The sequence below is a fragment of the Curtobacterium sp. 458 genome, from assembly GCF_030406605.1.
Lineage (GTDB): Bacteria > Actinomycetota > Actinomycetes > Actinomycetales > Microbacteriaceae > Curtobacterium.
This window is the reverse complement of record NZ_CP129104.1, coordinates 3,338,484-3,450,765: the sequence shown is the minus strand read 5'-3', so window position 1 is coordinate 3,450,765 and position 112,282 is coordinate 3,338,484. Positions and strand designations below refer to the sequence as shown.

Genomic DNA, 112,282 nt, shown 5'->3' with positions numbered 1-112,282 from the left:
CGGTCCCCGAACCCGTCGTCATCCCCGACGGCGCCACCCACCCGGAGATGCGGGAGAGCCCGCTCGTGACCGGCCCCCTCGGCATCCGGTTCTTCGTGAGCGTCCCCCTCGTGAAGCACGACGGCACGACGATCGGCACGCTCGCGGTGCTCGACGCGAAACCCCGCGAGGCCACCGAGGGTGACCTTGCGAACCTGCGCGACCTCGCGGCGCTCGCCGTGGCGCAGCTCGAGCTCCGCCAGGAGTCCCTGCGGACGACGAGCGACGCCCTGCCCCTCGACCGCCCCCGCTGATCGAGCTCAGTCGGTGAGGGCCGCCGCGTACGCCCGAACGGACCGGTGGTAGCGGGGGAGCGTCGGCTCGACGGCCTCGATCGCCACGCGCAGCGCCTCGTCCATCAGTCCGGCGCTGTGCAGCGCGAGCGCGAGGAAGACCCGCGGCGCGGCACCGGTCGCCGGGTGCTCGGGTGCGTCCCGGAGCATCGTGATCGCCTCGTCGACCCGGCCGAGGTTCCGGAGGGTCGAGGCGTGCTGCACCACCATCCGTGCCGCGCGGTCGGGGTCGACCTCGGCGAGGCCGGACGCCGTCGCCGCGGCGTACTGCTCGTCGGCCTCGGCTTCGCGCCCGGTGGAGTCGTACGCGCCGCCGAGTTCGAAGGCGGCGAGTGCCGGGTGCGGCGCCACTGCTGCGAGCGACGTCATCCGCGACACCAGCTGTTCGTCGTCGAGGTCCGCCGCCCAGGTCTCGGCGACGTCGTGTTCCCATGCAGCATCGGTCATCCCCCGACCGTAGCGTGACCGGCCCTCAGCGACCGTCGCGCACCGACGCCCGGAACGACCGCACGAGCGGCACGTCCGGCCGCACGGTCACGGGGGAGCGCCACGCGAGCGCCGACCCGACGGCGGGGTACTCCTCGACACGGACGAACCACGGGTCGTGGTGGTCGAGCGCCGTGACCCGGACCGTCGCCGGCCCACCGTCGAAGTCCGCCGTCCACTCGACCCACGGTGTGACGGACCCGTGCACGGCCGCTTCACCGGCGGCGTCGGCGGTCCGGACGGACACCGGGCCGCACGGGGGAAACCGCCAGAAGAGGCCGCCGTACCCGGCACCGACGCGCCCGTTCGACCCGGGGCCGCCGAGCCGGACGGGGGCGGAGCCCGGCGCACGGAACGACGACGACCAGTCGAGCGCCCAGCCGTCCTCCTGCCCGGCCCAGGTCAGCACCCGGTCCTCGTGCAGGACGACCCCGCCGTCGGGACCGCGCCAGACGAGCTCCTGCCCCGACCAGCCGGGCCGCTGTTCGGCGTGCACGACGTCGACGCGGCCGTGGTCGTCCCGCCACACGTACCCGTCGCCGTGCACGTAGGTGCGGCCACCCCAGCAGTTCACGCCGTCGAGGTCGGGGATCGCGAACCCGACGCCGCAGTGCCAGTCGTGGTCGCCGGGGTGGTGCGCCGACACCGTCACGCCGCCGCGGGTCCGGACGGGGTGCAGGTAGGGCCGCGGCGACGACGTCGGGATGGTCCCCGAGCCGTCGAGGACGGTGGCGACCGGGGCACCGTCGACCCGGAGCGTCGCGAGTACCTCGTCGTGCGCCGTGTGCGCCCACGGTGCTCCGACCTCGGAGAACAGCGCGAGCCGATCGGCCGCCCGGTCGACGATCGCCTCGACGTCGGCGACGAGCGGTCGGCGCGTCGGACCCTCGCCCTCCCACGTGACCCAGGGGTGGTCGATCTGCACGGGCTCGGCGGCGCGGACGGCCTCGAGCACCTCGACGAACGCCCCCGTGGAGTCGAGCGGCACGAGGAGCGGCGTTCCGCTCGCCCGGTGGTCGAGCAGGTTCTCCAGGAGCTCGGTCCGCTCGTACGTCGTGGTCGCGCCGTCCACGGTGACCTCGTCGGTCGTGTAGCCGAGGACGGCCCGTCCCGCCGCACCCGTCACCCGGACGGTCGGGAGCACCTCGGTCGGCGCGCAGAGCGTGAGGGCCGCCGTGGCCTCCCGGCCAGCGGTCGTCGTGACCCGGACCGCCGAGGTGTCGTCGCCCTCGATGGCGTTCGCGCGGTACAGCTCGACCTCGACGCGGGCGACCTCCGTGGCGCGACGGCAGCCGACGAGCGCGAGTGCGGTGGCGACGGCGTGCGCGAGCGGGTTCGTCACGACGCCGTCGAGGACGTCGACGCCGGCCACGCGCCGACGGCCGGCCCAGCCCGAGCGGGACCAGTAGGCCTGGTCGCGCGTCCACGTCCCCACTGCGGCAGCCGACCGCACCGGGCCCACGACCGACCCGTCGCGGAGGGCCGGGAGCGCGGCCGAGCCGAGGCTCTGGAACCCGACCTGCACGACCCGGCCGGTGCGGCGCTCGGCGTCGAGCAGCTCGGCGAGTGCGGCCCGGGTGGTCACGGGCGGCTTCTCGAGCAGGACGTCGGCGCCCGCCTCGAGCGCGGCGAGCGCGAGCGGGAGGTGCGCGCCGATCGGCGCGGCGACCACGACGACGTCGACGGCGCCGTGCTCGCGAGCGGCCGTGACGTCCGCGACGACGGGCACGCCGCCGTCGGTGTCCACGCCGAGCGTCGGGTCCACGACCGCGGTCAGCACGCACCGGCCGGCGGCGGTCATCCGGTCGATGGTCGCGCGGTGGTGCAGTCCGTACCCGCGGGCGCCGACCAGGACGATGCCGGGAGGCCCGCCTCCGGTCCGCCCCGCCGGTCGCGTTCCGTCGTCGGGCGCGGTCACCCGATCACCGCCGTCGCGGCACCGGTGGTCACGTCCTCGGCGTCGGTCGTGCGCGGGGTGCCGAGCACGAGGCGCGTGCGGCCCGGCGCCCGTCCGGTGACGTGCACGTGCCGGCCCTCGGGTCGGTCGGTGCCGCCGAGGAACGCGTAGTCCTGGCCGGGGGCGTAGAACGCCGGTTGCCCGTACCCGGTGCCGCCGCCCGGTCCGAAGGTGATCGTCGATCCACCGGCGCGGTGGGTGCCGGAGCCCGCGACGAGGACGGTCTCCCCGGTCGCGGCGTCGGTGCTCACACCGGTCACCGTACCCCCGTCGCGGAAGGTCAGCTGGAGCGACCACGGCACGTCGGCGCCGTCGGTCTCGAGGTCGAGGACCACCCGCTCGGGCTCGACGGCGAGCGTGACGACCGTGCGGAGCGACACCTCGTCGACCGCGCGGGACCCGAACGCCATGGAGCCGGAGAACCGGCCCTCGTCGCCGAGGGCGTAGTCGCCGTCGGCCCGTCGGTCGGCGGGGACGAGCGGCTGGTGGTAGCCGGCGGAGACGGTCTCGCTGAGTCGCCACCGTCCGTCCCCGAGATCATCGAGCGAGGTCGGCCGGAAGGGGCCGAGGCCGAAGAACTCCCGCGAGAGCCGGACGTCGGAGAGCACGGCGTCGCCGGACAGCACGCGGAGGAACGTGGGGCTGTTCGCGAGCCCGGAGCGCACGTGGCCCTGCGCCGGCACGTCCGACCCGGCGAAGACGACGACGTCCCGGTGCGCCTCGCGGACGTGGACGAGCCGGGCGCCGTCGAACACGGTGGTGCCGAGGGGGAGTGGCTCCGGGGCGGGTAGCGGTTCGGCGAGGAGCGGGTCGGTCATCGCGCGGGCCGCGGTCACGGCGGGCTGCCACATCGGGGCGACGGCCGCGCGGGCCGCCACGGCGGCGAGGTCCCCGCGCTGGTCGAGCACCGCGACGTGCCAGAGCAGCGGCGCGAAGGGCCCGATCCCGAACGGCTCCGACTGGTCCTGTCGCCGGGACTGCACGGTCTCGACGGTGTCGTCGCGGAGGAGCAGCGCGAGGGTGGCGTCGAGCGAGCGCCGGACCGGGTCGACGAGCGCCGGTCGGTCGAGCACGTCGGCGAGCACGAGGAACGACGGGCAGGACACCGCGGCGGCGTAGTTCGGGCTCCGTTCGGACCACAGCCCGTCGGCGTCGATGTCCGGCCCCTCGGCGAGCCACTCGTGGATGCGCTCGACGAGGGCGTCCGACGGGTGCAGGCGGTGGATCCGGGCGAGGGCCGCGCTGATCTCCCACCGGTGGTTCGGCGTGTGCACGCCGCCGGTCAGGAGCGCCGGGGTCGCCCGCTCGACGATCCGGTCGAGGTCGGCGGCGAGTGCCTCGGCGGCCGGGTCCCGGTCGCGCAGCGGCTCGAGCAGCTCGAGGGCGTCGCACACGTCGTTCACCGTGAACGCAGAGTCGGGCGGCGAGAGCACGTTGTCCCCACCGACGAAGGTGCCTCCGGCCGACTGCCGGGTAGTGAGGTGCCGGACGTACCCGTGCGCGGTGGCGAGGTCGTCGTCGGGGAGGCGATCCGGGCCTCCCGGCCGCTCGTGCCGGACCCGGGCACCCACGAAGGCGAGGGCACGTGCCATCAGCTCGCGGTGCGACAGCGCCGCCGGGTCGCCCGGCGCCGTCCGCCACGCGGCGAGCTCGGCTTCGGCGGCGGGGCCGACCGCGTCGAGGAACCCCATCAGTCCTTGAGCCCCGCGTTGAGGTCCGCGCCGTTCACGTACTTCTGGAACACCAGGTAGATGAGCAGCAGCGGCAGGATCGAGATCACCGAGGCACCGAGCAGCACGGTCCAGTTGACGTTCTCGGCCCCGACGATGCTCTGCAGGGCGATCTGGATCGTGAACTGGTGCGGGTCGTTGAGGACCAGCAGCGGCCAGATGTAGTCGTTCCACCGCCACTGGAACGAGAAGATCGCGAGCGTCAGCATGATCGGCCGGGAGATCGGCAGCATGATCCGCCAGAAGATCCCGAACTCGCTCGCGCCGTCGATCCGTGCGGCCTCGACGAGGTCGTCCGGGACGGTGAGGAAGAACTGCCGGAACATGAAGATGCCGGTCGCGGTGATGATCGACGGCACGATGATGCCCGCGAGCGAGTCGTACATGCCGAGGTCACGGATCACGATGAACGTCGGCGCGAGGATGACCTCGGTCGGGAGCATGGTCGTGGCGAGGATGCACACGAAGAACACCTTGAGCCACCGGTTGTCGTACTTCGCCAGGGCGTACCCGGTGGCGGCACTCGCGAGGACCGTCAGCACGGTGGTCACGAGGGCGACGACGATCGTGTTGCCGAAGTAGCGGGCGAAGTCGAAGCTCTGCCAGGCCTCGACGAAGCCGGACACCGACCACTGCTCCGGGAACAGCGTCAGTGGGTAGGAGAACAGTTCGCCGCCGGGCTTGAACGCGCTGAGGACGAACCACAGCACCGGGAACCCGAAGCCGATGATGAAGACCCAGAGGAGCGCGCTGACCGCGATCGCCTTGGGCTTCGGCACGCGGTCGAGGCCGCCGCGGGTGGCGGCCCGTTTCGCCGCACGCTTCGCGGCGCGTCGGCCGGCGGTGGTCACGGATCGGGTCAGGTCCCCGTCGCCCGCGTCGGGGCGGGTGGCGTCCGGGTTCGCGGCGCCGGGTGCGCCGGCACCGGGCAGGGTCGTGGTCATCGGCGCTTCTCCGTCCGACGGTTCACGGCCAGCTGGATCAGGGCGATGGCCATGAGGATGAGCATGAGGACCATCGACGCCGCCGAGGCGTAGCCGATGTGGGCGTTCTGGAACCCGTTCGTGTAGATGTACTGCACGAGCAGGTTGTTGTCGGTGCCGGGGCCGCCGCCGTTGAGGGCCTGGATCGTCGCGAACTCCTTGAACGCGCCGAGGGACGACAGCAGCACGACGATGAACGACGTCGGCGCGATGCTCGGCAGCGTGATGTACCGGAACTGGTGCCAGGCGCCGGCGCCGTCGAGCGCGGCGGCCTCGTAGTAGGAGCGGGGCACGTTCCGGATCGCGGCGACGAAGAGCAGCATGTTGAACGCCGACCCCGCCCACGCGCTCGCGAACACGACGACGAGCAGCGAGAGGTCCGCGTTCGACTGCCACGGGACGGCCTTGCCGCCGAGGGACTCGACGACGAAGTTCGCGAGGCCGAAGTTCTCGCCGAACATCCACCGCCAGATGACGCCGGTGACGATCGGGGAGATCAGCCACGGGACGAAGAACACGATGCGGGCGACGCTCCGCCCCTTGGCGGCGGGACTCGTGAGCATGAGCGCCATCGACAGCGAGAGCACGAACCCGAGGGGGACCGCGACCACAGCGTAGAGCAGGGTGCGGACGAGTGCGGCGTAGAAGGTGTCGTCCTGGAACAGTTCGACGTAGTTCTGCAGCCCGATGAAGTTCGGGGAGACGACGCCGTTGTAGTCGGTGAACGAGTAGCCGAGGCCGATGACGGCCGGCCAGACGAAGAACACCGCGAACAGGACGACGTTGACGCTGACGAAGGCGATCGGTGCCAGCAGGGGCTTCCGGACGCCGGAGCGTCGGCGGCGGGTGCCGCGGCCGGGGGGTCGGACGGTGTCGCTGGACGGCACCGCGCGGGGGACGGCGGTCTGGGTGCTCACGATGGTCCTCTTCGTTCGTCGCGGTCGTCGTGTTCGTCGGGGTCGTCGGGGGGAAGGCGGACGGGCCGGGCGCTCGCGCGCCCGGCCCGCTCCGTCAGCCGACGTGGTCCTCGTAGTACTTCGTGATCGTCTCGAGCGTCTGCTTCGCCGACTGCTGGCCGTTGATGAGCTTCCCCACCTCGGCCGTCGTCGGGTCGGTGCCGAGTTCCTTGCCCTCGACACCCCAGCGGGCGCTCTCCTTCGCGTAGGAGCTCGAGATCGGTGCCGCTGCCTCGATCTCCTTCTGGTACAGCGCGAACGAGTCCTTCGCAGCCTGCGACTCGAACGGGTACGTGATGTCGAGGCCGGACTCGACGGGCAGGAACCCGTTCGTGGTCACGAGCTTCGCGTAGTTCGTCGGGTCGTACATGTAGGCGATGAACTTCTTCGCCGCGGCGCCACGGGTGTCGGAGTTCTCGAACCCGACGATGTTGCCGCCGTAGTTGATCTCCGTCGCGTGGGTCGGATCGGCCGGGGTCGCGGCGCTCGCCCAGTCGAAGTCGGTGATGTTCGACGCGAAGTCGGACGACTGCCAGACGCCGGAGAAGTACGCGACGACCTGACCGCTCTTGAACAGCGCGTTCGGGTCCTGCCCGCTGGTCCACACCGACTTCGGCATCGTCTTGTCGTCGTTCATGTCGGCGAAGTCCTGCAGCGCCTTCACGGTCTTCGAGTCGGTGGGGAAGGACCCGTCCTCCTCCTGCTGCATGAAGTCCGTGCCCTTGGTGAACATGTACGCCCGGAGTCGCGAGGGCGAGGAGTCGAACACGAGGTCGTACTTCGCGCCGGTCTTCTCCTTGACCTGGTCGGCCTTCTGCAGGAACTCGTCCCAGGTCCAGGCCTTCGACGGGTCGGTCGGGTAGGACACCCCGGCTTTGTCGAACAGCGACTTGTTGACGAACAGCCCTGCCGCGGTGACGTCGGACGGGATCGAGGTGATCTTGCCGTCCTTGTCCTTCGCGATGATGTCCTGGTCGATCTTGTTCGCGTCGTCGTCGACGATGGACGCGAGGTCGACGGTCTTGCCGGTCCAGATCGGGTCGATGCCCGCGGCACGGACGACGTCGGGGAGCGAGTTCGCCTGGGCGGACTCACGGAGCTTCGTCTGGAGACCGTCGTAGGGGAGGTTCACGATCTTGACCGAGACCCCGCTCTCCTTCTCGTAGGAGTCGGCGAGGTTCTGGTACCCCTTCTCCTGCGCGGTGGAGGTGGACAGCCAGAAGGTGAGCTGGTCGACCTTCCCGCCGTTCGAGCCGGAGCCGCCGGACGCGCAGCCGCTCAGGAGGGCGAGCGCGGCGATGCCGCCGGCGAGGGCGAGCATTCTCTTCGAGGACTTCATCGTCACTGCTTTCGTTCGGGACCACGGCGTGCGCCGCGGGTGAGCGTTCAGGGGGTCTCGGCCGAGTGCCACAGGTCTACACGAGCGAACGCTGGTTGGCAAGCGCTTTCGAAAATCATGTGATGACAACGCGACCTGCGCCGCCGAACGGCGCGGTCGGCGGCGGAAATCGCTATCCTCGCGCTCAGACCGCGGTCGCGGTCCGGACTGGAGGCACGACATGCCGGAGCGGGGCACGGTCACCCTGGCGGACGTGGCCGAGCGTGCAGGCGTGTCGCTCGCGACCGCCTCGCGGGCGCTCAACGGCAGCGCGCGGAAGGTCCGGCAGGAGTCACTCGACCGGGTGCACGCCGCCGCGCGGGAGCTCCGGTACACCGCCAACGTGCAGGCCCAGGCGGTCGCCCGCGGGACCACCACGACCCTCGCCCTCGTCGTGGGTGACATCGCCGACCCGTACTTCGCCGCGATCGCCGCCGGGGCGATCCGCGCCGCCGACGAAGCCGGACTCGTCGTCACCATCACCTCCACGGGCGGGGACGCCTCGCGCGAGCAGGAGGTGCTCGCCGTGGTCGCCGGCCTCCGCCCTCGCGCCGTGGTGCTCGCCGTCAGCCGCAGGCTCGGTGCCGCGTCCGACACCGGAGCCGCGGTGCAGGCACTCGTCGCCGGCGGTGCCGGGGTCGCCGCGCTCGTCTCCGACCTCGACGGCGGATCGGTGCCGGGCGTCGAGGGGCTCGTCATCCGGAACCTCAGTGGAGCCGCAGCGCTGGCCGGAGCCCTCGTCGAGCAGGGGCACGACTCGTTCGCGGTCCTCGCGGGCGACCCGACCCTCGCCACCGCCCACGCCCGCTACGAGGGGTTCGTCGCCGGGCTCGCCGCACACGGACTGGCGGTGCCGGACCCCTGGGTGGTGCCGTCGGCCTTCACGCGCGACGGCGGTCACCGCGCGATGGAGACCCTCCTCGACGCCGCCGCCGGGGGAGCGGCACCGCTGCCACGCTGCGTGTTCGCGGTCACGGACCTCATGGCGGTCGGGGCGCTCGCCGCGATCCGGGAGCGTGGTCTCGTGCCCGGCGTCGACGTCGGCGTCGCGGGGTTCGACGACGTCCGGATGCTCGCCGACGTCGTCCCGGCGCTCAGCACCGTCCGCCTGCCGCTCGAGGAGATCGGGGCGCGGGCCGTTCGGCGTGCGCTCGGCACCGACGCGGGCGGCGCGGTCGACGGCGAGGTCGTGCTGCGCGCGAGCACGGCCCGGTAATCCGCGGCGCGCCGTCCGCCCTGCCGCGACTCGCCCGCGCTCGACCGTCGGGCGGTCGCGAATCGTCGTCCGGCGGTCGGGAGAACGACCGTTCGTGACCGATCGATCGGCACAGGCGGGGAGTCGCGACCGCCGTGGAGGCTGCGGAGTCCGGCACGCTGCCCTCCGCCCCGAGCATGTGCGATTCGTGTTCGAGGGGCTGCGGAGCGCTCGAGCCGTGGTGTACGGTGCCTGGCAAGCGCTTTCCGTAACGGTGGAGGCGGCCACGGCGAGCAAGGGAGCACGCGATGACCACACGCACGATCGGCATCATCATGCACGGCGTCACGGGACGCATGGGGTACCGCCAGCACCTCGTCCGCTCGGTGCTCGCCATCCGCGAGGAGGGCGGCGTGCTCCTGCCCGACGGCACCCGCGTGCAGCTCGAACCGATCCTCGTCGGGCGCAACGCCGCCAAGCTCGAGGAGATCGCCACGCGCCACGGCCTCGAGCACTGGACGACCGACCTCGACGCCGCGCTCGCCGACCCCCGCTGGCACGTGTTCGCCGACTTCGCCGTGACGAGCGCCCGTGCCGGAGCCCTCCGCAAGGCCATCGCCGCCGGGAAGGCCGTCTACACTGAGAAGCCGACCGCCGAGACCTCCGCCGAGGCCCTCGAACTCGCCCAGGCCGCCGCCGACGCCGGGGTCGCGAACGGCGTCGTGCACGACAAGCTGTACCTGCCGGGCCTCCGGAAGCTCCGCCGGCTGATCGACTCCGGGTTCTTCGGCCGCGTCCTCAGCGTCCGGGGCGAGTTCGGCTACTGGGTGTTCGAGGGGGACTGGCAGGCCGCGCAGCGCCCGAGCTGGAACTACCGCAAGGAGGACGGCGGCGGCATCGTCGTCGACATGTTCCCGCACTGGAACTACGTCCTCGAGCAGCTCTTCGGTCGCGTCGAGTCCGTCTACGCCCGGGCGGTGACCCACGTCGAGCAGCGCTCCGACGAGCAGGGTCGTCCCTACGCCGCCACCGCCGACGACGCCGCGTACGGGGTGTTCGACCTCGCCGGGGGCGTCATCGCGCAGATCAACTCGAGCTGGGCCGTGCGCGTCGACCGTGACGAACTCGTCGAGTTCCAGGTCGACGGCACCCTCGGCAGCGCGGTCGTCGGGCTGTTCGGCTGCCGGATCCAGCCGCGCACCGCCACCCCGAAGCCGGTCTGGAACCCGGACCTCCGCGACGAGCGCGACTACCGCGGGCAGTGGCTCGAGGTCCCCGACGAGGAGTACGGCAACGGCTTCCGTGCCCAGTGGGAGGACTTCGTCCGCGACCTCGTCGCCGGACGGCCGCACCGGTACGACCTGCTCTCCGGCGCCCGCGGGGTGGCGCTCGCCGAGGCCGGTCTGCGGTCCAGCGCCGAGGGTCGACGCATCGACCTGCCGGAGCTGGACCTGCGCACCCCGGCCGAGTCGTGCCTCCAGGCCGACGCCGAGACGGACACGGCGCAGCCCGCCGCGGCACAGACCGCCGACGTCGAGGCCGTCAGCGCATGACCGCCCGCCCCGACCAGCTGACGCTCCTCGCCGCCGACGGCTCCGTCACCACGGAGCCGCTGCGCGAGCCGCTCGCGGCCGTGCAGCCGGCCGCGAAGCCGACGGCGCCGCTGACCGAACGCGTCGTGTACGCCGCCGCGCACGTGGTCCCGCGCGCCGCCGCGGACAACACCCCCGGAGCCCCGGCCGACCTCGACTGGGACGCCACCCTCGCCTTCCGGCACCACCTCTGGTCGTGGGGGCTCGGCGTGGCCGACGCCATGGACACGGCGCAGCGGAACATGGGCCTCGATCCTGCGGCGACCCGCGAGCTGGTCACCCGCAGTGCCCGCGAGGCGCAGTCCGTCGACGGCCGGCTCGTCGTCGGGGTGAACACCGACGACCTCCCCGACGCGCCGGCCACCGAGCAGCAGGTCGTCGACGCCTACGTCGGACAGCTCCACCACGCCGAGGACGCCGGCGCGGGGGTCGTCCTCATGGCCAGCCGACACCTCGCACGCCTCGCACGCAGCGACTCCGACCCCGCCGCGACCTACCGGCGCGTGTACGCGGCGGTCCTCTCGCGGGCGTCCGCCCCGGTCGTGCTGCACTGGCTCGGCGAGGCGTTCGACCCGGCGCTCGCGGGCTACTTCGGCGCGACCGCCGGCCGGGCCGACGGCGGCGCGACCGGCGCGGACACCGTCCTCGCCGTCATGGGCGAGGCCGGCGACCGCGTCAGCGGCATCAAGATGAGCCTCCTCGACGCCCGCGCGGAGACGGACCTCCGTGCGCGCCTCCCCGAGGGCGTCCGGATGTTCACCGGCGACGACCACCACTACGTCGACCTCATCGCCGGTGACGGCACGCACCACTCCGACGCCCTGCTCGGCGCCTTCGCGGCGCTCGGTCCCGTCGCCTCGGCCGCCGTGCAGGCCCTGCCCGACGAGACGGCGTTCCGCGCCCTGCTCGGCCCGACCGAGGCGCTCTCGCGCCACGTCTTCAGCGCACCCGTGTGGCACTACAAGACCGGCATCGCCTTCCTCGCCTGGCTGAACGGCCACCAGCCCGCCTTCACGATGGTCGGCGGGCTGCACGCGGGCCGCTCGCTGCCGCACCTGTCCGAGACGGTCCGGCTCGCGAACGCGGGCGGCGCCCTCGAGGACCCCGCCCTCGCAGCCCAGCGCTGGCACGACCTGCTCGCGCTGGCAGGGGTCGCGGCGCCGTCGACGTCGTCGTCGGTCTCGTCGGCGTCGTCGTCGGCCGCGTCGGCCGGGAGGCACGGCTCGGCTCCCGACGCAGCACACCTCGCCGGGGTGGTCGCGTGACAGCCGGGGGCCGGCTCGCCACGCCCGCCGACACCGTGGACGCGCCGACGACCGCCGCGCCGCACCCGCGGCTCTCGATCAACCAGGCGACCGTCAAGTACGCGACCCTCCCCGAGGCGCTCGACGTCGTGTCGGCCGCCGGTGTCGGGGCGATCGGCACCTGGCGAGAGCCGGTCGCCGCCGTCGGGCTCGCCGAGGCCGTCCGCATCGTGGCCGACTCCGGACTCCGGGTGTCGTCGCACTGCCGCGGCGGGTTCTTCACGATCCCGGACGGCGCCGGACGCACCGCAGCGCTCGACGACACCCGCCGGGCGATCGACGAGACCGCCGCGCTCGCCGCTGCCGGGGCACCCGGGTCCGCGCCCGTCCTCGTGCTCGTCGCCGGCGGCCTGCCGGACGGCTCGAAGGACCTCGTCGGCGCCCGGTCCCGCGTGTCCGACGCGCTCGCGGCCCTCGTGCCGCACGCGCTCGACGCCGGGGTCCGGCTCGCCGTCGAACCGCTGCACCCGATGTACTGCGCCGACCGTGCCGTGGTGTCGACGCTCGCGCAGGCGCTCGACCTCGCCGCGCCGTTCCCGGCCGCCGCGGTCGGGGTCGTCGTCGACACGTTCCACGTGTGGTGGGACCCGGCGCTCGAGACGTCGGTCGCACGCGCGGGGGCCGCCGGCCGCATCGCGTCGTTCCAGGTGTGCGACTGGACGACCCCGATCGCCGCCGACCCGCTGCTCTCCCGCGGGGTGATGGGTGAGGGGCACGTCGACTTCGGGCCGGTGACCGCTGCCGTGACGGCGGCCGGGTGGACCGGGGACGTGGAGGTCGAGATCTTCAACCAGGCCGTGTGGGACGCGCCGGCGCCGGAGGTCGTGGACCGGGTCGTCCGGGCCTTCGCCGCCGAGGTGCCGCTGCCGCGGCCGCTGCCGCGCTGACGCGACCCGCGCTCAACGTCGCCGGACGAGCACGACGCCGTCGACGGTGTGGTGCTCGTGGCCGTCCGGGGTCGTCGCGGTCCGCGGGCGTCCGGCGGCCTCGAGGACCTCCCACCGGTCGTCGAGCCCGAGCGCCGCGAGGTCGTCCGACGGCGACGGGAACCGGTACCCGCGGAGCTCCTCGGGCAGGTCGCCGTGCGGGGGAGCGGCGTGCGCGGTGACGAGCAGGTACCCGCCCGGTGCGACGAACCCGGCCGCCCGACGGAGGATCGCCACGCGCGGGATCTCGACCGGCCACGACTGCAGGAACGACGCCGTCACGAGGTCGAACCGTCCGTCGGTCTCCCACGACGCGAGGTCCGCCGCGACGAACGCCGTCCGTTCCTCGACCCCGGCCGCGACGGCCGCCGCCGAGGCCCGGGTCAGCGCGGTCACGGACAGGTCGACCCCGACCACCGACCACCCGCGCTCGGCGAGCCAGACGACGTCGCCGCCCTCACCGCAGCCGAGGTCGAGCGCCCGACCGACCGGGAGTCCCGCCGCCACCGAGGCGAGCACGGCGTTGACCCGGCCCGACCAGATGCCGTCGCGCTCGGCGTACCGGGCCTCCCACCAGGAGCGGGCGTCGGTGTCGGACGTGGGGTCGTCGTGGAGGTGCACGGGGGTACTCCAGCCGACCGACGCCGTCGACCGCAAGCGGTGTTGCCGGGACGGCAACGCCTCCGCCGCCGCTCCGCTCCGGATCAGCTGGCGTCGGCCTCCGCCGGGACGGGCTCGGCGTTCTCGATGCGGGCGCTCGCCGTGGCCATGTGCTCGTCCATCGCCCGCTGCGTCGCCGCGACGTCCCCGGCGCGCAGGGCAGCGAGGATCGCCCGGTGCTCGTCGTACGCGGCCTCGGTCGCCTGCCGCGTGCGCACCCGTCGACCGACCCAGACGCTCAGCATCGACCGGAGGCTCTGCAGCAGGTCCGCGAGCACGTCGTTCCCCGCGGCCCGGGCCATGAGGACGTGGAACCGGACGTCGGCATCGATGAACGCGTCCGGGTCGTCGAGTGACTCCTGCTGGCGGTCGAGGTAGGTCTGCAGCTCGTCGAGCTGCTCCGGGGTGGCCCGCTGCGCCGCGAGGATCGCCGCCGTCCGCTCGAGCGAGGACCGCACCTCGAGCAGTTCCCGTGTCCGGTTCGAGGCGAGCATGAGCCCCCACGAGAGCGTCGTGGGCAGCAGGTCCGAGGTGCCGCCACGCAGGTAGGTGCCCGATCCCGGTCGGATCTGCACGATGCCGAGGATCTCCAGCGCCGCGAGGGCTTCCCGCACGGCGGACCGGCCGACACCGAGGCGCTCGGAGAGCACCCGCTCGGACGGCAGCCGGGAGCCGGGCGCCAGGTCACCCGCGGTCAGCAGGGACACGAGCTGCCGCGCGACCTCGGAGGCGGGGGACCCGGCCGGCACCGACTCGAGTTCGAGGCGGATGTTGAGCGGGTCGTTCTCACTGAACGCGGGCATGGGGCGAGCGTACCGGTCGGTCAACCGGTTCCCGCTCGCCCGCGCCGGGCCGGGGGTCGCGGTGGCTGTCCGCGTGCTCTGTCGACCCTCCGACCGCGTAGCATGGTCAACCGGTTGACAAGTTGCGGGTGAGCGCCCACACTGGACCCCGGCGCACAGCGGCGCCCGCAGGACCCGGCGCGCAGGAGCGTCCGAACCATCCCCCCAGAGCAGGAGTCACCGTGGACATCCCCGCGACCCGAGGCATCCCGACCTCGGCGGTCGAACGATCGGCCATCCGCAAGATCGCGACACGCATCGTGCCCTTCGTGGCGCTGATGTTCTTCATCAACTTCCTCGACCGCACCGCGATCTCGTTCGCCGCCCCGAACGGTCTCGAGGCCGACCTCGGTCTGACGGCGGCGCAGTTCGGGTTCGCGTCCGGGGTCTTCTTCATCGGCTACCTCGTGCTCGAGGTCCCGTCGAACCTGGCGCTCCACAAGTTCGGCGCCCGCGTGTGGCTCGCCCGCATCATGATCACGTGGGGCATCGTCTCGCTGCTCTTCACGTGGGTGCAGAACTACCCGCAGCTCGTCGGCCTCCGCTTCCTGCTCGGTGTCGCCGAAGCGGGGTTCTTCCCGGGCGCGATCCTGTTCCTCTCGACCTGGGTCCCCGCACGTCACCGCGGCAAGATGCTCGCGCTGTTCTACCTGGCGCAGCCGCTCACCAGTGTCATCGGGTCGCCGCTCGCCGGCTGGCTGATGACCCACGAGGGACTGCTCGGCGGCCTCGAGGGCTGGCGCTTCATGTTCCTCTGCGTCTCCATCCCCGCGATCATCGTCGGCCTCCTCTGCCTCGTCGTGCTCAAGGACAAGCCGTCCCAGGCGAAGTGGCTCGACGAGGACGAGAAGACCTGGCTCGAGGGCGCGCTCGCAGCGGAGAACAAGGACAAGCAGGACGGGCACGGCGCGAAGGGCGGTCTCAAGGCAGCCTTCGGGTCCGGCCGGGTCTGGATGCTCGCCGGCGTCTACTTCGGCTTCATCTACGGCCTCTACGCGCTGAGCTTCTTCCTCCCCACGATCATCGACGGCTTCCAGCAGCAGTTCGGCACCACGTTCGACCTGTTCCAGAAGGGCCTCATCACGGCCATCCCGTACCTCCCCGCCGCGGTGGTCCTCTACTTCTGGTCCCGTGACGCGTTCCGCCGCGGCGTGCAGGTCTGGCACATCGCGGTCCCGGCCCTCGTCGGCGGCCTGTCGATCCCCGTCGCGCTCTACATGAACTCGCCGGCGGCCACCGTCGCCGTCATCGCGGTCACCGCCTGCGCGATCTTCGCCGCCCTCCCGAACTTCTGGACCATGCCGACCCGGTTCCTCTCCGGTGCGGCGGCCGCGGCGGGTGTCGCGCTCATCAACACGCTCGGCAACCTCGGCGGGTTCGCCGCGCCGTACATCACGGGTGCGCTCAAGGACGCCACGGGCGGCTACCAGCTCCCGATGTTCGTGGTCGGGTTCTTCATGCTGCTGTCGAGCGTGCTCATGGTCGTGCTCGCCCGCCGCAGCAAGGGCGAGCTGACCGGCAGCATCCGCACGGTCGAGTCCGAGCGGGCGGAGACCCGCGCATGACCCGGCTGTACAACGACCCGGCGGACTTCGCCGACGAGATGGTGGACGGGTTCGTCGCCGCGAACCGGGCGCGGGTCCGGAAGGTGCACGGCGGGGTCGCCCGCGCCACCACGAGCCCCGACGGCACCGTCGCCCTCGTCGTCGGCGGTGGCTCCGGTCACTACCCGGCGTTCGGCGGCCTCGTGGGGCACGGCCTCGCGGCGGGCGCGGCGATGGGGAACCTCTTCGCCAGCCCGAGTGCCCAGCAGGTCACCGCGGTGGCGGCCGCCGTCGACCACGGCGGGGGAGTCCTCCTCTCCTACGGCAACTACGCCGGCGACGTGCTGAACTTCGACGCCGCCGCCCGGACCCTCGAGGCGCGGGGCATCCCCGTCCGCACGGTCCGGGTGACCGACGACGTCGCCAGTGCACCGGCGGACCGGGCGCACGAGCGTCGCGGGATCGCCGGGGACCTCTGCGTGTTCAAGGTCGCCGGCGCCGCGGCCGAGCGCGGGGACGACCTCGACGCCGTCGCCACCCTCGCCGAGCGCGCGAACGACCGGACGCGGAGCTTCGGTGTCGCCTTCTCCGGCTGCTCGCTCCCGGGCGCCGACGAACCGCTCTTCACGGTCCCGGAGGGGCGCATGGCGATCGGCATGGGCATCCACGGCGAGCGGGGCATCGCGGAGGCGGACGTCCCGAGCGCGGCCGGTCTCGCGGAGTTGCTCGTCGACCGCCTGCTCACCGAGCTCCCGACCGGCGTCGTGCCGGACGGTGCCCGGGTCGTGCCGATCCTCAACGGCCTCGGCAGCGTCAAGTACGAGGAGCTGTTCGTCGTCTTCGGCAGCGTCGTCCGTCTGCTCGAGGCGGCCGGAGCGGTCGTCGTCGAGCCCGAGGTCGGCGAACTCGTCACGAGCTTCGACATGGCCGGCGTCTCGTTGACGCTCCTCTGGCTCGACGACGAACTCGAGCACCTCTGGGCAGCGCCCGCCGACAGCCCCGCGTACCGGAAGGGCGGAGCCGTGCCGGCCGAGCCGGTGTCCGAGCAGGAACTCGTCGCCGGCACCCTGGCCCCGGTCACCGTCGGCTCCGAGGCGTCCCGTCGCTCGGCGGCGGTCGTGGCCCGCGCGATCGACGCGGTCCGTGCGACCGTCGACGACCACGTCGACGAACTCGGGCGCATCGACGCCGTCGCGGGCGACGGCGACCACGGCATCGGGATGCAGCGCGGCTCCACCGCAGCGGCTGCCGCGGCGCGCGGCGCCGTCGAGCGCGGCGCCGGAGCCGGTGGCCTCCTCGCGATCGCCGGGGACGCCTGGTCCGACAAGGCCGGCGGCACGTCCGGTGCGATCTGGGGAGCCGCCCTGGAGGCACTGGGTCGCGTGGTCGGGGACGAGTCGCGTCCGTCCGCCGCCACCGTCGCGGACGCAGTGCACGCCGCCGCGGAGGCGGTCCTGGCCTTCGGCGCCGTCGTCGGCGACAAGACGATGGTCGACGCCCTCGTACCGTTCGACGACGTGCTGTCCGCGCGGGTCCGGGCGGGGGACGACCTCGTCACCGCCTGGTCGGCCGCCTCGGCAGCGGCCAGCGCGGCCGCCAGCGCGACCGCCGACCTCCTCCCGCGCAAGGGCCGCGCCCGCACGCACGGCGAGGACGCGGTCGGTACGCCGGACGCCGGCGCGATCTCGTTCGCCCTCATCACCGCAGCGGTCCTCGCGACCCTCACCCCGCAGAAGGAAGAGCAGCATGCCTGACACCGAGCAGCCCGCGCAGCAGTTCCGTCTCGTCGTCGGCTCCGACGACGCCGGCTTCGAGTACAAGGAGACGATCAAGCGCGACCTCGAGGCCGACCCGCGCGTCGCCTCCGTGGTCGACGTCGGTGTGGACGCGGACGGGCACACCGCCTACCCGCACGTCGCCGTCGACGCCGCACGCATGGTCGCGAACGGCGAGGCCGACCGGGCGATCCTGGTCTGCGGCACCGGGCTCGGCGTCGCGATCAGCGCGAACAAGGTCCCGGGCATCCGTGCGGTCACGGCGCACGACTCCTTCAGCGTCGAGCGCTCGATCCTGTCGAACGACGCCCAGGTCCTCTGCATGGGCCAGCGGGTCGTCGGTGTCGAGGTCGCGCGACGGATGGCGAAGGAGTGGCTCGGCTACACCTTCGACCCGTCCAGCGCGAGCGCCGAGAAGGTCCAGGCCATCTGCGCCTACGACGGCTCGGCGCCGGTCGGGACCGACGCACCGTGACGCTCGTCGGGGTGTCGCTGAAGACGTACTTCTCGCACGCCCGGACCCTGGAGTGGACGGCCGCGGTCGTGGAGACCGCGCGCACCCACCCCGCGGTCCGGTCGGGTGCGGTCGAGCTGTTCGTGGTCCCGACGTTCCCGGCGCTCGTGCCCGTGCGCGAGGTCATCGGCGATGCTCCGGTGCTGCTCGGGGCGCAGGACCTGGCGTGGGCCGACGAGGGGGCGTTCACGGGAGAGGTCTCGGGCGCCGAGCTCCGTGAGATCGGCGTCGACCTCGTCGAGATCGGCCACGCCGAACGGCGGAGCCTGTTCCACGAGACCGACGAGGACGTCGCGGGGAAGGTGCACGCGGCGTACCGCAACCACCTGCGGCCGCTGGTCTGCGTCGGGGAGCCGCACCGTGCCTCCAGTGCGGACGCGATCGACGAGGTGACCGCGCAACTGGACCGCTCGCTCGCCACCGCGACCGCGGACGGTCTCGCCGGGCCGCTGATCGTCGCGTACGAGCCCGTGTGGGCGATCGGTGCGCCGGCGCCCGCGCCGGACGACCACATCGTGGACGTGCTCGCCGGGCTCGAGGCGCACCTCGCGTCGCGGCCGGAACTCACCGGCAGCACGGTGATCTACGGCGGCAGTGCCGGACCGGGGCTGCTCACCCGTGGGCAGGGGCGGATCGGCGGGCTGTTCCTCGGACGCTTCGCGCACGACCCGGCCGCGATCGCCACCATCCTCGACGAGGCACTGACCCTGCAGGAGCAGGTGGTGCGCGCATGACGTCCCTGCTCGGTCTCTCCACCTACGCCTACTCCTGGCGCATGTCCGACCGCGTCCCGGACCCGATGTCGCTCGACGACGCGATGCGCGACGCGGCCTCCCACGACGGCGTCGACCTCTTCCAGGTCTGCGACCACCTCCCGCTCGACACCGCGTCGGACGAGCGACTCGCGGCGATCCGGACACTGGCCGACGACCTCGGCCTCACGCTCGAGGTCGGCACACGCGGCACGCACCCGGACCACCTCGCCCGGTACCTGCACGTCGCCCAGCAGCTCGGCGCGACGCTCGTGCGGAGCATGTGGACGAGCGGGGACGACCAGCCCGACGCCACCGAGACCGAACGACGCCTGCGGACCGCACTGCCCGCGTACGAGCGAGCCGGCGTGACCCTGGCGCTGGAGACGTACGAGGTCGTCGCGACCGCGGACCTCGTCGCCGTCGTCGCGGCGATCGACTCCGACCACCTCGGCATCTGCCTCGACCCCGCGAACACCGTCGCGCGGCTCGAACGCCCCGCCGAGGTCGTCGCTCTGACCGCACCGTACGTCCGCAACTGGCACGTCAAGGACGCTGCGTTCACCCGGTCGCCCGGATGGGTCGGCTTTCAGTACACCGGCGTCCGTACGGGGACCGGCCTCCTCGACTACGCGGGCGTCAGCGCCGCGATCCACCCGGACACCCGGGGGATCAACCGCGTGGTCGAGTTCTGGCTCCCGTGGCAGGACGCCGCGGCCGGGGCCGAGCCGGACGGCGACGAGACCCCCGCACAGACCACCACCCGCACCGAGGCGGAGTGGACCCAGCACACCATCGACCACATCAGGAGCAAGGAATCATGACCGACACCGCCACCACCACGCACACCGTCGCTGCCGGGTCCGGCACGGCCGACGTCACCGTCGCCGTGATCGGTGCCGGCGGCAAGATGGGCACCCGCGTCTCGAACAACTTCGCCAAGAGCGAGTACACGACGCTCTACAGCGAGGCCTCGCCCGCCGGCCAGGAGCGCATCCAGGCCCTCGGCCGGTCGCTCACCGACAGCGTCGAGGCAGCGGCGGCCGCCGACGTCGTCGTCCTCGCGGTCCCGGACGTCCTGCTCGGCAGCATCTCGGAGCAGCTCGTCCCGGCCATGAAGCCCGGCGCGACGATCCTCACCCTCGACCCGGCCGCCGCCTACGCGGGGCTGCTCGCGGAGCGCGAGGACGTCCACTACGCCGTCGCGCACCCGTGCCACCCGTCGGTGTTCCTCGAGCGCACCACGAAGGAGGAGTGGGACGACACCTTCGGCGGCATCGCCGCGCCGCAGGAGGTCATCGCCGCGTTCGACGCCTCCGAGTCCCTGGGCGACGAGGGCGACCGCGCGAAGGCGATCGCCGAGGCCGTCATCACGACCATGTACGCCCCGGTCATCCAGGTGCACTGGGTCACCGTCAAGCAGCTCGCCGTGCTCGAGCCCACCCTCGTCGAGACGATCGCCTGCATGATCGGCGACTTCCTCAACGATGCGCTCGAGGAGACCGTCACGGGCGTCGGTGTGCCCCGTGAGGCCGCCCGCGCCATGCTCTACGGCCACACCTGGATCGCCCTCACGAACGGCCTGCGCGGCTCGAACCCGTTCTCGGACGCGTGCCACATCGCGATGGGCTACGGCCGCGAGAAGCTCATCAAGGAGGACTGGAAGCAGGTCTTCGACGACAGCGAGCTCGACTCGGTGATCGCCAAGATGCTGAAGATCGACGCCGTCAAGCGCTGACCCGCCTCCCCACGAACCGGAACGCCCCGCCGACCCCCTTCCGGCGGGGCGTTCCCCTGTGGTCGGCCGGTGTCAGGCCGGGGTCCGCTCGAGCAACGCCCCGAGTGCGGCCGCACCGCGTTCGGCGTCGTCCACGGTGACCGCGCGCGCGCCGCCACCCCGCAGCCGCACCACGATGCCCGGTCCGGACCGGGAGACGTACGCGATGCCCCGCCCGGAGATGCGGTACCCCCACCCGCCCCACTGCCCGGGGGAGACCTGCTCCCACCCGCACGAGTCGATGCGGTCGAGTGGCACCCGCATCACCGGGACCCGCGTCCACGCCGACGTCACCCGGAGCCCTCGACGGTCGACGGTGACCTCGACGCGGGCGAGCCAGAGCAGCGCGAGCCCTGCGACCACGACGGCGGCCCCCGCCACCACGGCGGAACCGGCGCTCGTCGTCGCCGTCCACACGGCGGTCGCGGCGCCCAGGACGACGAGGACCAGGCCGAGCAGGGCGAACCACGGGCTCCCGACGTGCGAGCGCCAGGCGACACGGGCCTCCGGGCCGACGTCGAGCGGTCGGGACTCCCGGGCCGGGACCGGCGCCGCCGATCGCCACAGCGGCGGGACCGAGATCGCCGCCGCGACGACTCCGACGGCGAGGAACAGCAGCGTCCACCACGGTTCGAAGCGCTCGCTGCCCGAGCGTGCGAGCACGGCGATCACGATCCACGCCGCCGCGACGATCGGACCGAGCAACGCGGCGACGAGCACCAGCAGCGCACCCGTCCGCCGGTCCCGTGCGCGGAGCGCGAGCACGACCGTGACGGCCGATGCCGTACACAGCGCGAGCGTCAACCAGAAGATCGGCCACGGCGACCCGGAGCCGTCCGCGCGTCCGTCGGCACCGAAGTGCGTCGCGATCCGTGCCGGCAGCCGCGGCGAGAGGAGTGCCCCCGTCACCGCGAGCGCCACGAGCGCCACGACGTTCGGCGCCACCACCGCCAGTCGTGTCCCGATCGTCGTCCGTGTGGTCGTCATCGTGCCCCCTTCAGCATCGTGAACAGTTCGTCGAGCGGCACCCCGAGGGCGTCCGCCTGGTCACGGAGCTCCCCGACGAGGTCGCGGAGCCGGTCGAACGACGCGTTCCCGGACCGGAGCACCGTCGCTCCGCGTCCGCGTCGCAGCTCGATGAGCCCGTCCTCCTGCAGCCGCGCGTAGGCGCGGAGCACCGTGTGCATGTTGACGTCGATCGACGCGGCGAGGTCGCGGGCGGACGGCAGACGGTCGCCCGCGGCGAGGTCGCCGCGCGCGATCGCGACGCGCACCTGCGTCGCGACCTGGTCGGCCAGCGAGGCGCGCGCAGCCGGGTCGACGGTGATCAACATGTTCGCATTGTATGCGAACAATACGGCGTGCGCACCATCGAGCTCGAGGCCTGTGGCGGCGCCGCCACGGGCCTCCAGTCCGGAGACCGGTCGTGTCCGGCGGCCCCCGTGCGAGGGGCATCCAGAACGCGCGGATACGGGCAGCCTGGATGCCGCATCCGTGTGCACCGTCCACGCCGCGCGTACCGTCGAGCCGTAGCAACGAGTCCGTTTCGTGTCCAGGGAATGCGCAAATCGACCAGTCGAGCTGCTGTGTCCTGGGCGCCGTGATGCCGTCCAGGGAGCGCACCATGACGAAGTACGAGTCGAACCGAGCAGTCGATCCGGTCCGGATCACGACGTACCGGCACCTCCGCAAGGCTGCCCGTCGCGGCTGGGCGGTCGAAGAGCAGGACGCCGCGCCGACGTTGGCCGACCTGAGCTGGTCGCGAGCCACGGGTGGATCGAGCCGCACGTGACGCCGGGACGGTCCGACCGGCACCGCGGTGCCGTGCAGGACGTCGTCCACACGCTGACGGACCCCGGCGAGGCGAGTGCCCTGCTCCGCGACGTCCACAACGGTCGCCACCTGCACTTCGCCGACCACACCGCGTTCCGACTCCGCTACCGCGCGATGAGCGACGGCCGGGTGAGCCTGCGGACGTCCTCGTCGTCGTCGCGCTTCTCCGGTGTCCTGCAACCCGAGCGCCAGTACGTGCTCGCGTGGGCGGTCGACGGCGGGACCGTGATCGATGCGGACGGGCCGGCACCCGTCACGATGCACGCCTCGGTCCCCGTCGCCTTCCCGACCGGTCGCGAGTTCACCATCGACGCCGTCGCGGGGACGCACCACTTCGTGCACTTCGGGGCGGACTTCCTCGAGGCCGTCGCCACGATGGACACCGGCGCCGCACCGCGCCCGCTGAACCTCCCCGTCGTGGTCGAGCCCGAACGGCTCGGTCCGCTCCAGGAGATCGTCCGGGCCGTGGCTCCGGCGCTCTTCGACCGCTCGACCGTGGGCGAGGGGCGGGATGCCCTCGACCTCATGCTCGCCGAGGCCGTGCTCGCCGCCTTCGAACCGATGCCCGACGGCCACGTCGCCGGGCCGCACGCGAGCACCGTCCAGCGGGCGAAGACCTTCATGCACGCCCGCTTCGACCGCCCCCTCACCGTCCCGGAGATCGCCGAGGCCGCCGAGGTCAGCGTCCGCACGCTCCAGGAGGCCTTCCAGCGGTACGAGGGGGTCACCCCGATGGCGTTCCTCCGTGAGATCCGCCTCGAGAAGGCCCGGCTCGGCCTGCAGCTCGCCGACCCCGACGTCTCCTCGGTCGCCGCGGTCGCGATCTCCTGCGGCTTCAAGCACATGGGCCGGTTCTCCGGGGCGTACCACGAGGAGTTCGGGGAGTACCCCGGCGAGACACTCCGTCTGCGTGGTCGGACCGCCGTGCGCTGAGCCGGGCGCCGGTGGGCCGCCGCTCGTCCAGGCGATCCGTACCCCCTCCATGGCGCGTCCACGGCACCGCGCGGCTAGCGTCGAGGCATGCACGCCGACACCCGCACCGGACCGACCTCGGACGGTCAGGCACGGGCGCTGCGTCGCGACGTCGTGCGGGTGCGCGGCGAGGGCACACCCGTCCTGGTCCTGCACGGCACCCCTGGCGGGGTCGACACCGCCGACGTGATGGCACGGTTCCTGCCGTCCGACGGGTTCCGGGTCGTCACGGTCTCGCGTCCGGGCTACCTCGGCACGCCCGTCCGCCACGGCCGCAGCAGCCTCGACGACGACGCCGACCGGGCCGTCGCACTGCTCGACCGGCTCGGCATCGACCGAGCAGCCGTGTTCGCGTGGTCCGGTGGCGGACCGAGCGCCTACCGACTGGCCGTGTCCCACCCCGACCGCGTCTCGGCGCTCGTCGTCGCCGCCGGGCTCTCCGCACGATGGAGGCCCCCGCGCACGACCCCCGCCGAGTGGTTCGTGACCCAGACCCGGGCCGGCGCCCTCGCCTCCGCGCTCGCCGCACGGGTCGTCCCCGGGCTCGTGGTCCGCACGGCGATCGCCGGGGTGAGCTCGCTCCGCGGGGCAGCGCTCGACGCCCACGTCCGCGACGTCATGGCGGACCCTGGTCGTCGCCGCTTCGTGCTCGACCTCGCGGCCACCGGCAACAGCTCCGGCGCGCACCGCGACGGCTGGCGCAACGACGTCGCGAACCTCGGCGCGATCACCTCCCTCGACCTCGGGGCGGTGCGGGCACCGACGCTCCTCGTGCACGGTGACGCGGACACCGACGTCCTGCCGGAGCACAGCGAGCGGGCACTCCGCGAGGTGCCGGACGCCGAGCTCCTCCGGCTCCCGGGCGGCACGCACTTCGCGGTGTGGGACCACCACGACGCCGCCGCGGTGCAGGAGCGGGTGCGGGCCCACCTCCGCGGCTGATGCCGCGGCCGACCGGGGGACAACTCGGGGGACAGCCCGGTGCACGTGCCGGTCCGGCAGGTCGGGTCCTGAGCGGACCGCCTCGCGACCGACCGGGAGGCCCGGATCGCCGCCGTCATGCGGCAGACGGCCGCCGGATGGCCGGCACCGCAGCCGTGGAGTCCATCTGAGGACCCTGCAAGGAGCGGCGGTTCCTGTGACCAACCGCAGGAACACGCCGGAACCGCCCAGCATCGCGGTCCGTCGTGACCAATACGTTACTTTCTCGGGTCGTCCCTCCGGTGGGCCGGCCCGAGCCGCCTCTCCCGAGGTCGCGACGGAAGGAACCATGGGACGCCACGCTCTGCCCGCAGCAGCCGACAGCCAGCACGCTGAAGCGCTGCCCGCACCCTCCGCTCCCTCCCCGTCGACGGCCGACCCCGTGCTCCGCCGTCCGCGCGGTCGTCGCTCCGCGCTCGGCCCCGCCGCCGCTCGGTCGACCTTCGTCCAGCCGACGAAGCAGTCCCGCGTCGTCGCGATGCGTCCCGTGCCCGTCGCGGCCGCCGGCTCCGCCGTGCTCTCCCGCACCGCGACGCTCAAGGCCGAGCGCGCCCTCGACCCCCGGCACGTGCGTCGTGCCGCGAACGCCAAGCGCGCCGCGATCCTCCTCGCACCGGCGCTGGCCGTGACCTCGAGCCTGACCCTCGCCGTGCCCGCGAACGCCGCGACCCCGTCGACCGAGGCGCACTCGGGCACGACGACCTCGCAGTCCGCGCTGGCCGGGGTCCCTGCCGCCGAGCTGCAGACCTACACCGTGGCGCACGACGTCGAGGTGCCCGTGACCGCGATCGACGGGGTCTCGACCACGACCACCGTGGTCTCCTACCCGACCGTGGTGACCCGGTTCGGTGTGACCACGGCGCAGGCCGAGTCGGCGATCTCCGCGGCGCTGTCCGCCGGCGGTGACCGTGCGAGGATCCTCGCGACCGCGCTCCAGTACCTGGGGGACCCCTACGTCGAGGGCGGTGCCTCCCACTCGGGCATCGACTGCTCGGGCCTGACCATGGTCGCGTACGCCGCCGTGGGCATCCCGCTCGTGCACTACGTCCCGACGCAGGACGCCGCGGCGACGACCATCCCCGAGTCCGAGGCGAAGCCCGGCGACCTCGTGGTCTACGACAACGAGGACCACGTCGGCATCTACCTCGGCCAGGGGCTCGTCCTGCAGGCGCCGCACCCGGGCGAGGTCGTCGACATCGTCCCGATGTACCCGGCCGCGCACCACTTCGCGCGCCTCCTGCCCGCCGGGAGCTGACCCGCACCGGGCCCTCGGCCCCCGTAGGGTGGGCCCGTGACCGACCAGACCGCCGTCCGACCGTCATCAGCGCGGTGGGCCATCGACCTCGTGGTGATGCTCGCCGCAGCGGGCGGGGTCGTCCTGTCGCTCGTCGTCGCGTGGTTGCTGTTCCTCACCGCCGCGTTCTCGGACGAGGCGAACGGACTGGCCGGTGCCCTCGGGTGGTTCGTGCTCGCGTGGCTCCTCGGTGTCGGCCTGCCCGTGACGTGCCTCGTCACCGGTGCCCGAGGTCTGCGCCGTCGGGTCGGTGCCGCTCACGGCTGGGCGATCGCCACCCTCGTGGTCGGTGTCGCGGCGACCGCGATCGGCGGTCTCGTGGTCGGGGGCGTGACCCTCGCCCTGCTGCCCGCCGCCTTCGCACCGGCTGCCGTGCCCGCCCTCGTCGTGGGCCTCCCGTAAACTGGCGTGATGGCCTCCGAGACACGCACCCCGTTCGAAGAGCAGCGTTCTGCTCGTCCGCAGGTGCGCCCGCGCACCGAGGGCTGGACCCAGGCGCAGGACTCCGCGGGCCGCCCGCTCCTGCAGTTCGCGTCGCCGAAGCGCGGGAAGCCGCCGGTGCACCTCGCTGACCTCACGGTCGAGGAACGCGTCGAGAAGGTCAAGGAGCTCGGCCTGCCGGCGTTCCGCGCCAAGCAGCTCTCGACCCACTACTTCACGCACCACACGTCGGACCCGGCGAAGATGACCGACCTGCCGGCCGCCCAACGCGACGAACTCGTCGCCGGCATGCTCCCGCCGCTGCTCACCGAGACCCGGCGACTGGCGACGGACAACGGCGACACCATCAAGTTCCTCTGGAAGCTCCACGACGGCGCCCTCGTCGAGTCGGTGCTCATGCGCTACCCGGGCCGCATCACGCTCTGCGTGTCGTCCCAGGCGGGCTGCGGCATGAACTGCCCGTTCTGCGCCACGGGGCAGGCCGGGCTCACGCGGAACATGTCGACGGCCGAGATCATCGAGCAGATCGTCCGGGCGAACGCAGCGATCGCCGCCGGTGAGCTCGGGGGCGACCCTCGCAAGGGCGGCAAGGACCGCGTCGACGCCGAACGGGTGACGAACATCGTCTTCATGGGCATGGGGGAGCCCCTGGCGAACTACAAGCGCGTGATGGACGCCGTGCGGACCATGGTCGCGCCGCAGCCGAACGGCCTCGGCATGAGCGCCCGCGGCATCACCATCTCGACCGTGGGCCTGGTCCCCGCGATCAAGAAGCTCGCGGACGAGAACATCCCGATCACCTTCGCGCTCTCCCTGCACGCACCCGACGACGAACTCCGCGACGAGCTCATCCCGGTGAACTCGCGGTGGAAGGCCGATGAGGCCATCGACGCCGCGTACGAGTACTACGCGAAGACCGGTCGCCGCGTGTCGATCGAGTACGCGCTCATCAAGGACATGAACGACCACGCCTGGCGCGCCGACCTGCTCGCCGAGAAGCTCAACGCGCGCGGTCGTGGCTGGGTGCACGTCAACCCGATCCCGCTCAACCCGACGCCCGGCTCGGTGTGGACCTCGTCCGAGCCCCACGTGCAGGACGAGTTCGTCCGCCGCCTCAACGCTGCCGGCATCCCGACGACCCTCCGCGACACCCGCGGCAAGGAGATCGACGGCGCCTGCGGTCAGTTGGCTGCGGCCGAGTAGACGGCTGGGCATGTCTGCCTGGAGGCACGGTGCGGTTCCGCACCTGGGCACACGCCGCCGGTTCCGAGGCGACGCGCCAGCGGCGGATCGGCCGTGCCGGTGGGGAGCCTTCCGTCGTTCCCGGGGTCGCCTTGGCACCGTCCGGGCGGCGCGGTACCCCGACTCCCGCGTGTTCCCGGGGAAGTCGGGGGACGACACGCCCGGGATGCGACACGTGTTGGCGCTGCCGTTCACCTCTGCGTAAAGTAATCACTCGTTGCCGCTGAGGCGGAGAACGGAACGGCCGGAACGGTCGCTTCCGAGTCTCGCCCGGGCAACGAACCAGCCTCTCTGACGATGCCCGCTGAACTGTGGGCCGAGTGGGGAGTGCGTCTGGTCCTTGAGAACTCAACAGCGTGCACATTGTCAATGCCAATTTATTGACCCCGTGGCCGAGCTTGCTCGGTTCGGAGACAATTCCTTTTGGATAGACAGAATTGTCAGTTGACAGTTCTTTTTGTCAGTATCAACTCGGCCATGCTTTCGGGTGTGGTTGGTAATTTTTTACGGAGAGTTTGATCCTGGCTCAGGACGAACGCTGGCGGCGTGCTTAACACATGCAAGTCGAACGATGAAGCCCAGCTTGCTGGGTGGATTAGTGGCGAACGGGTGAGTAACACGTGAGTAACCTGCCCCTGACTCTGGGATAAGCGTTGGAAACGACGTCTAATACTGGATATGACTACTGGTCGCATGGCCTGGTGGTGGAAAGATTTTTTGGTTGGGGATGGACTCGCGGCCTATCAGCTTGTTGGTGAGGTAATGGCTCACCAAGGCGACGACGGGTAGCCGGCCTGAGAGGGTGACCGGCCACACTGGGACTGAGACACGGCCCAGACTCCTACGGGAGGCAGCAGTGGGGAATATTGCACAATGGGCGAAAGCCTGATGCAGCAACGCCGCGTGAGGGATGACGGCCTTCGGGTTGTAAACCTCTTTTAGTAGGGAAGAAGCGAAAGTGACGGTACCTGCAGAAAAAGCACCGGCTAACTACGTGCCAGCAGCCGCGGTAATACGTAGGGTGCAAGCGTTGTCCGGAATTATTGGGCGTAAAGAGCTCGTAGGCGGTTTGTCGCGTCTGCTGTGAAATCCCGAGGCTCAACCTCGGGCTTGCAGTGGGTACGGGCAGACTAGAGTGCGGTAGGGGAGATTGGAATTCCTGGTGTAGCGGTGGAATGCGCAGATATCAGGAGGAACACCGATGGCGAAGGCAGATCTCTGGGCCGTAACTGACGCTGAGGAGCGAAAGCGTGGGGAGCGAACAGGATTAGATACCCTGGTAGTCCACGCCGTAAACGTTGGGCGCTAGATGTAGGGACCTTTCCACGGTTTCTGTGTCGTAGCTAACGCATTAAGCGCCCCGCCTGGGGAGTACGGCCGCAAGGCTAAAACTCAAAGGAATTGACGGGGGCCCGCACAAGCGGCGGAGCATGCGGATTAATTCGATGCAACGCGAAGAACCTTACCAAGGCTTGACATACACCGGAAACGGCCAGAGATGGTCGCCCCCTTGTGGTCGGTGTACAGGTGGTGCATGGTTGTCGTCAGCTCGTGTCGTGAGATGTTGGGTTAAGTCCCGCAACGAGCGCAACCCTCGTTCTATGTTGCCAGCGCGTTATGGCGGGGACTCATAGGAGACTGCCGGGGTCAACTCGGAGGAAGGTGGGGATGACGTCAAATCATCATGCCCCTTATGTCTTGGGCTTCACGCATGCTACAATGGCCGGTACAAAGGGCTGCGATACCGTAAGGTGGAGCGAATCCCAAAAAGCCGGTCTCAGTTCGGATTGAGGTCTGCAACTCGACCTCATGAAGTCGGAGTCGCTAGTAATCGCAGATCAGCAACGCTGCGGTGAATACGTTCCCGGGCCTTGTACACACCGCCCGTCAAGTCATGAAAGTCGGTAACACCCGAAGCCGGTGGCCTAACCCTTGTGGAAGGAGCCGTCGAAGGTGGGATCGGTGATTAGGACTAAGTCGTAACAAGGTAGCCGTACCGGAAGGTGCGGCTGGATCACCTCCTTTCTAAGGAGCATCTGGTCTCGTGCAGTCCTCGTGGCTCGCAGGGATCCAGGCGCCGATGCAACCCGAGTGTGGTTGCCGGTAGCTCATGGGTGGAACATTGACAGTGCAGTCGTCGGCGCGTCTGCCGATCTCAGTACGGCTGGTCCTTCGGGGCTGGTCAGGAACGGGTTGGTGGGCAGGCGGGGTGGCTGGTGCACGTTGTTGGGTCCTGAGGGACCAGGCTTCCCGGCCGCTTGGTCGGGGGTTGAGCCGTGACAGTCGGGGCCTTCGGGTCGTGGGTGTTGCTGGTTCTTCGATGGGCCACATGAAGCTGACGCGAGAGTGTTGGGGGAGTGTGGTGCCGATCGTATGTTGAGAACTACACAGTGGACGCGAGCATCTTAGATCGCTCGTGACGATGACCGGCTTGTGTTGGTTGTTGTTCGAGTCGATCGCAATTTTAATCTTTGTGGTCAAGTTTCTAAGAGCAAACGGTGGATGCCTTGGCATCTGGAGCCGAAGAAGGACGTAGAAATCTGCGATAAGCCTCGGGGAGCTGATAATCGAGCTGTGAGCCGAGGATTTCCGAATGGGGAAACCCCGCCAGGCGACTTGTCGACCTGGTGACTCCCGCCTGAATATATAGGGCGGGTAGAGGGAACGTGGGGAAGTGAAACATCTCAGTACCCACAGGAAGAGAAAACAACATGTGATTCCGTGAGTAGTGGCGAGCGAAAGCGGATGAGGCTAAACCGATCATGTGTGATAGCCGGCGGGCGTTGCATGGTCGGGGTTGTGGGACACGTCGCTCAGTTCTGCCGGACTGGGACGGTTACAGCGCATCATAGTCGAACCGGTTTGAAAGCCGGGCCGTAGTGGGTGCCAGCCCCGTAGACGAAATGGTGTTATGGCCGGATGTGTATCCCAAGTAGCACGGGGCCCGAGAAATCCCGTGTGAATCTGTCAGGACCACCTGATAAGCCTAAATACTCCCAGATGACCGATAGCGGACAAGTACCGTGAGGGAAAGGTGAAAAGTACCCCGGGAGGGGAGTGAAATAGTACCTGAAACCGTTTGCTTACAAACCGTCGGAGCCTCCTTGTAGGGGTGACGGCGTGCCTTTTGAAGAATGAGCCTGCGAGTTAGCGATATGTGGCGAGGTTAACCCGTGTGGGGTAGCCGTAGCGAAAGCGAGTCTGAATAGGGCGATTGAGTCGCATGTCCTAGACCCGAAGCGAAGTGATCTATCCATGGCCAGGTTGAAGCGACGGTAAGACGTCGTGGAGGACCGAACCCACTTCAGTTGAAAATGGAGGGGATGAGCTGTGGATAGGGGTGAAAGGCCAATCAAACTTCGTGATAGCTGGTTCTCTCCGAAATGCATTTAGGTGCAGCGTTGCGTGTTTCTCGCCGGAGGTAGAGCTACTGGATGGCCGATGGGCCTCAACAGGTTACTGACGTCAGCCAAACTCCGAATGCCGGTGAGTGAGAGCGCAGCAGTGAGACGGTGGGGGATAAGCTTCATCGTCGAGAGGGAAACAACCCAGACTACCAACTAAGGCCCCTAAGCGTGTGCTAAGTGGGAAAGGATGTGGAGTTGCATAGACAACCAGGAGGTTGGCTTAGAAGCAGCCACCCTTGAAAGAGTGCGTAATAGCTCACTGGTCAAGTGATTCCGCGCCGACAATGTAACGGGGCTCAAGCACACCGCCGAAGTTGTAGATTTCGCACACTCGATAAGCCTTCGTGGTTCAGTCGTGCGGAGTGGTAGGAGAGCGTCGTGTGGCGAGTGAAGCGGCGGAGTAATCCAGCCGTGGACGCTACACGAGTGAGAATGCAGGCATGAGTAGCGAAAGACGGGTGAGAAACCCGTCCTCCGAAAGACCAAGGGTTCCAGGGCCAGGTTAATCCGCCCTGGGTAAGTCGGGACCTAAGGCGAGGCCGACAGGCGTAGTCGATGGACAACGGGTTGATATTCCCGTACCGGCGAACAACCGCCCAAGCTAATCCAGTGGTGCTAAGAGTCCTAACCCGGACCAGCGGATCCCTTCGGGGTGATGCGGGCCGGTCTAACGCTCGACCCCATGCTGGTGCGGCTAGCGTATGAACAGGTGTGACGCAGGAAGGTAGCTGAGCCAGGCGATGGTATCCGTAAGGTGAACCTGGTGTAAGGATGTAGGGCTGACGATAGGCAAATCCGTCGTCTGTATGCCTGAGATCCGACGCGTACCCGTTTTGGGGAAATCAGTGATCCTATGCTGCCGAGAAAAGCATCGACGCGAGGTTGCAGCCGCCCGTACCCGAAACCGACTCAGGTGGTCAGGTAGAGAATACCAAGGAGATCGAGAGAATCGTGGTTAAGGAACTCGGCAAAATGCCCCCGTAACTTCGGGAGAAGGGGGGCCGGAACCGTGACCGGACTTGCTCCGTGAGCGGTGAAGGCCGCAGAGACCAGTGGGAAGCGACTGTTTACTAAAAACACAGGTCCGTGCGAAGTCGCAAGACGATGTATACGGACTGACGCCTGCCCGGTGCTGGAAGGTTAAGAGGAAGGGTTAGCCTTTGGGCGAAGCTCTGAATTTAAGCCCCAGTAAACGGCGGTGGTAACTATAACCATCCTAAGGTAGCGAAATTCCTTGTCGGGTAAGTTCCGACCTGCACGAATGGCGTAACGACTTCCCAGCTGTCTCAACCGCGAACTCGGCGAAATTGCACTACGAGTAAAGATGCTCGTTACGCGCAGCAGGACGGAAAGACCCCGTGACCTTTACTACAGCTTGGTATTGGTGTTCGGTGTGGCTTGTGTAGGATAGGTGGGAGACTGTGAAGCGGGCACGCTAGTGTTCGTGGAGTCATTGTTGAAATACCACTCTGGTCACTCTGGATGTCTAACGTAGGACCCTGATCGGGTTCATGGACAGTGCCTGGTGGGTAGTTTAACTGGGGCGGTTGCCTCCCAAAGAGTAACGGAGGCGCCCAAAGGTTCCCTCAACCTGGTTGGCAATCAGGTGGCGAGTGTAAGTGCACAAGGGAGCTTGACTGTGAGACTGACAGGTCGAGCAGGGACGAAAGTCGGGACTAGTGATCCGGCAGTGGCTTGTGGAAGCGCTGTCGCTCAACGGATAAAAGGTACCTCGGGGATAACAGGCTGATCTTGCCCAAGAGTCCATATCGACGGCATGGTTTGGCACCTCGATGTCGGCTCGTCGCATCCTGGGGCTGGAGTAGGTCCCAAGGGTTGGGCTGTTCGCCCATTAAAGCGGTACGCGAGCTGGGTTTAGAACGTCGTGAGACAGTTCGGTCCCTATCCGCTGCGCGCGTTGGAAATTTGAGAAGATCTATCCCTAGTACGAGAGGACCGGGATGGACGAACCTCTGGTGTGTCAGTTGTTCTGCCAAGGGCACCGCTGATTAGCTACGTTCGGACCGGATAACCGCTGAAAGCATCTAAGCGGGAAGCCGTCTTCGAGATGAGATTTCCATGCACCTTGAGTGTGAGAGGCTCCCAGCAGACTACTGGGTTGATAGGCCGGATGTGGAAGCGGGGACTAACGACCCGTGGAGCTGACCGGTACTAATAAGCCGAAGACTTGACAACACAACTATTTCCCACACTTTCGGGTGTGGGGCTCGCGTCCACTTTGTGGTTCCCGACAGACGATCGGGAACACGAAACTGAACACCGCGCTGTGCTCGAATCTGAGCGCCCGCGGAACAGCTTTCGAACTTCCAAGCGATTGGGTCGAAAGTGTTCCGGTGGTCATAGCGAGAGGGAAACGCCCGGTCACATTCCGAACCCGGAAGCTAAGCCTCTCAGCGCCGATGGTACTGCAAGGGGGACCTTGTGGGAGAGTAGGACGCCGCCGGACTCAACGTTGCAACACCAGGGAACCCCTGACCACCACGTGGTCCGGGGTTTTCTGCGTTCACGGGCAGTTTCTCTCCGGTCCAGCCGCTCGTTGGCCGGCCGGTGTCAGGGGAGGAGCCCGAGCTCCATGGCGCGGGTGACGGCACGGGTGCGGTCGTTCACGCCGAGCTTCTCGAACACATGGCCGAGGTGGGTCTTCACGGTGGTCTCGCTGAGGAACAGCGCACGGCCGATCGCCGGGTTCGAGTTGCCCTGTGCGACGAGCTGCAGGACGTCGAGTTCGCGCGGCGAGAGCGACGGACCCGAGACCATGGAGCCGGTGGTCCTGCGCACGAGGGCGGCGACGGCTGAGGGCGCGAGGGCGGTCTCTCCGCGGGCGGTGGCCCGGACGCCGGCGAGGATCTCCGATTCGGGAGCAGCCTTGAGCAAGTAGCCCGCGGCGCCGGCCTCGATCGCGGCGAGGATCTGGTCGTCGGACTCGTACGTGGTGAGGATGAGGACGCGCATGCTGGGCTCCTGGGCGAGGATCTGCGCCGTCGCCGCGTCGCCGTTCATGCTCGGCATCCGGAGGTCCATGAGGACGACGTCAGGGAGCTCCGCGAGCGTGACGGCCACGGCTGCGTCGCCGTCACTCGCCTGGCCCACGACCTCTACGTCGTCGGCTTCCTGCAGCAGGGCGACGATGCCGCTGCGCACGATCGGGTGGTCGTCCGCGACGACGACGCGGATCACTGCGCGGCTCCGGTCAGGGGCTTCGCGGCACCGGTGCGATCCGGTGTGGTGGTCGTGGGGAGCGTCACGTCGACGACCGTGCCGCGACCGACCTCCGTGGTGATGGTGCACGTCCCGCCGGCGAGGGCGAGACGCTCGCGGAGCCCTCGGAGTCCGTGCCCCACGGTCGGCGTGTGCGGGTCGAAGCCGGAGCCGTCGTCGACGACGCGCAACCCGACCTGGTCGGCGGCCACGGTGAGGTGGACCTGCACCGAGGCGGCGTCGGCGTGCGCGCGGACGTTGGCCAGTGCCTCCTGGCCGGTGCGCAGCAGCACCACCTGCGTGTCGCGGTCGAGCACGCAGTCCGGTGCGGTGACCGCGACCGGGATGCCGGTTTCTCGGGTGAAGCGTTCGCCGAGGCGGTGCAGGGCAGCGGCCAGTCCGTCGCCCGCGATACCGGCGGAGCCCGCGGCGACGAGGGTGCGGGACTCCTCGAGGGCGGCGCGAGCGGACTCCTCGAGGATGGTGAGGCGTTCGTCGAGTCGGTCGACGCGGTCGGCGGCGAGGTCGCCACGGGCACGTTCGGTGAGCATGACGATGCCCGCCAGGTTCTGGGCGACGGTGTCGTGGAGCTCGCGGGCGAGGCGTTCGCGTTCGCTCGTCACGCCGGCGCGACGGTGCGCCTCGGCGAGGGAGTCCTGCGTCGCACGGAGTTCGTCGATGAGTCGGCGTCGTTCGTCGGAGAGCTCTGCGATGCGCGTGATCCAGAGTCCGAGGGCGCAGGCTCCCGCGACGCTGATCGACTCGACGAGGAGCGTGCCGACGAGACCCGACGGCCCCGAGGCGATCTGCAGGCCCACACCGGACGCGACGCCGATGAGCACTGAGACCGCGACCGCCGTGCGCACCCGTTCGACTTGGCACCACGCGACCGGGAACAGGACGCACTGGATGAAGGCGGTGCTCGGGACGACTGCCGGCAGGACAAGTGCGACGGCGACGAGCAGCGGGACGAAGCCCGCCGCCGCACGGGGCGTCTCGTACCCGCGCCACCCGTAGCCCACGTAGGCGATGGCGAGTACCCCGAGTGCCGTGAACGCCGGCCAGCGAGTCGACCACGGGGACCAGTCGAGGGCGGCGATGACCGCGACGAGCGCGATCGTGACCCCGACGGCCACGTGGAGGCCCCAGTTGCGGTGCGCCGTGATCCGGTCCATCGGCCCAGCATCCCATCGACCGGCAGCTGAGCGGGCGTTCTCCACAGCCGGCATCAGGCGTCCTTGCGGTTCCACCGGAACGTCAGGAGGCACACGACGACGCCCACGACCAGCCATGCTGCCAGGATGAGCGCTCCCCACCCGAGGTGCCACGCGCCTCCCGGCTCTGCCGACGCGAACTGCGAGGGCAGGAAGACCGATCGCATGCCCGACGCCATCCAGCGCAGCGGGAATGCGCCCGCAACGTCTTGGAGCCAGACGGGTAGTTGCGTGAAGGGCAGGTACACGCCGGAGATGAATTGCAGGACGAGCACCACGGGGACGATCGTCGCCGTGGCACGTCGGCCCTCGCGGGGGAGCGCCGAGATCGCGATGCCGAGGACGCTGCTCACGGCGATGCCGAGCAGCACGATCCAGGCGAAGGTCCACCAGCGGCCGCCGTCGGTGGGCAGGTTGACGCCGAACACGAGCCGTGCGACCGCGAGGAGGATCGCGGTCTGCAGGACGCTGGTGACGAGCACCATCCCGATCTTCCCGGCGAAGTAGGAGAGCACGGGGAGCGGGGTGCCGCCGAGGCGTTTGAGGGTGCCGTCGCTGCGCTCACCGGCGATGTCGACGCCGAGCGACTGCGTCCCGGAGAGCAAGATGCCCGTCGCGACCAGCCCGGGGAGGTAGTAGGTGGCGTAGTCGACGTTCGCGCCTGGGCCGGGTCCGATGTCCGGCGCGCTGCTGAACGCGACCGAGAAGAGCGCGAGCATGACGATCGGGAAGAGGAAGGTGAAGAACACCGAGTCGGGTGCGCGGAAGTAGGAGCGGATCTCGTAGCCGACGCGGTGCGCAGCGATCGTCGCGGTGTTCATCGGGTACCGACCATTCCGAGGTAGACGTCCTCGAGGGACGGGCGGATGACTTCGAGTTCGTGCATGGCGTTCGGGATGGTCCGGATGTGGCGGGCGGCGTCGTGCGTACGGGTTTCGTGCCGGGTGCCATCGTCGTCGCGCCACCGGACGAGAGGGGTCCGTGCCTCGGCGCCGCCGATCTCGTCGATCGGGGCGATGTCGAGGAGCTTCCCGTCGGCGATCACCGCGGCGCGGTCGGCCAGGTGTGCGGCCTCGTCGAGGTAGTGCGTGGTGAGGAGGATCGTCGTGCCCTCGGCCTGCACACCGCGGAGCAGGTCCCAGAACGTGCGCCGGGCCTCGGGGTCGAAGCCGGTCGTCGGCTCGTCGAGGAAGAGCACTTCGGGGCGGCCGATGATCCCGAGCGCCACGTCGACGCGTCGGCGTTGGCCCCCGCTCAGTCGGCTGATCCGCGTGTTCCGCTGCGACTCCAGTCCGGTCGCGGCGAGGAGCTCGTCGACGCTGCGGTGCCGCGGGTAGAGGGTCGCGAAGTGTCGCAGCTGCTCCGCCACGGTGACGTTCGGCGACTCCGCGCTGGTCTGCAGCACGATGCCGACGCGGGCGTTGTGGCTACGGCTCGCGCGCGCCGGGTCGTGGCCGAGGACCCGGACGTCGCCGCCGGTGCGGGAGCGGTACCCCTCGAGGACCTCGACCGTGGTCGTCTTGCCGGCGCCGTTCGGGCCGAGGAGGGCGAAGGTCTCACCGCGGGCGATCGTGAAGGACACGTCGTCGACGGCACGCTTGCCGGTGGCGTACTGCTTCTCGAGATGGCTGACCTCGATGGCTGGGGTGTCGGGCATGGGTCCAGCCTGACGCGCCGTGCAGCCCGGCGGTTCGACCGGTCCGGTGGACCCGCATCCTCCGATCGGAGGATGCGGGTGGTGAGGACGGTCGGACGGGAGGTGCGGGGCGGGCTGGTGCCGTGCCTCCCGTCCGTCCCGTGGTCAGGACCCGATGGCGGACCGCAGGAAGGGTGCGGTCCTGCTGTCAGCGGACGCGGCGACCTGGGCCGGCGTGCCGGCCGCGACGACGCGGCCGCCGTCGCCGCCCCCGGCCGGACCCATGTCGACGACGTGGTCCGCCTGCGCGACCACCGACATCACGTGCTCGACCACGACGACCGTGTTGCCGGCGTCGGTGAGCTGCTGCAGCTGCGCCGTGAGGAGTTCGACGTCCGCGGGGTGCAGGCCGGTCGACGGCTCGTCGAGCAGGTACAACGTGTGGCCCGAGCGCGCCCGCTGGAGTTCCGTGGCGAGCTTGATGCGCTGGGCCTCGCCGCCGGAGAGCTCCGGCGCGGGCTGGCCGAGCCGGAGGTAGCCGAGGCCGACGCTCCGGAGGGCGGTGAGCGCGCGGGCCGCCGCCGGGAGGTCGGCGAGGGCGTCCGCCGCTTCGTCCACGGTCATGCCGAGGACGTCGGCGATGGACGAACCCTCGCGGCGGACCTCGAGCGTCTCGGCGTTGTAGCGCGCACCGTGGCACTCCGGGCACGGCGCCCAGCTGCCCGGGAGGAAGAGGAGCTCGACGGACACGGAGCCCTCGCCCTGGCAGACCTCGCAGCGGCCGCCCTCGACGTTGAAGGAGAACCTCCCCGCGGTCCAGCCGCGCTCCTTCGCGTCCGTCGTCGCTGCGAACGCCTGGCGGACGGCGCCGAACAAGCCCGTGTAGGTCGCGAGGTTCGAGCGCGGTGTGCGGCCGATCGGCTTCTGGTCCACCTCGACGACGCGGGTGATGAGCGGGTGCTGGGCTGCGACGGCGGGGAGGACGCCGCCGACGAGTGAGGACTTGCCCGAGCCGGACACGCCGGTGACGGCGGTCATGACGCCGAGCGGGAGGTAGAGGTCGAGGCCGCGGCCGGTCGCGTCTTCGCGGCCGGTCGTGTCGCCTCGGAGGTTGTGGAGGGTCGCGTCGCGGATCTCGAGGACGCCGACCGGCTCGCGCTGGCGGCGGACCGGGCGGTCTCCTGACGGTTGGAGGTAGCGGCGGGTGACGCTCTCCTCGACCTCCGCGAGTCCCTCCGGTGGTCCGCTGTAGAGCACGCGACCACCGCCCGAACCCGCGCAGGGGCCGACGTCGACGATCCAGTCCGCACCTCGGACGATGTCCATGTCGTGCTCGACCACGAAGACGCTGTTGCCGCCGGCGCGGAGGTCGTCGAGGACCCGCACGAGCGACTCCGTGTCGGCCGAGTGGAGGCCCGCGCTCGGCTCGTCGAGGACGTAGACCACGCCGAAGAGCCCTGAGCGGAGCTGTGTCGCGATGCGGAGGCGCTGCGTCTCGCCGGGGGAGAGCGTCGGGGTCGCCCGGTCCAGCCCGAGGTAGCCGAGTCCGAGGTCGATGAGGACCTCGATGCGGCTGCTGAGGTCGCGTGCGATCGATCGCGCCACCTCGGACCGCTCGCCCGAGGTCACCGTGCTCTGCGCCGGGGTCGGGTCGGTCAGCTCGGCGGCCGGCCGGAGCACCTCGACGAGGTCGGTCAGCGGGAGTGCGTTGAAATCGGCGATGCTCAATCCACCGAACGTCACCGCGAGGGCCGCGCGCGTCAGACCCGAGCCGCCGCAGAGCTGGCACGGGCCGGACTCCACGAAGTGCAGGGCCTTGTTCCGCTGCGTCTCGCTCTGCGAGTCCGCGAGGGTGTGCAGCGTGTACTGCCGGGCGCTCCAGAAGCGGCCCTTGTAGGGCTTCGCCACGCGGTCGCGCTTCGGGTGCACCTCGACGACCGGCTGCTCCTCGGTGAAGAGCAGCCAGTCGCGGTCGGCCCTCGGCAGGTCCTTCCACGGCCGATCGATGTCGTAGCCGAGGACCGCCGTCACGTCGCGGAGGTTCTTGCCCTGCCAGGCACCCGGCCAGGCGGTGATCGCGCCCTCGCGGATGGACAGTGCGGGGTCGTGGACTGCGGAGGCCTCGGTCACCTCGTGCGCGGTGCCGAGACCGTGGCAGCGTGGGCACGCTCCCGCGACGGTGTTCGGCGAGAACGAGTCGGAGTAGAGCTGTGTCGCGCCCTCGGGGTAGGTGCCGGCGCGCGAGTAGAGCATCCGGACCGAGTTGCTCAGCGTCGTCAGCGTGCCCACCGTCGAGCGAGTGCTCGGGGCGCCGCGACGCTGCTGCAGGGCGACGGCCGGGGGCAGACCCGTGATCTCGTCGACATCGGGTGTGCTCCCCTGTGCGATCAGCCGTCGGGCGTACGGGGCGACGGACTCGAGGAAGCGGCGCTGGGCCTCGGCGAAGACCGTCCCGAACGCGAGGCTCGACTTGCCCGAGCCGGAGATGCCCGTGAAAGCGACGATGCGGTCGCGGGGGATGTCGACGTCCACGTCGCGGAGGTTGTGCTCGCGGGCGCCGCGGACGCGGATGAAGCCGTCGGGGGCTGTCGTGCTGTCGGCGGGCGGCGCGGTGCTGGCGGTGGGCGGCGCGCTGCTGGCGGCGGGCTGGTCGTGCGGGGCGAGCATTCGTTCGAGCGTAGGCGGGGTGGCTGGACGGCCGGGCCGCACGCTCAGATATGATATCTTGCAGTACAGTGGTCGAGGGGTGACGAAGGCAACAGGGGGAACGATGGCGGATCTTCGGGTCTCGTACAGCACGCTCGACGGGGTGCACGATGCGCTCGGCACGGCGACGAGGACGTTCGACGACGCCGAGGTGCCTGCGGACGGGGGTGCCTTCGGGGCCGACGACGTGACGCAGGCGTTCGCGACGTTCCGGACGGCGCAGCAGCGCTCGACCGAGTGGCTCGCCGACGTCAGCCGAACGCTCGCGCAGTACGCGCACGACACGCAATCGTCCGTCCGGAACGCCGACGAGGACCTCGCCGGGAAAGCTGGACGTCAGTGATGTCGGCCGACCCGTTCGCCGGAGACCCCGGCGCCGTCAAGAAGCTGTCGGGCGCCTTGACCGACCACCAGGACGACATCCGCCGCGGCGCCACGAGGGTCGCCCGTACCGCCGACGACACGGACGACTGGACCGGAGCGGCGAAGGACCGCTTCGCCGCCACCGTGAGCACGATCCCGTCCGCCGCGCACCGCATCATCGGCCGACTCGACGCTGCGATCGACGTGCTCGACACCTACGCCGACGCGGTACGGCGGATCCAGGACGAAGCCGAGCGGATCCGGGCGGCGCAGCTGACGAACGCGGTGGACGCGGCCGCGAACGTCGTCGCGCTCACAGCGGCGAACATGGTCGCCGCGGGGGAAAATGCGACCGAAGCCGACGGCTGGCAAGCTCGACGGCTGCAGTCCGACGCGGACGACCTCGCCGCCACAGCCTCGCGGTTGCAAGAGGAATGGGACGACCTCGTCGAACGGCGGGCGGCTGCCGACCGAGCTGCAGCGTCGGCGCTGTCCGACACGGACGTCCTCGGTGTCGCACTCTCGTACGCCGGCTCGCTCGGTGCGATGAGCGACGCAGGCTTCCTCGCAGCCGTCGTCGGCATGCCGCCCGAGGTCCTCGCGGCGCAGGGCCGGCCGGTCGCCGATCGTCTCGCGGGGATGCCGCCCGATACCGTCAGGGCGTGGTGGGACGGCCTCGGTGGCCGGGGGAGCGCCGGGGAGCACTCGGCGGCGCAGGACGCCTTGATCACGGCGTTGCCGGCGGTGGTCGGGAACCTCAACGGGGTGCCGTACTGGGCGCGGGACCAGGCGAACCGGGTGAGCGCGCAGCGGGCGTACGCGCGGGCGGAGGATTCGGTCCGTGCAGCGCGGAAGGCGCTCAAGGAAGCGGTGGGGAGGACAGCGCAGCAGGCCGCACAGAAGCGGCTCAACGATGCGCTCACCCGAGAGAAAGACCTGAAGAACTTCGTCGCGGGGGCGAGAAAGAACCTGCAACTCATGCACGACGTGCCGCGGCAGATGGTGTCGTTCTCTCCGACCCATCCGCCCATCGGCGCGTTCTCGGTCGGAGATCTCGACACTGCCGACAGTGTGTCCTACCTGGTTCCGGGGATGGGGAGCTCGCTGAAGGACACGACGCAGTGCATGGCGGCCGCTTCGAACGTGGTCGGTCTGCATCAGGCGTCGGGATCGAAGCCCGACACCGCCATGGTGACGTGGCTGGGGTACGAGGCGCCTCCGAACTTCGTCACCACGGGCAATCGTGGCGTCTTCGGAGAAGCGTACGCGGATGCAGGAGCCCAGAACCTCGCCGCAGACCTCGAAGGTTTCCGCGCAACGCGCCCGGAGACGCAGCTCGACGTCGTCGCACACTCCTACGGATCCACGGTCGCGGCCATCGCGCTCCACGACCACCCCGACCTCGGCGTGCACTCGTTGGTGACGCTGGGATCCGCAGGCATCCCCGCGAGCGTGCCGGACGCGGCCGCGACCCACGCTGAGCACATGTACGCCGCACAGGCCGTCGAGCGATGGGACGTCGCCTACATCGGTCGAAAGTACAGCATGCCGCACCGACTCGACCCCGCTGACGACTTCGGGGCCACGAGGATCAGCACCTTTGAGGGGAACCGAGTGAACGTCCACGACCTGACCGTGCACAGCCCGGAGAATCCTGACTACGGCTACCTCGACGAAGGCACCAACAGTCTGCTGACCGTGGCGCGGGTGACGCTACCGTGATCGATGTGCGTCACGCCCCGAACCGAAGCAGGCTTGCCGCATTGGCAGTCCTGATGTCCACCGTCGCCGTGCTCGCTGGATGCGCAGCAGGAGGGAAGACCATGACGCCTGAAGAAGCTCGACAGGGCGCGCTCGCGATCCTCAGCGAGACGACGAAGACCACCGATCTCGAGTGGTCGACACCCGGCGCCCCGACGGGCAAGAAGTGCTCGGATGGCGTCAGTTATCAGTACATGGTCCACGCCCCGATCGAGTCGAAGCAGCGCGAGCTGGCCGATGGTCTGGCAGAGTACTGGCGCTCGAAAGGTCTCCACGTCGAGCGGAGTCAGCAGGATTTCGGCGAGAAGTACGGCGGTGTGTACGCGGCGACGGCCAAGGCTGGTGGACAACCCGGTGCTGCGTTCGAGATCACGAGCAGCAATGCCTTGGTCTACGTCAATTCTCAATGCGTTGCCGGCGACCCCGACGACGAGTGACGAGCGATGTGACGGAGCGCCGGTCCGGATCGGTTCCGAGACGAGCACTGGCAATCAGCTTCGTGGCCTGCTACGTGAGCATCCACGGGCTCACCGCGCGCCAGAGACTCGGTGACGTCGGGGACATGGATATCGGAACCTTTGTGCCGCGCGATGTGGCGGAGGTTAGGCAGCCGTGAGGGCTCAGCGAAGGATCGGGATCCTCGTCGTGATGGGAGCGCTCGTCTCAGTCGGTTTGACGGCGTGTGCTGGAGGGGATCAGCCGATGCCATCACCAATCGAAGCCAAGGCCGCCGCAGTCGAGCTGCTGTGGCAGACCGAGGCAGCGGTCGAACTACCGTGGCCGGACACTCCGAAGCCTTCTGCCGAGAAATGCCAGGGTGGCGTCGCATTCAGCTATTTCGTGTCGATGAAGACCGCGACGGACGGTCGCTCGGTTGCACAGACCTTCCAGCGACTGTGGAGCTCGGAGGGGCTGACGGTCGACCCGTCGAAGACCGACTTCGGCGGCGACGGCGGGATCCTCTACTCGGCAACGGCCGATGCCATTGGAGCCGCGGGAGCCGCTTACCAGGTGAATGCAAGGTCCATCGTCGTGCGGATCACCTCGCAGTGCGCCGACGGATCCGTCGACGACTACGACGAGTGACGATGTTGCAGTGGACCGCCCAGGCCGATCGGGCAAGACCGAAGACGGGAAGGCGAGCGCCCTACCGTGCGCTTCCGCAAGGCGTTTCCGCGCTCCTCGCTGTCACAGCCGTCGCCGCCCTCGGCGCATGCTCCTCCTCCGAGCCAAGCCTCGCTGTGTCGGTCGACGCAGCGAAGGCGCAGGCGGTATCGGAACTCCGGTCGGTCCTCGCCCTCGCGCCGGACACCTGGCCGCCGGACGTTCCGCAGCATGTGGCGAACGACTGCGAAGTCGGCGGCCGGACAGCCGTTCAGTTCAGCTACTTCGTCGAGGCCCTCCGGCCCGCCGACCCGGAAGCGCTCGTCGAACGGACCGGAGCACGCTGGAAACGCGAGGGTTACGAGCTGTCGACGACCCGCACCGAGATGGACCCCGAGACCGGTACCGTGTCCGCGGTCGTCGCACGGGCCGACGGCAAGCCGCGGGCGTCGACCGCGGCCACGAGGGTTCGCGCTCACGTCAGCGTCGATTCGCTCTGCGTCGCGGGCGACCCCGACGGCCATCGGTAGGCGACGAGCTCACCGCAGCCGGGTGGACGCGCGCTTGTCGGCTCCATTCCGCGAGTGCACTGCAAGCCACCGACTGAATGCGCCGAAGAGGCGTCGACCGACGCTGCCGCTCTGAGACTTCGGATGCGCGCTTCCGAAGAGAATTCGCAAGACGCAGCGGGAGAGCGGTCCGGGGTGACAGAGAGTCTGCCGCTCTCGCTACGCTTCGATGGTTGCCAAACTCGAGGACTATTCGAATGAAGGATCACATGGCCGACGAGCCAGTCCGGTACGAGACACGCACGGTCAAGTGCGTGCGGGGCATGGAAGCGCGCACGGCGGCGCGCTGGCAGCAGGACGGATGGGAGGTCGTCTCGCAGAAGCAGGGCCGACTGCAGTCCGAGCTCGCGCTCCGCCGCCCGGCGCGGAAGCTGCCCCGGAACGTCATTGCGATCGGTGGGGGAGTCGCTGCCGCACTCGTCGTCGTCATCGTCCTCGGTGCGACTGGAGTCTTCGGCGACGACAGCAACGGCGGCAGTGACGCCGTGGCGGACCCTCCCTCCGCCAGCTCGACCGCCAAAGCTCGCGTCGAGACGCCCGAGCCGTCCCCTACGCCGACGTCGGATGCCCAGGCCGAACCTGCCGTCGTCACGGCAGCGAACTCGCCGGAGCTGGCCGCGCTGCTGCAGCTCACGGAGAACTGCGACCCGTCGATCGACGCCTTTGCGAAGCAGTACGAGGGACGAACGATCGCGTTCGACGGTTCGATCTTGAAGATGAACAACCACGGCAGCTACGCCACGCGGTACGACATGCTGATCGGTGCTGGCGACTACAGCACGACGTCAAGCCGCGGTCCGTCGTTCCAGTTCGAGGACGTCAACACGACGTTCGACATGCATTACACGGGCGACGTGCCCGACACGATCGGCGAGGGGACGAACCTCGGCGTGACGGCGACAGTGGGCGAGTACAACCCGACGCAGTGCCTCTTCCGGCTGGAACCCGTCGAGACGGTGGTTCGGTAGCACCAGCCGTACAGTGCAACCGTGAAGTTGCCAGTGCTGCCTTTCGTCCCCGCCGATCTGTCCATCCGGCAGTTGCTGGCCGCATCGGTCGCGGTGATCGACGAGCTCCTCCGACGCGGACTCGTCCGCACGCGGAACGCACCGCTCGGCGACCTCGCCGAGACGATCGCCCTCCGCGCCTACGGCGGCGTGCTCGCGCCCAACTCCGAGAAGAGCTACGACCTGCTCACGGATGATGGTCGCAGGATCCAGGTCAAGGCTCGGCTCGTCGATCCCGCCGATCGCCGCTCGCAACAGTTCTCGGCGTTCCGGTCGTGGGACTTCGACGTCGCGGTGTTCGTGCTCCTCGACGCGCGGACCTACGACATCATCTGGGCGCGGGAGCTTACGAGCATCGATGCGCAGCAGCTCGGGAGGCGCGTCGAGCACACCAACTCATCGGCGGTCCTCGTGCGCCAGGTCGCCGCCGCCGGTCGGGACGTGTCGCAGGCCATGATCGAGGCGTTCGAGAGCCTGGACGAGCCCGGCTGAGGCACGGTCCCCTCAGCGTCCGCTCCCCGCCCCGCTCCTCACGCCCACCCACAGCCCGTCCCGCGCCCGCGTCATCCCGACGTACAACTCCCGCCGGCCGCGTTCCCGCAGTTCCCGCTCGGTCTCGGACGGCGCACCCGGCGCCGGATCGATGAGCCGAGGGTCGACGTGCGCCAACAACACCTGCTTGAACTCGAGCCCCTTCTCCCGCTTCACCGTGCCGACCCGAACGGCGTTGGACGTCCTGCCCGAGTACTCGTCGAGCATGATCACCGGGACCCCCGCGTCACGCAGGACGCTCCGGACGTCGTCCGCCTGCCGCTTCGTCGCCGTGAGGATCCCTACGTCGCCGTGCCCCGTCCCGATCAGCCGCAGGACCTCGCGCAGTCGCTCGACCATCGAGCGGTCGTGCTCGGCCCGGCTCGAGAACCGGTGGAACGCCGGCGCCGGCCCCGAACGCGAGATCGCCGACACCGCGTCGCCGACGCCGTCCACGCCCTCGATGTCGACGAACTGGTCGTCCGCCACCATCTCCTTCGCGAACTCGAGGATCTCCGCCGTGTTGCGGTGGTTCACGTCGAGCACGACACCGCGGCCGGACAGGCTGATCCCGACCTCGCCGAGCGTGTAGCCGCCCGGGTAGATCGTCTGCTGGCCGTCCCCGATGAGCGTCAGCCCGTCGGCGCGATCCCCGACGAGGTGATGCATCGGCGAGACCATCGTGCACGACAGGTCCTGCGCCTCGTCGACGATCACCGCGTCGTACCGCTCGAGCGGCGCCGCCGCGACCGCGTCGCGCGCGAGCAGGACGATGTCCTCCCAGTCGTGCGCGCGCCGCTCGCGCAGCCCGCGCGAGTACGCCTCGTACAGGTCCCACACCGCCTGCCGCGTCTCCACGGGCAGCGCGTGCTTGCGCCCGACGCGCGCCAGGTCCGCGTACTGATCGAAACGCGTCAGGCCGCGCCCCTTGATCACGTGCTTGATCTCGTCCTCCCGGTAGGAGGGCGAGAAACGCGAGGACCGCAGTGGACTGGAGGCGCGGATCGCGTTCCAGGCGTCGTCGAACGCGAGTCGCGCCTCCCGTCCGGGCACAGGGAACGCGATCCTGCGTTCCTTCAGCAGGCGCGTGGCGAACGCGTGGTTGCCGACGAAGTCGATGCGGCCGACCATGTCGGGCGCGAGGCGCTCGGGGAGCGACTCGAGCACCTTCGGCAGAGTCCCGATGTAGGTGGTGAAGAGGACGCGGCCGCCGGTCGAGCGTGCGAGGTACGCGGCGCGGTGGAGGCCGACGACGGTCTTGCCGGTGCCGGCGGCGCCGCGGATGCGTGCCGGGCCGTTGAAGCTGCGGCGGACGAGCTTGGCCTGGGCGGGGTCGAGGAAGGCCATCCAGTCCTCGATGGGTGCCTCGAGGACGCCGTCGAGGAGCTGGTCCGTGAGCTCGTCGTCGAGCGTGGGGATCGTCGGGGCGGGTTCGCGGGGGAGGGCGGCTGCGGGGACGACGATCTGCGGCGGTGTCGCTGCGTCCTCGCCGATCACGGGGAAGTGTGTCAGCATCGCTGCGAGGACCTCGTCGAGGCGTGACGCCGAGATCCGGGCGCCGCGCTTGGTGATGTGGCCGACGAGGTCGTGCGTGCCGATGACGTCGACGGAGGCGACGCGGGCGTGCATGCGCTTCTGGCCGGCGAGTGCGGCGACGGCGTGGACCTCGCCGGGTGCCAGGCCGATGTCCGCGAGGGTGGCCTCGGTGCTGTATGCGAGGTCGGCGAGGCGGGCGATGTCGTCGGTGACGTCCTCCTGGCCGCGGGTGATCCGGTCGCCGTGGACCGCGACCTCGCGCCAGGCCTTCGTGTCGACGATGAAGACGCCGGCGCGGCCCACGACGACCATGTCCACCTGGGCGGTGCGGCTGCCGGGCCAGCGGCGGTCGGCGAGGAGGTGGTAGCCGATGCCGGCGAGGGGGGGGCGAGGAGTTGGGCGGTCTCGCTCTCGGTGCGTTCGGCGATCTCGAAGCGGGCTGCGCGTTGCTCGGCGTCGTGTGCCTGGCGTCGGAGCTCTTGTGCGTGACTGCGTTGGCGGCGTGCTTCGACACCTGCCGATTCCCCAGCGATCGTCATGGTGCTGTCCCTCGGGGAGCTCCTGATCCTCGGTGCCGTTCGTCGTCCCCGCGACGAGTGGTGTTGACCATCCTCGTGGTTGGGGATGTGGGGCGGGAGTACCCGTTGTCGGGCAGTGGCCGCGGGGGCGAGCCAGCCGCGGAGCACGGGCCGCTATCGAACATGAATGACGAAGAACGGCGTCCCCACCCGGCAGGCAGGGGACTTGGGCCTGCCTGGGTGCGAAGCCCGAAGTCCGTGTGCCTGTCGTCTTCGTGATCGAGTTCGCACCCGGTGGAGCCGGAACCAGCTGCTAACGTGCCGACATGGCAGATGAGGGGCTGCGCGAGGAACTCCGTGAGTTCGTCGCCGAGCGGGAATGGGCGCAGTTCCACTCGCCGGAGAACCTGGCGAAGAGCATCTCGATCGAAGCGGGCGAACTGCTCGAGTGCTTCCAATGGGGCTCGGAAGCGGACGCTGACCGGGTTCGTCTCGAGCTCGCCGACGTGCTCACCTACTGCATTCTCCTCGCCGATCGCCTCGGGCTCGACCCGGCGGAGATAGTCCGCGAGAAGCTCGCCGTGACCCGAGACAAGTACCCGGTCGACCGAGCGCGCGGACGGAGCACGAAGTATGACGAGCTTTGAGGTCGTGCAGTGGCCCTTCAACGAGCAGCACCTTCGACTGTGGCGGGATTCTGACCCTCGCTTCCTGAACTGGCCCGTCGTGTACATCCTCGACGACGGGAAGCGTGTGTACGTCGGCGAGACGCTCAACACCGCGTCGCGGATGCGGCAGCATCTCGACTCGGATGAACGTCGGTCGCTCAAGGCGGTCCGCCTCGTCCTCGACGGCACGTTCAACAAGTCGGTGTGCCTCGATCTGGAGTCCCAGCTCATCGGGTTGTTCGCCGGGGACGACAAGTACACGGTCTTGAACAGCAACAAAGGTGTCGTCAACGCCGACTACTACGACCGGGAGCGGTATCGGAAGACGTTCGAGGACGTCTTCGAAGCGCTCCGCGATCAGAAGCTCTTCACGCGGAGCATCGCGGAGATCGAGAACAGCGAGCTGTTCAAGCTCTCCCCGTTCAAGGCGCTGAACCATGATCAAGCCGTCGTGATGGAGGACATCCTCGAAGGCCTCTTCGAGGACATCGTCCGTGGAGCAAGAAGCACCATCGTCGTCCAAGGTGATCCGGGAACCGGCAAGACGATCGTTGCCGTCTACCTCTTGAAGCTGCTGCGTGACATCGCGAACGGCACCGGCGTGGACGATGTCGACGGAGACTCGATGTTCTCCGACTACTTCACAGAGGATAATCGGCGGCGGCTCTCGGACTTCCGCATCGGTCTCGTCGTCCCGCAGCAAGCGCTCCGAGCATCGCTGAAGCGCGTGTTCGGAAAGACCCCCGGACTCGAGAAGACCATGGTGCTCACTCCGTTTGACGTCGGGAAGAGCGCGGAGAAGTGGGACCTGCTCGTCGTCGACGAGTCCCACCGGCTGAACCATCGAGCGAACCAGGCGTCGGGTCCACAGAACAAGAGCTTTGGTGAGATCAACGAGCGGCTCTTCGGTGCTGACGAGGATCACTACACGCAGGCCGACTGGATCCGGGATCGCAGTACGCACCAGGTGTTCCTGCTCGACTCCGAACAGAGCGTTCGACCAGCGGACCTGCCGCAACGACTGCAGGCCGACATGATCCGAAACGCCCGCCAGAGCGATCGCTACTACCGCCTCTTCACCCAGATGCGCGTGCAGGGTGGTGCTGACTACGTTTCGTACGTCCGAGCCATCATGCGGGGCGAGTCACCGGAGCCGAAGACCTTCGGTGAGTACGCGTTCCGCATGTTCGACGACCTCGGGGAGATGCACGATGCGATCCGTGCGCGTGATGACGAAGTGGGGTTGTCACGTCTCGTCGCTGGGTACGCGTGGGAGTGGAAGAGCAAGCACGATCGGCAAGCCGTCGACATCGAAGTCGATGGGCAACGTCTCCAGTGGAACCAGACGCAGAAGGACTGGATCACGTCGCCCGGGGCAGTGGACCAGGTCGGCTCCATCCACACGGTGCAGGGGTACGACCTGAACTACGTCGGAGTGATCATCGGCCCGGATCTCCGCTTCGATCCTCTGGGCCAGCAGCTCTGGTTCGACCGGTCGAACTACTTCGACAAGAAGGGCATGGAGAACAATCCTCGGCTCGGTATCACGTACACCGACGATGACCTCCGTCGTTTCGTGGCGAACATCTACGCGGTCCTCCGGACGCGAGGGGTTCTGGGCACCTTCGTATACGTCTCTGATCCTGATCTGCGCCGTCACTTGCGGCAATTCCTCTGACGCAGATCGAGGATGGGCCTTCACCAGAGGTCGGAGGTCAATCGGTTCGACTCCGACTACTTCGATCGCGAACCCATCGTCCGCTGGAGCGTGCCGCGCACCGGGTGATCCGGTCCCATCGGTCGAGCTCCCGCTCGACATCCGTCGCGGCAGCGAGCGGGTCTCCGTGCTCCCAGAACCGGAGCACCCGCCATCCTTCGGATACGAGGATCGCCTCGTTCTGCGCGTCCCGTCGACGGTTCGCCAGCAGCTTCAAGCGCCAGAGTTCGGCGTTCGCCTTCGGCAGGTGTGCGTGCTCCTCGCAGTAGTGCCAGAAGCACCCGTCGACGAACACGGCCACCCGGGATCGCGGGAAGACCAGATCGGGTCGCACTCGGCACCGCGTGCTCACCTGGCGGTCCACGAAGAAGCGTCGCCCGCGGCGGTGGAGTTCACGCCGCAGAGCGAGTTCGGGCGCCGTGTCCCGTCGGCCGAACCGCGCCATGTGCCGCCGTCGAGCGTCGTCAGCCTCCCAGTGCTCCATCACGAGAAGAGTCGCCGTTCAACACGGCGTCCGACGAGCGGTGCCGTCGAGTTGTGGTCGGGCGATCGCCGGAGCTGACCGTGCAGGAACGAGACCGTTACTGATGCTCGATCCGCCGGTACGTCCCCGCTGGCTTCCCCGGCCCCTCCGCCCGCTTCTCCTCCGTTGCCACGAGCCTCGGCAGCATCGCCCTCCGGAACGAGTCCGGCTGCAATGCCCGCCCCGCCACGGCCTCGTGCACCCGCCGCAGCTCGGTCATCGTGAACGGCTCCGCCACAAGGCCCCGCGGGTCCGGCGCCGCGGCGTAGAGCGCCCGCAACGAGGCCACCGCGAACGCCACGATCTCGTCGTGCCCGTGCACCATCCCCGTCGCAGCGTCGACCGGCACGAGCCGCGCGCGCGAAGCGTCCATATCGGACGACAACAGCGACGAGGCCGGCACCACATCGAGGTGCGCCACCGACAACACCCACCCCCGACTGTCCCGCGCAGGATCGTCGAACACGTGCAACTGCGACGGCGCCAGCCCGGTCACACCGGCCTTGTCGGCCAGCGATCGCAACACCGCCGCGGCCAGCCGCTCGCCCTCGTGCACGAACGTCCCCGGCAACCGCCAGTCCCCGTCGACGGCATCGCGCACCTGGAGGACCGACAGCGGTTCCCCCACAGGCACGGTCAGGACGGCTGTGTCCACAGCGACGGACGGACACGGGTAGTCGACCAGGCGCTTGCCGGAAGGATCGCGGTACGCAGACGAAGTCACGTCGCCGAGTTTACGCACACTTGCGCAAACCGCGACGACGTGGAACAGTAGGACCAGTTAGCGCAGAACCGCGCAAACCTCGACCGGAAGGCAGGCGGCCATGAACCCAACCACCCGCGACCGCGCAATCGGCGCCGTGCTCGGCTCCGCCGCCGGCGACGCCCTCGGCGCCGGCTACGAGTTCCGACCCGCCGTCCCCGAACCCACCCCGATCCGGATGGCCGGCGGCGGCTCCTTCGGCTGGGCACCGGGGGAGTGGACCGACGACACGAGCATGGCGGTCCCGATCCTCCGCACCCTCGCCCGCGGCGGCGACCCCGCCAGCGAGGCAGCACTCGACGGCCTGGTGGCCGCCTGGGCCGACTGGGCACGCACCGCGCCCGACGTCGGCATCCAGACGCGCAACGTGCTCACCGGCCTGGAGGCACGGGTCGCCTCCGCAGCGCGGGCTGCGGCCCGGCAGGAACACGAGTACAAGGGGCGGTCGGCGGGGAACGGCTCGCTCATGCGGACTGCGCCGCTGGTGCTCGGGTACCTGACGGGCGCGGTCGACGAGGAGCTCCGGCTGGCCGAGGCCGCTCGAGCGATCAGTGACCTCACGCACTACGAGTCCGACGCGGGGGACGCGTGCGTGCTCTGGTGCGTGGCGATCCGGAAGGCGGTCCTCACGGGCGAGCTCGACGTCATGGCGGGCCTCGACCTGCTCGACCTCGACAAGCGGCGCACCTGGGTCGACCGGATCGTGACGGCGGAGCACTCGAAGCCGGTCGACTTCACGGACTCGAACGGCTGGGTCGTGTCGGCCTTCCAAGCTGCCTACGCCGCGGTGCGGAAGAGCACGAGTCTCGAGGATGCCCTCGTCCGAGCGGTCCGCACCGGGAACGACACCGACACGGTGGCGGCGATCGCGGGTGGCCTCGCGGGCGCGTTGTACGGGGTGAGCGCGCTCCCGACGGAATGGCGGGAGCTCCTGCACGGCTGGCCGGCCCTCCGCGCGGACGACCTCGTCGCGCTGAGCAAGCAGGCGTTGTCCGCCCGCGCAGCGGCGGCCTGACCATGCACGGGTCGGCGGTCGAGGGCACGGCCGGGGTCGGAGGGTTCGATGGGGGGACTCTCCGGCACCGGACGGGCGTGGCGCAGGTGATCCGCGCCTCCCGGCCGACCGCTTGCCGGCCATGAGGAGTCAGAGCGCGGCGCGCGCCCGCTCAACCGCCTCGATGAAGCGGGGGATGCCCCACATCAGGAACGTCGGCGCCATGCCGCTCCGCATGGTGACCCGGACCTTCCTGCGGAGGCCGCTCGAGACGTCGTCGAGCCGGACGATCTCCTCGACGGGTATGCCGAAGCGGGTGCCGGGCGCGTAGTTGATCGGATGCGCTGCGAACCAGAGGACCTCGGGCGTGAGCGTGAGCCGGCCGCCGACCTCGAACCGGCGAACTGCCCCGTGGACGTAGCCGGGGACGATCTCGGCGGCGCCGGAGTCCTCCTCGTCGGGGAGGTACGTCGCGAGCTTAACGAGCAGGACCGAGGAGGCGTCGGTGAACGGCACGGGCTACCGGCTCCCGACAGCAGCGAGGTACCGGCGGGCTCCGCGGATGTTCCGGACGAACGACACGCTGAGCCCGATCGCGACCAGTACGAGTGCGCCGAAGAAGATGCGGGCGAAGCCGGACGCCCACGGATCATCGTTGATGATGTTCGGCAGCTGCGCGCCGCCGATCCCGAGGTAGAGCAGCAGGAACTGCCCGAGGTTGACCGGGAGCGTGACGACCGCTCCGCGAGCCCAGTCGGCCGCACGGTGAGCAACGTCCGAACCGGTCGGCTCGATCGGCTGCCCGGAGTACACGGCCCGACGCACCTTCCGGCGATCAGGCCTGTCCAGCTCTCGGACGGGCCACTGCATCGACGGTGTGAGCCGGGAAGCGCTCGTGAACAGCGAGACCGCTCCGCTCAAGCCGCCGATGCTCAGCCCGACCCCGACGATGATGAGCAGGCTCCTGAGCGCCGATTCTCCGTTCGCGAGGAAGACGCCCACGATGGCCCCGACGACGAAGCCGCCGATCGCGATCCACGTCGTCCGCCGCCACGCTCGGCGAGCGATGTCCTCGTAGTCCCCCATGCGCTCCACCCTACGAGGAACGTCGGTGCAGCAGCCCGCCGATCGGCCCCTGCAGCAGCAGGAGCAGCACCCAGAACAGCCCGACGTCGGGGAAGAGCACGGCGAGCACGAGGGCGGCCGCGAGGAGCCCGGCAGCGATGAACCCCTTGTCCCGCGTGGCGAGCGGTGTCGACAGCAGTTCGGGCGAACGGCGCAGCGCGAACTCGATCGCGGTGAGCGACAGGCTCGTGACGAGCATCGTCCCGAGGTACACCGCGTACGCGACCCGGTCGGTGTCGCCGGCGTCGAGCAGGTTCGCGGCGAACGGCAGGAACACGATGCTGATGAGCCACACGAAGTTCAGTCGCAGCACGAGTGGGGTGTACGACTGCACGTGTTCGAACACCTGGTGGTGGAGCCGCCAGAACCGCGAGATCACCCAGAACGTGACGACGAACTCGACGATGGAGCCCCAGTGCTCGCGGAGGAGCTCGCCGGCCCCCGTACCACCGTCGATCTCACCCGCGAGGTCCACCAACGGCAGGATCAGCAGTGTGATCGCGATGGCGACGGTCGCATCGGAGAAGTTGACGAGTCGGTCGAGACCACGTTCGGTCCGTGCCGGTGCGCTCATGTCGCGAGTCTAGGGAAGCGCCTGGACGCGCGCGCTGTCGCGCTGTCGGCCGGCCTGGAGGCACGGATCACCCTGCCGGCGCGGCGTGCGTTGCGGAGGTGGGTTGCGCCTCCAGTCCGGATCACCCTGCCGGCGCGGCGTGCGTTGCGGAGGGGGGTCGCGCCTCCCTGCGGTCAGGCGGTGGTGCGTCGCGGGCGGAGGACGCCCGCGCGGACCAGCCACACGTAGAGGATGCAGCCGATGCAGACGTCGAAGACGGCGTTGAGGAACGCGGCGACGAGGGCGACGGCCGCGCCGACGGGTGCGGCGTAGGGGACGCCGACGAGGGCGAGGAGGAGTGCGACGGCGGTGACGAACAGACCGACCTGCTGGGCGAAGGTCGGGGGCTCCGGCGCCTCGAGTTCGGCGGGCGGGCCGAGTCTCGGGCGGACGAAGCGGCGGAAGAGTGCGCCGTAGGGGTGGCGTCGGATGCCGCCGATGCCTCCGATGGTGAAGAGCACGACGATGGCGGCGAGCAAGACGATCCCGACGGCGTACGTCGCGGGGATCAGCGTGAGGACGATCGTCGCTGCGAGGAGGACGGTGGTGATCGCGGCACCGAAGCGCGGGGAACGCGGGTCGATGCCGGTGGTGGTGTCGCTCATGCGGGAGCCTCCTGGAGGACGGCGGTGAGTGCTGCGGAGAGTTCGGCGGGCCTCGGTGGGCCGCCGAAGCGGGTGCGAACTGCGCGGTCGGCGTCGACGAGCAGGACCGTTGGTGTCTGCAGGACGTTGTAGCGACTCGCGACCTCGGTCCGTTCGGCCACGTCGATCTCGAGGCGGGCGACCCCGTCGTGCTGGCCGGCGAGGGCGTCGAGCTGGCGGCGGGTGCCGGGGCAGCGGGCGCACGTCGGGGTGGAGAACTGGACGAGGGTGGCGCGGGTGCCGAACGCCTCGGCGGGGGCGATGCCGTGAGCGGTGTTGCTGCTGCTGCTGCTGTTGGTGGTGTCCGCGCCGGTGCCCCGGACGGACCAGGCTCGTCCCGTCCTGCTCCGGAGGACGAGGCCGAGCACGGTGGCGACGGCGAGCACACCCACGAGGACGGCGACGGCCGTGACGACGGTCATGGGAGGACGGTACGACGATCCGGTGACAGCCGACAGGAGGGTGACACCGTGTGACGTGGTGCAGGCTGGACCTCATGAGTGACGTCCCCACGATCCTGTTCGTCTGCGTGCACAACGCCGGGCGGTCCCAGATGGCCGCCGGGTACGCACGGGCGCTCGGCGGGGACCGGGTGCGGGTGCTGTCGGGCGGGAGCGAGCCCGGGTCGCAGATCAACCCCGTGGCTGTCGCGGCGATGGCGGAGGAAGGGATCGATATCACCGGGGCGGTGCCGCAGCTTCTGTCGACCTCCGACGTGCAGGCCTCGGACGCGGTCATCACGATGGGGTGCGGCGACGCGTGTCCGGTGTTCCCCGGGAAGCGGTACGAGGACTGGGAGCTGACCGACCCGGCAGGCAAGGACATCGAGGAGGTGCGGGCTATCCGCGACGACATCAAGCGGCGGGTGTCGGCGTTGCTCGAGTCGCTGCTGCCGGAGTCAGCGTCGGCGTCGGCGTCCGTGACGCCTGGGCGCTACCGGCACTTCAAGGGTGGGGAGTACGAGGTGGTCCTCGTGGCGAAGGACGTCGAGACCGAGGAACCCGTGGTCGTGTACCAGGCGCTGTACGGGGAGCGGGGGCACTGGGTGCGGTCGCTCGCGGACTTCACGGCATGGGTGTCGCGGGACGGGTACGAGGGGGCGCGGTTCGTGCGGATGAACGGCGAAGACGAGTGTGTCGGGGGCCGCCCCTAGGCTCGCAGAGCACCACGAGAGACCGGGGGACCCGCATGCAGATCACCACCGACGGCAGCGTCCTGCTCAGCCCGAGCGACCTGTCGACGTGGGCGGCCTGCGAGTGGGCGTTCCTCCGACGCCTCGACGCCAAGCTCGGCCGCGGAGAGCCCCTGCCCGAGGTCCACGACGACATGCTCGAACGGACCGCCCGGCTCGGTGATCAGCACGAGCTCGACTACCTCGACATCCTCAAGAAGACGCAAGAGGTCGTCGAGTTCGACCGGCCCGAGCCCGCCGGGTACGCCGCAGCAGCACAGGCAGCGCTCGAGACGATGCGCACCGGCGCCGACGTGCTGTACCAGCCGACGTTCCACCGACCGCCGGCACCAGGTGCGCCGGGCTTCATCGGCTTCGCCGACTTCATCATCCGCAACGCAGACGGCGAGTACGAGGTCTACGACACCAAACTCGCCCGCCACGCCAAGATCAGCGCGCTCCTGCAGCTCGCCGCCTACGCCGAGCAGATGCAGGCGCACGGCATCCCGACCGGGCGGCAGGTCCACCTCGTCCTCGGCGACCGCAGCACCACCACCCACGACCTCGCCGACATCGCGCCCGTGTACCGGACCCAGCGCGCCGAACTCCAGCGGGTGATCGCCGAGCGGATGGCAGCCGACGAGGAGCTGGCCTGGGGTGACCCGCACTACAGCAGCTGCGGCCGCTGCCCGATCTGCACGACCCAGGTCGCCGACCACCGCGACCTCGTGCTCGTCGCGGGCATGCGCCTCGACCAGCGGACGAAGCTCATCCGTGCCGGGGTGCGGACGATCGACGACCTGGCGGACCGCACCGCGGCCATGCCGGCGATGTCGCGGTCGACGCAGGACCGGCTGGTGCGTCAGGCGCGCCTCCAGACCGAGTCCGAAGCCTCCGGCGGCCGCGCGCCCGTCTTCGAGGTGGCGGACCCGCGCGCACTCGACGCGATCCCGGCCCCGAACGCCGGCGATGTCTTCTTCGACTTCGAGGGCGACCCGCTCTACACCGAGGACGGCGTGCACTGGGGGATTGACTACCTCTTCGGCCTCGTCGACCCCGAGGCCCGCTTCACGGCGTTCTGGGCGCACACGCTCCGCGACGAGCGACAGGCGCTGGTCGACTTCCTCGAGTTCGTCCGGGTCCGCCGCGAGCAGTACCCGGACATGCACATCTACCACTACGCGGCGTACGAGCGGACGCACCTGCTGTCCCTCGCCGCCCGGCACGGGGTGGGGGAGGACGCGGTCGACGACCTCCTGCGTGCGGGCGTCCTCGTCGACCTGTACCCGATCGTGCGCAAGGCCCTCGTGGTCGGCAGCCACAGCTACTCCATCAAGAAGCTCGAGCCGCTCTACATGGGATCCGATCTGCGACAGAGCGACGTCACGAACGCCGCCGACAGCATCACCGCCTACGTCGACGCGATCGAGGAGCTCCGCAACGGGGACGCCGCGGCCGGGCAGCACATGCTCGACGAGGTCGCCGACTACAACGCCTACGACTGCCGCTCGACGCTGCGGCTCCGCGACTGGTTGCTGTCGTTGCGCGCGCAGGCGCCGGCTCCGAGCGTCGACGAACCGGCCGAGTTGCTGCCGCCGATCCCCGTCGATCGTGAACCGAACCCGGTCTACACGGCGCTCGCCGCCTCCGTCGAGGGTGTCGACGCCCTCGACCGGACGCCCGACCAGCAGGCGCTGGCGCTCGCCGCAGCCGCGATCGACTACCACCGCCGCGAGGCCAAGACCTTCTGGCAGGACCACTTCGACCGCCTCCGCAACCCCGTGGACGACTGGGCGGACACGCGCGACGTGCTCGTGGTCGAGCGGGCGTCGGTCGATCGCGACTGGGGCACGCTGCCGCGCGCCCGGTCGCAGTCACGGGAGATCCGGTTGTCGGGGACGCTCGCGCCCGGCTCGCGGATCCGGCCTGGAGGCACGCCACACCTCGTCTACGATGACCCACTCCCGCCGTCGGTCGCCGCTCCGGCGCCGGGGTCGAAGGGCGCGTCGGCTCGCGCGGTCGTGCTGGAGGCGTTCGACAACGGTGACGCCTTCGAGGTGGTCGTGAAGGAGAGCCTGCCGGTCGGCGGAGGGGAGCCCCACCACGACTTCCCGGTCGCACTCGCTCCCGCAGCGCCGCCGAGGGCCAAGCCGCAGCCCGAGGCGACCGCCGAGTGGGGCCAGGAGGTCCTCGACGCCCTGCCGTCGATGCTGCCCGATCCCGCGTTCGACCTGCTCCGCCGGGTGCCGCCGCGCGGACCCATCGCGCCCGTGCAGGGCGACGACACGGTGTCGGCGGTGGTGACGACGCTGCTCGGCCTCGACCGCTCGTACCTGGCGATCCAGGGGCCTCCCGGCACGGGCAAGACCTACGTCGGGTCGAACGTCGTCGCCCGACTCGTCCGCGAGTACGGCTGGCGCGTCGGGGTCGTCGGGCAGTCGCACGCGACCTCGGAGAACTTCCTCGCCGCGGTCGTTGCTGCCGGGGTGCCCGCCGACCGGGTCGTGAAGGTGCCGCGCTCGGGTGCGGACGCCGAGGACGTCGACGCCGCGGCGTGGACGCCGGTGAAGAACAACGCCGCGGTCGCCGCGTTCCTGTCGTCCTGCGCCGAGACCGGCACCGGGGGCGTCGTCGGCGGGACCGCGTGGACGTTCGCGAACGAGGGCACGATCCCACGGCGCTCCCTCGACCTGCTCGTGGTCGACGAAGCGGGGCAGTTCTCGCTCGCGCCGACGATCGCGTCCTCGATCGCCGCGACCCGACTGCTCCTGCTCGGCGATCCGCAACAGCTGCCCCAGGTGTCGCAGGGCTCCCACCCGGAGCCGGTCGACGTCTCGGCGCTCGGCTGGCTGACCGACGGCGAACACGTGCTGCCGCCGGAGTTCGGCTACTTCCTGGCGCGGACCCGGCGGATGGAACCCGCACTCACGGCGTCGGTGTCGTCGCTCTCCTACGACGGGCAGCTGTCGTCGATGGCGTCCGGACGGCACCTCGACGGCATCGACGCCGGCGTGCACCCCGTACCGGTCCTGCACGCGGGCAACACCACGTCGTCCGCGGAAGAAGCCGCCCGGGTGGTCTCGCTCGCGCGGAACGTGATCGGTCGGACGTGGACGGACGACGCCGGTACGCGGGAACTGACGGACGAGGACGTCATCGTCGTCGCGCCGTACAACGCGCAGGGAGCACTCATCCGCCAGGAGCTCGACCGCGCGGGACTCACCGGCACCCAGGTCGGCACGGTCGACATGTTCCAGGGGCGCGAGGCTGTCGTGTCGATCATGTCCCTCGCGGCGTCCAGCGCTGCCGACATCCCGCGTGGGCTCGACTTCCTGCTCATGCCGAACCGGTTGAACGTGGCGCTGTCGCGGGCGAAGTGGGCGGCGTACCTCGTGTACTCGCCGGCGCTCACCACGGGGCTGCCGCCGTCGATCGCCGGGCTGTCACTGCTGTCGCGGTTCATCGAGCTCGTCGAGCCCGTGGCTGGTTCAGGGAAGGTGGACGGCCAGCGCCGCTGACAGTGCTCGGCCGGTCGCGTCGGCGTCGGCGTCGCGCCGCAACGGGGCGTCCTGCGCCGGTCAACTCGAGGCGATGACCGAGGTGGTCGCCGCCGTGCTGGCAGCGACCGTCGCGAGGATCGCGGCCATCTGGATCTCCTCGAGCACGGCCTTGACCGCCGGGCTCGCCCATGCTCCCGAGGTGATCTCCGTGACGAGGTCCCGGTCCACCTTGCCGAACTGCTTGCGGAGCGTACTCGTGGCGTCCAACAGGCCGATGACGGCTGCGGCGAACGGGGTCGGCTCACTCCGACGGGCGAGCACGTCCGCGATCGCCGAACGCACGAGGGCCTCGGGCCCGCCGTCTCGCTCCGGGTACTTGGTGGTGGGGAAGATCCCGAGCGCCTTGCCCTGCTCGACCGACAGGAGGCCCCGTTCGGTCAGACCCGCGAGGACCGCGTCACGCAGCGGGCGCTTCCCGAGGCGTTGCACCCACGACTTCGCCTTCCGCGACGTCCCCGACGCTGCGATGGTGCCGACGGTCTCGTCCAGGACGTTGTCGCCGGTGGCCGATCCGTCGACGACCGTGACCAGCCCGTCCCGGAGGGAGACGGAACCGCGCAGGGCGAGGTCGGCGAGGACTGCTCCGGCGAGCCCGAGGTCGAGCGTCTGCACATCGGTGGCCTTGCGGCCGTCGGGCTCGAGTTGGAGCAGCGCGAACGCTTGGGGGACGGTCAGCATCTCGGCCATGAGCGCAGCCTGCCACCCTCCGGCAGCGCACGGCCGAGCCTCCCCGAGAACGCCCAGGACGTGGGTCAGCCGGACTGCACGGTACCGATCGTCGAGCTGTAGGTGACCACCGAGCCGTACGACGAGCCCACCAGTGTGATCGACCAGGCCGACCCGTCGGGAGCGACGGAGTAGACCACCCGGGTGGCCTCGGGGAGTGGCGCGAGGACCACGCCGTCCGAGGTCGTCAGTCGCCCGGGATCCTCAGCACGGAGGAGCTGCGCGGGGTACGGGCCTGCGCCGTAGTGCTGCCGCATGGTGAACGCGAGGGTGCCAGCGGACTGCGCGAGAGCACTGCGCTCCTGGTCGGCTGTCCCGGATGCCGGCTCCTCGATGGCCGGTACCGGCACTGCGGCGCTCGACTGCTCGGAAGGAGCGGCCGACGGGGTCCGCGGAGCGGTCGGTGCAGGTGCAGATGCGGTGGTGGTCGGCATGAGCGACTCGGGTGCCGACTCGCTCAGGTCCACTCCCACCGACGGCAGGGACAACGCCGGCAGCGTGACGCCGAACCCGGTGAGGGCGAAGGCGAGGAGCCCGTACAGCATCAGGACCGTGCCGAGCCCGCCGAGGAACGATCCGCCACGTCCGAACGCCCGCGACGCGGCTGATCCCCAGCGGGCTCGACGCACGGCGTGCACGCCGAAGACGATCGCGCTGATGCCGACGGTGGAGACGATGAAGCCGCTCGCGACTCCGTCGTGTTGCGGTGCGGCGACCGCGAGGACGACGCTTCCCGTCCCGAGCACCATCGAGAGCGCGGCGTACGCCCACGGACGGGTCTGGGGAGCGGGCCGAGCAGCGGTGAGCAGCGGTGACGGCGCGTACAGGGGACGCGAGGTCGATCGCCGGGTCGGTGGTGCGTCGTTCGACCCCGACGGCGACCAATCCCTCGGTCCCGGTCCACCCAACGCCATGTGCGCCCCTCTCGCTGCGCTCCATCGTGGCGTGACGGGCAGGTAGTGAGGGATCCCCAGAACTGGGAGGGTGTCGCTGGGCTGCAGACGTCAGGCGTCGTCGTCGGTCGGGACGCCGCCCCGCATCTGCTCCCGCATCACGGCGAGGACGTCGGCGTGCAGGAAGTTCGCGTCCGCCGCACTCGTCGGGTCGACCACGATCCCGAACTCGTCCGGGAGCGCGGTCACGAGCTCGTGCATCGGCACCGGGCGTCCCTCGGTGTCGGGCAGGCCGGCAGCGAGGTCCGCGGGGTCGGTGAACACGGGGACGAACGGCTTCTCGCGGATCACCACGTGGGCGACACTGCCGCTGTCCGGAGTGTCTTCCGGCTTCCACGGGACCCAGGCTGCGCTCCGCAGGAAGCCCGCGGGCGAGGCCGCCATCCTCCGACGGAGTTCCGCGGCCGCGGTCGACGGCGCCTTGTCGACGCCGCGGCCGAAGGCCGACCCGTGCTGCTCGTTGGTGCCCATGCGTTCCCCTCCAGGGTGTCCGCCGACCATGCTGTCACGGTCAGCGGACACGTCGGAGCCGAGCCGCGCCTCCAGGCGGTTGTCTGATGCGCGTGCCGCGCGCTCAGTACTTGGCGGACTGACCACCGTCGATCGGCACAACGGTGGCGTTGACGTAGGAGGCGTCGTCGGAGAGCAGGAACGCGACGACCGCGGCGATCTCGGGGGCCTCGCCGTAGCGCTTCGTCGGGTTGACCTGGATGAACTCCTCGGCGGCTGCGCGCGGATCCGTGGGGTTGATCTGCTTCATCGAGTTCTCGACCATCGGCGTCCAGATCGCGCCGGGAGCGATGGCGTTGATGCGGATGCCGTACTGGCCGTACTCGACGGCGGAGTTGCGGGTGAGGCCGACGACGCCGTGCTTGGCTGCGGCGTAGCCGGACTGGTTGCCGATGCCGCGGATGCCGCCGACGCTCGCGGTGTTGACGACCATGCCGGAGCCCTGCTCGCGCATGACGCCGAGCACCTTCTCGAGGCCGAGGAACACGCCGCGGAGGTTGATCGACACGACCTTGTCGAACTCCGCCGCGGTGAAGGACTCGGTCGGGTTCTGCTTGCCCTCGATGCCGGCGTTGTTGAAGAAGCCGTCGATGCGGCCGAAGTGCTCGGTCGTGTCGAGGACGTACGCGTCGACCTGTGACTCATCGGAGACGTCGGCGACGGTGGTGAGGACGTCGGCGTCGGGAGCGACCTCGAGGACGGCGGCCTTGGTGGCCTCGAGGCCCTCGGCGGAGACGTCCACGAGGGAGAGCGCGGCGCCCTCGGACGCGAGACGGACGGCGGTGGCGCGACCGAGGCCGGAGCCGCCGCCGGTGATGAGGACGACGCGGTCGGTGAATCGGCTGGTGGACATGGGGGCCTCCTGAGGTCTTCGGCGGTGAAGGGCTCGGGGTCCGCGCCCGGCGCGGGCAGCGAGTCCGTACGATGCGTCTGCATTGCGAGTAAGACTACACCTGTTGTCTAGATCAACCTCGACGGAGATGAGTGATCCCCAGAAGTGGGGTGCGCGCGGGCTGGTGGACCCCTGGGAAGGTCGTTGCATGGGGGAACACACGACGACCACGGCGCGCGGCGCCGCGAAGCTGACGCTCCGAGCGCGGAAGCCCGGGTACGCGGTCATGCAGGAGTGCCTCGCGATCCAGGCAGAGGGCCCGGGGCTGACCCGGTGGCAGCGGTTCACGGGCGCGGACCCACTGCGTGCCGAGGCCGCTTCCTGGTACAAGGGTGCGCTGGGTGAGCGGCAGGTGGCGGCGGAACTCGAGGCACTGGGCCCGGAGTACACGGTCCTGCACGCCGTGCCGGTCGGCAGGCGGTCGACCGACATCGACCACGTGGTGGTCGGCCCGACCGGCGTGTTCTCGATCAACACGAAGAACCACTCCGGACACACCGTCTGGGTGGGCGGGCGGACCCTGCTCGTCGACGGCCACCGGACGCCGCACATGCACCGGGCACTCCAGGAGGGCGAGCGGGCGACGGCGCTGCTCTCCGCGGCCGCCGGCGGACCGATCCCCGTGCAGCCCGTGATCGTCGTCGCTGCGGAACGGCTCCGCTTCGGCGACAAGCCCCCGGCAGCGGTGACGCTCGAGCCCGCGCAGGTCGGCGCGTGGATCGCCGGACTGCCCCGGGTGCACTCCCCGGAAGCCGTCCGGTACCTCTCGATGCTCGCCGAGGAGCGCGGCACCTGGCACGTCGACGCCGTCGTCGTCCACGACACCCTGCGGCACGTGCAGCGGTTCGAGCGGCTCGAGCGGGACATCGCGGCCGCGACCGCTCGGCGTCGGTTGCTCCGGCGTGCGCTGGGCCTCGGTGTGCTCGCGCTGCCGGCGGGAGCGGTGCTCGGGTACTGGTGGGCAGTCGCGGCGGGTGCACTGGCCGCGGGCGGCTGAAGCGCGTCAGCAGCGGTCGAGCACCCGGATCATGGCGTCGCGCTCGGCGGGCGTCACCCACAGGCGGTACTTCGCCTTCACCACGACCTGGTGCCCGACGTAGGTGCAGCGGAACCCCTTCGCCGCCGGCAGCCACGTCGCGGCGTCGCCGGAGCGCTTCTGGGCGTTCGAGTGCTGGTCGACGGCGAAGAGGTTCGCCGGGTCGTTGGCGAGGGCCTCCCGCGAGGTCTGCGACAACTGCTGCGCGCCCGTCCGCCACGCGTTCTCGAGTGCGACGACGTGGTCGATCTGCACCTCGGTCGACGTCGTCTGTCCGCGGGTGAACGCGATCGACCCGCCGGTGTACGGCGACACGAGCGTACCCGTCATCACCCTGCACGGCCCCTGCCGGACGACCGCCGTGAGGTCGCGGGCGAGCACGTCGTTCCTCGTGTCGCAGCCGTTGTGGTCGACGTCGAGCCACGCCGTGCCGAACTGAGCCGTGCGGTCGTAGCCGGTCGCCGGCGCCTTCCCCTTGACCGGCAGGGTCGCGAGGAGCCGGAGCGACGCTGTCGCGTCGGGATCCGGACTGGAGGCACGGCTCGGCTCCGACGCGGCACTCGCGCTGGCGGTGCTGCCCGGTCCGGGGTCGCTGGTCGCGTCCGGTCCGCTGGTCGCGTCCGGTCCGCTGGTCGCGTCCGGTCCGCTGGTCGCGGCACCGTCGGCCTGCGCGGGCGGCAGCAGCCCGGCGGAGTGGAGGGCGTACCCCGCGATCGCCAGACCGAGGACGAGGAACACGGAGGTCGCGCTGGTGCGGGCGCGGCGGCGGGACGGCATGGGGGACGGGACTCCAGGTGGTGCTGTGGGGGCTGTGGTGCAGAGGACGGTGCGCGGGCCGGGGTCAGGCGAGCAGGGACCGGATGTCGTCGGCGGACAGGTCGTCCGCGAACAGCGCGTCATCGTCGATCATCGTGGCGAACAGCTCGGCCTTCTTCGCGGCGAGGGCGAGCACCTTCTCTTCGATGGTGTCCTCCGCGATGAGCCGGTTGACGTTCACCGATCGGGTCTGACCGATGCGGTGCGTGCGGTCGACGGCCTGGTTCTCGGCGGCGGGGTTCCACCACGGGTCGAGCACGAACACCGTGTCGGCCTCGGTCAGGGTGAGGCCGAAGCCCCCAGCCTTGAGCGAGATGAGGAACGCGGGCGCGGTGCCGTTCCGGAAGCGGTCGATGACCTCTGGCCTCCGGCGCGTCGACCCGTCGAGGTACTCGTAGCCGAGGCCGCGGGCGTCGATTGCCTCGGCGACGATCCGGAGGAACGAGGTGAACTGGCTGAACACAAGCGCGCGACGACCCTCGGCGGCGAGCTGGTCGAGTTCGTCGAGCAGCAGGTCGAGCTTCGCGGAGGGGATGTCCGAGATCTCGGCGGGCGCGTCGAGATCTCCCGACGGTGCCGCGGTCGGCACGAGGGCGGGGGAGAGCGCGAGCATCCGGAGGAGCGTCAGGGACCGGAACACGATCATGCGGTTGCGGGGTAGATCGTCGATGAGGTCGAGGACCTTGAGGCGTTCGCGGTTGAGCGTGCGTTCGTAGAGCTCGCGGTGCGCCGGGTCGAGCGTCACCCGGACGACCTGCTCCTGCTTCGGCGGGAGGTCGGCCGCGACGCTCTCCTTCGTCCGCCGGAGCATGAGCGGCCGGATGCGACGCCGGAGTCGCTCGGTGAGCTGCCGACGGGCGTCGCCGCGGAGGTCCGGCGAGCCGAGCGGCTTCACGTAGTCGTCGCCGAACCGCGTCCACGAGGACAGCAGCCCCGGGGCCACGACGTGGAACAGCGCCCAGAGGTCGGTCAGGCCGTTCTCGAGCGGCGTCCCCGTGATCGCGAACTTCACGGGAGCGCGGAGGTCCGTCACGACGCGGTGGATCTGCGACTGCGGGTTCTTCACGAACTGCGCCTCGTCGAGCACGAGCGCGGACCACGACTGCTCCGACCACGCCGGGGCGTCGAGCCGGAGCAGGGCGTACGAGGTCACGACGACGTCGGACTCGGCGGCCGTGCGGGCGACGAGCGTCGGGTCCTTCAACGACGTCGACGTCACGGTGGACACGCGCAGTGACGGGACGAACCGCGCGGCTTCGGACGCCCAGTTCCCGACGACCGACGTCGGCGCGACGACGAGGAACGGAGCGCCGGACGGCGCCTCTGCCCGGGCCGCGGCGATCATGGCGAGCACCTGAAGCGTCTTGCCGAGGCCCATGTCGTCGGCCAGCACGCCGCCGACGCCGTGCGACCGGAGGAACGACAGCCACGCGTACCCGGCGTGCTGGTAGGGCCGGAGTTCGGCGTGCACCGTGTGCGGCACGGGGGTGTCGGCGGGCGGGGTCGCACCGAGCAGCCCCGCGGCGATGGCCTGCCACCGTTCGTCGTGGGAGGTCTCGTCGGCGAGCTGGTCGAACTCGGACCAGAGCCCGGCCTGCAGCGGGGTGATCGTCATCGGCTGGTCGGGCTCCCACTCGCCGAGGTCGCGGGCCTCGTCGATGAGCTCCTTGAGCCGGTCGAACGCCGGGTCGGCGAGGGACAGGTACGAGTTGTCGATGAGCTTGAGCCGCCGAGCACGCCCCGCGAGCGCACGGAGCAGCGGTGTGAACGGGATCTCCTTGCCGGTCACGCTCACGATGATCCCGAGATCGAACCAGTCGTGCTTCTCCGACGGCATCGTCGTGACGCGGATGTTCGGCCGACCACTCAGCCGCTCGTAGTCGAGCCGTTCGCCCTGCACCACCGTGCGGACGCCGTGCGCGGTCAGCTGAGGGAGCAGCTCGTTCGCGAACACCGCGACGTCGGCCCCGTCGACCACACCGTCGACGAACCAGTCGAGTCCGCCGCCGGGGCCGACCGGGGCATCGTCAGCGGCGCGGACCTCGGTGAGGTCGGGGAGGGGGCCGTGCAGCGCTGCCGGGTCCTTCCGGCCGTCGACGTGCCACCGCCACTGCAGGTGCACGCGGTCGTCCGTCCGGGGTGCTCGCGCGGGCTCGAAGGTGGCCGTCAGCACGAGCTCCGGGGTGCCGCGCTCGGGCAGCTCCACCGACCCGTCCGAGCTGACGAGCCCGCGGGCGCCGCGGAGCCGCGGGGACCAGTCGGCCAGGAACTCGGAGACCTCTGCCTCGGGCACGGTGATGCGGGCGCCCTCGACGAGCATGCGTCGCTGGTCCTCGGGCACGGGCTCCGGGGTGGGGGCGAGCGAGACCTGGAACGCCGGGCTCTCGCGGAAGGCGTAGACGCCGTGATCGCCGATGGTCCGCGCGGCCCCGGCGACGACCGGCCGCCCGTCGATCACCGCGCTCGCACCGATCACCAGCCCGCCCTCGGAGCGCGCGGTGTCGAGCAGCACCCGGGCCTCGGACCCGAGGGTCACGCCGCTCGCCTGCTTGCCGGTGACGAACGCGATGCCGAGCCCCTCGGCCTGCCGGAGCAGCGGCCAGAGCAGGGGGCTCTGGAAGTCGTCGAGGTGGATCCAGTCGCTCTCGCCCGGCAGCCCCGCCAGCGCCCCGGCACGGTGGAGTGCGGCGAGCTGGAGGAACCACGCGTGCTGCTCCGGCGTGAGCCCGAGCCGGTTCTGCGAGTACGGCAGCGTGCTCCAGGTCAGCTGCCCACGGACCCAGTTGCCGGCGTCGCTCCGGGTGACCGGCCGCACTCCGAGCCGCACCGTCCGCGACGCCGCGGGCAGTGCCCGACCGGCCGCACGCGCCCGCGCGGCGAAGCGCGCCGTGACCGCGTCACGCAACTCGAACTGCAACCCCATGGGGGTGCCCTGCGGCGCGACCGCCTGCTCGGTGTCACCGGCGAGGCGGGCGACCTCGTGCCTCCAGTCCGGGGCCGGCGGAGCCGGGGCCTGCGGCTTCGGACCGGCGGCCGCTGCGAGGGAGCGGGCGTTGACGGTCAGGAGCGCCGCGGCGACGTGCTTGCAGTCGCCGCCGAGCGGGCAGGAGCACGAGCTGCGGACCGGTCGGATGAACTCGCCGCGGGCCGGGGTGGTCTCGATGCGGACGTCGTACGGGTCGTCGGCGGTGCCGGAGACCGACGCGGTGACCGTGCCGTCGTCGTCGTGCCACGTGGCGTCCTCGACCATGCCCGCGCGGACGACGTCGCGGGCGCGCCCGAACGCCTGCGGTCCGACGAAGCGGATGACGTCGACGGCGTCGATCATCGGGGCGGCTGGCACCCGTCAATCGTGCCAGTACCCACCGACGTCCCGTTCGGGGGCGAACGGCCCTCCGCGGTGCCGCGCTCGGTGCGGGGTCGTTCACACGGTGCGAGGGAACGACCTCGCACCGTGCGCACGACCTCGCACCGTATGGCTGCGCCGACGCGACCCGTCCCGTTCTGGGGCGAGCGGCCGTCCTCGGATGCGGGCAGGATCGACGGCATGCTGCAGTCCCTCGTGTACATGAGCTCGGCCACGACCGCGTTCGACGACACCGAACTCGACGCCGTGCTCGAGCACGCCCGCTCCCGGAACACGGCGGACGGGCTCACCGGGCTCCTCGTCGCTCGGGGTGGCCGGTTCATGCAGCTCCTCGAGGGACCGTACGACGCGGTGATGGCGACCTACCGGCGGATCCTCGACGACGACCGGCACGACAGCGTGGTGCTGCTCGCGGAGGAGGCGATCCACACCCGGCGCTTCCCGGAGTGGTCGATGGCGTACGACCGCGGCGACCACGGCACCGAGCCGCCCGAGGGCTTCAGCGACTTCCTGCCCGAGGGGGACCGGAGCGCGGACCGGAGTCGGTCGCGGGAGCTCCTGCGGTGGTTCCGGTCGCACCCGATGGCCGACCCGGCGGCGGCGCAGGGCAAGCACCGGCGCGAGGGCTGACCCGCGCCACCCGCGCGTGGCTACGACCCGCTGCGTTCCGACCCCGGGCGCTGGCGGGAGGCGATGAAGTCGCCGTCCAGTGCCTCACCGATCACGTGCTCGTCGTCCGGGTGCAGCGTCGTCGAGACGATGACGTCGAAGTCGTCGCTCGTCTCGTGTTCCTTCGGGTCCGCCTTGGTCATGCTGTCCTCCGGCAGCAGCGTAGGTCGGTCGGCGCTCCCCGACGCGGCCCGGGCCCGTCATCCGCGGTGCGCGGACGAACGGCGCGCGAGCGGCGCGGACGAACGGGCCGCGCCCCTCAGGAGTCAACCGAACCTGCAGCAGCCCCTACCGGTTGAGGGTCTGGGGAGTGATCCGTATCTCCCGTGATCCCTGCTTCTTGGTCCACCAGGCGGTCGGTTCCTCGGCTTCCACCGTCCTGATGTCCCGGAGGAGCGCGGTCAGTCCGCGGTCCTTCAGCAACGCAGTGGTGTCGCCCTCGAAACCGCAGTAGGTGCACTTCAGGGTGAAGTCCCGGAGCTGCCGCGTCGGCGCTGACGAGCTCCTTGGCCGATTCTGCGGACGATTTGCGGACTACTGGCTCTTGACGCCCTCGGACGCCGCCAGCTTGCTGTGCTTCCGCGAGTACCCGAGGTAGACCCCGAGCCCGATCGCGAACCACACCGCGAACCGCACCCACGTCTCCCACTGCAGGAACGTGACGAGCCACAGCGACGCGATGACCCCGATCGCCGGGATGACCCGCATGAACGGGAGCTTGAAGGTCCGCGGCAGGTCCGGCTGCCGGTAGCGCAGCACGATCACGGCCGAGCACACCACGACGAACGCGAGCAGGATGCCGATGTTCGTGAGCTCCGCGACGATGCTGATCGGCAGCAGGCCCGCGAGGACCGCCGCCGCGATGCCGATGATCCACGTGACGCGGGTCGGGACGTGCCGCTTCGGGTCGGTGTGCGCGAACCACTTCGGCATGAGGCCGTCGCGGCTCATCGAGAACCACACCCGGGACGCGCCGAGCATGAACGTCAGCAGCACGGTGATGATGCCGACGATGGCGCCGATCGCGATGACGTTCGCCACCCCGCCGAGCCCGACCGACGCGAATGCCGACGAGAACCCCGAGGCCGGGTCGATGTCCGTGTACTTCTGCATGCCGGTGAGCACGAGCGTCGCGAGGACGTAGAGGACCATCGCGATGCCGAGGGACAGCAGGATCGCCTTCGGCATGTGCTTCCGGGCGTCGACGGACTCCTCGGCCGCGGTGGACATGGCGTCGTAGCCGAACACGGCGAAGAACACCGTCGCGGCGCCGGTCATCACGCCGCCGAACCCGAACGGGAAGTACGGCTGGTAGTTCGCGCTGTTGATGTGGAACACGCCGAGCACGACGATGAGCACGACGAGCCCGACCTTGATGCCCACGGCGACGAGCTCGAACCGTGCGGCGCTCCGGATGCCCCGGGTGAGGACGAACGCCGTCAGCAGGCAGAGGATGATCGCGAACACGTCGATCACGTGCCCGTCGCCGGTACCTGGCGCACCGAGCATCCAGGCGGGCAGGTCCACGCCGAACTGGCCGACGAGGAACCCGACGTACCCGGAGATCCCGATCGCGACGACGGCCACGATCGCGGTGTACTCGAGCAGCAGGTCCCAGCCGATGAACCACCCGACGATCTCGCCGAGCACCGCGTACCCGTACGTGTAGGCGCTGCCGGCCTTGGGGATGAGCCCGGCGAACTCGGCGTACGACAGTGCGGCCGCGGCGCTCGCGACCCCGGCCACGAGGAACGAGATGAGCACCGCGGGGCCTGCGACCCCGTGCGCGACGGTGCCGGCGAGGGTGAAGATGCCCGCACCGATGATCCCGCCGATGCCGATCGCGGTGAGCTGCCAGAGACCGAGGTGTCGCTTCAGGCCGCCCTCGCTGCCGGCCTCGTCCTCGATCGTGTCGATGGGCTTCCGGCGGAACAGGGTCGCGCGTGGTGACGTCGATGTCATCCGCCCACTCTGCACCTCTCGGCGGACTCCGGACCGTCGGCGGTAGAACGGGGGCATGCGCAGACCACAGCGGATCGAACCGGGGCCCGGCCAGGAGTCGGTCTGGGACTACCCCCGCCCGCCCGCCGTCGAACCCGTGTCGAAGCGTGTCGTCGTCCGGCTCGGCGGCGTCGTCGTCGCGGACACGACCGACGCCGTTCGGGTCCTCGAGACCTCGCACCCGCCGGTGTACTACCTGCCCGTCGCCGACCTCGTGGACGGGGCGCTCCTGCCGGCGGAGGGCTCGAGCATGTGCGAGTTCAAGGGGCGTGCGCGGTACTTCGACGTGCGGGGTGGCGGCGCCGTGGCCCCGCGCGCGGCGTGGAACTACCCGACACCGGAGCCGGGCTACGAGCAACTGCGGGACCGGGTCGCGATCTACCCGTCGGCGATGGACTCCTGCGAGGTCGGCGGCGAGGTCGTCCAGGCCCAGGAGGGTGACTTCTACGGCGGCTGGATCACCTCGGAGGTCGTCGGTCCGTTCAAGGGCGGGGCGGGCACGTTCGGCTGGTGACCGGACGCGGGCGCGCGCACCGCGGGCCCCGGTGGCGGGCTGCAGGCTCGACGCGGTCGCGTGTCCGTGTGGTGACCACGGACCGGCCGGGAGGCGCGGTGCGGGCCCGACCCGTGCCTCCCGGCCGGTGGGTGGGCGCGTCGGGCTGGCGCGAGACTCGGTCGGGCTGGCGCGAGACTCGCGCTGGGCGACCGATCTCGGGCTCCGCAGCCCGAGGAACGTCGCTCACCACGAGACTCGGGTCGGCGAGGGCGCCGCGCGCCGCGGCGCGCCCGTCAGCGGTTCGCGTACGGCGACCAGAACGGCGGCGGGAACGCCCCTCCGGTGACGAGCACGAGGACCTGCCAGTAGAGCATCACGAGGCTGAGCAGGCACACGACGCCGCCGATCCACGACCACACGCGCACCGCTCGCCGACGTCCGGCGATGCGGATCGCGCGCCATCCGCACAGCACCCCGACGACGGCGAAGACGGTCCCGAGCACGAGGTGCTTCGCGGTCCCCTCGGCGGGCAGGAACAGGCCGAGGTAGAACGACACCGGGGCCAGGACGACGGCCACGGTCGCGGGAACGGCGGGCGGCTCGTGGTCCCGGGCGACTGCTGCCATGCACCCGACCGTACCGACGGCGGACGCGACCCGCCCGCCGTCCTCGCGCGCGACGGATGTGTCCGACTCCCGCCGGTCGCCGAGCGTCCTGGCTGCGCGACGAGCACGATGGAGGCATGCGCTCCTTCCTCCGGGTCCTGCTGGGACTCTTCCTCGTGTTCGCCGGCGTCTCGCACCTGACGTTCGCCCGGGAGGACTTCCGCGCCCAGGTGCCCGAGTCGCTCCCGCTCGACACCGACGCCGTGGTGCTCGGCTCCGGCGTGGCGGAGATCGGCCTCGGCTCGGCGCTCCTCCTCGCGCCGCGCTCGTCCCGTCGACGCGTCGGCACGATCGCCGCGTGGTTCTTCGTCGCCGTGTTCCCCGGCAACGTCGCGCAGTGGCTGAACCGCCGGTCGGCGTTCGGCCTCGACACCGACGCCAAGCGCATCGGCCGGCTGTTCGGCCAGCCGCTGCTGATCGCCGCCGCCCTCTGGTCGACCCGCCGGCAGCGGCCGGCGTCGGTCTCGCGGTCCGGGTCGTGACCGGCATGGGCACGGCAGCGCGCAGCCCCGACCCCGGTCCGCCGGCGGACGTGGTCGCCTCTTCATCCGTCACCACCGGCCGGGAGGCACGACACCCCTTGGCAGGTGGTCGTCGCGTCGCGGACGTGGTCGCCTCGGTCGTGCTGCTGGTCGTCCTCGCGCTCGAGGCCCTCGTCGCCGGGTGGGCGATCGTCCTCCTCTCCCTGGCGTTCGGGTCGTGCAACGCTCCGGGGAACAGCTGCAACGTCGCACTCGGGGGAGCGGTGGTCTACGTCGGGCCGGCGCTCGTCGCCCTCATCGCGCTGGCCGTGATCGTGTGGGCGGTGTTCCGGATGGTCCGGCGTCGGATGGCGTGGCCGGTCCCGGTGGTGGGCATCACGGCGATCGTGGTGGTGTTCTTCGCCTGCCGGCTGCTCGCGGACGCGGCGGTCACGCGCGGGATCTGACCACTTCCTGCACGGGCCGTCGCCATCGTCGTGTTCTCCACAGATGGGCGTCCGGGGCCCCCGGCTGGGTGGGCTGGCGGGACGCTGGGGGCATGCCAGACACCGACATGATCGACCGCCTCACCGACGAACCCGTCCGGACCGACGGCGACGTCCTCGACCTCGTCCGCACGCTCATCGGTCGCCCGCTGACCCGACAGTGCTGGGTCGTCTTCCTCGCCGAGCGGGGCGTGCCCATCCCGCTGCTCCTGCCCGTCTCCGACCTGCCGTACCAGCCGGACGGGCGCGTGGACGACTTCGCCGCGCTCATCGCCGACGTCACCGAACAGGTCGGCGCGGACGACGTCGTCGTCGTGTGGGAGCGACCCGGCAACGACCAGGCGCACGCCGTCGACTGGGAGTGGGTGGACGCGGTCGCGTGCTCCTTCGGGGAGCGGCACGTGCGGCTCCGCGGGCAGGTCATCGTGCACGACCGCGGCGTGGAGATGCTCGAGCTCGACGAGGAGGCAGCGTGACGAGCATCGTGGCGGCGAGGACTCGGCCCTGCGGTGCGGCGTCAGCCCTGCGGTGCGGTGTCGGGGACGGTCTCGCCGGTCAGGCCCTCGACGACGGCCTTCGCCTCGGGCCAGAACTTCGCGTAGTGCTCCGGGTCCGCGTTGATCTGCACCGCGTGGGCCATCTCCGTGGGGGTCATCGTCTTCCAGCCGGGGATCTTCACGAGCTTCGCGTAGAACATCGACGCGGCCGTGTACGGGTCCATCCGCTGCTCGTACGTGCCCCAGGCCCCGTTGTCGCGCTGCTGGAAGAGCCCGCGGCTGTCCGGCCCGGCGGCGTCCCCGTGGTCGAGGTTCACCAGGCTCGATTCGCCGATCGCGGTCATCACCCCGACGGCCTGGGTGTGTGGGCCGATGCCGAGCGCCTTCGCCGCCTGGATCACCGCGGCGGCGTTCACCAGGCGGTCCTGGCAGAAGCCCGCGATCGGCCCGGCCGGAACGGCGATGCCACCGACGGTCTTCGTCGCTGCCGCGGGGCACGTAGGAGCGGCGACCTCGGCGGAGCGGGCCGCGCCGGACAGCGAGTTCACCGCGACGACGACGAGCACGACCACGCCGATGACCGCGGCCACGACGCCCGCGCCGAACACCGACGCGAGCGTGATGCCGACGCGGCGCATGACGAGTCCTCTCGGGCGGGGCGGTTCGGAGCATGACGAGGGTACGTGCACCTCCTGGAGAACCGCTCCCGCCCGATCGGGTGTCGTCCGTCCCGCGTCAGGTCACTCGTCGCGGCGTCGCCGGAACCAGCCCGCGGCCGCGCCGGCGAGGACCACGACCATCCCGATCGAGATCGCGAAGATCAGGTCGACGCTGTCCATCACACGTCTCGGCTGTCGGACGCGTCCCGGTCGCGCTGCACGGCCGTCGGCTCGGTCACGAGTCCGGTCGGCGCCTTCTCGGCCTGCTTGCGCCCGTGCGTGAACCACGTCACGAGCCACAGCACGATCCCGAGCGCGAGCAACCCGCCGGCGATCTCGTACTGCTGCGGGTCACGACCGGACGACCACGGCAGCACCAGCCACACACAGGTGACCACGCCGATCACGGGGATGATCACGCCCGCCCGGAAGTGCCGGTGGTCGACCTTGTCGCGCCGGAGCACGAGTACGGACAGGTTGACGACCGCGAACACCGAGAGGAGGAGCAGCGACGTCGTCCCACCGAGCACCACGACGATCGGCGAGTCCGGGTTGAGCGACACCCAGCCGATGAGCGCGAGCGAGATCAGCGTCGTGAAGACGATCGCGGTCGACGGGGTGCGGCGTGCCGGGGAGACACGGGACAGGAACCCGGGGAGCACGCCCTGCTTGCTCATGCCGTACAGGAGGCGCGACGCCATCATCATGTTGATGAGCGCGGTGTTGGCGACCGCGAACATCGAGATGAACGGCAGCAGCGCCGCGATCGGGAAGCCGGGGGCCGCGGTCTGCACCACGGTCACGAGGGGCGTCTCGTTGCCCGCGAGCTCACCGATCGGCACGACGGCGACGGCGCAGATCGACACGAGCACGTAGATCACGGCCGTGATGCCGAGGCCCGTGAGCATCACCTTCGGGAAGATCCGGGAGGGGTCCTTCGTCTCCTCGGCCATGTTCACCGAGTCCTCGAAGCCGACCATCGCGAAGAAGGCGAGCGACGTCGCGGTCGAGATCGAGAGCAGGAGCGTCTTGTCCTCCGGGGTGTCGAACATGACGACGCGCGAGAAGTCCGCGTTGCCGCCCGCGATCGCCCAGAACCCGATGAGGATCACCATGACGAGACCGGACAGCTCCACGAGCGTCAGCACGACGTTCGTCTTCACGCTCTCGCTGACGCCGCGGAAGTTGACCGCCATCACCAGCAGCATGAAGCCCATGCCGATGAGCATCACGACCGCGTTCGGCAGCTCGAGACCGAACCCGGCGCCGAGGTTCGCCGCGAACGCCCGGGAAGCCGTCGACGCCGACGTGATCCCGGAGCACATCACGATGAAGGTGACGATGAACGTGAGGAAGTGGATGCCGAACGCCTTGTGGACGTAGAGCGCGGCACCGGCGGTCTGCGGGTACTTCGTGACGAGCTCGAGGTACGAGAACGCCGTCAGGAGCGCCACCGCGAACGCGATGAGGAAGGGGAGCCACGCTGCTCCGCCCACCTCCGCCGCGACCTGACCGGTGAGCGCGTAGACACCCGTGCCGAGGATGTCGCCGACGATGAACAGCAGCAGCAGTTTCGGACCGATGACACGCCGGAGCTCGGTCTGCTCCCCGGCGGGACGGTCCTTCGTGGTGGTGGCCATGCACCACCATCTTCCGGGGGACAGCACACTGTCCGGTCTCACAGGGTTCTCCCCGCTGATCGCAACATGCCCGTGTCCTATGCGACGCACGCCGATCGGGCGCGTGTTCGGCTCCCGATGGCTACGCTCCGGTCCATGGACGCCGAGACGAACACCACCGAAGAACCCGTCGAGTTCGCCGACTTCGCCGCGAAGCTGCTCGTGCTCGACGTGCTCTGCTACGACCTCGGCGTGCTCGAGCCGTACGACAGCGACGCCGCGGGGGAGACCGACGAGGACCTCGGTGTCGACGGGCAGGACGACCGGGCACGCGAGTACTACGACGACCTCGACCTGCTGCCGTCGCACCTCGCGCTGGTCACCGAGCTGACGGTCGACACCGACCTCGAGGTCCTCCAGGACGTGCACCCCGGGTGGGAGGGGTCCGACGACCGCTACGACGTGCAGAACTGGGACGACCTGCTCGACCTCCCGGCGCTCGAGGTCGTGTACGCCGCGGCACCGCTGCCCGCGCACGTCGCCGACGCGTTCGCCGCGAAGGACGTCGAGGTGCGCTCCGCCTGACGTCGCTCCCGCCCGAGACTCGGCTGCGCGGACGAGTTCGCGACCCACACACCGCGAAACTGTCCGCCGAGCCGAGTCTCGAGGTCGGGGGCGCGCGCGCAGTCAGGCGGTGCCGTCGCGGAGCGCGCGCATCTCCGCGGTGAACTGCGCCGCACCGCCCTGTGCCGGGTGCCGCACGGCGACGGCGTCGATCCCCGCGAGCGCGAGCGCCCCCTGCGCCTTCCGCCCGACGGCCACGACGCGGACATCGGTGCCGCCCCCGGCCGCGCCCGTGCCCGCACCGACGCCCCGCAGCGTCCGCAGGGCATCGAGCAGCGCGAGCGCGACGGGTGCCCCCGCGCGGACCTCCGCCGGCCGCGGCGTCCGGTTCGTCAGCCGGTCCGGCGCGGCGAACGGGTGGTGCGGGAACACCGCCCACGCCACCGGCAGCGGCCCGCTCCACTCCTCGAGGATCGCCTGCACCACCCGCGACGACGCCTCCCACGGCGCGGTCGGCTCCGGCGGCACGAGGTACTCCGGCCCGAGCTCCCGCATGCTCGTGAACGGCACGCCCGTGTTCGTCATGCCACGCCACCCGGGGGCCTCAGCGACGAGCAGCATCGTCGCCGAGCGCCCGACGGTGTCGAGGTACGTGGCGAGGTTCGCCCGACGGAGCCGACCGTCAGCGGTCCCGACGTCGTACAGAGCCTCGGCGTCCGGAGCGACGGGCACCGCGTCCAGCGCCGCCCAGAAGGGGTCGAACACGTCGACGGCCACGGGGCTACGCCCGCCCGAGGACCCGGCGGTACACCTGCTCGAGACCGGCCGCCGACCGCTCCCAGCTCAGCCGCTCGGCGTGCTCCCGCCCCGCCGCCGCCAGCCCCGCCGCGTACCCGGAGTCGGTCAGGATGCGCGCGATCTCCGCAGCCCAGACCCCCGGGTCGCGGGACTCCAGCACCACCCCGGTCTCGCCGTCCACCACGGCCTCCCGGAGACCACCGGCAGCGGCGGCCACGACGGGCACCCCGGAGGCTGAGCCCTCGAGCGCGACGAGACCGTACGTCTCCGAGTGCGACGGGACCAGCACGACTGCCGCGCCACGGAACAGGAACGCGAGGTCGGCCCGAGACTGCGGACCGACGAACATGACGCGGTCGGCGATGCCGTGCTCGGACGCGAGCCGACGCAGCTCCGCCACGTAGTCGCCCGCCTCGCTCGAGGCGTCGCCCGCGATGACGAGGGTGGGGCGGGCCTCCCGGTCGATGCCCGCGATCGCCTCGATCGCCAGGTCGAGCCCCTTCAACGGCTGGACGCGCGCGGCCGCGACCACGTACGGGACGTCCGCGCGACGCGCGCCGGCCGCTGCCGGACGGAACACCGAGCCGTCGACGCCCGGCGGGACGATCCACACCCGGCCGGCGTCGCCGCCGAGCCGGTCGCGGACGGTCTCCGCCTCGGCCGAGGACACCACGACGACCGCGTCGGACTCCCGCGCGAGCAGCTGCTCGCCGGCGGGGCGTCCCGCGGACTCCGGCCGCTCGCCCTCGGACAACGGGGTGTCCGACGCGGCCGCGATGGAGTGGAACGACTGGACGTGCGGGACGCCCCGCTCGCGGGCGACCGGCAGCGCCGCGACGCCCGAGAACCAGTGGTGCGAGTGCAGGACGTCGTAGGGACCGAGGTGGGTGAGCCCCTCGCGGAACGGCTCGATGAACGCGTCGTGCTCGCCCTTCGGCACCGGCTCCGCGGGACCCGCCGACAGGAAGCGCAGGCACACCCCCGGCACGAGCGACACCGAGTCCGGCTGTGTCGGCGAGGACCGCCGCGTGACGATGTCGACGTGGTGGCCGCGGTCGGCCAGGGCCTCGGCCTGGTGACGGACGACGACGTTCATGCCGCCGACCTCGCCGGAACCGGGCTCGTCACCGGGGGAGGTGTGCAGCGACACCAGCCCGATGCGCAGGGGATCGGTGGTGGTCGTCACCGGTCCAGCCTACCGACGGGGCGCCGCTGGGACGCGCGGGCGGGCGCCACCACGACGGGCCGTCGGCCCGCCTCGTCCGGCGGCTCCGCCGGGTCGACCGGGAGGCCCGGATCACGTCCCAGCACCTGCACCCGTCCGTCGCCGTGCCGCTCCCAGAACGCGGCCGTCCAGGCGCACAGGGCCCCGTCGAGCAGGTCCTCCCGGTGCTTGTGCGTCGGGCCGTGCACCCCCGACGGCTCGGCCAGCCCGGCCGTCAGCGGATGCGAGTCGAGCAGGAGCGGCGGGTCGAGCGGCGTCGTGCGGAGCCGGTGCACGAGCGCGTCGAACGCCACCGCGCGGCGGGCCCGGGCCTCGGCGGCGGGGACCCTCGTGTCGAGGCGCTTGTACCGGGGGCGTTCGACGTCGTGGCCCAGCTCCTCGACGCCGACGAGGGTCGTGTACGGGTAGCACTCGAAGACCGCCGGGCCGGTGCGCTCCCGCATCGCGGCCGTGCTGTCCACGTACCCGACGCCGAGCGCTGTCAGCCGTTCGAGCAGCCGGGCGCCGGCGCTCGCCGCGGACGCGAGGTTCGTCGGGTTCGCCGCGACCTTCCACCGGCCGTAGCGCTGCCCGACCTGCCGTTCGGCCTCGCGGATGCCGGTCGCGTTCGTCACGACGAGGGAGGCGTCGACGGCGATGAGCGTGCGCGGGCCGAGGTGCTGTGCGGTCCACTCGATCACGGCGTCGACCCCTCGGGCCCAGCCGGCGTCGGTGATCGACCCGTCGGCTGCCATCGCCACGAGGCCGGTCTCGTTCGCGGGCTTCCGGGCCGAGCCGAGCCCCCACGCCAGGTCCACCCCGAGGTACGCCGTCACGGTCCCATCCTGCTCCGTGTACCTTCCGCTGCATGGCGAGCGAGGCGACGACGCTGACGGTCCCGGGTCCGGACGGTGACCGCGAGGTGCGGATCAGCAGCCCCTTTCGGGTGCTCTGGACGGGGCCGGGCATCACGAAGCTCGAACTCGCGGAGTACCTCGTCGCGGTCGGGGACGCCTTCGTCCGGGCGAACGGCGACCGGCCGATCTCACTGCAGCGGTTCCCGGGCGGCGTCGACGGCGAGGACTTCTTCTCGAAGAACCCGCCGAAGGGCGCCCCGCCGTACGTCCGCGACGTCGAGGTGACGTACCCGAGCGGCCGGCGGCACCCGCAGCTCGTGGTCGACGAGCCGGCGGTCGCGGTGTGGGCAGCCCAGATGAACACGGTCGTGTTCCACCCGTGGGCGTCCCGCGCAGGCGACCCAGACCACCCGGACCAGCTCCGCATCGACCTCGACCCGCAGCCGGGCACCGACTTCCGCGACACCGTCCCGGTCGCGCACGAGCTCCGGAAGGTGCTCGCCGAGGTCGGGTTGACCGCGTGGATCAAGACGAGCGGCAACCGCGGCCTGCACGTGTTCGCGCCGGTGCGACCCGAGTACGAGTTCCTCGACGTCCGGCACGCCGTGATCGCCGCAGCACGGGAGCTCGAGCGCCGGATGCCGGACCGGGTGACGACGGCGTGGTGGAAAGAGGAGCGCGGGCAGCGGGTGTTCGTGGACTTCAACCAGGCGAACCGCGACCGTACGATGGCGGGCGCCTACAGCCCGCGGGCGCTGCCGCACGCGAGCGTCTCGACCCCGATCGCGTGGGAGGAGCTCGACACCGTCGATCCCACGGGGTTCACGGTGCGGTCGGTGCCGGGCCGGCTGCGCGAGCACGGCGACCCGTGGGAGGCCGTGCACGAGGAGCCCGGGGACGTCGGGCCGCTGCTCGCCTGGTGGGACCGCGACCTCGGCGACGGCCTCGGTGAGCTGCCGTTCCCACCGGACTTCCCGAAGATGCCCGGCGAGCCGCCGCGCGTCCAACCGTCGCGCGCGAAGAACGCGGCGAAGCGGGCCGAGAAGGACTAGTTGCGCTCGTCGACGACGGGCACGCTGTCGTCCACCCGGGTCGTCCGCATCGGCAGGCTGACGCTCGCCGTGTTGAGTCGCGTCAGTCGCGACCAGGTGCCGCGGTGCGTCTCGCTGATGCCGTCGATGACCATGGTGTCCTCCTTGCCCCCGAGGTTACTAGGTAGCCTAACTAAGTCGAGCATAGGAGCGGAGATCGGACAGGACAACCCCTACTCGAGGACCGCTCGGAGGTCCCAGGCGACGGGCACGTCCAGCTGGTCGTAGCCGCACGACCGCGGGTCGCGGTCCGGTCGCCACCGCTCGAACTGCACCGTGTGACGGAACCGGTCGCCCTCCATCTGGTCGTAGCGGACCTCCAGCACGCGCGTCGGCTCCAGCCGGACGAACGACGTGTCGCGACCCGACGAGAAGCGTGACCGTTCCCCGTCACCGGTGACGGGCCTCCCGTCCGGATCCCGGAGGACCACCGGGTCGAGCTCCTCGACCAACTCGACCCGTCGCCTGTCGGAGAAGGCGGACACGCCGCCCACCTGGCGGAGCTCCCCGTCGGCGTCGTACAGCCCGACGAGCAGGGAGCCGACCCCGTGGCCGCTCTTGTGGACGCGGTAGCCGATCGCGACGACGTCAGCGGTGCGGTGGTGCTTGACCTTGAGCATCGTCCGCTTGCCCGGCTCGTACGGTCGCGCACGGGGCTTCGCGACCACGCCGTCGAGGCCAGCACCCTCGAAGGTCGTGAACCACTCGCGTGCGAGGTCGACGTCGAGCGTCGTGCGCGTGACGAACAGCGGGTCGGACAGGTCCCCGCCGAGCTGTTCGAGCCGCTCCCGGCGCTCGTCGAACGGCCGGTCGAGGAGGTCCTCGCCGTCGACGGAGAGCAGGTCGAACGCGACGAACTGGGCCGGCGTCTCCCGACTGAGCTTCGCGATGCGGGACTCCGCCGGGTGGATGCGCTGCGACAGGGCGTCCCAGCCGAGGTGTTCCGCACCCGGTTCGCCGGAGCGCAGGACCACCTCGCCGTCGAGCACCACCGGGTGGTCCCGGCCGCCGAGCTGCGTGCGGAAGGCCTCGACGAGCTCGGGGAAGTACCGGGTGAGGGGCTTCGCGCCGCGGCTGCCGATCTCGACGTGGTCGCCGTCGACCGTCACGATCCCGCGGAAGCCGTCCCACTTCGGCTCGTACCGCAGACCGCCGCGAACGCTGTCCGGCTCGGGGACGGTCGGGACGGCCTTCGCGAGCATGGGTGCGGTGTCCATGCGGCCTGTCTACTCGCGCGGGGCCGAGTGATCGGTTCGTTCCGTGGCCGATCCGGTGCGCGATCCCCGGGGATCGCGCACCGGATCGGCCACCGGCAGGATCGACGTCCCGCTGCGAGTGCGTCCGGCCCCCAGGCGCGGTCGCGGTCCGCCTGGAGGCACGGTGCGGGTCCCGCGGGCCGCGCGCGGGCGCGTGCGCGGCCGGCCTAGAGGCACGGTGCGGGTCCGACGGACCAAGCGCGCGGTCACGGAGCCGGCAGGCGGAGCGCCTGCGGGACGAGCGCCGCGGTGCCGACGACGAGCACGACCCCGATGACGACCGCACCCGTCTGCACGCCGCCGCCGCCCGCCACCGCCGAGAAGCACGAGCCGAGCCCCGCGACCCCGAGGGCGATGGCGGTCTGCTGCGCCGACACGAGCACGCCGCCGCCGACACCCGCGGATGCCTCGGGCACCTCGCTGAGGACCGACCGGAAGAGGCACCCGACGCCGAGCGCCTGCCCGCACCCCACGAGCGCCAGTCCGACCCCGAGCACGACGAGCAGCACGACCTGCCCGGGGCGCACACCCGACGGGTCGATCGCCACCAGCGTCTGCCACCCCCACGCGAGGACGGCGAGCACGAGGGCAAGGCCCGCTGCCTCGACGACGAGGCCGCCGACGAGCACCGCGCGGCCGGAGCGGGCCAGGAGCGCTGGCACCCGTGCCGAGGACACGACGTACGCGATCATCACCGGCGAGATCGCGACCCCGGCGGCGAGCGGACCGAGCCGGAGCCCGTCCTGCGCCACGATCGAGAAGGCGAACATGAACGTGCCGAACAGCACGAAGAACACCACGAGCGTCGGGAGTCCGCGTCGCATCGACGTCGCACCGCGGATGAGGTCGACCGGCAGGAACGGCGACACGCCGCGGCGGGGGGCGACGACCGACCACCGCACGAGCGCGACGCCCGCGACGAACGAGACACCGAGCGCGATCCAGGTCCACCACGGCCAGCCGCTCGCCGGGCCCTCGGCCAGGGCGACCAGCAGGGCACCGAGTGCGACCGCGAACGCGACGGTGCCGCGGACGTCCGCTCCGACCCGCACGGCCGACCGGGAGCGGGGGACCGCGCGTCGGACGAACAGGAGCGCGACGAGCCCCACGGGCACGTTCACCAGGAACACCGCCCGCCACGACAGCGTGGACACGAGCAGACCACCGAGCAGCTGCCCCACGATGGAGGACACCCCTCCGGCGGCGGTGTACAGCGCGACTGCCCGACCGCGCGCCGTCCCCGTCATCACCGCGCGGAACGTCGCGAGGGTCTGCGGCACCATCAGCGCGGCGGACGCTCCCTGCATGATCCTCGCCGCGAGCAGCACCCCGGTGGTCGGCGCGAGTCCGGCTGCGAGCGAGGTCACGGTGAACGCTGCGAGGCCGACGACGAAGAGGCGACGGCGGCCGTACTCGTCGCCCAACCGCCCGCCGAGCACGAGCAGGACGGCGTAGCCGGTGCCGTACCCGGCGACCACGAGGCCGAGGGCCGCGGGGGAGGCTCCGAGGTCGCGGCGGATGGTCGGCAGCGCGACGTTGACGATGAAGAAGTCGAGGCCGGCGAGGAACGGGCCGACGAGGAGGACGAGGATGCCACCGGCCCGGATCGTGTCGGGAGCCTGCGTGCGGGGTGCTGTCGCGGTCGTCATGGGAGTAGCGTCACCCGCATGTCATCCGGGTACCAGACCACTGCTGACACCGGTACCGACACCACCAGGCTCGACGCCGCGGAACTCGGTGCGTTCCTCCGGTCGCGTCGGGCCCGGGTCACGCCGGCCGACGTCGGCCTGCCGGACGGCGCACGGCGTCGGACGCCCGGTCTCCGCCGTGAGGAGGTCGCGCAGCTCGCCGGCATCAGTGCGACCTGGTACACGTGGCTCGAACAGGGCCGACCCATCAACGTCTCCGAGCAGGTGCTGCAGGCCGTCGCCCGGACCCTCCGCCTCGACCGGCACGAGCGGGCGCACCTCTTCACGCTCGCCGGTGCGTCCCTGCCGACGGGAGCGGAGGAGCACGCCGTCGACGCCGCGACGCTGCGCCTGGTGCACGCCGTCGAGCCGTGGCCCGCCTGCGTGCAGAACGCCCGCTTCGACGTCCTCGCCTGGAACCGCGGGTACGGCAGGCTCATCGGCGACCTCGACCGCGTCCCGCCCCTCGACCGCAACTCGGTGTGGCTGATGTTCACCGACCCCGACTGGCAGGCCGCGCTCGTCGACCGGGACCGGCTGGCCCGCCAGTCCGTCGCGCGCCTCCGTTCACGCTGGCCCGAGCACCGGGACGATCCCGCCTGGCGCGCCTTCGTGGAGCGGCTCAGGGCGGCCTCCGAGGAGTTCGCCCGCCTGTGGGACTCCCGCGACGTCACCGAGGCGGTGACCGAGCGCAAGCAGGTCCTCAACTCGGACGTCGGCCGCCTCGACCTCGAACTCGCCACCTCGTGGCTGAGCCCCGCCGTCGGCACCCGCCTCGTGGTCTTCACGCCGGCTGACGACGACACGGAGCGCCGGCTCCGCGACCTCGTCGCGTGACGCTCCGGCCTGGAGGCACGGTGCGGCCCCGGCACGACGGCGTCCGTCGCTAGGGTGGGCGCGTGACGACCGTGCCCCCGCCGGCAGCGCCGGCACCGGAACCGACCAGTCCCGTGCAGGCCGCGGCGCTCCGCGACGGCGTCCTGCCCCCGGCCGAGGAGATCCGCCCCGGCGTCTGGACCCTCGCTGTCCCGTTCCGCTTCGGTGTGCCGGACGCCACCCTCGTCTACGTCGTCGGAGGAACCGACGGCGTGCTGACCCTGATCGACCCGGGGTGGTCAGCGGACGACGACCTCACCGTGGTCCGCGAGGGACTGGCCGCGATCGGGCGCTCGCTCGACAACGTCGGGCTCGTCGTGGTCACGCACCTGCACGCCGACCACCTCGGTGCGGCCGCTGCCGTCCGGCGGGCGACCGGCGCCCGGATCGCCATGCACCCGGCCGAGGTCGAGGCGCTCCGCCACGAACGTGCCGACGCCGCCGCGAACGATGCCGACATCGCCTCGTGGGGGCTGCCGGACGACCTCCGCGCCGGCGTCGTGGCCGCGTGGGGGAGCGGTCGACGGATCGGGCTCGGTCGGACGACGGAGCCCTACGCCGATCTCCTGCTCGAGGACGGCGACGCACTGCCCGTCGCCGGTCGGGACATCCGCACGCTGCACACCCCTGGCCACACCGCCGGCCACTGCTGCTTCGTCGACGAGGGCGACGGCCTGCTCTTCACGGGCGACCACGTCCTGCCGAGGATCAACTCCGGGATCGGACTCGGCGGACGGACCGCATCGAACCCGCTCGGCGACTACCTGGCGTCGCTCCGCAGGCTCGACCGGTACGCCGAGCTCGAGGTCTGCCCCGGCCACGAGTACCGCTTCCGGGACGTCGTTGCCCGCGCCCGGACGCTGGCACGGCACCGCGAGGAGCGCTCGCGCCACGTCGCCGAGGCACTCGACGCCCTGCACGAGCCGACGCTGTTCGAGGTCGCGGCGCGGGTGCCGTTCAGCGGCGGGATCGGGTCGATGACGGGGTTCTTGCTCGCGAGCGCCCTGACGCAGACGGCGTACCACGCGGCGTTGCTCGGGCGCGCGGGCGAGGTGCGTCCCGCCTGATCGATGCGGGACGTGACGTGGTGCGCCCGGAAGGTCAGACGACGGTGGTGGCGAGGCGCTCCAGCGTGGTCTTCGCGTCGGCGAACTCGGCGGCGGCGTGGTCGGCGAGGGGTGCGAGGTCCGGCAGACGGTCGGCGAGGGTGGCGCTGACCGTCACCGGGTAGTGCTTCATCCCGAGCGCCGTGCCGAGGATGATCTGCAGCACGGGGGAGCCGTGGTCCCATCCCTCGGTGGGGGTGTCGGCGTCGTAGGTGCCGCCTCGGCTGACCACGGTGACGACCGGGCGACCGGCGAGGGGCTGCACGTCGCCGACGAGCACGCCCGGGACGTGCACGCGGTCGAGCCAGGCCTTCAGCGTGGACGGGACCGTGTAGTTGTAGAGCGGCGAGCCGACGAGCAGGACGTCCGCGGCGAGGAGCTCGTCGATGACCTCCTGGCGGAGGGCCTCGGCCTCGGGGGCGACGACCTCGTCCGTGGTGCGGTCGCTCGCTGCCCAGTGCAGCGCCGAGGTCTCGAGGTGGGGGAGCGGGTCGACGTGCAGGTCGCGCCGGACGACGGTGTACTCCGGACCCCGTGCACGCCAGGCGTCGGCGAACGCGGCGGTCAGCGCGCGCGAGCGGGAGTGGGCGAGGTCGGCGGAGGAGTCGAGGTGCAGCAGCGTCGGCATGCCGCCCACGCTACCGACGCGACACCGTCGTGTGACGGAAGCGGCCCCGTCGCGCCGTGAGGGGCGGGACGGGGCCGGGTCGGGCCTCCCGTCGGTCACGCGGGCACGCGACCGACGGGAGACGTCCTGTGTCAGCGCTGGGCGTGACGGCGGCGCAGGGTGCGCGCGCCGAGCAGGCCGGCGCCGGCGAGCACGAGGCCGAGGGCCCAGGGCAGGGCTCCGGTCGCGTCGGAGCCGGTGTAGGCGAGCTGGCCACGCGTGCCGGTCGCGGTCGGGGTGACCGCGACGGCCGGGGCGACGGTCGGGGTGACCTCGACGTCGAACGAGACCGGCTGCAGGGCCTCGGCCGAGACGGTCAGCGTGTGGGTCGACGCGTGCGGGAACGTGACGCTCGTCACGCCGAAGTCATCGGCACCGTCCTCGGTGTACGGCTTGATGACGTCGCTCGCGACGTTCGACGTGACCGTCGCCTTGACGGTCAGCTCACCGTCCTCGTCGACCTGCTCGATGTCGTTGCCGAACCGGTCGACCGGCGTGCCGTAGACGAGGAGCGTGCCGCCCTGCTTGACCGACACGTGGTCCAGCAGGTCCGAGTCGTCAGCGAAGAAGCCGTCGCCGTCCGGGTCGATGGTGACGCCCACGACGCTCCCGTCCGGGCGGATGAAGTACACCGATCCCTCGTCACCGTGGACGAGGCCCGCGTCGAGCGCCTGCGCGGCGAGGCCGTACGCGGCACCCGGGTCGACGGTGAGCTCGGCGTAGACCGTGGTCGTGACGTCGCCGCTCGTGGCGGTGACGGCGAAGTCGAAGGTGGAGGCCTCGGTCGCGGTGCCGCTCAACTCACCCGTGGTCGGGTCGAACGTGATGCCCTTCGGCAGCTGGTCCTCCGGGGTGTACTCGCCGTCACCGTTGACGTCGCCGTCCTCCTCCCAGCCGAAGCCGAGCGTCGAGTCCGCCTGGGCCTCGGCCTGGTTCGACTCGACGTTGTCGATCGAGTCTTCCTCGTCGTCGTAGTACCACGCAAGCTGGTAGGTCGGCGCGGGGTAGCCCTCGGCGCGGAACGTGTAGGAGAACGCCTCACCGGCGGTCGCGTCCTGCGGGAGGGAGTAGGTGTCCTCGTCGGCTTCGGTGCCGCTGTCGAGGGGCGTGCCCGTCTCGTCGACGAACACCGGGTCCTGCGTGATCTCGGCCGACTGCTCCGACTCGACCGGGCCGGTGACGGCACCGGAGACGTCGCCGGTCACCTCGACGGAGACCTTCGTGCCCGCGTACGCGGCGTCGACCTTCCAGGTCTGGGACTGCGCCTTGTAGATCGGAGCACCGGTCGCGTCGAGCCACTGGTACTTGAACGAGCCGTCGGCGTCGAAGCCGTCCCAGCTGGCGGTGAGCGTGGAGCCGACCTTCGCGTCGCCCGTGATCGTCGCGGTCGGGGCGGCGGCGGCGGCGGTGGTGCTCGCGTCCGTGGCGTCGCTCGCGGCCGGTGCCGAGGAGCGCAGGTGCGGCAGCAGCGGGAACGTCGGCGCGGTCGATCCCGTCGGCGTCGGCTCACCGGTCGGCGCGGGCGTCGATGTGGGCGACGGCGTCGTCGTCGGGGCGGGCGTGACCGTCGGCGACGGGGTGTCCGTCGGCGCCGGCGTCTCCGTCTGCGTCGGGTCGGCCTGCACGGACACCGAGCCGTCCGTGTCCGACGGCGCAGCGTTCGCGGCCGTCGCGGTCATGATGCCGAGGCCGGTCGTCAGGACGACGAGCGCGGCGGTGGTCCCGAGCGCGCAGGCGCGTCGGGCGGTTGAAGTGCTTCGACGCACGTTCTCCCCCAGGGTCCAGGTCCGGTCGGGTGCCGGATCGTAAGAGTTCGCCGAGAATCTTCGGCCCTCGGATCGTAGGGCCGCGCTGAGTGGATACGGCGGCTCGACGCCGAAATGTGACCAGGGTTGGGGGGAACGTTACGGAAACCGGCACGGGCCCGGTGCGGATCGGCACCGGGCCCGCGTCGACGGCGGAGCGGACCGCTCAGAGGCGACGGCGACGCAGTCGGAAGCCGAGCAGGGTGGCGCCCGCGGCGAGGAGGCCCGCACCCCAGGCGATCGGTCCGCGCTCGTCGGCCCCGGTGTACGCGAGCGTCGCGCCGGTCCCGGTCGCCGATGTCGCGACCGCGGCGGTGGCGAGCGGCTGCACGGCGACGACGAACGAGCCGGAGACGCCGTCCTGCGACACCGTCAGGCGGTGCTGCGACGCGTGCGGGAACGTGACGAGCACGTACTCCTTCGTGGGGTCCGCCACGATGCGGTCGGACGCGACGGAGCTCGTGACCGTCCCGATCGGCTGCCGGCCGACGGTGCCGGGCGTCACGAGGTTCCCGAACCGGTCGACCGCGACGCCGGTGACCCGGATCGTGCCGCCCTGCTTCGCGGGGATGGACGACACCCTGCCGAGGTCCTTGCCGGTGGCGCTGAACGACTCGATCGCACCGGTCACACCGATCTGGTAGGCCCCGTGGTCGGGGTTCCCGTCACTGACGATGCTTGTGACCCCGACGGCCGCCGCGGGGCGCACCGTGAGCCGGACGTACTCGGTCGCCGTCGCCGTCCCACGGAGGGCGACGACCTCGAAGTCGTACGTACCCGCCGTGGTCTCGGTGCTCGTCAGCACGCCGGTGGAGACGTTGACGGTGAACTTCGACGACGGCGCGTCCTGGATCGCGTACGCGGTGGAGCCGCTCCCGCCGACGAGCTGGAAGGTGTGGGTGAAGGTCGTGCCGGCGGTCGCGGTGAGGGCGAGGGGCTGCGCCTTCGTCGACGGCTCGGTGAACGACACCGGCGAGGGCGAGACCGTGACCTGCACGTACTCGGTCGCCTGAGTGCCACCGCTCAGGGCGACGACCTCGAAGTCGTAGGTCCCCGCAGTGGTCGGGGTCGTGCTCAGCACGCCCGTGTCCGACTGCACGGTCCAGGCGCTCGACGGTGCGTCCTGGATCGCGTACGCAACCGTGCCGTCCCCGCCGGTGGTGTGGAACGTGTGGCTGAACGGGGTGCCGACGGTTGCCGTGAGGGCGAGCGGTGCGGCCTTCGTCGACGGCTCCGTGAACGCGACCGGCGTGGTCGCGGCGGGCGTCCCCGCGGCCGGGGCCGACGACGTCGAGCCCGAAGCCGACGTGCCGGCGGCCGGAGCAGTCGTCGACGTCGACGTCGCCGTGCCGGTCGCCGCGTTCGCCGCGGTGACGCCGAACGCGGCGCCGGAACCGACGGTGACGACCGCGATCGCGGTCGCCGCGACGAGCGCGGCACGGCGGCGCGGCGAGGTGGTGGTGGTGCGCATGGATTTCCCCCCTGGGAGGTCCGGGTTCGCAGGGCGGCCATCCGCTCCTGTCGATGCTGACGCTACGGCTCCGGAGCGCCGTCCGGGTGGACCGGAGGTTGCGGTTCCATCACGGAACGATTCGGGTCCACACAGCATCTGACCTGGGGTTTTCCACAGCAACTGAACATCGGACGGGAGGCGCGGTGCGGGCCCGACCCGTGCCTCCCGTCCGTCGCCTGGTCGCGTCAGGCGCGACGGCGACGGAGGCGGTGCAGCAGCAGACCGCCGCCGGCGGCGAGCAGGCCGAGCGCCCACCCGAGCGGCCCCGAGGAGTCCGACCCGGTGTACGCCAGGGTGCCCGTCGCGTCGTGCCCGATCGAGGCTTCGGCGTCGGGCGAGACGTCGATCGGGATCGCCTGGGAACCGCCCTCGTAGCTGACCGTCACGACGTGCCGGGACGCACGCGCGAACGTGACCGTCGTGCCGCCGCTGACGGGGTCGAGGGCGAACCGGTCGCTCGCGACGTCGCTCGTGAGGGTGCGGTCGACGAGGTGGTCCAGGACGTTGCCGAACCGGTCCTGGGCGACGGTGAAGACGACCATCCGGTCACCCTGTCGCGCAGGGACGGCGTCGACGCGCTCGCCCACGGGGTCACCGTGGACGTGTTCCACGGTGTCACCCTCGACGTACCACCAGTCCCCGGTGTCCCCGGCGTCGGCCTGGCGCACGCTGACGTCGAAGTGGTCGAACGCAGCCGGCGTCACGGTGAGCTCGACGGGGACGACGGCTTCCACGCCGCCACCCGCCGCGACCACCCGGAGGTGGTACGTCCCCGCCACCGTGCCGCTGCCGGTGAGCGAGCCGGTGCGGGGATCGATCCGCACGTCCAGGCCGTCCTGCCCCTCGTACGGCGTCCCGTCCGAGGAGCGGAGCTGGTACCGCAGGTCGTCGCCGCCCCCGGTCACGGGGAACTCGGCCGAGAACGGCTCGCCGGCGACCGCGGTGAACCGGGTCTGCGTCTCCGCGGCGAACCCGAACGACTCCGTCGCGGAGCTGGCGTCGACCGTGAACGAGGTCGAGGCGCCGCCCTCCGAGACCGTCAGGGTGCGCGTGCCGGTCGCGGTGAACGAGACCGTGTTCGACCCGTCGTCGGACCACACGGCCCGGTCGGACGGGACCGTGCTCGTCACGGTCGACCGCGGGTGGGGGTCGTCGTCCCCACCCGGCGTCGTGCGGTTGCCGTACGCGTCGACCGCGAGGCCGGCGAGCACGAGGGGCGAGCCCTCGGCCACGGGGACCTCGGGCACGATGCGGACGCGGCCCTGCCCCGCTGCCTGCTCCCAGATCGTGCCGTCCGTCTCGACCTGCCACATGCCGGCACCGTCGGAGGCCGACACCGCGAAGGTGACCCCGACCGGCGCTCCCGGTCGGACGGTGAGGCGCACGTACTCGACCGCGCGCTCGGACCCGCTCGTCGCGACGACCTGGAAGTCGTACGACGTGGCGAGTCGGGCGGTGCCGGACAGGCGACCGGTCGAGCCGTCGAGCGTGTAGTCGTCGTTGAACGAGCCGTCGCCGACGATCGGCTTCCCACCGGCACCGCGCAGCTCGTACGTGACTGCTGCCGTGCCTCCGGCCGCCGTGAAGGTCCGGTCGACGGTGTCGCCGGCGGTGGCCTCGAGCAGGAGCGGTGCGTCCGCGGTCGTGCCGTCCGGGAACGCGAGGCCGGCGCGCTGCTCGGCGGCGGGCGTGACGGCGGGAGCGGCGGGCGCGTCCGGGACGGCGGGAGCCGCGGCGGTGCCGTGGGTCTCGTCAGGGGTGGTCGTCCGGTCGGGGGCGACCGTGTCGCCAGCGGGGGCCGTCGTCGGGTCGGAGGTCGTGCCTCCAGGCCGGGTGTCGGCGGCGGCGTCGGACGTGACTGGCGTGCCGGAGTCGACCGTCTGCACGGCCGTCGGTGCGTCGTCGGCGAACGCCGCGGTGGCACCGATGCCGAAGGCGGATGACGCGGTGACGACGGCGACGGCCGCTCCGATCGCGGCGCCGTGACGGAGTCGGCGTGGGCAGGACTGCTGCATGGGATCCCCCTGGGTGTCGGTGGGCACCGGGAGGTGCCCTCGCCCAGGGGTGTCGTGGCGGCCGCGGTCCTGACGGGCGTCGGGTCTCGGTCCGGTAACGGTCCGGCGGACGGCGACCGACCGGTCAGTCGCCGACGACCGCCGCGGCGCGTTCCAGTTCGGCGCGCAACGTCCGCACGGCGGGCGACGACGACCCCGCGGACCGGACCACGGTGAAGATCGTGCGGCGCGGCTGCTCCGGTAGCTCCACCAGGCGGCACGTCGTCGTGCGTCCGGTCCACATCAGGTCGGGCATGAGGCTGACCGCGTTGCCGGACTCGACCAGGCGGATCTGCGTCTGCAGGTCGGCGGTCTCGTAGCGGACGTCGGGCTCGAAGCCGTGCTGGCGGCAGACCTGCTCCGCGAAGTGCCGGGACGCCGTGCCGCGCGGCTCCATCACCCACGGGAGGGCCTCGGCGTCCGCGATCGAGGTGACCGGCGCGAGCGCGGTGTCGAGCGGGGGGAGTGCCAGGCGGACGGCGTCGGTCGTGAGGTCCTCGCGGTGGAGTCCCGGCAGTCGCGGAGCCGCGTGCGCCGGGTACTGCTCGGCGATGACCATGTCGAAGTCACGGATCCAGGTCTCGTGCAGCGCCGTCTCCGGCTCGCGCTGCACCATCTCGATCCGCACGTCCGGGTGCGCGGTCGCCATCGCGTGCAGGGCGTTCGGCATGAGCGCGAGCGCGGCGGACTGGAACACCGCGACCCGGACCCGGCCCTGGACGGTCGGCATGGAGCCCTCGACCTCGGACTGCGCCTGCTCCAGGACGTCGAGGACGTGTCCGGCTGCCTGCACGAGCACCTCGGCCTGCGGGGTGAGCTGGAGGCGTCGGCCGGCCTTGCGCAGGAGGGGGACGCCGGCCTCGCGTTCGAGGGCTGCGAGCTGCTGCGAGACGGCCGACGGGGTGAAGTTCACGGCTTCGGCGACCGCCGCGATCGTGCCCCGGATGGAGAGCTCCCGGAGGAGGACGAGACGGCGGACGTCGAGCATGGCGTCAGTTTAGGAGAACTGCACGGTACTCGTCACGAAACGTTGCTTCCGCTGATGCTTCGGCGGCTCCACACTGATCCCATGACGACCGTGCACGAGCACCCCGCTGCCGCTCCCCAGCCCACCGGACCGGGCGACCTCGCCGACGAGTCGGTCGCGCTCGTCCGGCAGTGGCTCGCCGAGGCGGAGACCTACCCGGTCGACGGCTCCGCGAAGCAGCTCGCGGGCGTCCTCGCCGACCCGGCCGGCCTCGACTTCGCGGTCGGGTTCGTCGACGGCGTCGTCCGCCCGGAGGACCTCGGCGTCGCCGCGCGCAAGCTCCGCGCCATCGCGCCGAACGCGCCCGGGTTCCTGCCCGCGGCGCTCCGTGGACTCGTCCGGCTCGGTGGCGGGATGGCCCCGGTGCTCCCCGGCGTCGTCGTGCCGATTGCCCGACGCGTGCTGCGGGGCATGGTGGGCCACCTCATCGTGGACGCCACCGACGCCAAGCTCGGCCCGGCGATCGCGAAGATCAAGCGCGAGGGCGTGCGGCTCAACGTCAACCTGCTCGGTGAGGCGGTGCTCGGCGAGAAGGAGGCCGCGCGGCGCCTGGACGGCACGCTGAAGCTGCTCGCCCGCGACGACGTCGACTACGTGTCGATCAAGGTCTCCTCGACCGTGCACCCGCACTCGCCGTGGGCGTTCGACCACGCCGTCGAGGACATCATCGAGAAGCTCCGGCCGCTGTTCCGCCGTGCCGCCGCGGCGTCACCGAACAAGTTCATCAACCTCGACATGGAGGAGTACAAGGACCTCGACCTCACCATCGCGGTCTTCACGAAGCTCCTCGACGAGCCCGAGTTCACGACGCTCGAGGCCGGCATCGTCCTCCAGGCGTACCTCCCCGACGCGCTCGCCGCGATGCAGCACCTGCAGGAGTGGTCCGCGGCCCGTCGCGCCCGCGGAGGCGCCGACATCAAGGTCCGGCTCGTGAAGGGCGCCAACCTGCCGATGGAGCAGGTCGAGGCCTCCGTGCACGGCTGGCCGCTCGCCACGTGGCACACCAAGCAGGACTCCGACACGAACTACAAGCGGGTGCTCGACTGGGCGCTCACCCCGTCACGCGTCGAGAACGTGCGCGTCGGCGTCGCCGGCCACAACCTGTTCGACGTCGCGCACGCCTGGCTGCTCGCCGGCCAGCGGGGCGTCCGCGACGGCATCGAGTTCGAGATGCTGCTCGGCATGGCGCAGGGGCAGGCCGAGGCAGTCCGCCGCACCGTCGGGTCCCTGCTGCTCTACACGCCGGTGGTCCACCCCGGCGAGTTCGACGTCGCGATCGCGTACCTGATCCGTCGCCTGGAGGAAGGCGCATCGCAGGAGAACTTCATGTCCGCGGTCTTCTCCCTCGCCTCCTCGCCGGAGCTCTTCGCCCGCGAGGAAGACCGCTTCCGGTCGTCCCTGGCACCGCTCGCCACGCCGGAGGGGCTCCTCGCTCCGGCGTCCCACCGCGTCGCCGACCGCTACGCGGCCGTCGGTCGCCCCTCCGCGGGGCACTTCGAGAACACGCCGGACACCGACCCGTCCGTCGCCGCGTTCCGCGAGTGGGGTGCCGACATCACCGCGCGGGTCGCGTCGTCGACGCTGGGTGCCAAGGCCGTCCAGGAGGCACGGGTCGACTCCGCCTCGACGCTCGACTCGATCCTCGGTCGTGTCCGTGCAGCGGGCAGTGCATGGGCCTCGTGGTCGGGCGCGGCGCGCGGCGCCGTGCTGCACGCCGTCGGTGACGCACTCGAGGCGAACCGCGCAGCGCTCGTCGAGGTCATGGCTTCCGAGACCGGCAAGACCATCGACCAGGCCGACCCCGAGGTGTCCGAAGCGATCGACTTCGCGCACTTCTACGCTGAGCTCGCATCCGGCCTCGACGACGTCGACGGTGCGACCTTCACCCCGGCTGCCCTGACGCTCGTCGCGCCGCCGTGGAACTTCCCGGTCGCGATCCCCGCCGGATCGACCCTGGCCGCGCTCGCCGCCGGGTCGGCCGTGGTGCTCAAGCCCGCGCCGCCCGCCGAGCGCTCGGGTGCCGTGCTCGCGTCGATCATCGAGACCGCGCTCGACCTGCACGGTGCCCCCGCCGACGTCCTCGCGTTCCTGCAGGTCTCCGAGAACGACCTCGGGGAGCAGCTCGTGTCGTCGCCGCTCGTCGACCGGGTGATCCTCACGGGGGCGTACGAGACCGCCGAGCTCTTCCGCTCGTTCCGCCCCGACCTGCCGCTCCTCGCCGAGACCTCGGGGAAGAACGCGATCATCGTCACCCCGTCCGCCGACCTCGACCTCGCCGTGAAGGACGTCGTCGCCTCGGCGTTCGGGCACGCGGGCCAGAAGTGCTCCGCAGCCTCCCTCGTGGTGCTGGTCGGTTCGGTGGCCACGTCGCGGCGGTTCCGGTCGCAGCTCGTCGACGCGGTGTCCTCGCTGACCGTGGGCTACCCGACCGACTCGACCACGCAGATGGGGCCGGTCATCGAACCGGCCGCGGGCAAGCTGCTCGACGGCCTGACGAAGCTCGGCGCAGGGGAGTCGTGGGCCGTGCAGCCCGCGCGCCTGGACGACTCCGGCAAGCTCTGGAGCCCCGGGGTCCGCGACGGTGTCGCCCGCGGCTCGGCGTTCCACCGCACCGAGTACTTCGGTCCCATCCTCGGCATCATGACCGCCCGCACCCTCGACGAGGCGATCGACATCGTGAACGAGGTCGACTACGGCCTCACCTCGGGTCTGCACTCGCTCGACCCGGCGGAGATCGGCACCTGGCTCGACCGCATCGAGGCGGGCAACCTCTACGTGAACCGCGGCATCACCGGTGCGATCGTCCGGCGGCAGCCGTTCGGCGGGTGGAAGAAGTCGGCGGTCGGCGCGGGGACGAAGGCCGGTGGGCTGAACTACCTGCTCGGGCTCGGCTCGTGGTCGTCGGCGCCCGCTGGTGCTGGTGCTGGTGCCGCGGTGTCCGCCCCGGTGTCGGCGTTCGTCCGGGCTGCCGGGGCCGCCTCGGAGTCGCTCGACCGTTCGCTCGCGTCCGACCAGCAGGCATGGGCGTCGCTGTTCGGCACCGCCACGGACGTGTCGGCACTCACCGCCGAGCGGAACATCGCGCGCTACCTGCCCTACCCGGGAGTGCACGTGCGGCTGGCTGCCACCGACATCGATGCGGACGGTGTCGAGTCGCTCGTGCGCGTCGTGTCGGCTGCGCTCCGCGCCGGGACCACGATCGACGTCTCGGTGGCCGGTTCGCTGCCGGCCGCCGTGCCATCGGCCGTGCAGTCGCTGTCGATCGTCCGGTCGCTCCGTGAACGTGAGACCGACGCGGCGTTCTCGGCGCGGATCGCTGACGGCCCCTCCACGCGGGTGCGGCTCATCGGCGGTGACGTCTCGGCGCTGTACACGGCGATCGGTGGGCGTCCGGACGTCGCGGTGTACGCCGAGCCCGTGACCGAGGCGGGACGACTCGAGGTGCTGCCGTTCCTCCGGGAGCAGGCGGTGTCGATCACGGCGCACCGCTTCGGGACGCCGAACCACCTGACGGACGCGCTGATCTAGGGCGCCGGGTACCGCACTCGGCGTCGCGCTCGGCGCTCGCTCGGCGCTCGATAGGGCACGACGTTCGCACAACCAAAGACGGCTCGAACCACGAGATGACGTGGTTCGAGCCGTCTCCGGTTGTGCGCTGGTCAGGCGGGGACGGTCATCGTGTCCGTGACGAGTTCGCGCAGCTCGGGCGGCACCGGCACCGGGCGGCGGGCGCCCTCGCGGTCGATGACCACGTGGACGAACTCACCCGTCGCGAGCAGCGCGCCGTCGGAGGCACGGAAGAGCCCGAACTCCCACGCGATGCTGGTGGTGCCGATCCGCTTCGACCGCATCCCGACGTCGATGACGTCCGGCCACACTGCCGACTCGACGAAGTGACAGCTCGACGAGACCAGCACCGCGATCCACTCCGACGAGAACGGGTCGAGTCCGGCGACCTCGCGGAACCAGTACGTCGCGGCGTTGTCCATCGCCGAGTAGTAGATCGTGTTGTTCACGTGCCCGAACATGTCGTTGTCGTTCCACCGCGTGGGGTAGGTGCGGGTGAACGGGTACTCGTCGATGGTCATCGGTCTCCGATCGGTCGTGCGGCTCGGCTGGTCCCGGGTCCGAGGCCGGACCGACCGTAGTCGACTCCGGCTCCGTGCCGTCTGATGCTCGGGAGTCCGGATCCCGTCATGCGGTCGAGCGGGTACAGCGTGCCAGCCGTCCCCTCAGGACTCCGTCCGTACCGTGGGGACCATGTGCGAGTCGGTTCAGTGCCCCGTGTGCGGCAAGTCTTCGTGGGCCGGCTGCGGCGACCACGTCCGCGACGTGATGCGTGGCGTTCGTCGCCGTGACCGCTGTCAGGGACACGGCATCCCGCACCACCTGCTGGAGACCCGCGGCTTCCGCTGATCGTCGGGAGCTGTCCGGTCGCCGCACCGTGCGGGTGCTCGTCAGGCCGTGGGCGTTGCCTCGACGGGTGCCGGTGACCACCGGCCGTCCGCCGCACCACGAGGAGCACCTCATCGTGTCCGAGTCCTTCGCCCACCCCACCGCACTCGCCCACGTCCGGGTGACCGTGACCGACATCCACCGGAGCAAGGCGTTCTACGAGCAGCTGCTCGGCGTCGAGCCCACGATGGACTTCAGCGAGCACGCTGACGAGCCCGGGATCGAGCAGGACCGCGAGCGCCTCTACGGCGGGTGCATCTTCCCGCTCGGCGACCAGCTCTTCGGGCTCCGGCCGGTCGCTCCCCACGGGCAGCGGTTCGACCCGGACACCGTCGGGCTCGACCACGTCAGCTTCACCGTGGGCTCGGTCGCCGCCCTGCACGACGCTGCCGCTCGTCTGGACGCTGCGGGCATCGAGCACGGTGCGGTGACGGACCTCGGCGACACCGGGATCGTGATCCTCTCCGTCCAGGACCCCGACGACATCAACCTCGAGTTCACCGCCGCGAAGGGCTGACGCCGGCACCGGCGGGCGTCAGTCGACCGGTGCTGGCACGGCAGCCGGGCGGAGCACGTACTCGAACGTCGCACGGGCTCGGGCAGCGTCGGGCGTTTCGCCCGAGATGAGGTCGGCGTAGGTGAACGACTCCGAGATCCGGACCAGGAGCCGCGCCAACTCCTCGCTCGACAACGGTGCGGGATCGAACGCGCCGGAGTTCCGCTCGGCGTCGACCAGCGCGGTGACCCGTGCGACGAAGCGACTCTGCACGTCGCTGTCCGACGTCGTCAGGAGCCGGAGGGCCCGTGCGGGTTCCCGGGTGAGGAACGCCCGGAAGTAGGGCGCTCGGATGAGGTCGGCTGTGAACCGGTCCAGGACGTCGACGATGCGCGCGACCCCCGACGGAGCAGCCGCTGCGGCAGCGCCGTCGAGCGTCGGGACGGCCAGTGACCACAGCACCTCGGACAGCAGCTGGTCGCGGTTGCCCACCCACCGGAACAGGGACGTCCGGTCCACGCCGAGCGACGCTGCCAGGGTTCCCATGTCGATCCGCGAGCCGTCGATGAAGGTGTGGCGGGCCTCCCGGAAGGCGCGCAGCGCAGAGTTCGATGTGTACATGCATCCCTCCCTTGCAACGTTTTCGAGAATGATGCACGATCAGGGGTATGTCAACGACGGCAGCCACCACGCCCCTCCTCGAATCGGACTTCTACGGCTTCCAGGCGGGGCTGACCGAGCAGGAGCGTGACTCGCTCGGGCGGCTGCGGGCGTACCTCGAAGCCGAGGTCCGACCCATCGCGGACGCCTACTGGGCCCGCGCCGAGTTCCCGATGCAGGTCATCGCACCGCTCGCCGAGCTCGGCATGTACGGTCCGGGTGTCCCGCTCGTGCGCCAGTTCGAGAACTCGGCCGTCTACCGCGGCTGGGCGGCGCTCGAGCTCGGGCGTGTCGACGCGAGCGTGGCGACGTTCATCGGCGTGCAGTCCGGCCTCGCGATGAACTCGATCGCCGTCGCCGGCAGCGAGGAGCAGCAGCGAGAGTGGCTGCCCCCGATGGCCCGGGGCGAGCTCGTCGGGGCGTTCGGCCTCACCGAACCGCTGTCCGGCAGCGACTCGGCACGCGGGCTGCGGACGACGGCTCGGCGCGAGGGTGACGAGTGGGTCCTCGACGGCGAGAAGCGCTGGATCGGCAACGCCACCTTCGCCGACGTCGTCGTCATCTGGGCGAAGGACGTCGCGGACGACCAGGTGAAGGGCTTCCTCGTCACGACGGACACCCCCGGGTTCACCGCGACGAAGATCGAGGACAAGATCGCCCTGCGCGGCGTGCAGAACGCCGACATCACGATGACGGGCGTGCGCGTCCCGGAGTCGCGGCGGCTGCAGCGCGCGGACTCGTTCCGGGCGACGGCGGAGGTGCTGCGGCTCACCCGCACCGAGGTCGCGTGGCAGGCGATCGGCATCGCGGTCGGTGCCTACGACGCCGCGCTCGACTACGCCCGCACCCGCATCCAGTTCGGCAAGCCCATCGCGTCGCACCAGATGGTGCAGGACCTCCTGGTGAAGTCGCTGGCGAACATCACGGCGTCGATCGCGCTCTGCACGCAGGCCTCGGCCATGCAGGACGCCGGAGTGGGCGGGGACGAGCACTCCGCGATGGCGAAGGCGTTCGCGACGGCGAAGATGCGCGAGACGGTGGGCTGGTGCCGCGAGGTGCAGGGCGGCAACGGGATCGTGCTGCAGAAGGGCGTCGCGCGGTTCTTCGCCGACGCCGAGGCGATCTACTCCTACGAAGGCACGCGCGAGGTCAACACCCTCATCGTCGGGCGTGCGATCACGGGGCAGGCAGCGTTCGTGTGAGGGGCTGAAGCTCGGCCGGGGTGCGGCGTCAGCGCTCGCTCCCGGCCGGTTCCGCGTGTGACTTCGGGTGTCGCTGCGGAAGGGCGCGGCCGGTGTCGGACGACATCGGCCGCGTCGCTGTTTGCGCGTGCAACGGTTGTGCGCGCGGGGGAGCGACGTGGTCGTACGACATCGGTCGTGTCGCCCGACAGCGGCGTGCGGCGTGCGGTCTGCGGCGTGAGCGCACGCACGAGTGCGACGTTGCACGCGTCGATCGACACGTGCACCGTCGTACTCGCGGCGCGGAACCCGATGCGGGCGCATGCTCCGACGAACCACGCGTCGATCGACACGTGGTTCGTCGGGACGCGCGCGTTTCGTGAACCCCCGGCCCGCGGCCCCTCCCCGCGCTACCCGAGCAGCTCGGGCCGCTCCCACTCCTCGTCGAGGACGTGCTGCGCCAGGAACGCGAACACTGTCTCGTACCAGACCGTCGCGTGCTGCGGCTTGAGCACCCAGTGGTTCTCGTCCGGGAAGTACAGGAACCGGTGCGGCATCGTGCCGTCCGCCGCCGCGTGGTGCTCCGCGAGCTCCGACCACAGCCGCAGCCCTTCGCCGATCGGCACCCGGTAGTCCTTGTCGCCGTGGATCACGAGCACCGGCGACGTGATGTCGGCCACGAACCGGTGCGGGTCGTTCTCGCGCATGCCCTCGGCGTCGAAGATCGACTGCCAGTACTGCGACATGTCCGTGGTGCCGTTGAACTGCTCGAGCGCCCAGAGGCTCGCGTGGGTCACGATCGCCCGGAACCGGTCGGTGTGCCCGGCGACCCAGTTCGCCATGTACCCGCCGAACGACCCGCCCATCGCTGCGGTCCGGGTCTCGTCGATGTCGCCGCGAGCCTCGACCGCGTCGGTGATCGCCATGAGGTCGGTGTACGGCGCCTGCCCCCACGCGTTCCACCCACGGTTGACGAAGTCGAGCCCGTACCCGGTCGACAGCGCGGGGTCGGGCAGGAGCACCGCGTAGCCGCGCGCGGCCATGAGCTGCGGACTCCACCGCCACGACCACTGGTTCCACGAGTTCAGCGGTCCGCCGTGGATCCAGAGGAGCAGCGGGTGCGGTCCGTCGCCCTCCGGCAGGACGAGCCACCCACGGACGCGCGTGCCGTCCGCCGCGGTGGTCTCGACGTCCTCGATGGTGCTGGGGACCGCGGGGAGCGGCGCGGGGGTCGCGAGGACGGTCACGGAGCCGTCGGCGGCGATCCGGACCGGGTGCAGCGGCGCCTGCCAGGAGGCACGGAGCGCCACGACCTCGCCGGTCGCCTCCGCCACGCGCAGGTTCGAGTACGCCCAGTCGTCGTGGGTCAGCTGTTCGACCGGGCCGCCGTCGAGCGGGATCCGGAACACGGGTGCCCGGCCGTCCTGGTCGGCGGTGGCGAGGAGCGCACCGTCCCCGTGCTCGAACACGAGTTCGCTCGGCCAGCGGTCCCAGTCGGCTGCGATCCGTCGGGCTCCGGCGACGTCGACCGTGCCGTCCGCGGCGATCCCGGCGGTCCAGACCTCCTGCTCGTGCGCACCCGCCGGCGTCGAACGCTCCGTGCGGACCCACGCGACGGTGCGGCCGTCGTGGCTGGTGCGGGGCATCTCGTGGTCGACGTCCGGCTCGTCGAAGACCACGGTGCGGCTGCCCGTGGCGACGTCGACGGTGACGAGGACGGACCGGAAGCCCCGGGCCTCCTGCACGCCGACGGCCGCGACGAGCGTCCGGCCGTCCGGGGTCAGCGCACCGTCGACGTGGTCGAGCGTCCGGGCCGGCGTCGGGGTGAGGTCGACCGGGAGCGGCAGGTGTGCCGGGTAGTCGGGTGCGTCCTCGCCGGGAGCCGGACGATCGGCGTCGTCACGCTCGCGCAGACCGCCGAGGTCGAGCGCGAGCACGTGCGTCTCGTCCGGGCCGAGGTCGTGGTCCCAGAAGCGCACCGGGTAGGTCTCGTGCAGGATCGCCCCGACCTTCAGGTCCTTCCGCCGCTTCCGCAGTGCGCCGTCGGCCGCGAGGAACGACGCAGGAGCGTCGGTCGTGGCCTGCGCACCCGGGAGGAGGGACGCGGTGAGGGCGACCACGTCGGCACCGGCGGCCGTCGCGAGGACGCCACCTGCGCCTCCCGGCAGGGCGGTGACCGGACGGGCCTCGCCACCCGCCGCGGGGAGCAGCCAGAGCTGAGCCGCGTCGTCGGAGCCGGACTCGTCGGGCCGGCCGGACACGAAGAGGACGTCACCGGCGCGCGTGACCGCGATGCCGCCCTCGCCCTTCGCGGACCTGGTCAGCCGGACGGGCGTGCCGGAGCCGTCGGCGGGGACGCTCCAGACCGAGCGGCGGTACCCGGTGCGCTCGTCGTCGAGGGCGCTGACGGTGAGGACCACCCGCGACCCGTCCGGAGCGACCGCGATGCCGTCGACTCGTGGGAGGGCGGTGAAGTGGTCCAGGTCGGAGAACGGCGTCGTCATGACCCCACGCTAGCCACGTCCGGCGACACCGCGTGGACCTACGCCCAGAACGCGGCGATCTGCTCCGCGACGGTCGAGCCCTGGCGGTGCCCCTGCTCGGCCGACGGCGCCTGTGTGGACAGCGCGAGTGAGTTCGTGCCGAAGGCGTGCTGCGAGGCGCTGTCCGCCACGACGGTCTCGACCGAGCTGCCGCCGGCCCGGAGGCTCTCGACCGCGACGTCGAGCCACGGCCCGAGCGGCGACGGACCCTCGGGGCCGCAGGCGATGACGAGCACCCGCTCGTACCCGGCGGCGACGTCGGCGTTCGTGGCCGATCGCAGCCCGCCGTCGATGTGGGGGACCCCGTCGATGGACACGGGCGTCCAGACGAACGGTACCGAGCAGCTCGCCGCGACCGCGCGGGCGAGCGGCACGCCCGAGTCGGCGGTGAGCACCCGGAACGTGCCGTCGGTGGCGTCGATGGTCGTGACGCCGAGCGGCTTCGACGGCCACCCGGAGCCGGGGATGGTCTGCTCGAAGGTCGCGATGCGTTCCTCGTCGGTCTGGCCGCCGACGGACTGCTGCGCCACCGCGCCGAGTCGAGCACGGGCGTCCTGGTCGTCACGTGCGCCCGCGAGGACCTGCTCGAGGCGGGTCTGGAAGTCCTCCGAGGCGATGACCGGAGGTTCCTCGTACGTCGACGGCAGCGGGGCGTGCTGCTGCGCGTAGGCATCGGCGACCGCGCCGGCGCGCACGAACGTCCCGACGACGCTGCCGGCGCTCGACCCGACCACGAGGTCTGCGGCGTCGAGGTCGACCCCGGCTTCCTGCAGGGCGGTGAGCACGCCGAGTTCCCAGGCGATGCCGGCGACGCCGCCGCCTCCGAGGACGAGTGCGCGGGTGCCGGGGACGGGTGTCGAGACGTCGGTCATGGGTCATGCTTACCAACCGCGCCTGCCCTGACGGGCCGCGGCGCGCGGCCTGTGGACGGCAATGTGTCCGGGCCAGCGTGTGCAGGAGAGGTGGGGGAGACGGACTGGAGGCCCGTGGCGGCGTCGCCACGGGCCTCCAGTCCGATGCTGGGGAGCGTCGGTCAGACGCCTGCCGTGCTCCGGATCCAGCTGGCGCTCTGCGTCAGCACCGCGTAGTTCGACCCCGCGTGCGTGTTCGCTCCCGGGTCCGCCACGTCGCCGGTCGAGCACACGCCGACGACCTTGCCGTTCACGAGGAGCGGGCCGCCCGAGTCGCCGTGGTTCGAAGCGCCCGAGACACCCGTCACGTGCTGTGCCGTGCCGTTGTAGGCGTCGACCGACCGACCGGTCAGGTTGACGCTCGCCTGGTACAGGCCCGTGCTCGGGGCGCTGTTCGCCCGGTTGCCGTAGCCCATGATCGTGCCCGTGCCGGACGACTTCGTCGTGTACGCGAGGTCGAGCGGTGCGTACGACGAGAGCGTCTTCGCGGTGCGGAGGTGCACGAGGGCGATGTCGCCGGACGGTGCCGAGTACAGGCGGTCGACGGCCGTGGCGGTGCCGCGGTTGGTGGTGCTGTTCGAGTGGTAGACGTTCATCGCGGTCGTGCCGTCGACACAGTGGTTGGCGGTGAGCACCCACGAGGCGTTGATCTGCTCGCCGGTGCACCCGTACGTGCCGGACCCGCCCTGCTGGAAGACGAGTTGCACCTCCCACGGGGTGCTCGGTGCCTGCTCGCCGCCGATGACCTGCGGGGAGACGGTGGCGGCGTTCGCCGCGGAGGCTCCGAAGGTGCCGCCGAGGAGGACGATGGCGGCGGTCGCGAGGAGCGCCGTTGCTCTGGTCTTGAGTCGCTGCTGCATGGGGATGATGTTCTTCCCACCCTCGTTCGGGGGGCAAGTCGGCGTTGCAGGGGACAACACTCGTACCCTCGTGCCGCGCCCTGTGGACAACCCTGCCGACGTCGGTGGGGTGTCCTAGCGTCGTCGTCATGACAGGGGAGCGAAGCATGGTCGACCGACGGCGGCGCCGCGCCGGTGCGGTCGTCTGGCCGATCGTCGTGGCGACCGCGCCCACCGCTGCGTTCCAGCTGCCGAACCTCGTCGCGGGCCCCGGGCTGAAGGTCTCGCTCGTCGTGTTCGGCCTCGTGGTGCTCCTCGCCGCGGTCGTCGTGCAGGTCGTCCGCGCGCGCAGGGCCGCCGCCTCGGTGGCCGCGGCCGCAGCCGTCGCCCGGTCCACCGAGCTCGAGCAGGGCACCGCCGTCCGGTACGCGTTCGGCCAGCTCGCCTCGAGGCTCACACGCTTCGCGGAGCTCCGGCGGTACGAGCGTCGGCAGGAGCTCCCGGGCTTCGCGGACCGGATCGCCGTCGCGTTGGCGTTCTACCTCCTGCCGGGCGTCCCCGACGTCCGCGCGAACGTGTACCAGCTGTCGGCGGACCTCCGGGCGCTCGAGCCGATCGGGCACGGGGGAGCGGAGGACACCGCCGGGGTGTTCCGGGCAGGCACGCCCTACGGCGACCGCAACCTCGACTGGGTGCTGGTCGGGGGCGGTCCACGTGTCGTCGGGGACCGCACCGCCGACGTCGACGCCGACGAGGACCTGCCCGGGTTCGAGCCCCGCTACCGCTCGTACGTGTCGGTCGTGATCCGCTCCGAGGAGTACTCGTTCGGCATGCTCACCGTGGACTCGCCCGCTCCGGACGCGTTCACGGACCTCGACGCCAAGTACGTCGCCCTGATGGCCTCGTTCATGGCCGTCGCGTTCTCGCTCGCGTCCCCGTTCCCGGACCGGGACCGCAACCACCGGAAAGGCCCGTGATGCGCACACGATTTGTCGGACGCTCGACGTACGATCCACGCATGACCATCGTGACCCCCGAACCGAAGCCCTTCGGTCGGTCCCGGGTGTACACCCCGAACTGGACCGACGACACCACCGACGCCGACTACGAGGACCGCGCCGTCATCGCCGCGAACATCGAGCGTGAGCGGGTCGCTGCCCGTCGTCGCTTCGAGGCACGGCTCGCCGCCGCCCTCGCCCGCTGACCCCACAGCCACCGACCGACGGACGGAGCGCCGCGACCACCGGATCACCGGCGGTCGCGGCGCTCTGTCGTCCCGGGTGCTCCGTCGTCCTCGGCGCTCCGTCGTCCTGGCCGCTCCGTCGTCCGCGGCGCAGGGAGCGGCCTCACTCCCCGCTGACATCGATGAGCACCTTGCCGACGGCGTCGCCCTCGACGGCGTCGTGCGCCGCCGCGGTCTTCTCGAGCGGGAACCGGGTCAGCGGGAGGCCGGCGCCCTCACCCACCGGCAGGACGCCGTCGTGGAGCGCCGCGGTGACGTCCTCGGCGGCCGCGGCGAGGGCCTCGTCACCGATCGTGTAGAGCAGCAGGAACTGGTAGCGCGCGTTCACGCCCATGTTCGGCCGGATCGGCAGCGTCGCGTCGTCACCCCCGTTGTTCGCGTAGATCGACACGACACCGTGGTTCGCGAGCACCTCGGCGACGAGCTGCGCGTTCTGCGGGATCGACACCTCCACGACGATGTCGACGCCGTCCGGAGCGATGCGCCGGATCTGGTCGGCAGCGTCCTCGTCGCGGTAGTTCACCGTGTGGTGCGCCCCGGCAGCGGTCGCGAGCGCGGCCTTCTCGTCGGAGCTGATCGTCGACACGACGGTCGCGCCCGCCCAGCGTGCGAGCTGGATCGCGGCGTGACCGACCGCGCCGGCGCCGCCCGCCACCAGGACGGTCCTGCCGTCCAGCGCCCCGGGAGCGAGTCGGTCCGGACCGTGCTCGTGCGTGGTGAGGGCGCGGTGCGCGGTCATCGCCGGGACGCCGAGCGAAGCGCCGACGTCGTGGCCGGTGCCGTCGGGCAGTGGCACGGCTCGCTCGGCGGGGACGACGGTGTACTCCTGCGCGGTGCCGGTCGGGCGACCGGAGGCGGCCATGAACAGCCAGACGCGGTCGCCGACCGCCAGGTGGCCGACGCCCTCGCCGACCGCGTCGACGACGCCCGATCCGTCCTGGTTCGGCGTGATCTCGGGGAACGGCAGACCGTCGCCGTAGGTGCCGCCGGCGCGGGCCTTCCAGTCGGTCGGGTTGACCCCGGAGACGACGACGCGGACGCGCACCTCGCCGGGGCCCGGCTCCGGGAGCGGGCGCTCCTCGAGGGTCAGGACGGACGAGTCACCGGGCTTCGAGTAGACGACAGATCGCATGCCACCAGGCAACCACCAGGCCCGGGCGGCGATTCCAGCCGACGTGGAGCGCGGCTCAACCGCGTCGCGCGTCGTACGTCTCGCGCGACCCTGCCACGTCGTCCATGTGGTCCGTGGCCCAGCGTTCGAGCGGCTCGAGCACGGCGCGGAGGGACCGTCCACGCTCGGTGAGCTCGTACTCGACCCGCGGCGGGATCTCAGGAAAGACGGTCCGGGTGACGAGCCCGTCCCGCTCCAGGGCGCGGAGCGTCTGCGTGAGCATCTTCTGCGAGACGCCCTGGACCCGGTTCGCGATCGCCGAGTACCGCTGCGGGCCGTCGACGAGCGAGCCGATCGTGAGGACGCTCCACCGGTCGCCGATGCGGTCGAGGAGTTGGCGCGACGGACAGTCCGCCGCGTAGGGGGTGTACTCGAGAGCGGACACGCTGGCCTCCGTTACGCACCATGAGGTGCCTACTTACCGATGGAGAGTAACACCCGTACAGTGAGTCACGAAGGGCAACCGCTCCACGAAAGGACCGCCATGACCAGCATCGTCGTCTTCGGAGGCACCGGGTACGCCGGCTCCGCCATCACCCGCGAGGCGCTCTCGCGCGGCATCACCGTCACCGCCGTCGCGCGCGACACCTCGAAGCTCGAGCCGGCGGACGGCCTCACCCTCGCCCAGGGTGACGCGTTCGACACGGACTTCGTCGCCGAGGTCGCGAAGGGCGCCGACGTGGTCGTCGTCGCCCTCCACGCCGTGCAGGCCGACGGTTCGGAGCTCAAGGACCGCTTCCAGCACTTCGTCGACGCTGCCTCGGCCGCCGGTGCGCGCCTCGGGATCGTCGGCGGCGCTGGATCGCTGTTCGTCGCGGAAGGCGGCCCGCGCCTCTTCGACACCCCGGAGTTCCCGGACGCCTTCAAGGGGGAGGCGAAGAGCCACGCCGCGATCCTCGACGCGCTCAAGGCGTCGGACACCGAGGTCGACTGGTTCTACGTGAGCCCGGCGGCGGCCTTCGGCAGCTACAACCCGGGCGAGCGGAAGGGCACCTACCGCACCACCGACGACGTGCTCCTCACCGACGCCGAGGGCAACTCGGACATCTCCGGCGAGGACTTCGCCATCGCGTTCGTCGACGAGATCGTCACGCCGGTGCACCACCGGGCGCGCTTCGGCGTCGCGTACTAGACGCGACCGAACTGAAGGCCCGTGGCGACCCCGCCACAGACCTCCCGTCCGTCCCGCACCACGAAAGCGACATCGAACCAGGTCTCGGGCCCGGTTCGATGTCGCTTTCGTGGTTCGCCGCGGCCGCGGCCGCGGCCGCGGCCGCGACCACGCGCGCGTCAGCGCTGCCCGACGATCGCGGGCATCGGCACGTGGTGGCGCATCCGCACCGCGAGGTGCAGCCCACCCCGCCGAGCGAGCACGAGCCCCACGACCGCCGCGGCCACCGCGGGGACGCCCCCGGCGACGACCATGCCGACGTGGGCGCCGAAGTGGTCGACCACCTGGCCCATGATCGGTCCGCCGATGGCCTGGCCACCGAGCAGCACGAGGACGTAGAGCGACATCACGCGACCACGGATCGCGACGTTCGATGACAGCTGCACGAGGGAGTTCGACGCCGTCATGAACAGCAGTTGTGACATCCCCACCGCGACGAGCGCGACCGTGAAGGGGGCGATCACCGGGACCGCGCCGGTGACGACGAGCAGTACGCCCGTCCAGAACACGCCGCCGACGATGGTCCGGAGGCGGACGACGGCGCGCCGGGTGGAGAGCAGCGCCCCGGCAAGGGCACCGATCGCGACCGCGGAGTTGAAGACGCCGTAGCCGCCGGCGCCGACGTCGTACACCTCGGACGCGAACGCCGACAGCAGGACGGGCATCGTCAGCGCGAACACCGAGAAGAACGCCATGAGCACGACGGGCACGAGGATGGTCGGCTTGCCCATCGCGTAGCGGAGCCCCTCGACGAGCTGTCCCTTCGTGCGCGGTGCCGGCGGGGTGCGGTGGAGCTCGGACACCCGGAGGAACCCGAGCGTCACGACGACCGCGGCGCACGCGACGGCGTTCACCCCGAACGACCACCCCGCTCCGACGGCCACGAGGAGCGCGCCGGACAGCGCGGGGCCGATCATCCCGCCGAGCTGGAACACACTCGAGTTGACGCTGATCGCGTTCCGGAGGTGCTGGTGCCCGACGATCTCGGTGACGAACACCTGCCGCGCCGGGTTGTCGATCACGGTCACCATGCCGACGACGAACGCGATCACCCAGATGTGCCACGCCTGCACGACCCCGGTCAGGGTGAGCACGGCGAGGACGAGCGACAGGACCGCGAACGCACCCTGGGTGAGCATCATCAGCGCACGCTTCGAGAACCGGTCGACGATGACGCCGCCGAACAGTCCGAAGAAGAGCATCGGGGCGAACTGGCACGCGACGGTGATGCCGACCTGCGCGACCGAGCCGGTGAGCTGCAGGACGAGCCAGTCCTGCGCGATCCGCTGCATCCACCCGGCGGTCATCGCCACGAGGTTCGTCGCGGTGAAGATCCGGAAGTTCGGCACCGACAGGGCGATGAGTGTGTGCCGCCAGGGTGGGCGCTCGGCGACGACGGGGAGGGGTTCGGTGGGCGGGGGGAGGGTCGTCGATGACGCACTCACGGCTGGGGGTCTCCGGAGGTCGAGGCGGAACGGTCGGACGGTACCCACTCGAAACTAGTTGCCCGAGATCCATTCGATCCCCGTATGGTTGCTATCACTCCATTGCGAAGTCGAATGAGGGGGTCCGTCGTGCTCGACCCGGTGCTGTTGCGGACGTTCCTCGCGGTCGCGGAGACGCGGAGCTTCACGGCCGCCGGGGTCCGCCTCGGCATCAGCCAGCCCACGGTCTCGCAGCACGTGCGACGGCTCGAGGGCGCGGTCGCCCGGACCCTCGTCGCGCGGGACACCCGGGGTGTGAGCCTCACCGACAACGGGGACGCGATGGCCGGCTTCGCCCGGACGATCCTCGCGGCGCACGCCACGGCGGACGCGTACTTCTCGGGGGCAGCCACCCGCGGCCGGCTCCGCTTCGGCGCGGCGGACGACCTCGCGATCACGCAGTTGCCGCGGATCCTGCGGGACTTCCGGCGACTCCACCCGCACGTGAACCTCGAGCTGACGGTGAACCAGTCCGCGCCGCTGCTCCGCCGGGTGCACGCGGGCCAGCTCGACCTCGTGTTCATCAAGCAGACCGCGGGGGAGTCGGCCGAGGGAACCCGCGTCGCGACGGACCAGATGGTGTGGATGGCGCAGGACGGCATCGCGCTCGAGGACGGCGAGCCCGTGCCGCTCATCGTCTACCAGGCGCCGAGCATCAGCCGGCAGATGGCGATCGACGCCCTCGAGGCTGCCGGCCGCACGTGGCGGATCACCTGCAACACCCGCGACGTGAACGGGGTGCTCGCGGCGGTTCGGGCGGGGATCGGGGTCGCGGTGTTCCCGCACTCGCTCATCCCGGCCGACCTCGTGAAGGTGTCGCAGCGCCTGGCGCTGCCCGACCTGCCGGCGGTGGACTACGTCCTCATCGCCAACCCGACGACGCAGCGCGAACCGGTCGACGCGCTGACGAACGCGATCCTGTCCCGCGGCGTGATCCGCGCGGTCTGAGCGACGGCGCGCGTGACCCGACGGCGCCGCGCAGCTCGGCGGCGCAGCGCGGCTCGACGGCGCCGCGCAACCCCTGCGGCGCGAGCGTCGGGACGGCGTCGCGCAACCGCCACGGCGCGAGCGTCGGGACGGCGCCGCGCAACCGCTACGGCGCGAGCGTCGGGACGGTCCCGGTCCCCGTGAGGTCGGGGAGCGTCACCCCGGCAGTCGGCAGGAGCGCGGACGCCACCGCCCACAGCAGCACGAGGGTCCCGACGCCGCCGAGCACGGCACCGAGCAGTGCGACCGGGCGCTGCCACGTGGCCGAGCGGTCCCGCAGGACGATCCCCGACAGCAGGAGGGCGAGCACCCCGAGCACGAGCCCGACGCCGTGCACGGTGCCCGGCGCGGTGAACCACCACGCCGCCAGGCCGAGCGTCGCGATGCCGGCGACGGCACCGAGGACCGCCCCGGGCGTCGCACCGATCCGGCGCGCACCGGCCCCGGCGTCGGCCGTCGCGTCCGGCGCCGCACCGGTCGGGGCTGCGCCGGCCTGGAGGAGCGGCTCGGTCGGGGCGGGTTCGCGCACCACGGGCGCGGCGACGGTGGGGGACTCGTCGACCGTCCGCGCGTCGGTTCCGGTCCGGCTCGACGTGGACGGCGCGGGTCCGGTCGGCGCGGGCACGGACGGCGCGGACGCGGCGGCCGGAGCGGGTGTGGTCGGCGCTGCCACGACCTGGTGCTGCGCGAAGCGTGCAGGGGTGCGGTAGCCGACGGGGCCGGTCGGGGCCGGTTCGCTGCCGGCCACGACGACGTGCTCCAGACCGGGCACCGAGAACCGCGGCTGGCCGACCACCGGGACGGCCGGTGCCGGAGGCGCTGCGGGAGCGGTGGCCGCGGGCGGGGTGAGCGGCGCGGCGTCGACGGGTGACACCGGTGCCGGCGTTGGACGCACGAGCTGGTCGAACGGGAGCGTGTGCACCGCGGGCGAGGTCGGTGCCGGCGGCAGGAGGTCCTCGTCCGGCGGGAAGTCCGGCACCACGACGCCGAGCGGCGAGTCCACGGATCCAGCGTCACCGAGCGGTGCGCCGGGCACGTCAGGTGCACCGGGCGGGCCAGCGGCGGCGACGTGCTCCGGCCGGGCGACCGCGGCGTCGTGCGCCGGCCGGGCGACCGCGGCGACGACGGGTGCGGTCTCGGCGGCGGTCGTCGCGGTGGACCCGACCACGTGCTCGGCGGGGGCCGACGCGGCGGAGGCGGGGCGTGCCTCCAGGGCGTCCTCCGGCACAGCGGTGACCCAGGCAGGGACCGGCCGTCGGGGCCGGTCCGAATCCGGCATGCGATGCGACGCCACTGCTGCTCCCTCCGCTGGTCTGATCCATCGTCAGTTCTATCGGGAGCCTCCGGCCCGGGCGCATCCCCAGTTCGGGGCCGCGGACGGCAGCCCGTCGGTACGGTCGGGGCATGACCGGAATCGAACACCGTCCGCTCGGGCCCTCGGGGCTCGTCGTGTCCACCGTCGGCCTCGGCTGCAACAACTTCGGCCGGCCGGGCACCGCCTCCGAGTCGCAGGAGGGGACGAACGCCGTCGTCGGTGCCGCCCTCGACGCCGGCGTCACCCTCTTCGACACCGCCGACGTCTACGGCGGACGACCCGGGCTCAGCGAGGAGATGCTCGGGAAGGCCGTCGCCGGGCGCCGCGACGAGATCGTGCTCGCGACGAAGTTCGGCCTCGACATGCAGGGCGTGAACGGGCCGGACTGGGGCGTGCGGGGCTCCCGGCGGTACGTGCGGCTCGCCGTGGAGTCGTCGCTCCGGCGCCTCGGGACGGACTGGATCGACCTCTACCAGATGCACCGCCCGGACCCGGTGACCCCGATCGAGGAGACGCTCTCGGTGCTCGACGACCTCGTCCGCGAGGGCAAGATCCGCTACGTCGGCCACTCGAACTTCGCGGGCTGGCAGATCGCCGAGGCCGAACTCACCGCCTCGATCGCCGGAACCACGCAGTTCGTGTCCGCGCAGAACGAGTACAGCCCGCTCGCCCGCAGCGTCGAGGACGAGGTGCTGCCGGCGGTCCGGGCCTACGCGCTCGGGTTCCTGCCGTACTTCCCGCTGTACAACGGCCTGCTCACGGGCAAGTACACGAAGGCGGGCGGCCCCGCGGACGGCCGGCTCAGCACGGCGAAGCCGCAGCTGCTCGCGGACGCGCCGTGGGACGTGCTCGACGAGTTCCAGCGGTTCTGCGACGCGCGCGGGGTGACGATGCTGCAGGGGACGTTCGCGTGGCTCCTCGCACAGCCCGGGCTGTCGAGCGTGATCGCGGGGGCGACGAAGCCGGAGCAGATCACGCAGAACGCGGAGGCCGGCACCGCGTGGGCGCCGTCCGAGGACGACGTGGCCGAGATGACGGTCATCTTCGACGGCGCGGCGGCGGGTCGCTGAGTCGCTCATCGCGACCCGCTGACGGACGGGAGGCTCGGTGCCAGCCGGCACCGAGCCTCCCGTCCGTCGAGTGGTGACGACCTACATGTCGTGGTAGCGCTTCGCGGCGGCGAGCGCCTCGCGCAGCTCCGGCGCCGTCAGGCGCACCACGTACCCGGGGGTGTCGCGCTGGATGCGCCATCCCTCGGCGAGCGGACCGGCGTCGACGACGTCGAACCCGAAGGCGTCGATGAGGTCGGTGACGGTGCGCTTGGCGTCCTCGTCGTCGCCCGCGACCACGAGGGCGCGGCGGCCGGGCGTCCCGGCGGACTCGGCCTCGTCGGTGAGGGCGGGGGCGGCGATGTGGTTGAACGCCTTGACGACCTTCGCGCCGGGGAGGTGGTCCTGCAGCAGCTCGGCGGTGGTGGTCGTCTCGTCGTCGAGCGCCGCGATCTGCCCGTCGCGCTGCGGGTAGTAGTTGTTCGTGTCGATCACGACCTTGCCCACGAGGGGCTCGACGGGGATCGTGTCGATCGCGGCGAGCGGGGTCGTGACGACGACGATCTCGCCCGCGGCTGCTGCCTCGTCACGGGTGGCGGCGCGCGCGGACGGACCGAGTTCGTCCACGAGGTCCGAGAGGGTCTCCGGGCCGCGGGAGTTGGCGATCACCACCTCGTGGCCGTGCTGCACGGCGAGGCGTGCCAGCTGGGATCCGATGTTGCCTGCTCCGATGATGCCGATCGTGGTCATGGAGGACGCAACGCACGGGCCGGGACGGCATTCCCGGAGCATGATGGCGGCATGACCGAGGAGTTCCGCCACGAGGCCGACGAGAGCCGCTACGCGATGTACGTCGACGGCGAGCTCGTCAGCGTCCTCGACTACCGCGAGAACGGCGACGCGATCGCCTTCCCGCACACGTACACCGTGCCGAAGCACCGCGGGCACGGGTACGCCGCTGCCCTGGTGACGCACACGATCGACGAGGTCGAACGGACGTCGGACAAGCGCGTCGTCCCGATGTGCTGGTTCGTCGGGCAGTGGTTCGACGAGCACCCCGAACGAGCAGGCCTGCTCAGCCGCGGCGTCGCGGACTGAGCGGGCAGGACCGAGAGCAGGAGCCGACCATGACCGCGATCACCCCGTTCCTCTGGTACGACGACCAGGCACGGCAGGCAGCCGAGCTGTACGTCTCGCTCTTCCCCGACTCGCGGATCGACAGCGTCGCCGAGACCCCGGACGGCGATGCGCTCGTGGTCGAGTTCACGCTGCTCGGCCGGGGGTTCCGCGCCATGAACGGCGGCCCCGGTCACCCGCACAGCGACGCCGTGTCGTTCCAGGTCGACGTCGACACGCAGGAGGAGCTCGACCGGGTGTGGGACGCGCTGCTCGCCGACGGCGGACGGCCGTCGATGTGCGGCTGGCTCTTCGACCGCTGGGGTGTGGCGTGGCAGGTCACCCCGTCGATGATGGGCGAGCTCATGACCGGCTCGGGCGACCCCGCCGCGAACGCCCGCGTCTACCAGGCGATGATGCAGATGCAGAAGCTCGACATCGCGGCGCTCCAGGCCGCGGCAGCCGGC

104 protein-coding genes, 3 rRNA genes and 1 pseudogene (2 of these 108 only partly in view) are annotated in these 112,282 nt (G+C 71.2%); 53 read left to right on the top strand and 55 right to left on the bottom strand.

The window, feature by feature from the left end; translation table 11 throughout:
- A protein-coding gene (locus QPJ90_RS16625) for a GAF domain-containing serine/threonine-protein kinase (protein WP_290132245.1) crosses the window boundary here: on the top strand, nt 1–293 show its end. Its footprint begins 1,207 nt before the window's first position; only the last 293 of its 1,500 coding nucleotides appear in the window; its start codon lies beyond the left edge, outside the window; the stop codon is at nt 291–293.
- 6 nt (nt 294–299) lie between these two features.
- Here QPJ90_RS16625 and QPJ90_RS16620 read toward each other — a convergent pair whose 3' ends face one another.
- From QPJ90_RS16620 to QPJ90_RS16595, 6 genes are all read right to left on the bottom strand, one after another.
- Nucleotides 300–779 (bottom strand): tetratricopeptide repeat protein, encoded by a 480-nt coding sequence (locus tag QPJ90_RS16620; protein ID WP_290132244.1) that lies wholly within the window; start codon nt 777–779, stop codon nt 300–302.
- Nucleotides 780–804: 25 nt separating this feature from the next.
- Nucleotides 805–2,736 (bottom strand): DUF6807 family protein, encoded by a 1,932-nt coding sequence (locus tag QPJ90_RS16615; protein ID WP_290132243.1) that lies wholly within the window; start codon nt 2,734–2,736, stop codon nt 805–807.
- Nucleotides 2,733–4,466 carry a hypothetical protein gene (locus tag QPJ90_RS16610; RefSeq protein WP_290132242.1) on the bottom strand — a complete coding sequence of 578 codons (1,734 nt, stop codon included), beginning with the start codon at nt 4,464–4,466 and terminating at the stop codon, nt 2,733–2,735. Before QPJ90_RS16610 ends, QPJ90_RS16615 begins: the two co-directional genes overlap by 4 nt.
- Nucleotides 4,466–5,449, bottom strand: a complete 984-nt coding sequence (locus tag QPJ90_RS16605) for a carbohydrate ABC transporter permease (protein ID WP_290132241.1) — start codon at nt 5,447–5,449, stop codon at nt 4,466–4,468. Before QPJ90_RS16605 ends, QPJ90_RS16610 begins: the two co-directional genes overlap by 1 nt.
- A complete protein-coding gene (locus QPJ90_RS16600) occupies nt 5,446–6,405 on the bottom strand; it encodes a sugar ABC transporter permease (RefSeq protein WP_290132240.1) in 960 nt (319 codons plus the stop codon). Before QPJ90_RS16600 ends, QPJ90_RS16605 begins: the two co-directional genes overlap by 4 nt.
- A 94-nt stretch (nt 6,406–6,499) precedes the next feature.
- Nucleotides 6,500–7,783 carry an extracellular solute-binding protein gene (locus tag QPJ90_RS16595; RefSeq protein WP_290134262.1) on the bottom strand — a complete coding sequence of 428 codons (1,284 nt, stop codon included), beginning with the start codon at nt 7,781–7,783 and terminating at the stop codon, nt 6,500–6,502.
- Between the two features lie 253 nt (nt 7,784–8,036).
- Here QPJ90_RS16595 and QPJ90_RS16590 point away from each other — a divergent pair, with 253 nt between their 5' ends.
- The 4 genes from QPJ90_RS16590 to QPJ90_RS16575 all read left to right on the top strand — a co-directional run bounded on the left by QPJ90_RS16590 (nt 8,037) and on the right by QPJ90_RS16575 (nt 12,800).
- Nucleotides 8,037–9,038 carry a LacI family DNA-binding transcriptional regulator gene (locus tag QPJ90_RS16590; RefSeq protein WP_290132239.1) on the top strand — a complete coding sequence of 334 codons (1,002 nt, stop codon included), beginning with the start codon at nt 8,037–8,039 and terminating at the stop codon, nt 9,036–9,038.
- Nucleotides 9,039–9,325: 287 nt separating this feature from the next.
- Nucleotides 9,326–10,570, top strand: coding sequence for a Gfo/Idh/MocA family oxidoreductase (locus QPJ90_RS16585; RefSeq protein WP_290132238.1), 1,245 nt, complete (start codon nt 9,326–9,328; stop codon nt 10,568–10,570).
- Nucleotides 10,567–11,874, top strand: coding sequence for a DUF993 family protein (locus QPJ90_RS16580; RefSeq protein WP_290132237.1), 1,308 nt, complete (start codon nt 10,567–10,569; stop codon nt 11,872–11,874). Before QPJ90_RS16585 ends, QPJ90_RS16580 begins: the two co-directional genes overlap by 4 nt.
- 35 nt (nt 11,875–11,909) lie before the next feature.
- Entirely contained in the window at nt 11,910–12,800 is an 891-nt protein-coding gene (locus QPJ90_RS16575) for a sugar phosphate isomerase/epimerase family protein (protein ID WP_290134261.1), read from the top strand.
- A gap of 12 nt (nt 12,801–12,812) precedes the next feature.
- Here the strand turns inward: QPJ90_RS16575 and QPJ90_RS16570 are convergent, their stop codons facing one another.
- Both QPJ90_RS16570 and QPJ90_RS16565 read right to left on the bottom strand, forming a co-directional pair.
- Nucleotides 12,813–13,460 carry a class I SAM-dependent methyltransferase gene (locus tag QPJ90_RS16570; RefSeq protein WP_290132236.1) on the bottom strand — a complete coding sequence of 216 codons (648 nt, stop codon included), beginning with the start codon at nt 13,458–13,460 and terminating at the stop codon, nt 12,813–12,815.
- 83 nt (nt 13,461–13,543) lie between these two features.
- Complete coding sequence (locus QPJ90_RS16565) at nt 13,544–14,302, bottom strand: FadR/GntR family transcriptional regulator (protein WP_290132235.1); 759 nt, start codon at nt 14,300–14,302, stop codon at nt 13,544–13,546.
- A 221-nt stretch (nt 14,303–14,523) separates the two neighbouring features.
- Here QPJ90_RS16565 and QPJ90_RS16560 point away from each other — a divergent pair, with 221 nt between their 5' ends.
- The 6 genes from QPJ90_RS16560 to QPJ90_RS16535 are packed head-to-tail and all read left to right on the top strand — an operon-like array spanning nt 14,524 to nt 20,664.
- A complete protein-coding gene (locus QPJ90_RS16560; protein ID WP_290132234.1) occupies nt 14,524–15,906 on the top strand; it encodes an MFS transporter in 1,383 nt (460 codons plus the stop codon).
- Nucleotides 15,903–17,639 carry a dihydroxyacetone kinase family protein gene (locus QPJ90_RS16555; RefSeq protein ID WP_290132233.1) on the top strand — a complete coding sequence of 579 codons (1,737 nt, stop codon included), beginning with the start codon at nt 15,903–15,905 and terminating at the stop codon, nt 17,637–17,639. Before QPJ90_RS16560 ends, QPJ90_RS16555 begins: the two co-directional genes overlap by 4 nt.
- Nucleotides 17,632–18,135, top strand: a complete 504-nt coding sequence (locus QPJ90_RS16550) for a ribose-5-phosphate isomerase (RefSeq protein WP_290132232.1) — start codon at nt 17,632–17,634, stop codon at nt 18,133–18,135. Before QPJ90_RS16555 ends, QPJ90_RS16550 begins: the two co-directional genes overlap by 8 nt.
- Nucleotides 18,132–18,908, top strand: coding sequence for a triose-phosphate isomerase family protein (locus QPJ90_RS16545; protein WP_290132231.1), 777 nt, complete (start codon nt 18,132–18,134; stop codon nt 18,906–18,908). The genes QPJ90_RS16550 and QPJ90_RS16545 overlap by 4 nt, the downstream gene beginning before the upstream one ends.
- The gene (locus QPJ90_RS16540) at nt 18,905–19,750 is read left to right on the top strand and encodes a sugar phosphate isomerase/epimerase family protein (protein WP_290132230.1); all 846 of its coding nucleotides are present in this window, start codon (nt 18,905–18,907) and stop codon (nt 19,748–19,750) included. Before QPJ90_RS16545 ends, QPJ90_RS16540 begins: the two co-directional genes overlap by 4 nt.
- Nucleotides 19,747–20,664 carry a phosphogluconate dehydrogenase C-terminal domain-containing protein gene (locus QPJ90_RS16535; RefSeq protein WP_290132229.1) on the top strand — a complete coding sequence of 306 codons (918 nt, stop codon included), beginning with the start codon at nt 19,747–19,749 and terminating at the stop codon, nt 20,662–20,664. The genes QPJ90_RS16540 and QPJ90_RS16535 overlap by 4 nt, the downstream gene beginning before the upstream one ends.
- A 72-nt stretch (nt 20,665–20,736) precedes the next feature.
- Here the strand turns inward: QPJ90_RS16535 and QPJ90_RS16530 are convergent, their stop codons facing one another.
- Both QPJ90_RS16530 and QPJ90_RS16525 read right to left on the bottom strand, forming a co-directional pair.
- Nucleotides 20,737–21,690 (bottom strand): DUF1648 domain-containing protein, encoded by a 954-nt coding sequence (locus QPJ90_RS16530; protein WP_290132228.1) that lies wholly within the window; start codon nt 21,688–21,690, stop codon nt 20,737–20,739.
- Nucleotides 21,687–22,037, bottom strand: a complete 351-nt coding sequence (locus QPJ90_RS16525) for a GntR family transcriptional regulator (protein ID WP_290132227.1) — start codon at nt 22,035–22,037, stop codon at nt 21,687–21,689. Before QPJ90_RS16525 ends, QPJ90_RS16530 begins: the two co-directional genes overlap by 4 nt.
- Before the next feature lie 290 nt (nt 22,038–22,327).
- Here QPJ90_RS16525 and QPJ90_RS16520 point away from each other — a divergent pair, with 290 nt between their 5' ends.
- From QPJ90_RS16520 to rrf, 9 genes are all read left to right on the top strand, one after another.
- On the top strand, nt 22,328–22,495 hold the full coding sequence (locus QPJ90_RS16520; RefSeq protein ID WP_290132226.1) for a hypothetical protein: 168 nt from the start codon (nt 22,328–22,330) through the stop codon (nt 22,493–22,495).
- Nucleotides 22,492–23,469, top strand: coding sequence for a helix-turn-helix transcriptional regulator (locus tag QPJ90_RS16515; protein WP_290132225.1), 978 nt, complete (start codon nt 22,492–22,494; stop codon nt 23,467–23,469). The genes QPJ90_RS16520 and QPJ90_RS16515 overlap by 4 nt, the downstream gene beginning before the upstream one ends.
- Before the next feature lie 87 nt (nt 23,470–23,556).
- The gene (locus QPJ90_RS16510; protein WP_290132224.1) at nt 23,557–24,450 is read left to right on the top strand and encodes an alpha/beta hydrolase; all 894 of its coding nucleotides are present in this window, start codon (nt 23,557–23,559) and stop codon (nt 24,448–24,450) included.
- A 328-nt stretch (nt 24,451–24,778) separates the two neighbouring features.
- Entirely contained in the window at nt 24,779–25,744 is a 966-nt protein-coding gene (locus tag QPJ90_RS16505; protein ID WP_290132223.1) for a C40 family peptidase, read from the top strand.
- Between the two features lie 36 nt (nt 25,745–25,780).
- Complete coding sequence (locus tag QPJ90_RS16500) at nt 25,781–26,185, top strand: hypothetical protein (RefSeq protein WP_290132222.1); 405 nt, start codon at nt 25,781–25,783, stop codon at nt 26,183–26,185.
- A 9-nt stretch (nt 26,186–26,194) separates the two neighbouring features.
- Nucleotides 26,195–27,427 carry a 23S rRNA (adenine(2503)-C(2))-methyltransferase RlmN gene (gene rlmN, locus QPJ90_RS16495; protein WP_290132221.1) on the top strand — a complete coding sequence of 411 codons (1,233 nt, stop codon included), beginning with the start codon at nt 26,195–26,197 and terminating at the stop codon, nt 27,425–27,427.
- A gap of 542 nt (nt 27,428–27,969) precedes the next feature.
- A 16S ribosomal RNA gene (locus QPJ90_RS16490) occupies nt 27,970–29,491 on the top strand.
- Between the two features lie 450 nt (nt 29,492–29,941).
- Nucleotides 29,942–33,069: ribosomal RNA gene (locus tag QPJ90_RS16485) — 23S ribosomal RNA — on the top strand.
- Nucleotides 33,070–33,223: 154 nt separating this feature from the next.
- Nucleotides 33,224–33,340, top strand: a 5S ribosomal RNA gene (gene rrf, locus QPJ90_RS16480).
- Together the 16S, 23S and 5S rRNA genes form the textbook arrangement of a ribosomal RNA operon.
- A 104-nt stretch (nt 33,341–33,444) precedes the next feature.
- Here rrf and QPJ90_RS16475 read toward each other — a convergent pair.
- The 5 genes from QPJ90_RS16475 to QPJ90_RS16455 form a co-directional block, all read right to left on the bottom strand.
- Nucleotides 33,445–34,071, bottom strand: coding sequence for a response regulator transcription factor (locus QPJ90_RS16475; protein ID WP_290132220.1), 627 nt, complete (start codon nt 34,069–34,071; stop codon nt 33,445–33,447).
- Entirely contained in the window at nt 34,068–35,267 is a 1,200-nt protein-coding gene (locus QPJ90_RS16470; RefSeq protein ID WP_290132219.1) for a sensor histidine kinase, read from the bottom strand. The genes QPJ90_RS16475 and QPJ90_RS16470 overlap by 4 nt, the downstream gene beginning before the upstream one ends.
- 53 nt (nt 35,268–35,320) lie before the next feature.
- Nucleotides 35,321–36,127 (bottom strand): ABC transporter permease, encoded by an 807-nt coding sequence (locus tag QPJ90_RS16465; RefSeq protein ID WP_290132218.1) that lies wholly within the window; start codon nt 36,125–36,127, stop codon nt 35,321–35,323.
- Nucleotides 36,124–36,963, bottom strand: a complete 840-nt coding sequence (locus QPJ90_RS16460) for an ABC transporter ATP-binding protein (protein WP_290132217.1) — start codon at nt 36,961–36,963, stop codon at nt 36,124–36,126. The genes QPJ90_RS16465 and QPJ90_RS16460 overlap by 4 nt, the downstream gene beginning before the upstream one ends.
- A 144-nt stretch (nt 36,964–37,107) precedes the next feature.
- Entirely contained in the window at nt 37,108–39,609 is a 2,502-nt protein-coding gene (locus tag QPJ90_RS16455) for an excinuclease ABC subunit UvrA (RefSeq protein ID WP_290132216.1), read from the bottom strand.
- A 103-nt stretch (nt 39,610–39,712) separates the two neighbouring features.
- Between QPJ90_RS16455 and QPJ90_RS16450 the strand changes: the two genes are divergently transcribed.
- The 7 genes from QPJ90_RS16450 (at nt 39,713) to QPJ90_RS16420 (ending at nt 44,944) form a co-directional block, all read left to right on the top strand.
- On the top strand, nt 39,713–39,991 hold the full coding sequence (locus tag QPJ90_RS16450; protein WP_290132215.1) for a hypothetical protein: 279 nt from the start codon (nt 39,713–39,715) through the stop codon (nt 39,989–39,991).
- Nucleotides 39,991–41,733: an alpha/beta hydrolase gene (locus QPJ90_RS16445; protein WP_290132214.1), complete on the top strand. Its 1,743-nt coding sequence runs from the start codon at nt 39,991–39,993 to the stop codon at nt 41,731–41,733. The genes QPJ90_RS16450 and QPJ90_RS16445 overlap by 1 nt, the downstream gene beginning before the upstream one ends.
- A 53-nt stretch (nt 41,734–41,786) precedes the next feature.
- Nucleotides 41,787–42,209, top strand: a complete 423-nt coding sequence (locus QPJ90_RS16440; protein WP_290132213.1) for a hypothetical protein — start codon at nt 41,787–41,789, stop codon at nt 42,207–42,209.
- 211 nt (nt 42,210–42,420) lie between these two features.
- Nucleotides 42,421–42,858 (top strand): hypothetical protein, encoded by a 438-nt coding sequence (locus QPJ90_RS16435; RefSeq protein WP_290132212.1) that lies wholly within the window; start codon nt 42,421–42,423, stop codon nt 42,856–42,858.
- A 2-nt stretch (nt 42,859–42,860) separates the two neighbouring features.
- Nucleotides 42,861–43,406, top strand: coding sequence for a hypothetical protein (locus QPJ90_RS16430; protein WP_290132211.1), 546 nt, complete (start codon nt 42,861–42,863; stop codon nt 43,404–43,406).
- Between the two features lie 248 nt (nt 43,407–43,654).
- On the top strand, nt 43,655–44,413 hold the full coding sequence (locus QPJ90_RS16425) for a DUF4839 domain-containing protein (protein ID WP_290132210.1): 759 nt from the start codon (nt 43,655–43,657) through the stop codon (nt 44,411–44,413).
- A gap of 21 nt (nt 44,414–44,434) precedes the next feature.
- Nucleotides 44,435–44,944, top strand: coding sequence for a hypothetical protein (locus QPJ90_RS16420; protein WP_290132209.1), 510 nt, complete (start codon nt 44,435–44,437; stop codon nt 44,942–44,944).
- A 12-nt stretch (nt 44,945–44,956) separates the two neighbouring features.
- On the opposite strand, the gene QPJ90_RS16415 is transcribed toward QPJ90_RS16420, so the two are convergent.
- On the bottom strand, nt 44,957–46,891 hold the full coding sequence (locus tag QPJ90_RS16415) for a 3'-5' exonuclease (RefSeq protein ID WP_290134260.1): 1,935 nt from the start codon (nt 46,889–46,891) through the stop codon (nt 44,957–44,959).
- Between the two features lie 472 nt (nt 46,892–47,363).
- Between QPJ90_RS16415 and QPJ90_RS16410 the strand changes: the two genes are divergently transcribed.
- Together QPJ90_RS16410 and QPJ90_RS16405 are read left to right on the top strand one after the other, a co-directional pair.
- A complete protein-coding gene (locus tag QPJ90_RS16410; RefSeq protein ID WP_290132208.1) occupies nt 47,364–47,684 on the top strand; it encodes a nucleotide pyrophosphohydrolase in 321 nt (106 codons plus the stop codon).
- A gap of 79 nt (nt 47,685–47,763) precedes the next feature.
- Nucleotides 47,764–49,383: a DNA/RNA helicase domain-containing protein gene (locus QPJ90_RS16405; RefSeq protein WP_354670481.1), complete on the top strand. Its 1,620-nt coding sequence runs from the start codon at nt 47,764–47,766 to the stop codon at nt 49,381–49,383.
- Nucleotides 49,384–49,420: 37 nt separating this feature from the next.
- On the opposite strand, the gene vsr is transcribed toward QPJ90_RS16405, so the two are convergent.
- Nucleotides 49,421–49,906 carry a DNA mismatch endonuclease Vsr gene (gene vsr / locus QPJ90_RS16400; RefSeq protein WP_290132206.1) on the bottom strand — a complete coding sequence of 162 codons (486 nt, stop codon included), beginning with the start codon at nt 49,904–49,906 and terminating at the stop codon, nt 49,421–49,423.
- 97 nt (nt 49,907–50,003) lie between these two features.
- The gene (locus QPJ90_RS16395) at nt 50,004–50,600 is read right to left on the bottom strand and encodes an NUDIX domain-containing protein (protein WP_354670503.1); all 597 of its coding nucleotides are present in this window, start codon (nt 50,598–50,600) and stop codon (nt 50,004–50,006) included.
- Nucleotides 50,601–50,769: 169 nt separating this feature from the next.
- Here QPJ90_RS16395 and QPJ90_RS16390 point away from each other — a divergent pair, with 169 nt between their 5' ends.
- Nucleotides 50,770–51,723, top strand: a complete 954-nt coding sequence (locus QPJ90_RS16390) for an ADP-ribosylglycohydrolase family protein (RefSeq protein WP_290132204.1) — start codon at nt 50,770–50,772, stop codon at nt 51,721–51,723.
- 129 nt (nt 51,724–51,852) lie between these two features.
- Here QPJ90_RS16390 and QPJ90_RS16385 read toward each other — a convergent pair whose 3' ends face one another.
- The 5 genes from QPJ90_RS16385 to QPJ90_RS16365 form a co-directional block, all read right to left on the bottom strand.
- The gene (locus QPJ90_RS16385; protein ID WP_290132203.1) at nt 51,853–52,218 is read right to left on the bottom strand and encodes a hypothetical protein; all 366 of its coding nucleotides are present in this window, start codon (nt 52,216–52,218) and stop codon (nt 51,853–51,855) included.
- A gap of 3 nt (nt 52,219–52,221) precedes the next feature.
- Nucleotides 52,222–52,788 (bottom strand): hypothetical protein, encoded by a 567-nt coding sequence (locus QPJ90_RS16380; RefSeq protein ID WP_290132202.1) that lies wholly within the window; start codon nt 52,786–52,788, stop codon nt 52,222–52,224.
- A 10-nt stretch (nt 52,789–52,798) separates the two neighbouring features.
- On the bottom strand, nt 52,799–53,401 hold the full coding sequence (locus tag QPJ90_RS16375) for a TMEM175 family protein (protein ID WP_290132201.1): 603 nt from the start codon (nt 53,399–53,401) through the stop codon (nt 52,799–52,801).
- Between the two features lie 173 nt (nt 53,402–53,574).
- Entirely contained in the window at nt 53,575–54,045 is a 471-nt protein-coding gene (locus tag QPJ90_RS16370) for a DUF4395 domain-containing protein (protein ID WP_290132200.1), read from the bottom strand.
- The gene (locus QPJ90_RS16365; protein ID WP_290132199.1) at nt 54,042–54,506 is read right to left on the bottom strand and encodes a thioredoxin family protein; all 465 of its coding nucleotides are present in this window, start codon (nt 54,504–54,506) and stop codon (nt 54,042–54,044) included. The genes QPJ90_RS16370 and QPJ90_RS16365 overlap by 4 nt, the downstream gene beginning before the upstream one ends.
- A 74-nt stretch (nt 54,507–54,580) precedes the next feature.
- On the opposite strand from QPJ90_RS16365, the pseudogene QPJ90_RS16360 reads away from it, so the two are divergent.
- From QPJ90_RS16360 to QPJ90_RS16350, 3 genes and pseudogenes are all read left to right on the top strand, one after another.
- Nucleotides 54,581–54,979, top strand: a pseudogene (locus tag QPJ90_RS16360) (arsenate reductase ArsC); the annotation flags it as partial.
- Nucleotides 54,980–55,003: 24 nt separating this feature from the next.
- Nucleotides 55,004–55,237, top strand: a complete 234-nt coding sequence (locus QPJ90_RS16355; protein ID WP_290134259.1) for a DUF1653 domain-containing protein — start codon at nt 55,004–55,006, stop codon at nt 55,235–55,237.
- A gap of 35 nt (nt 55,238–55,272) precedes the next feature.
- Nucleotides 55,273–58,773, top strand: a complete 3,501-nt coding sequence (locus QPJ90_RS16350; protein WP_290132198.1) for a TM0106 family RecB-like putative nuclease — start codon at nt 55,273–55,275, stop codon at nt 58,771–58,773.
- A gap of 60 nt (nt 58,774–58,833) precedes the next feature.
- Here QPJ90_RS16350 and QPJ90_RS16345 read toward each other — a convergent pair whose 3' ends face one another.
- The 4 genes from QPJ90_RS16345 to QPJ90_RS16330 all read right to left on the bottom strand — a co-directional run bounded on the left by QPJ90_RS16345 (nt 58,834) and on the right by QPJ90_RS16330 (nt 61,857).
- Nucleotides 58,834–59,502, bottom strand: coding sequence for a GPP34 family phosphoprotein (locus QPJ90_RS16345; RefSeq protein ID WP_290132197.1), 669 nt, complete (start codon nt 59,500–59,502; stop codon nt 58,834–58,836).
- Between the two features lie 65 nt (nt 59,503–59,567).
- Nucleotides 59,568–60,455, bottom strand: coding sequence for a hypothetical protein (locus QPJ90_RS16340; RefSeq protein ID WP_290132196.1), 888 nt, complete (start codon nt 60,453–60,455; stop codon nt 59,568–59,570).
- A gap of 90 nt (nt 60,456–60,545) precedes the next feature.
- Nucleotides 60,546–60,965 (bottom strand): SseB family protein, encoded by a 420-nt coding sequence (locus QPJ90_RS16335; protein ID WP_290132195.1) that lies wholly within the window; start codon nt 60,963–60,965, stop codon nt 60,546–60,548.
- A 103-nt stretch (nt 60,966–61,068) separates the two neighbouring features.
- Complete coding sequence (locus tag QPJ90_RS16330) at nt 61,069–61,857, bottom strand: SDR family oxidoreductase (RefSeq protein ID WP_290132194.1); 789 nt, start codon at nt 61,855–61,857, stop codon at nt 61,069–61,071.
- 187 nt (nt 61,858–62,044) lie between these two features.
- On the opposite strand from QPJ90_RS16330, the gene QPJ90_RS16325 reads away from it, so the two are divergent.
- Nucleotides 62,045–62,893, top strand: a complete 849-nt coding sequence (locus QPJ90_RS16325; RefSeq protein ID WP_290132193.1) for a nuclease-related domain-containing protein — start codon at nt 62,045–62,047, stop codon at nt 62,891–62,893.
- A 6-nt stretch (nt 62,894–62,899) separates the two neighbouring features.
- Here the strand turns inward: QPJ90_RS16325 and QPJ90_RS16320 are convergent, their stop codons facing one another.
- Both QPJ90_RS16320 and QPJ90_RS16315 read right to left on the bottom strand, forming a co-directional pair.
- Entirely contained in the window at nt 62,900–63,709 is an 810-nt protein-coding gene (locus QPJ90_RS16320; protein WP_290132192.1) for an HNH endonuclease family protein, read from the bottom strand.
- A 64-nt stretch (nt 63,710–63,773) separates the two neighbouring features.
- Nucleotides 63,774–67,091, bottom strand: coding sequence for a DEAD/DEAH box helicase (locus QPJ90_RS16315; protein ID WP_290132191.1), 3,318 nt, complete (start codon nt 67,089–67,091; stop codon nt 63,774–63,776).
- 204 nt (nt 67,092–67,295) lie between these two features.
- Here QPJ90_RS16315 and QPJ90_RS16310 point away from each other — a divergent pair, with 204 nt between their 5' ends.
- Nucleotides 67,296–67,745: a BLUF domain-containing protein gene (locus tag QPJ90_RS16310; protein WP_290132190.1), complete on the top strand. Its 450-nt coding sequence runs from the start codon at nt 67,296–67,298 to the stop codon at nt 67,743–67,745.
- Nucleotides 67,746–67,765: 20 nt separating this feature from the next.
- Here the strand turns inward: QPJ90_RS16310 and QPJ90_RS16305 are convergent, their stop codons facing one another.
- Both QPJ90_RS16305 and QPJ90_RS16300 read right to left on the bottom strand, forming a co-directional pair.
- The gene (locus QPJ90_RS16305) at nt 67,766–67,927 is read right to left on the bottom strand and encodes a hypothetical protein (RefSeq protein WP_290132189.1); all 162 of its coding nucleotides are present in this window, start codon (nt 67,925–67,927) and stop codon (nt 67,766–67,768) included.
- Nucleotides 67,928–68,318: 391 nt separating this feature from the next.
- On the bottom strand, nt 68,319–69,746 hold the full coding sequence (locus QPJ90_RS16300; RefSeq protein WP_290132188.1) for an amino acid permease: 1,428 nt from the start codon (nt 69,744–69,746) through the stop codon (nt 68,319–68,321).
- 55 nt (nt 69,747–69,801) lie between these two features.
- Here QPJ90_RS16300 and QPJ90_RS16295 point away from each other — a divergent pair, with 55 nt between their 5' ends.
- The gene (locus QPJ90_RS16295) at nt 69,802–70,299 is read left to right on the top strand and encodes a DUF427 domain-containing protein (protein WP_290132187.1); all 498 of its coding nucleotides are present in this window, start codon (nt 69,802–69,804) and stop codon (nt 70,297–70,299) included.
- Between the two features lie 275 nt (nt 70,300–70,574).
- Here the strand turns inward: QPJ90_RS16295 and QPJ90_RS16290 are convergent, their stop codons facing one another.
- The gene (locus QPJ90_RS16290; RefSeq protein WP_290132186.1) at nt 70,575–70,907 is read right to left on the bottom strand and encodes a hypothetical protein; all 333 of its coding nucleotides are present in this window, start codon (nt 70,905–70,907) and stop codon (nt 70,575–70,577) included.
- Between the two features lie 116 nt (nt 70,908–71,023).
- Here QPJ90_RS16290 and QPJ90_RS16285 point away from each other — a divergent pair, with 116 nt between their 5' ends.
- The 3 genes from QPJ90_RS16285 (at nt 71,024) to QPJ90_RS16275 (ending at nt 72,389) form a co-directional block, all read left to right on the top strand.
- Nucleotides 71,024–71,428, top strand: a complete 405-nt coding sequence (locus QPJ90_RS16285) for a hypothetical protein (RefSeq protein WP_290132185.1) — start codon at nt 71,024–71,026, stop codon at nt 71,426–71,428.
- A 125-nt stretch (nt 71,429–71,553) separates the two neighbouring features.
- Nucleotides 71,554–71,874, top strand: a complete 321-nt coding sequence (locus QPJ90_RS16280) for a hypothetical protein (protein ID WP_290132184.1) — start codon at nt 71,554–71,556, stop codon at nt 71,872–71,874.
- A 92-nt stretch (nt 71,875–71,966) separates the two neighbouring features.
- Nucleotides 71,967–72,389 (top strand): hypothetical protein, encoded by a 423-nt coding sequence (locus QPJ90_RS16275; protein WP_290132183.1) that lies wholly within the window; start codon nt 71,967–71,969, stop codon nt 72,387–72,389.
- A gap of 41 nt (nt 72,390–72,430) precedes the next feature.
- On the opposite strand, the gene QPJ90_RS16270 is transcribed toward QPJ90_RS16275, so the two are convergent.
- On the bottom strand, nt 72,431–73,048 hold the full coding sequence (locus QPJ90_RS16270; RefSeq protein ID WP_290132182.1) for a hypothetical protein: 618 nt from the start codon (nt 73,046–73,048) through the stop codon (nt 72,431–72,433).
- A gap of 200 nt (nt 73,049–73,248) precedes the next feature.
- On the bottom strand, nt 73,249–74,709 hold the full coding sequence (locus tag QPJ90_RS16265) for an APC family permease (protein ID WP_290132181.1): 1,461 nt from the start codon (nt 74,707–74,709) through the stop codon (nt 73,249–73,251).
- A gap of 135 nt (nt 74,710–74,844) precedes the next feature.
- Here QPJ90_RS16265 and QPJ90_RS16260 point away from each other — a divergent pair, with 135 nt between their 5' ends.
- Nucleotides 74,845–75,273, top strand: coding sequence for a hypothetical protein (locus tag QPJ90_RS16260; protein ID WP_290132180.1), 429 nt, complete (start codon nt 74,845–74,847; stop codon nt 75,271–75,273).
- A 102-nt stretch (nt 75,274–75,375) separates the two neighbouring features.
- Here QPJ90_RS16260 and QPJ90_RS16255 read toward each other — a convergent pair whose 3' ends face one another.
- From QPJ90_RS16255 to QPJ90_RS16245, 3 genes are read right to left on the bottom strand one after another with little or no spacing between them, the layout of a single operon-like run.
- Complete coding sequence (locus QPJ90_RS16255) at nt 75,376–76,029, bottom strand: uracil-DNA glycosylase (protein ID WP_290132179.1); 654 nt, start codon at nt 76,027–76,029, stop codon at nt 75,376–75,378.
- Nucleotides 76,030–76,033: 4 nt separating this feature from the next.
- The gene (locus tag QPJ90_RS16250) at nt 76,034–77,236 is read right to left on the bottom strand and encodes a glycosyltransferase (protein ID WP_290132178.1); all 1,203 of its coding nucleotides are present in this window, start codon (nt 77,234–77,236) and stop codon (nt 76,034–76,036) included.
- Nucleotides 77,233–78,090 carry a DUF429 domain-containing protein gene (locus QPJ90_RS16245; protein WP_290132177.1) on the bottom strand — a complete coding sequence of 286 codons (858 nt, stop codon included), beginning with the start codon at nt 78,088–78,090 and terminating at the stop codon, nt 77,233–77,235. Before QPJ90_RS16245 ends, QPJ90_RS16250 begins: the two co-directional genes overlap by 4 nt.
- A gap of 32 nt (nt 78,091–78,122) precedes the next feature.
- Between QPJ90_RS16245 and ligD the strand changes: the two genes are divergently transcribed.
- On the top strand, nt 78,123–79,163 hold the full coding sequence (gene ligD, locus QPJ90_RS16240) for a non-homologous end-joining DNA ligase (RefSeq protein ID WP_290132176.1): 1,041 nt from the start codon (nt 78,123–78,125) through the stop codon (nt 79,161–79,163).
- Here the strand turns inward: ligD and QPJ90_RS16235 are convergent.
- The 3 genes from QPJ90_RS16235 to QPJ90_RS16225 form a co-directional block, all read right to left on the bottom strand.
- Entirely contained in the window at nt 79,160–79,297 is a 138-nt protein-coding gene (locus tag QPJ90_RS16235; RefSeq protein WP_290132175.1) for a hypothetical protein, read from the bottom strand. The two genes, ligD and QPJ90_RS16235, sit on opposite strands and share 4 nt — an antisense overlap.
- Before the next feature lie 78 nt (nt 79,298–79,375).
- On the bottom strand, nt 79,376–80,419 hold the full coding sequence (locus QPJ90_RS16230) for an ATP-dependent DNA ligase (protein ID WP_290132174.1): 1,044 nt from the start codon (nt 80,417–80,419) through the stop codon (nt 79,376–79,378).
- 245 nt (nt 80,420–80,664) lie between these two features.
- The gene (locus QPJ90_RS16225) at nt 80,665–82,107 is read right to left on the bottom strand and encodes an MFS transporter (RefSeq protein ID WP_290132173.1); all 1,443 of its coding nucleotides are present in this window, start codon (nt 82,105–82,107) and stop codon (nt 80,665–80,667) included.
- An 18-nt stretch (nt 82,108–82,125) separates the two neighbouring features.
- Between QPJ90_RS16225 and QPJ90_RS16220 the strand changes: the two genes are divergently transcribed.
- Nucleotides 82,126–82,983 (top strand): helix-turn-helix transcriptional regulator, encoded by an 858-nt coding sequence (locus QPJ90_RS16220; protein WP_290132172.1) that lies wholly within the window; start codon nt 82,126–82,128, stop codon nt 82,981–82,983.
- Nucleotides 82,984–83,045: 62 nt separating this feature from the next.
- Nucleotides 83,046–84,089 (top strand): MBL fold metallo-hydrolase, encoded by a 1,044-nt coding sequence (locus tag QPJ90_RS16215; protein WP_290132171.1) that lies wholly within the window; start codon nt 83,046–83,048, stop codon nt 84,087–84,089.
- Between the two features lie 34 nt (nt 84,090–84,123).
- Here QPJ90_RS16215 and QPJ90_RS16210 read toward each other — a convergent pair whose 3' ends face one another.
- The 5 genes from QPJ90_RS16210 to QPJ90_RS16190 all read right to left on the bottom strand — a co-directional run bounded on the left by QPJ90_RS16210 (nt 84,124) and on the right by QPJ90_RS16190 (nt 91,155).
- A complete protein-coding gene (locus tag QPJ90_RS16210) occupies nt 84,124–84,756 on the bottom strand; it encodes an NAD(P)H-dependent oxidoreductase (RefSeq protein WP_290132170.1) in 633 nt (210 codons plus the stop codon).
- A gap of 131 nt (nt 84,757–84,887) precedes the next feature.
- Complete coding sequence (locus QPJ90_RS16205; RefSeq protein ID WP_290132169.1) at nt 84,888–86,561, bottom strand: putative Ig domain-containing protein; 1,674 nt, start codon at nt 86,559–86,561, stop codon at nt 84,888–84,890.
- A gap of 205 nt (nt 86,562–86,766) precedes the next feature.
- The gene (locus QPJ90_RS16200; RefSeq protein ID WP_290132168.1) at nt 86,767–88,071 is read right to left on the bottom strand and encodes a hypothetical protein; all 1,305 of its coding nucleotides are present in this window, start codon (nt 88,069–88,071) and stop codon (nt 86,767–86,769) included.
- Between the two features lie 227 nt (nt 88,072–88,298).
- Nucleotides 88,299–90,128 carry a hypothetical protein gene (locus QPJ90_RS16195; protein ID WP_290132167.1) on the bottom strand — a complete coding sequence of 610 codons (1,830 nt, stop codon included), beginning with the start codon at nt 90,126–90,128 and terminating at the stop codon, nt 88,299–88,301.
- Nucleotides 90,129–90,252: 124 nt separating this feature from the next.
- Entirely contained in the window at nt 90,253–91,155 is a 903-nt protein-coding gene (locus tag QPJ90_RS16190) for a LysR family transcriptional regulator (protein ID WP_290132166.1), read from the bottom strand.
- Nucleotides 91,156–91,236: 81 nt separating this feature from the next.
- Here QPJ90_RS16190 and QPJ90_RS16185 point away from each other — a divergent pair, with 81 nt between their 5' ends.
- The gene (locus QPJ90_RS16185) at nt 91,237–94,722 is read left to right on the top strand and encodes a bifunctional proline dehydrogenase/L-glutamate gamma-semialdehyde dehydrogenase (protein ID WP_290132165.1); all 3,486 of its coding nucleotides are present in this window, start codon (nt 91,237–91,239) and stop codon (nt 94,720–94,722) included.
- Between the two features lie 131 nt (nt 94,723–94,853).
- On the opposite strand, the gene QPJ90_RS16180 is transcribed toward QPJ90_RS16185, so the two are convergent.
- On the bottom strand, nt 94,854–95,282 hold the full coding sequence (locus tag QPJ90_RS16180) for a thioesterase family protein (RefSeq protein WP_290132164.1): 429 nt from the start codon (nt 95,280–95,282) through the stop codon (nt 94,854–94,856).
- Nucleotides 95,283–95,677: 395 nt separating this feature from the next.
- Between QPJ90_RS16180 and QPJ90_RS16175 the strand changes: the two genes are divergently transcribed.
- Nucleotides 95,678–96,166, top strand: a complete 489-nt coding sequence (locus QPJ90_RS16175; protein ID WP_290132163.1) for a VOC family protein — start codon at nt 95,678–95,680, stop codon at nt 96,164–96,166.
- An 18-nt stretch (nt 96,167–96,184) separates the two neighbouring features.
- On the opposite strand, the gene QPJ90_RS16170 is transcribed toward QPJ90_RS16175, so the two are convergent.
- A complete protein-coding gene (locus QPJ90_RS16170; protein WP_290132162.1) occupies nt 96,185–96,766 on the bottom strand; it encodes a QsdR family transcriptional regulator in 582 nt (193 codons plus the stop codon).
- A gap of 47 nt (nt 96,767–96,813) precedes the next feature.
- Here QPJ90_RS16170 and QPJ90_RS16165 point away from each other — a divergent pair, with 47 nt between their 5' ends.
- A complete protein-coding gene (locus QPJ90_RS16165) occupies nt 96,814–98,007 on the top strand; it encodes an acyl-CoA dehydrogenase family protein (protein WP_290132161.1) in 1,194 nt (397 codons plus the stop codon).
- Between the two features lie 389 nt (nt 98,008–98,396).
- On the opposite strand, the gene QPJ90_RS16160 is transcribed toward QPJ90_RS16165, so the two are convergent.
- The 3 genes from QPJ90_RS16160 to QPJ90_RS16150 all read right to left on the bottom strand — a co-directional run bounded on the left by QPJ90_RS16160 (nt 98,397) and on the right by QPJ90_RS16150 (nt 102,300).
- On the bottom strand, nt 98,397–100,490 hold the full coding sequence (locus QPJ90_RS16160) for a prolyl oligopeptidase family serine peptidase (RefSeq protein WP_290132160.1): 2,094 nt from the start codon (nt 100,488–100,490) through the stop codon (nt 98,397–98,399).
- Nucleotides 100,491–100,528: 38 nt separating this feature from the next.
- Nucleotides 100,529–101,401, bottom strand: coding sequence for a patatin-like phospholipase family protein (locus tag QPJ90_RS16155; RefSeq protein WP_290132159.1), 873 nt, complete (start codon nt 101,399–101,401; stop codon nt 100,529–100,531).
- Between the two features lie 161 nt (nt 101,402–101,562).
- A complete protein-coding gene (locus tag QPJ90_RS16150) occupies nt 101,563–102,300 on the bottom strand; it encodes a S1 family peptidase (RefSeq protein WP_290132158.1) in 738 nt (245 codons plus the stop codon).
- 128 nt (nt 102,301–102,428) lie between these two features.
- Here QPJ90_RS16150 and QPJ90_RS16145 point away from each other — a divergent pair, with 128 nt between their 5' ends.
- Nucleotides 102,429–103,256 (top strand): GAF domain-containing protein, encoded by an 828-nt coding sequence (locus QPJ90_RS16145; RefSeq protein WP_290132157.1) that lies wholly within the window; start codon nt 102,429–102,431, stop codon nt 103,254–103,256.
- A 41-nt stretch (nt 103,257–103,297) separates the two neighbouring features.
- A complete protein-coding gene (locus tag QPJ90_RS16140; RefSeq protein ID WP_290132156.1) occupies nt 103,298–103,483 on the top strand; it encodes a hypothetical protein in 186 nt (61 codons plus the stop codon).
- Nucleotides 103,484–103,625: 142 nt separating this feature from the next.
- Here the strand turns inward: QPJ90_RS16140 and QPJ90_RS16135 are convergent, their stop codons facing one another.
- Both QPJ90_RS16135 and QPJ90_RS16130 read right to left on the bottom strand, forming a co-directional pair.
- On the bottom strand, nt 103,626–104,654 hold the full coding sequence (locus QPJ90_RS16135) for an NADPH:quinone reductase (protein ID WP_290132155.1): 1,029 nt from the start codon (nt 104,652–104,654) through the stop codon (nt 103,626–103,628).
- Between the two features lie 55 nt (nt 104,655–104,709).
- Entirely contained in the window at nt 104,710–105,078 is a 369-nt protein-coding gene (locus QPJ90_RS16130; RefSeq protein WP_290132154.1) for a helix-turn-helix domain-containing protein, read from the bottom strand.
- Nucleotides 105,079–105,177: 99 nt separating this feature from the next.
- Between QPJ90_RS16130 and QPJ90_RS16125 the strand changes: the two genes are divergently transcribed.
- Nucleotides 105,178–105,825, top strand: a complete 648-nt coding sequence (locus QPJ90_RS16125) for an NAD(P)H-binding protein (protein ID WP_290132153.1) — start codon at nt 105,178–105,180, stop codon at nt 105,823–105,825.
- Between the two features lie 158 nt (nt 105,826–105,983).
- On the opposite strand, the gene QPJ90_RS16120 is transcribed toward QPJ90_RS16125, so the two are convergent.
- Nucleotides 105,984–107,309, bottom strand: coding sequence for an MFS transporter (locus tag QPJ90_RS16120; RefSeq protein ID WP_290132152.1), 1,326 nt, complete (start codon nt 107,307–107,309; stop codon nt 105,984–105,986).
- Between the two features lie 129 nt (nt 107,310–107,438).
- Here QPJ90_RS16120 and QPJ90_RS16115 point away from each other — a divergent pair, with 129 nt between their 5' ends.
- On the top strand, nt 107,439–108,296 hold the full coding sequence (locus QPJ90_RS16115) for a LysR substrate-binding domain-containing protein (protein ID WP_290134258.1): 858 nt from the start codon (nt 107,439–107,441) through the stop codon (nt 108,294–108,296).
- A 145-nt stretch (nt 108,297–108,441) separates the two neighbouring features.
- On the opposite strand, the gene QPJ90_RS16110 is transcribed toward QPJ90_RS16115, so the two are convergent.
- Nucleotides 108,442–109,563: a hypothetical protein gene (locus tag QPJ90_RS16110; protein ID WP_290132151.1), complete on the bottom strand. Its 1,122-nt coding sequence runs from the start codon at nt 109,561–109,563 to the stop codon at nt 108,442–108,444.
- Between the two features lie 176 nt (nt 109,564–109,739).
- On the opposite strand from QPJ90_RS16110, the gene QPJ90_RS16105 reads away from it, so the two are divergent.
- Complete coding sequence (locus tag QPJ90_RS16105; RefSeq protein ID WP_290132150.1) at nt 109,740–110,720, top strand: aldo/keto reductase; 981 nt, start codon at nt 109,740–109,742, stop codon at nt 110,718–110,720.
- Nucleotides 110,721–110,801: 81 nt separating this feature from the next.
- Here QPJ90_RS16105 and QPJ90_RS16100 read toward each other — a convergent pair whose 3' ends face one another.
- On the bottom strand, nt 110,802–111,449 hold the full coding sequence (locus QPJ90_RS16100; RefSeq protein ID WP_290132149.1) for an NAD(P)-binding domain-containing protein: 648 nt from the start codon (nt 111,447–111,449) through the stop codon (nt 110,802–110,804).
- Nucleotides 111,450–111,500: 51 nt separating this feature from the next.
- Between QPJ90_RS16100 and QPJ90_RS16095 the strand changes: the two genes are divergently transcribed.
- Both QPJ90_RS16095 and QPJ90_RS16090 read left to right on the top strand, forming a co-directional pair.
- Nucleotides 111,501–111,797 (top strand): GNAT family N-acetyltransferase, encoded by a 297-nt coding sequence (locus QPJ90_RS16095; RefSeq protein WP_290132148.1) that lies wholly within the window; start codon nt 111,501–111,503, stop codon nt 111,795–111,797.
- A 29-nt stretch (nt 111,798–111,826) separates the two neighbouring features.
- Nucleotides 111,827–112,282 carry the 5' portion of a VOC family protein gene (locus QPJ90_RS16090; RefSeq protein ID WP_290132147.1) on the top strand. It continues 6 nt past the right edge of the window, so only the first 456 of its 462 coding nucleotides appear in the window; it begins with the start codon at nt 111,827–111,829; the stop codon falls past the right edge of the window.

Excerpts from the sequence above, each read along its gene's own strand:
- QPJ90_RS16620 (WP_290132244.1), bottom strand. The coding sequence starts at position 779 with ATGACCGATGCTGCATGGGAACACGACGTCGCCGAGACCTGGGCGGCG.
- QPJ90_RS16610 (WP_290132242.1), bottom strand. The coding sequence starts at position 4,466 with ATGGGGTTCCTCGACGCGGTCGGCCCCGCCGCCGAAGCCGAGCTCGCC.
- QPJ90_RS16605 (WP_290132241.1), bottom strand. The coding sequence starts at position 5,449 with ATGACCACGACCCTGCCCGGTGCCGGCGCACCCGGCGCCGCGAACCCG.
- QPJ90_RS16595 (WP_290134262.1), bottom strand. The coding sequence starts at position 7,783 with ATGAAGTCCTCGAAGAGAATGCTCGCCCTCGCCGGCGGCATCGCCGCG.
- QPJ90_RS16585 (WP_290132238.1), top strand. The coding sequence starts at position 9,326 with ATGACCACACGCACGATCGGCATCATCATGCACGGCGTCACGGGACGC.
- QPJ90_RS16580 (WP_290132237.1), top strand. The coding sequence starts at position 10,567 with ATGACCGCCCGCCCCGACCAGCTGACGCTCCTCGCCGCCGACGGCTCC.
- QPJ90_RS16565 (WP_290132235.1), bottom strand. The coding sequence starts at position 14,302 with ATGCCCGCGTTCAGTGAGAACGACCCGCTCAACATCCGCCTCGAACTC.
- QPJ90_RS16555 (WP_290132233.1), top strand. The coding sequence starts at position 15,903 with ATGACCCGGCTGTACAACGACCCGGCGGACTTCGCCGACGAGATGGTG.
- QPJ90_RS16550 (WP_290132232.1), top strand. The coding sequence starts at position 17,632 with ATGCCTGACACCGAGCAGCCCGCGCAGCAGTTCCGTCTCGTCGTCGGC.
- QPJ90_RS16540 (WP_290132230.1), top strand. The coding sequence starts at position 18,905 with ATGACGTCCCTGCTCGGTCTCTCCACCTACGCCTACTCCTGGCGCATG.
- QPJ90_RS16535 (WP_290132229.1), top strand. The coding sequence starts at position 19,747 with ATGACCGACACCGCCACCACCACGCACACCGTCGCTGCCGGGTCCGGC.
- QPJ90_RS16530 (WP_290132228.1), bottom strand. The coding sequence starts at position 21,690 with ATGACGACCACACGGACGACGATCGGGACACGACTGGCGGTGGTGGCG.
- QPJ90_RS16525 (WP_290132227.1), bottom strand. The coding sequence starts at position 22,037 with ATGTTGATCACCGTCGACCCGGCTGCGCGCGCCTCGCTGGCCGACCAG.
- QPJ90_RS16520 (WP_290132226.1), top strand. The coding sequence starts at position 22,328 with ATGACGAAGTACGAGTCGAACCGAGCAGTCGATCCGGTCCGGATCACG.
- QPJ90_RS16510 (WP_290132224.1), top strand. The coding sequence starts at position 23,557 with ATGCACGCCGACACCCGCACCGGACCGACCTCGGACGGTCAGGCACGG.
- QPJ90_RS16505 (WP_290132223.1), top strand. The coding sequence starts at position 24,779 with ATGGGACGCCACGCTCTGCCCGCAGCAGCCGACAGCCAGCACGCTGAA.
- rlmN (WP_290132221.1), top strand. The coding sequence starts at position 26,195 with ATGGCCTCCGAGACACGCACCCCGTTCGAAGAGCAGCGTTCTGCTCGT.
- QPJ90_RS16470 (WP_290132219.1), bottom strand. The coding sequence starts at position 35,267 with ATGGACCGGATCACGGCGCACCGCAACTGGGGCCTCCACGTGGCCGTC.
- QPJ90_RS16465 (WP_290132218.1), bottom strand. The coding sequence starts at position 36,127 with ATGAACACCGCGACGATCGCTGCGCACCGCGTCGGCTACGAGATCCGC.
- QPJ90_RS16460 (WP_290132217.1), bottom strand. The coding sequence starts at position 36,963 with ATGCCCGACACCCCAGCCATCGAGGTCAGCCATCTCGAGAAGCAGTAC.
- QPJ90_RS16455 (WP_290132216.1), bottom strand. The coding sequence starts at position 39,609 with ATGCTCGCCCCGCACGACCAGCCCGCCGCCAGCAGCGCGCCGCCCACC.
- QPJ90_RS16450 (WP_290132215.1), top strand. The coding sequence starts at position 39,713 with ATGGCGGATCTTCGGGTCTCGTACAGCACGCTCGACGGGGTGCACGAT.
- QPJ90_RS16445 (WP_290132214.1), top strand. The coding sequence starts at position 39,991 with ATGTCGGCCGACCCGTTCGCCGGAGACCCCGGCGCCGTCAAGAAGCTG.
- QPJ90_RS16440 (WP_290132213.1), top strand. The coding sequence starts at position 41,787 with ATGTCCACCGTCGCCGTGCTCGCTGGATGCGCAGCAGGAGGGAAGACC.
- QPJ90_RS16435 (WP_290132212.1), top strand. The coding sequence starts at position 42,421 with ATGGGAGCGCTCGTCTCAGTCGGTTTGACGGCGTGTGCTGGAGGGGAT.
- QPJ90_RS16430 (WP_290132211.1), top strand. The coding sequence starts at position 42,861 with ATGTTGCAGTGGACCGCCCAGGCCGATCGGGCAAGACCGAAGACGGGA.
- QPJ90_RS16425 (WP_290132210.1), top strand. The coding sequence starts at position 43,655 with ATGGCCGACGAGCCAGTCCGGTACGAGACACGCACGGTCAAGTGCGTG.
- QPJ90_RS16410 (WP_290132208.1), top strand. The coding sequence starts at position 47,364 with ATGGCAGATGAGGGGCTGCGCGAGGAACTCCGTGAGTTCGTCGCCGAG.
- vsr (WP_290132206.1), bottom strand. The coding sequence starts at position 49,906 with ATGGAGCACTGGGAGGCTGACGACGCTCGACGGCGGCACATGGCGCGG.
- QPJ90_RS16390 (WP_290132204.1), top strand. The coding sequence starts at position 50,770 with ATGAACCCAACCACCCGCGACCGCGCAATCGGCGCCGTGCTCGGCTCC.
- QPJ90_RS16380 (WP_290132202.1), bottom strand. The coding sequence starts at position 52,788 with ATGGGGGACTACGAGGACATCGCTCGCCGAGCGTGGCGGCGGACGACG.
- QPJ90_RS16375 (WP_290132201.1), bottom strand. The coding sequence starts at position 53,401 with ATGAGCGCACCGGCACGGACCGAACGTGGTCTCGACCGACTCGTCAAC.
- QPJ90_RS16370 (WP_290132200.1), bottom strand. The coding sequence starts at position 54,045 with ATGAGCGACACCACCACCGGCATCGACCCGCGTTCCCCGCGCTTCGGT.
- QPJ90_RS16365 (WP_290132199.1), bottom strand. The coding sequence starts at position 54,506 with ATGACCGTCGTCACGGCCGTCGCCGTCCTCGTGGGTGTGCTCGCCGTC.
- QPJ90_RS16350 (WP_290132198.1), top strand. The coding sequence starts at position 55,273 with ATGCAGATCACCACCGACGGCAGCGTCCTGCTCAGCCCGAGCGACCTG.
- QPJ90_RS16345 (WP_290132197.1), bottom strand. The coding sequence starts at position 59,502 with ATGGCCGAGATGCTGACCGTCCCCCAAGCGTTCGCGCTGCTCCAACTC.
- QPJ90_RS16340 (WP_290132196.1), bottom strand. The coding sequence starts at position 60,455 with ATGGCGTTGGGTGGACCGGGACCGAGGGATTGGTCGCCGTCGGGGTCG.
- QPJ90_RS16335 (WP_290132195.1), bottom strand. The coding sequence starts at position 60,965 with ATGGGCACCAACGAGCAGCACGGGTCGGCCTTCGGCCGCGGCGTCGAC.
- QPJ90_RS16330 (WP_290132194.1), bottom strand. The coding sequence starts at position 61,857 with ATGTCCACCAGCCGATTCACCGACCGCGTCGTCCTCATCACCGGCGGC.
- QPJ90_RS16325 (WP_290132193.1), top strand. The coding sequence starts at position 62,045 with ATGGGGGAACACACGACGACCACGGCGCGCGGCGCCGCGAAGCTGACG.
- QPJ90_RS16320 (WP_290132192.1), bottom strand. The coding sequence starts at position 63,709 with ATGCCGTCCCGCCGCCGCGCCCGCACCAGCGCGACCTCCGTGTTCCTC.
- QPJ90_RS16310 (WP_290132190.1), top strand. The coding sequence starts at position 67,296 with ATGCTGCAGTCCCTCGTGTACATGAGCTCGGCCACGACCGCGTTCGAC.
- QPJ90_RS16305 (WP_290132189.1), bottom strand. The coding sequence starts at position 67,927 with ATGACCAAGGCGGACCCGAAGGAACACGAGACGAGCGACGACTTCGAC.
- QPJ90_RS16300 (WP_290132188.1), bottom strand. The coding sequence starts at position 69,746 with ATGACATCGACGTCACCACGCGCGACCCTGTTCCGCCGGAAGCCCATC.
- QPJ90_RS16295 (WP_290132187.1), top strand. The coding sequence starts at position 69,802 with ATGCGCAGACCACAGCGGATCGAACCGGGGCCCGGCCAGGAGTCGGTC.
- QPJ90_RS16290 (WP_290132186.1), bottom strand. The coding sequence starts at position 70,907 with ATGGCAGCAGTCGCCCGGGACCACGAGCCGCCCGCCGTTCCCGCGACC.
- QPJ90_RS16285 (WP_290132185.1), top strand. The coding sequence starts at position 71,024 with ATGCGCTCCTTCCTCCGGGTCCTGCTGGGACTCTTCCTCGTGTTCGCC.
- QPJ90_RS16275 (WP_290132183.1), top strand. The coding sequence starts at position 71,967 with ATGCCAGACACCGACATGATCGACCGCCTCACCGACGAACCCGTCCGG.
- QPJ90_RS16270 (WP_290132182.1), bottom strand. The coding sequence starts at position 73,048 with ATGCGCCGCGTCGGCATCACGCTCGCGTCGGTGTTCGGCGCGGGCGTC.
- QPJ90_RS16265 (WP_290132181.1), bottom strand. The coding sequence starts at position 74,709 with ATGGCCACCACCACGAAGGACCGTCCCGCCGGGGAGCAGACCGAGCTC.
- QPJ90_RS16260 (WP_290132180.1), top strand. The coding sequence starts at position 74,845 with ATGGACGCCGAGACGAACACCACCGAAGAACCCGTCGAGTTCGCCGAC.
- ligD (WP_290132176.1), top strand. The coding sequence starts at position 78,123 with ATGGCGAGCGAGGCGACGACGCTGACGGTCCCGGGTCCGGACGGTGAC.
- QPJ90_RS16235 (WP_290132175.1), bottom strand. The coding sequence starts at position 79,297 with ATGGTCATCGACGGCATCAGCGAGACGCACCGCGGCACCTGGTCGCGA.
- QPJ90_RS16230 (WP_290132174.1), bottom strand. The coding sequence starts at position 80,419 with ATGGACACCGCACCCATGCTCGCGAAGGCCGTCCCGACCGTCCCCGAG.
- QPJ90_RS16225 (WP_290132173.1), bottom strand. The coding sequence starts at position 82,107 with ATGACGACCGCGACAGCACCCCGCACGCAGGCTCCCGACACGATCCGG.
- QPJ90_RS16220 (WP_290132172.1), top strand. The coding sequence starts at position 82,126 with ATGTCATCCGGGTACCAGACCACTGCTGACACCGGTACCGACACCACC.
- QPJ90_RS16210 (WP_290132170.1), bottom strand. The coding sequence starts at position 84,756 with ATGCCGACGCTGCTGCACCTCGACTCCTCCGCCGACCTCGCCCACTCC.
- QPJ90_RS16200 (WP_290132168.1), bottom strand. The coding sequence starts at position 88,071 with ATGCGCACCACCACCACCTCGCCGCGCCGCCGTGCCGCGCTCGTCGCG.
- QPJ90_RS16195 (WP_290132167.1), bottom strand. The coding sequence starts at position 90,128 with ATGCAGCAGTCCTGCCCACGCCGACTCCGTCACGGCGCCGCGATCGGA.
- QPJ90_RS16190 (WP_290132166.1), bottom strand. The coding sequence starts at position 91,155 with ATGCTCGACGTCCGCCGTCTCGTCCTCCTCCGGGAGCTCTCCATCCGG.
- QPJ90_RS16185 (WP_290132165.1), top strand. The coding sequence starts at position 91,237 with ATGACGACCGTGCACGAGCACCCCGCTGCCGCTCCCCAGCCCACCGGA.
- QPJ90_RS16180 (WP_290132164.1), bottom strand. The coding sequence starts at position 95,282 with ATGACCATCGACGAGTACCCGTTCACCCGCACCTACCCCACGCGGTGG.
- QPJ90_RS16170 (WP_290132162.1), bottom strand. The coding sequence starts at position 96,766 with ATGTACACATCGAACTCTGCGCTGCGCGCCTTCCGGGAGGCCCGCCAC.
- QPJ90_RS16165 (WP_290132161.1), top strand. The coding sequence starts at position 96,814 with ATGTCAACGACGGCAGCCACCACGCCCCTCCTCGAATCGGACTTCTAC.
- QPJ90_RS16160 (WP_290132160.1), bottom strand. The coding sequence starts at position 100,490 with ATGACGACGCCGTTCTCCGACCTGGACCACTTCACCGCCCTCCCACGA.
- QPJ90_RS16155 (WP_290132159.1), bottom strand. The coding sequence starts at position 101,401 with ATGACCGACGTCTCGACACCCGTCCCCGGCACCCGCGCACTCGTCCTC.
- QPJ90_RS16150 (WP_290132158.1), bottom strand. The coding sequence starts at position 102,300 with ATGCAGCAGCGACTCAAGACCAGAGCAACGGCGCTCCTCGCGACCGCC.
- QPJ90_RS16145 (WP_290132157.1), top strand. The coding sequence starts at position 102,429 with ATGACAGGGGAGCGAAGCATGGTCGACCGACGGCGGCGCCGCGCCGGT.
- QPJ90_RS16140 (WP_290132156.1), top strand. The coding sequence starts at position 103,298 with ATGACCATCGTGACCCCCGAACCGAAGCCCTTCGGTCGGTCCCGGGTG.
- QPJ90_RS16135 (WP_290132155.1), bottom strand. The coding sequence starts at position 104,654 with ATGCGATCTGTCGTCTACTCGAAGCCCGGTGACTCGTCCGTCCTGACC.
- QPJ90_RS16125 (WP_290132153.1), top strand. The coding sequence starts at position 105,178 with ATGACCAGCATCGTCGTCTTCGGAGGCACCGGGTACGCCGGCTCCGCC.
- QPJ90_RS16105 (WP_290132150.1), top strand. The coding sequence starts at position 109,740 with ATGACCGGAATCGAACACCGTCCGCTCGGGCCCTCGGGGCTCGTCGTG.
- QPJ90_RS16100 (WP_290132149.1), bottom strand. The coding sequence starts at position 111,449 with ATGACCACGATCGGCATCATCGGAGCAGGCAACATCGGATCCCAGCTG.
- QPJ90_RS16095 (WP_290132148.1), top strand. The coding sequence starts at position 111,501 with ATGACCGAGGAGTTCCGCCACGAGGCCGACGAGAGCCGCTACGCGATG.